The following is an 81997-nucleotide window of genomic DNA, read 5'->3' as shown; positions in this document are numbered from 1 at the left end:
TTATTACATACGTTACTACAAACAGCATAAAAAAATGTGAAGTAGTCTACTTATTTTAATATGTCAGGTTGAGCGCAGTCGAAACCTATGCTCAAGTTTCAGTGAAACAAATTGCTTCTTCCGTACCTCCATCGCAATGACGATTGCAAAATCATATTACCCGTTCATCAGCTTTATAAGCTCCACGACGGTGTAATATCCATTGCGCTTCATCTAATGGATTTACACCTTTATAGTCACGAACAATACCTTCCCCTTTAGGGCAAGTATCATATCCATAAAATTGTAATCTAAGTCTTGATTTACCACTCGTTATTGAATTTAATTTTCGACTAAAATCTAATGATGTTGCTACAGGGATTCGTCCTTTTAAACTAAATACCTCATCAATAAACTCTGGAGTATCAAAACTAGCCCTTCTCGTACTTAATTCTGATGTTATTTTCCCTAACAACGATTCATTCGCTTTAATTTCAAAACTTAATATAGGCTCTAATAAATGTGTTCCACCAATTTTTAACCCTTGCATAATTCCCATCGGTGTTGCTAAATTAAAATCACCAGGTCTCGAATGCACATTATGATCTTCTCCTTTTATCAAGGTGATTTTCACATCGGTTACCTCCCACCCTAAAATTCCTTGCGCTAAAGCTTTCGGAATGGTGCGTTCAATTTCATTTTGATATTTAATATGTACGTCATTTTGTGAAACAACACTACGATAACTAACTCCTGAGTTTAACGGAGCGGGCTCTATTAAAAACGTCATAATTGCCCAACAAGGTTTTGGCATCCAATATCGAATATAGCCTTCTGCTTTTTTACTAATTGTTTCTTTATATACTACCTCTGGGTCGGTAAAACTAGCGTTAATTAAAAAACGTTCTTTTAAAACATGTTCTAAAATTTCAATTTGCATTTGCCCCATTAACAACAATTGCAACTCCTTCTCTGCCTTAAACCATTTAAAATTTAAAGAAGGATCTTCTTTATCTAGTTGTTGCAAAGCATCTGCTAACAAATTATAATCTGCATTATCATCAGGAATCACCTGAACACTTAATACAGGAATATGCAATTGAGGTAATTTCGGAATTCCTGCTGGGCTGCCTAAAACATCACCAGATTTTGTTCCTAAAACTCCTGTTATTATACCTATATCACCAGATTTTAAAACAACATTATCAATGTATTTTGTATTATGTAATTCTTTTGTTTGATTAATTTTAGTTTCTAACTGTTGCGTATCATTATATATAGTACTTTTAGAAGATAATTCACCTGAAAAAACTTTTACGTACGCCATCGTACCAAAAACTTTATGATGTTCTAGCTTAAAAACAAAAGCAGATAGCTCTTTTACAGCAGTAACATTAGAGGTTTTACAATAGGCTATTATACCATCTAAAAGTTCGGTTACCCCAATATTATTCTTAGCAATACCTGTATAAATAGGTGTAATTTTATTATTTATTGTTAAATCACGAATACTCTTTACGTATTCATCATCACTAATTGGTTCAGAATTTAAAAAACGTGTTAATAAATGCTCATCACAATCTAAAATATGCTCAATTGATTTTTCTTTAATTTCAGTAGTAGCCCCAGTATTAAAAACAGGCATTATTGTAGCATTTGTTAACCCATCATTTTCAGAAGCGTATAAGACTACTGCTTTTGTTTTTAAATCACGTTCTATCTGAGTTATTGTTGTTTCTGCATCGGCACCTTGGCGGTCAATCTTATTAACAAAAATTAGGGTTGGTATTTGTAGCTCTTGTAAAGAATCCCAAATATTCAAAGTGTGGGCTTGTACTCCCTCTACTGCCGAAACTACTAAAATTGCTGCATCAACAACACACAATGCACGCTCTACTTCACTAGAAAAATCTACGTGCCCAGGCGTATCAATTAAATTAATCTTCGTGTCTTTCCATTCAAATGAAGTAGTTGCGGCTTTTATAGAAATTCCACGTTCTTTTTCAATAGCTAAACTATCAGTATTGGTAGATCCTTTATCTACACTCCCTAGTGTTCTTATAGCGCCTGAATTGTATAAAAAATGCTCGGTAAGTGTTGTTTTACCAGCATCTACATGTGCCAAAATACCTATATTGATAGTTGGTTTTTTCATTCTATGGTGTAATTTGATGTTTATTTTTTGCTTCCCTCGGCAAAATACTAGGAATAACGTAATAATAAGTCTTTTTTTTTATTTAATGGAGACAAAGTCATAAAGTTGGGATACTAATAGACCTCATAGGATTTAGAAATCTGTGAGGTCTTCATGTCAGGTTAAGCCCAGTCGAAACCTATTTTAAAATAAAACAGATTGCTTCTTCCGTACCTCCATCACAATGACGTATTGTTATTAAATGCCACAATCAAAAAATAGCAAAATAAGTTTGAAAATCTATGTTTAACAACCTAATAGTTCTCAACTGCGCTCGAACTGAGATTGTAGTTTACAAGCATTCTTAGAAAATACATATCTATATCTTTACCTCTACAAATTGTTGCAAAAAAAACACCTCATAATTAACAATCATGAGGTATTTATAATACTTTAAAATAATGTATATGCTTACCTTCTTAACAGTGAAAAATGTCCTGAAGCATTTCTTAAAAATTGATTTCCTTCGCTATCACTTTCTTTATAATCTACTTTAAACCAATAATCATTACCGGGCATTAAAGCGCCATTATAAGAACCATCCCAACCAATATCTGCTGGTGTTACCTTGTTTATTAGCTTACCAAATCGATCAAATATTTCAATTTTTGCATTCGGATCTATATTTGCTAGCCCAAAAATATTCCATGTATCATTTACACCGTCATTATTTGGTGTGAAAAACTCATTATACCTAAGTAAATAAACATTTATAGTTTCTTGCCAACAACCATCCTCACTTCTTAAACGGATTACTTTTAATCCATCGTCTGGCACCTCAACATTTTCAAAAACAACCGAAAAACTCCCCTCATCATTACTCATCAACTTCCAACCACTAGTATTTTCTAGATAAGCACTGTAATTAACATATTCCGATCCTTTAATAGTAACTGTTACACTTGCCCTATTACCTGATGTATTTGTATTACCTGAAATTCTATAATTTATAGGAGCACTATCTATTATATTTATTTGTTGATATTGAGTAACCTCATTTATACCATCACTAAAAACCCATGCAATTTGTGTAGATGAACTTATAGGAAAACTAGTTGTAGTTGTTGCTGTAATACTTCCTCTACAATCATCAGTTGCTGTTGGAGGCATTAAACTATTTAAAACACACGGTATATTTAACGTTTCTAGAGCCACAACATCAGGAATAGGCGGGTTATTATCTGTAACTATTACTTTCTGATTTTGCGTTGTAACATTACCACTACTATCTATATATTCCCAAGTTATTGTTGTTGATGTTATAATTGGAAATGATTCTGTAGTAACACCTATAATTAATCCATCACAATTATCCATTGCTGTTGGAGGGTTAATGTTTTCTACTTTACAAAAAGTAACTACGTCAGGTAATGATACTGCTGTTTGAATCGGCGCAATAGTATCAGTAATCGTTACATCAAAAGTACAGTCTGTTGTGTTTCCATTTCCGTCATCTGCCGTTAACGTAATCGTCGTATCAGTTGTTACAATTGTTCCAACAGCAGGGCTTTGTGTTACTGTAACTGCCGCTGTACAATTATCTGTTGCCGTTGCTAAACCTGTATAGTCTAATAAGGTGTATTGGCAACTAACATCAAAATTTACGGCTTGATTTGCGGGGCAAGTTATACTTGGTGCAATATTATCGGTAATCGTTACATTGAAAGTACAATCCGTTGTGTTTCCGTTTCCATCATCGGCGGTTAAAGTAATCGTCGTATCTGCTGTTACGATAGTTCCTATAGCAGGGCTTTGTGTGATTGTAACTACAGCAGTACAATTATCTGTTGCCGTTGCCAATCCTGTATAATCTAATAAGGTGTATTGACAATTTGCATCGAAATTTACAGCTTGGTTTGCGGGGCAAATTATCGCTGGTGCAATGTTATCAGTTATGGTTACATCAAAAGTACAATCTGTTGTGTTTCCATTTCCATCATCCGCAGTTAGTGTAATAGTGGTATCAGTTGTTACAATTGTTCCTGCAACTGGACTTTGGGTGATTGTAACTACCGCTGTACAATTATCTGTTGCCGTTGCTAATGCACTATAATCTAATAAGGTGTATTGGCAGTTTACATCGAAATTTGCTGTTTGATTTGCGGGGCAAGTTATATTTGGTGCAATATTATCGGTAATTATTACATCAAAAGTGCAATCCGTTGTGTTTCCATTTCCATCATCCGCAGTTAAAGTAATGGTTGTATCTCCTGTTACTACTGTTCCAATAGCAGGACTTTGGGTTACTGTAACTACAGCGGTACAATTATCAGTTGCAGTTGCTAATGCCGTATAATCTAATAAGGTGTATTGGCAGTTTGTATCGAAATTTACGGCTTGGTTTGCGGGGCAAATTATCGCTGGCGCAATATTATCGGTAATAGTAATATCGAAAGTACAATCCGTTGTATTTCCGTTTCCATCGTCGGCGGTTAGTGTAATTGTTGTATCTGCACTTACTACTGTTCCAACAACTGGGCTTTGTGTGATTGTAACTACCGCCGTACAATTATCCGTCGCGGTTGCTAATGCCGTATAATCTAATAAGGTGTATTGGCAGTTTACATCGAAATTTGCTGTTTGATTTGCAGGGCAAGTGATCACTGGTGCTATATTATCAGTTATGGTTACATCAAAAGTACAGTCCGTTGTATTTCCATTTCCATCATCGGCGGTTAAAGTAATAGTTGTATCAGCTGTTACTACTGTTCCTGCAACTGGACTTTGTGTGATTGTAACTACAGCAGTACAATTATCAGTTGCAGTTGCCAATGCAGTATAATCTAATAAGGTGTATTGGCAGTTTGTATCAAAATTTGCTGTTTGGTTTGATGGACAGCTTATTGCTGGCGCGATATTATCCGTAATGGTTACATCGAAAGTACAAGCTGTTGTATTTCCGTTTCCATCGTCGGCGGTTAGTGTAATTGTTGTATCTGCACTTACTACTGTTCCAACAACTGGGCTTTGTGTGATTGTAACTACCGCCGTACAATTATCCGTCGCGGTTGCTAATGCCGTATAATCTAATAAGGTGTATTGGCAGTTTACATCGAAATTTGCTGTTTGATTTGCGGGGCAGATTATCGATGGAGGAATGTTATCGGTAATGGTTACATCAAAAGTACAATCTGTTGTGTTTCCATTTCCGTCGTCTGCGGTTAATGTAATCGTCGTATCAGATGTTACTACTGTTCCTGCGATTGGACTTTGAGTGATTGTAACTGCAGCGTTACAATTATCAGTTGCCGTTGCTAATGCCGTATAATCTAATAATGCGTATTGGCAATTTGCATCGAAATTTGCTGTTTGATTTACAGGACAAATGATTGCTGGTGTAATATTATCGGTAATCGTAACATCAAAAGTACAATCCGTGGTGTTTCCATTTCCGTCATCCGCAGTTAAAGTAATGGTCGTATCTCCTGTTACTACTGTTCCAATAGCAGGACTTTGTGTTACCGTTACTGCAGCTGTACAATTATCTGTTGCCGTTGCTAAACCTGTATAATCTAATAAGGTGTATTGACAATTTGCATCGAAATTTACGGCTTGGTTTGATGGACAAGTGATTGTTGGCGCAATATTATCAGTAATGGTTACATCAAAAGTACAATCCGTTGTGTTTCCGTTTCCATCATCGGCGGTTAAAGTAATCGTTGTATCTGTTGTTACAATTGTTCCAACAGCTGGACTTTGGGTTATCATAACTGCTGGATTACAATTATCTGTAGCAATTGCCAATGCAGTATAATCTAATAAGGTGTATTGGCAGTTTACATCGAAATTTACTGTTTGATTTGCAGGGCAGATTATCGCTGGAGGAATGTTATCAGTTATGGTTACATCAAAAGTACAATCCGTTGTGTTTCCATTTCCATCGTCTGCAGTTAAAGTAATCGTTGTATCTGTTGTTACAATTGTTCCAACAGCTGGGCTTTGGGTTACTGTAACTACAGCGGTACAATTATCAGTTGCAGTTGCTAATGCAGTATAGTCTAATAAGGTGTATTGGCAATTTGCATCAAAGTTTACAGCTTGATTTGTAGGGCAGGTTATCGCTGGAGGAATGTTATCAGTAATAATAACATCGAAAGTACAATCCGTTGTGTTTCCGTTTCCATCGTCTGCAGTTAAAGTAATCGTTGTATCTGTTGTTACAATTGTTCCAACGACTGGACTTTGGGTTATTGTAACTACCGCTGTACAATTATCAGTTGCCGCTGCTAATGCAGTATAATCTAATAAGGTGTATTGACAATTTGCATCGAAATTTGCTGTTTGATTTGCAGGGCAGGTTATACTTGGTGCAATATTATCGGTAATTATTACATCAAAAGTGCAATCCGTCGTATTTCCATTTCCATCATCTGCAGTTAGCGTAATAGAGGTATCTGTTGTTACAATTGTTCCAACGACTGGACTTTGGGTTACTGTAACTACAGCGGTACAATTATCAGTTGCAGTTGCTAATGCAGTATAATCTAATAAGGTGTATTGGCAGTTTGCATCAAAATTTACGGCTTGGTTTGATGGGCAGGTTATCGCTGGAGGAATGTTATCAGTAATAATAACATCAAAAGTACAATCCGTTGTGTTTCCATTTCCATCATCCGCGGTTAGTGTAATTGTCGTATCTGCCGCTACTACTGTTCCAATAGCAGGACTTTGTGTGATTATAACTGCAGCAGTACAATTATCAGTTGCAGTTGCTAATGCAGTGTAATCTAATAAAGTGTATTGGCAGCTTGCATCAAAATTTGCTGTTTGATTTGCAGGGCAAGTTATACTTGGCGCAATATTATCTATCACCGCTGTTAAATCACTTTCTGTTGCTACAAAATGTGTTAAGGCGTCAGGGTCACTAGTTAAAACATCTACGAAATTACTTCCCGAAACAGTACCTTGGTTTGAAACTGTGGTTGTTGTTGGAAAAACCCCTCCATTAACCGTTACATTAAATTTTATAGTCACTGTTTCTCCTGTAGCTAGGTTACCTATATTTACCTGTGTACTTGTATTACCTGCAGTATTACCTACAACAATAGTTCCTGCTGTTGAAGTTACCGAACCTACTTGTAATGTCGTGTTTGTATCTGGTGTATCATTAAACACAACATTTGTTGCTGTAAGTACACCTACGTTTGTAATTTCTACTTCATATGCTATATCTCCTGTACATTGGTTTGTTGTATAAACATCTGTTTTGGTTGCACAAACGGTAACATTTTCATTAAAAGTTATATAAAACACTTCATCTTCAAAGTCTCTATCTCCTCCTCCATATAAATCCTCAATCCCAATTATAAAACTATTAGGATCTGTTGTAGGAGATATCACCATAAAATGCGGTGTTCTATCGTTTTTTGCTCTAATTATTATATTTCTTACATCTGTAGTTAAGTCGTAACTATACCGCGCATTAATTGCATTATTTATAGTTGCAGCAGTAGCAGCAAACCAATCATTTACAGCTCTATATTGAACAATTTTTGTGCTTTCGGTCCAGTTTTCATAGGTATCTACCCAAGTTTGATTTGCAAGAGAAAGAGCCACTACTGGACTTCCGTCTGTTGGTGAGTTTGCAATCATAGCCCAAGTTGTTCCTGCTCCAAAAACATCAGCTGCTAGTGTATTGTGATCTGCTGTATTCTGAAAATCTGGAAACCAATTAAGTTTTGTTCCTCCTCCAAAGTTATCTCCTGTTGTAGCTCCGCCACTATGACTATAGTTGGTTCTTGTTGCATCTGGATTAAATGCTGTTTTAGAGTAAAATGTATTTACTTGTGAACCTCCTACACTCCAAAAAACGGAATTAAAAAATACTAATTCTCTATTTGGGCTTACTATAATATCATCAAACCATCTGTATTTAAAATAATCAATACCTACAGCATCTGTTCCCAGAATAGCTTTAGGAATATTAAGGCTTTGAGCATCTGTTGTATCATAAATATTATAGTCTACCTCATTATTTACACTACTATATGAATCAGAAACAGCATATGGTGTATTACTAGTGTAGTTACCTGTTTGAGATGTTCCTGAATCGTCATCACAGATATAAAAAATAGTACGTCCCGTAATATGTGCATCACCGCTTGGTGATCCTGAATAATTATAATCTCCTAAGAGTCCTAAAAAACTTCCATTGGTAATATGAGATGTAGCAATTCCTTTATCTACCGTATAGGGAGGCATTTTATTACTACCTGTGGTATATTCTAAAGCATCAGGAATATTATTCGCATTATTATCTATATATAAATACACGCCTGGGTGTTCATAATATCCTGAATAGGCTCCCGAACTACTAACTTTATTTGGCAAAAATTGCCAATAATCGCCAATTGTATTTCCATTAGCCGCGGCTACTGCTCCATTAACAAAATAGCTAGCTGGCATCGATGTAACTCCAATAGGCTGCACATCTAGGGCATCTATAATTCCATCATTATCATCATCAGGGTCTATACTATTAATTAGTCCATCACCATCTAAATCATCTCCCGGATTTGTTTCATAAAAATCGGGCAAACCATCATTATCTGTATCAATATCTAAAAAAAAGAAACCTAAAATAGCACTTGCACCTGCTCCTTCACCTAAATAATCTACGGCAATCGTTTTTTCTTGAGCTGTTTTTATCGTTGCAATAGATTCTAAACTTTGTGCTACCGAATTAAGTGTTACAACTATAAAAGCGAGTAGCAATACTAATTTTTTATATACTATAGTAGTAGTGTTGTATATCATAAAAAGTGTTGAAAAATTGTTCTTTAAAGTACTTAAAAATAAATTGCTTTTTTATAAATTAAAAATCTAATAAACAATGGAATGCCTTTTGTATTTCTTAAATTTAAAGGAGTGCAATAGTACAAAAAAAAGAGTCAGTTTATTTTAATATAAACTGACTCTTTTTTGTTTGGTTTAAAAACCTCCTCCTGGGTTTTCTGGACTTTGTGCTTGTGCTTTTAGCGGATTTAAAATTAGAAAAGTTCCTAAAGCTGTTAATGCAGTATACTTACCATATTTGCCTATCTTTTTTAAAGCTTCTTTTCTATTTATTGTTTTTTCTTGAAAATTTATGTCTTTTTTCATTTTAATCAACTATTAATTAATGCTAATTTTTTTGGTATGTACGCCTTGGTTCGATTGTACTTTTACGATGTAAACCCCAATTGGTACGTTTAAATTATTTAGTATGTTTTCTCCTTTAGCCTTTACCGTTTTTCTAAAAATAACAGCTCCATTTATGTTATATAGTACTACCTCAACATTTCCTTTACTAATACCTTTAATCATTAAACTTTTATTAGCTATTGTATAAATTTTCACGCTATTAAAAGAGGGAACTTCAGCCAAATCATTTTGTTTTGTATGTAAATAAAAACGTCCGATTCCGTTTACTTTCTTTGAAATTTCAGCTTTGTAACTTAATTTACCTTCAGCATCTAATTTTGTAAATGTGTTTTTGTCTTTATCTTCTATAAATACCTCAACTCCTTCTGGAAGATCCAATGCATTAATAGCAAAACTAATTTCTTTGTTTGCTTCTGATTTTATTCCGATTGGAATACTCATTTCTTCATAAGTCGATTTTGGTAACGATTGAATCGTAAAGTCTTGTGAATTTTCTGAAGCTACTAATCTTGTAAATACATCAAATGAGGCTCTTTCATAGTTTCCTAAATCGTATCCAGGATCTAATCCTTTTGTAGCAGTATCAAAATACTTAATCGTTGTATTTATCGTAGCTTCTTTTGATTTTGCTAGTAATTGAATACTTGGTGTTTTAGTCTTCGTTGTTCCTCTACTAAAATTACCTCCTGTTAAAGGCTGAACTTTTCTTTGGGCTTCATTAAATACAATACTTGATACTCCTGTTGTTGTTTTAATAAAAAAACCTTGTCCTGGTGCTAATGAGCTTTCAGCTGTTACCAACGATCTACCTGTATATTTACCTTGTACATTATCCCAAACATATACACCTACATTCGCTGGGTTTAGTTTTGCTGTATTAGCATTTACAAAATTTGTTCCTCCGTTTTCATTAATCGGTAAAAATGTGGTGTAAGGATTCCCTATTGCATTCCACTCTGATGCTGCTACTAATTTTGTAACATTTGCTGTTTCTATGGTTCCTGTAAACAGCACACTTCCGTTTGTTGTTCTAGATATTGCATAACTCCTTCCCTTTTCAAAAGTTAGTGCATTTGTAGTTAAATCATCTGTCGTATAATACGTCCATTTTGTACCCGTAGCTTTACTATCATCATAGTAGCCTATTGCATATCTATTTGGAGTCACTGTAGTATTTACGCGAATATTATTTAATGGATTCTCAGCAAATTCTTTAATACTTTGTCCTGAAATAGGTGCTGATACAATACTCCATTCATTTCCTATTAAACCTCCTCGTTCATAGGTTACTTGTCCGTTTGCTGTTCCTTTTACAAATAGCACTCCGCTATTATTAACTGTCGATGTAATACTAACGGTTCCGTTATTCATGAAATCAGAAGTTATAACTGCTGCTCCGTCAGAGGCTATATTAAATTCTGATGCTGCATTAACCGTTAAACTGTTCACCTCAACTGTAATTCCTCCGTTAATAGTTGGTGCAGTAACTACATTAGGTATAAATACATTATCTGTAGCTAAAGGCGCCGTATTATTACTCCAGTTAGTACTTACATTCCAATCTGAACTTGTATTTCCGCTCCAAACAGAAAAAGAACAATCTTCATTATAACTTGCTGTAACATCTTTATTCCAACTAGCATAGTTTCCGGTTCCGGCAGTAACTTCAGTAGTGTTATCTACTTCGATACAAGTAAGATTTGGATTGTTGGTAGCTTCAAAACTAGTTATACTCCCATTGTTTCCATTTTTTATATTTACAGTAGTAAGTTGGTTGTTTTGAATTTGTATATTTTCTAATTTTGAATTAGCACTTAAATCTAAATTAACCAATAAGTTATCATTAAGAAGTAATTTCTCCAATAAAGAGTTATGGCTTAAATCGATATTCCTTAATTCATTTTTACTTAAATAAATCCAATCTAATAAAATATTCGTACTAAAGTCTACCTCAGCAATGCTATTGCCAGTGGCATAAATCTTTTTTAACAATGTATTGTTACTTACATCTAGTCTCGTTATTTTATTTGATACAAATGTTAATTCTTCTAATTTGGTATTTGTACTAATATCTAATGTTGACACCTCACTGGTAAAACATGTTAATTTTTCTAAATTTATATTCGATGTAACATCAAGGGTCGCAATATTTTGAAAACGAATATCAAGTGTTATTAAAGCAATAAAGTCTTCGAGACCTGTTATATCTGATACCTGAGTTGCAGGATTAATTATACCACCTGGTGCAGGTATTGTGTATGGTAGCTCTAATAACGTTACATTTTCAATAGCACTCGTATATACATAATCATCATTCGCAATACCATTACCCATACTTGTAACATTACCCACAGTTACGGTATTACCATCAGCATCATGGGTTTCTAAATAGTTTTCAAAAATAGTATCAGGTACAAATGTTTGGCGACAATCTAACTTATATAAAGTTTGGGCATCTTTATTTACCAATTTAGCATCTGCATATGCTGGATCATCTACTGTTACACAAATAAGGTTTGGATTACCCCTTATATCAAAATCACTTATATCAAGATTCGTATTATTACCATTTTTTATATTTAAACTTGTTAATGCATTATAAGAACAACTAAACTCGTCTAATAACGGATTATGGGAAACATCTAAGCTTATAATTTGATTATATTCAGTATAAAAATAAACAAGCTTTGTATTTTTTGATACATCTAAACTCGTTAATTCATTTTCATATGTATATAAAGTTTCTAAGTTTATATTTTGCGTAACATTTAAGGTTGTTAATTCATTTTCTACACAGTCTAAACTTTCTAAAAGGGTATTTAAAGTAACATCTAAACTACCTATAGGATTCGTATAGCATGAAAGCTTTATTAAAGCCGTATTTTTTGTTACATCTAAACTTTCTATTTCATTTCGACTGCAATTTAAATACGTTAACGCTGTATTTTGTGATACATCAAGAGCTGTTAAACTGTTTTTAAAACAACGTAATTCTTCTAAAGCTAGAAAATCTTCAATACCCGCAAGACTAAAAATACTTTTATTATTTACATCTAAACTTTTAACATTTTCAATTTTTTCGGTAGTTACAATCTTATCATTCGCAACACCATTCCCCATACTTGTAGGATCTCCAATAGTTACAGTAGTACCGTTTGCTGTATGTGTTTCAAGATAATTTTCAAAAACAGTATCAGGCACATTGGTTACCCTACAATCGGTACTGTAATATGCTTGTGCATCTTTATCCCAAGTTTTACTATTAAGATACATTGCTGTAGCATCATCTACCAAAATACAATAGAGATTAGGATTATCCTGTACTTCAACATCTAAATTTATATTGTTTCCGTTTTTAAGATTTAAACTCGTTAAGGCATTATCTTGTAATTCAATTTCACCCAAAAGTGGATTTTGTGTTAGATCTAAACTTATAATTTGATTAGAACTACAGTATAATTCTAGTAATGCTGTATTTTTAGTAACATCTAAACTGGTAAGTGTGTTTTCATAACATTGTAATACCGTTAGTTTAGTATTTAGAGTAACATCTAAATTGGTGAGTTGCGTATCTACACAATCTAAGTCTTCTAAAAGCAGGTTTTTGGTTACATCTAAATTACCTATTGGATTGTCATAGCAAGATAACTTAGTTAATACTGTATTTTGTGTAACATTTAAACTTGTTAATCCATTTCTACTACAAAATAAGGTCGTTAAAAGGCTGTTATTAGAAAGGTCTACAACTGTTAACTCATTATTATCACAAGATAAACTGGTTAATGCAGTATGTAAGGTAACATCTAATTCTGTTAATTCGTTTTTAGAAAGATTAAGGTTTTCTAAACGTATATTTTTAGAAAGGTTAATACTCTTTAGTTTATTTTCTCTAAGCGATAAAATAACCAATGCTGTATTCTTAGAAAGATCAATACTTACGAGTTCATTTCTATTAAGGCTCAATTCTTCTAATGCAATAAAATCTTCAATACCTGTAGCATCTGATACTATTGTTGCTGGATCAGCCACTTGCCCTGGCGGAACAAAAGATCCGTTTATTGATAATGTTGTTACATTTTTAATAGCACTCGTATATACATAATCATCATCAGCAATACCATTACCCATACTAGTTGCATCACCAAGTGTAACAGTATTACCATTAGCATCATGCGTTTCTAAATAGGTTTCAAAAGCAGCATCGGGTATATTGGTTTCATTACCATGTTCACTAAATACAGCAGTATCTGCTTTCCATAAAACTAAGCTAGAAAGGCTTGGATTATCAACTAAAATACATTCTAAATCGTAATTAGCTCTAGCATCAAAAGTACCTATCAATCCGTTTTGGCCATTCCTAACATCTAAAAGAATAAGGTCATTATCGGCTACTGCTACTTGAAATAAAGCGGTATTAAACTTCAAATCAAGTGATGTTAATTTATTAGATGTTAAATAAAGGTTTTTTAAAGCTGTATTCTTTGTAAGATTAATTTGGGTTAATAAATTACTACTACTATTTAATTCTTCTAACGCTGTAAAATCTTCAATCCCTGTAAGGTTTGATATTCCTAAATTAGCAATATTTAAAACCTCTACATTTATAATATTGGCGGTTGTTACTTTATTGTCATCTATCACACCATTCCCCATACTTGCTGGGTCATTTAAAGGTACTATAGCCCCCGTTGCATCATGCGTTTCTAAATAGGTTTCGAAAGTAGCATCGGGTATATTCGTTTCTTGACTATATAAGATATAGTTGAAAAGGACGAAAAAAAGTAGACTTAATTTTTTTATCATAATGTAGCACTAAAATTGTTTTAATAATATCTTAGTAAGACTTAAAGAATCATTATTTAAATTAATCATTGTGTTTAAGTTCTTTTCAAAAACTAATGTTTTGTTAGTTCACAAAAAACACAATACCTAAAACCTATTGCAGTATTTATTTGAGTACCTTAACTACGATGCTCTTTAAATCTTATGATATTTTCGCCAAAAATACATTATCACTATGTTTTAATTATTTTTTTAAGGGGGACAAATAAGGGGCGAACATGGGGACAAATAGGGGGACATACACGAATCAAAAAACTAAAAAACATACACTTACATAATAAATACGTGTAATAATCAATGTTTAAGCACTTCTTTTTTAAGATACTTTTTATATTTGCTCTTTTAACTTAAGAGCTACTTAAAAATGACCAATACAAATACGGCATATATTGTTTGTTTACAGTACAAGATATTTATTTGTCTATTCTTTTTTAATCTTTTGTTATATGGTCAAACAACTACGATTAACGCAGACTCTTTAGACAATACTATTTACGCAGGAAAAAACATTTCTTACTTTCTTGAAGATGGTCGTTCTTTAACGATTGATTCTATTAGTTCTAAAAGTTTTAAAAAATCAGAAAACGATATCTTAAGTTTTGGTTATAGTACCAAAGCTGTATGGTTAAAATTAAGGATACAAAATGCTACGGATACTCCCATTAATAAGGTTTTAAGTATTCAAAAAGCATTACAAGATTCTATTCAGTTTTTTTATAAAGAAAAAGGATCTTGGAAAATGAGCCAATCTGGACAAATGATTAATGAAGCCAACAAAGCGCTTCCTGGTTTTTCCATTTCTTTTCCTGTTACACTTAAAAAAGAAAGTACTCATACCTTTTATATAAGAACCGTAAGTAAATACGGAAAAGTATTTGCCCTAAAGTTACTAGACAACGCTGCTTATGCTAAAAATGAACAGCGCGAACTTATAATAGGTTGGTTGTTAATTGGTATTTTAATAACTATTATAATTTACAATTTTTCTTTAGCCAGAAGTTTAAAAGATCATATATACGATTTTTATTGCCTTTCCGTTATTGGCGCCTTGCTATTACAGTTAGTTTTTAGAGGTTTTTTTAAACATTTTGTTTTAGATAACTCTCCGTTTTTACAAGAATGGTCTCCCATATTTGCTTTTAGTATGGCTACCGTTTTCTCTAGCTATTTTTGCATTCGGTTTTTAAACACCAAAAAATATAGTAAGCAAGCGCATTGGGCATTAATAGGAATTATTGTACTAATTATAATCGCCTTCTTATATCCTTTTATATGTTACGAAGTATTTGGTATTTATACCGATAGTCGTTTGTTAGGCTATTTTGGTATCCTTTTTTCTTTTATTGCCATTTATGCTGGTATAAAAGTATATTTAAAAGGTAATAAATCTGCTCGTTTTCTTATTTATGCATGGGCTGTTTTTTGTGTAACCATACTGTTGTATTCTTTAGCATCATTAAACATAGTACCTCCCAATATTGTAACGATGAATTCTTATTTGGTAGGTTCTGTACTTGAGGTATTTTTACTTTCTTTAGCCTTGGGCGATCGTTATGTGCATATAAGAAAACAGAAAAACATTTTGCGTAAAAATGCAGCTTTGCAAGAACAAATAATTGCCGATAGAAATGCAGAAATTTCGTCTTTAAACCTAGAAACCTTACAATACATAAAGTCGAAACAGCATCTTACCGAAGAGCTAAAAAGAATAGACAAGCAACAAGACGGCATCACCATTAAAGAGGTATTAAATCGTTTGCAAGTTGATAAAATTAAGGATACTCGATTAGAAATTTTAAAGCGTGATATTGATGCGCTTACCATAGCACAAACCAATAAATTAAAATTAAAGTTTCCGAAACTTACTAAGGGTGATATGGAGCTTGTTTCTTTTATTTTATTAGGATTAAAACGAAAGGAAATTGCCATTATTAGAAATATTTCTTTCGAAGCCGTAAAAAAGAATATTTATAGGCTTCGAAAAAAACTAGCCCTAAAACCAAATGAATCACTAGAGGAATTTATTACTTCTTTATAGGCTAGTACAAACGCGATTAATCGCGTTTCAACAGGTAGCAACTCCAAACAAACAGATTGCTTCGGCGTACAGACGTTGCAGTGCAACGTCTCCACACACACTGCAATATTTCCTCTTCTAATATAAACAGAGAGCAAAACAAGTACAGACGCGATTAATCGTGTCTCAACGAGCACCACTCCCCTTTAACTATTTAATAGAAGCCTGTAAACTATCAACCTTTGCCTTTAAGCCAACGATTTCTCCTTGTAATTGTACTATTTTAAAAAGTGAATTATCAGCCAATTGTATTTTTAAGTGACTCTTACGTAAATGAACCCATTTTGTATCGTTAGTCATTAAATCTTCTTTCTCTAATAATTCTGAACAAGCATGTAAACCACGCAACCAACCTATTCTATTTTTTTCTAATAATTTTAAGTTCGTTTCTTTTACCGCTAGTATCTTTTTAGTTTTATTTAATAGCTGTGCTACTCTTGGCACTGTATTTTGCAGTTCTTTTTCTTTAAACGATACTACAATTGGTAATTCCGTTATCGGTTTCTTAAAGTTAAGCACCTTATATAAAGGCTCTAATCTATTTAATATTTTAGCATTATATGTTCTTCTTTCTGCCGATATCGACCCTATCATTTCATACGAAACCTTACAGTATTTTGCTACTGATATATTGGTAATACAAAAGCATGCTTTAATTCTTTTTAACATAATTCAATTTTTTTTTGATTCCTATTTTTTAGTTACACTACCGTACATTTTTATATTTTTTTATTTTACAAACGTACAGCCGTGTACATTTTTGAAAACTTTTATTTTAGGATTGTACAGCCATGTACAATCCTATTTTTTTTATTTTTAAAACTGTACACGCGTGTACAATCCTATTTTTTACATATTTATTTATGTACAAAAAAGCCATAAAAAAAGCCTATTCATAAAAAATAGGCTTTCTCTTTTTAGTTAATCCACCAATGTTGTTTTGTGCGTCTCAATATTTGTAAGTGCCGTTGTAAGTACTACAATTTGTGCTTCAAATTGTTGATGATCTATTTGATCTTCCAAAACATTAATGGTATTATAATTAGCATCTCTGTTTTCTAAAGCTTTTAACTTCGTTTCTTCACGCTCAATTTTTAATTCCAAATCTCGTTTTTGTTTTCCTTCGCCAATTACAGCCAACGCTGCCTGAAAACCACCAATTATTGCTTTTATACTAATAATACCCTCTTTAACCGAAGTAGTTCTTACCGTTTTGTCATCTAACGATTCGCCTAAGTTTCTTAAACGTCTTTCTAACGTTGTTTTTTCAATTTGCGTAATTTTAATAGCCGCATCGCATTCTTTCTTTGTTGTTAACAATCCTAAATTCAATTCCATAATATATTAATTTTAAATGATTACAATTTTTTAAAGGAGCAATTTTCCTTTCTTTTATAAATCTATTTTTTTTCGATTTATTGCCTACTTAACTTTTTGTTAAGTGTATTTTAAGAGAAATCAGCTGAATTTTAACTTTTTGGGCGTAGTATAAGCGTTGCAATGCAACGTCTCAACACCCACAACAGAGTAAGACAAGTAAAGACGCGATTAATCGCGTCTCCACAGGCAGGGTCTCCACAAATAATCGCTCAATTCATTATACAGACGTTGCTGTGCAACTCCTCCACTCTTTCCAATCTCCACCAATAATAAAAATTACCAATTCATAGTACAGACGTTGCAGTGCAACGTCTCAACAAATGCAATTAATCGCATCTCAACGGAAATAAAAAACACTTTTAAACCCTTTACTACTACACCTAAAACTTTTTTATAGCTTCTTATGGCTTTCCGTAGTATTAATCGGTTGGGTTTTATTATTTTTAAACCTCGAGAAAATTGCTAGTACCTTAATACTAAAAATACATCCGACTATGATACGAAACACGTTTATAGGTTTTCAAGAATATTTATATCAAAAAAATGTAGTGTAAGAATTAAACAAAAAAAGCTAAAAGAAAAAAATGACTAAAAAGTTCCCCAACTTAACTCCAAAAGAATCTAAAGGTATTGATAAATTTATTTACAAGAATGCCTTACAGTTAAAAAAAGATGCATTGCTAATTGCAGAAGCTAGAAAATCATACAGCTCTGCTACTTCCCTATTGATCCTAAGTGCAGAAGAAGCAGTCAAATCTATTTTGGTTTTATTGCATATTGAAGGTTATAAGGTTTACAAACTTAAAGAAACCCATAAATTTTTCTTCGATCATAAAATAAGACATCAAATTGCGCAATTAATAGAAATGGGTTCTGGTATCATTAAATCAATGATAAAATATGATGAACAACAACCTACCAAATTATTAAAAACAAAAGTTAATTGGTTAAATGATCTTGTAAATGGTTTCATTGATATCGTCAAAGCTGCTGAACCAATTGTAAATGCAACTGATAGAATAAACAAACTTCAAAAATTTAACGATCTAAAGAATATGGGGCTTTACGTTGATTATAAAAACGCGTTGTTATTACCTCAAACGGAGATAACAGAAAACATTTATAAAGAAACCCTTATCATTACTGAAAACATTTTTTCATTTAATAAAGGACTTCGCATTTTGTTTCATCCAGCTTTAAAAAATCATATAGATATTACAGAAATAAACAAAGGCAAAGAGCTTTTAAAAAGTTTAATTGATGAAGGATTAAAAGATTTTTCATTTAAAGAATTGAGTAAACTTAGTTAAAAACAATTGTTATCATGATAACTAATTATAAAAAAAAGAACTTAAAACTGTTTGCTATATTTATTCTAACGGTATCGCTATCATTAATATTTATAGAACAAATTATTGCTATTTTTTTAAAATTAGGAAGTGGAGTAAATTATAATTCCCTTTCATTTAAAATTGGCTATTTCACTATTTTAGGAGTGATTATAATAACATATGCATATTTTATTAATATAAAATTTATTCATAGTACAAAAAACACCTTTGTGATTTTTTATACTGCTACTATTTATATTTTCATGAAATACGTATTCAATAATGATATTGAATTTTTACCTTCTAACAACCTTATTGTTTATGCAGATTTTATTCTAATTTTATTAATACTACATCTCCTATGTTTAGCTTTTACATGGAAAAAACAAAAGAAAGAAGAAAGTAAAAACTTTTTCATAGAAGATAAGCTATTTAAAAATAAAGAGATCGATAATGAGGCTATTCTAGAAAAATTAACCAATGTGGTTACAAACTTTAAACCTGAAGAGGCTTTTAGTATTGGTATTAATGCGGTTTGGGGCTATGGAAAAAGTAGTTTTTTACATCGGTTTAAGGATGTTTATAAATCTAAAAATTCACGAGAAATTGTATTCTGGTATAGAATATGGAAAAATAAAGGAGAAAAAGCAATTATTGAAAATTTTTTTGGAGAACTTAAACAACAACTATCTCCTTATTCAGGAGAAATATCAAATTCTATTGATAAATATGTTTCTTCTATTTTAAGTTTGTCTAATTCTGATCTAAATAAAATCCTTGAGGTAGGAAAAAATTTATTATCAGATAATGAAACATTAGAAAGTTTTTATGATGATATAAATACAATTATTAAGAAAGTTGATCGACAAATTATTATTTTATTAGATGACTTAGACAGACTTGAAACTGATGAAATATTGCAAACACTAAAACTTATTCGAGCACTATCTGATTTTAATAATGTCATTTTTATTGCGGGTTATGATCGTGAATATGTAATTGAAAAAACTAAAGAAAAAACCTTTAGAGCAAATTATTTAGATAAGATATTTAACGTAGAAATTAATTTACTCCCTTTTAATTCTAGACTAATAGATGATGAACTCTTTAGAAGAGTAGAAATTGCATTTCCAAAAGAAATAGAATGGCAAGATGATAATTTGTTTAATGATGGATTTAAAAATTTATTTCAAAATTTAAAGAATCAGTTAAAAATAGACAATAATTCATCTAATGATATAACCATAGGCAATCTTCTTTCTAATGATAATGTTAAATATACACATTGTGAAATTAACTATGATTATAAAACATTTTTACCGACGTATAGAGATATAAAAAGGTTTTTAAATGAATTTAAATTTAACGCTTCATTTATTGAAAATAAGAGAGTTGGAAGTACAATAGGTATAATTATTAGTGAATACATTTTATTAAAATTGCTTACCTACAAGTATAGAGATGTTAACACAAACATATTTTATAAAATTGATAATTTTTTTATAAAAGAAGAAATTGACCTTGAAGATGTAAGAACTATAAATTTTAATAACGATAACTTTAAGAATGTATATATATATGATAAAGGCGAAGAAGAACTAAAGAAAATATTTCCCGATTATACAATTGATGATATTAAGATTATAGATAGTGTTTTATGTAGGCTTTTTGGTAGGAAACCAAAAGAGTTTTATCAAAAAAACTATAACAGTATTTCAAAAAGATATTACACAGATATATATATAAAGAATAATTTATTAAATAGTATTGTATCTATTACTGATCTTCAAAAAGCATTCAAAAATAATGAATTAAGAGCTTACGTTATTGAGTTGACGAAAAAAATAACTTTAGAAGGAGAATATAATTTAGTTAATGAAATCAAATATTTCATTTTCGATGTGTCTATATCAGTTAAGACTGAGAAAGAATTTTTAGATATACTTAAAACACTTCAAACTTTGTTAAGGAGAGTTAATAGTAATGATAATAATAAAATTATTCAGTTTCTTAATGTGGTTAAAGGGAGACTTTATATTAATGATGAGTCAAAGTTTAAAGAACTAACATCTAGAGTAATGACTCAAAACAAGGTAAATGGAGTTTTAGATTTTCTATTTAGCGATATAAATACAAATATAAAAAGAGTAAAAAGTGGCCTATATGAAAATGCTACTACGTATGGGAATTTACCACTAGAAGAAAAAGAGTTAAAAGAGTTATACTTTAATAAATTATCTTTTTTAATTAAAGAAAAAGATGAGTGTAATAACATATACTCTAACTACTTATTATATATAGAAGCTATTGTTAATGAAAAAAGGATACTTTTTAGTTCCGAAGCAAATAAATTACTGAAAGAAGATATTGAAGAAAGATTTTCAGATTATTTCAATTCTAAACTTTTTGAATCTTTAAAAGTTATTAAAACAGATGATGAATTAGAGGTGTTTAATGGTTACACTCCATTATTTAGCATTGCTCAAATATTTTCTAATTATGAAACATTAAATAAACTTATAGCTAGCCCCCAAGACACTGAACTTTACAATAATTTTTATAAAGAAGGATGGGAAAAATTATTGGCCTTCTTTGAAAATGGAGCTTCTTTAGATAATAGTAAAATAGACGAATTAGATGCATTTATAAAAGCAAAAAATATAATAAAAATGTACATAATTAATGATTGCCAGCCAATAGATAAAAGACAATACAAAAAAGCAATAGAAGAAGAAGATTTACCTTTTTAAAAATAAAATACTATGAATAAATATGTTAAAACAGCTATAGAATGCGTTGAAAACTTCAAAGATTCTAATTGTATTAAAGAAATTTGGGGTAAACATGTAAAAGAAAACTTTGATACTAAAAGCTCTCAAGAAAAATGTTGCCCCAAAAATGCATTTTTAGGTTTATGTGAAGATGGTTTAGTAAAAGGAATTCCAAAAGGAAAATATACCAAGTCTATTAAAAATAAAGAATATGCTTTACAAGCTATTGATATATTAAAGCAAAATACCCAAACTACATTTTTACCGAAAGAATTATGGGAACAATTAGAACTTGGAGACAAAAATCATAACTCTCAAATGGATGTTGTTTTGGGATTGTGGGAGAAAGGTTACATTATATATATATATAGAATAAAAAGCTTACAAGTCCTTTTTTAATGCGTCCATTACTTTTTTCTAACCTCTTATGGTTTTCCGTAAACTTAATTATTTGAAGTTATTTATTTTTAGGCGACTTAAAAAAGTAATAAAAAAAACTCCCATAAAATTATGGGGTAATTAAATTTAATAAAAATCATAATTGCAAAAACCAATGTTGTTTTTGCTCTTTAACAATTATGATTTGATTGCTAAAAAAACAAGAAAAACAATGAAATTAATAGAAATTACAAGTAAAATTAATGTTTGGGATAATTGGGTAAATGCTTATAAAAAATACGTTCCAAAATTCATAGAAGAAGCTACCTCTAAAACAACTTGGCAAGAATGGGACGTTGATGTTTTTAAAGAATATTTCGAAAAATCAAACGACCAGTGTGTCTCTTCTTTAAGACAAGGGTATTTTACAAAAGAAGAACAATTTAAAATAAAAGAAAACTGGAATGAAATAGCCCCGCTATTAAAAGCAATAGCTGAAAATCAAAAAAATCCGCAATGGGATATTTATGAAGCGCTAAAAAAAGCCATAAGAAAGTATACCAAAAATGATATGCGATCGGCTACAAACCGTCTTATTGCAGGTTTACAACCCCAATTATTATCTACTATAGTTAAAGAGAAAAGTTTAAGAGAACTCTATGATTATTTACAAGAAACAATAAAGGAGAGTTTACCAAACTACCAACACAATTGGTTTAAAGACAGCTATACTATTGCATCATTATTTAAACAAAGTCTTCCAGCAGAAAACTTCATGGATTTGATATCTTATCCTTGGCAAGTATATGAGTATTCTAAAAATCCAACCCAAACTAACATCATGAATAAAGAAGAAATTCAAAAATATACGAATCTACTAAGTGCAAAAAAACAAATTATTCTTCAAGGCCCTCCAGGTACCGGAAAAACAAGACTAGCGAAGCAAGTGGCTGAAGAAATATCAGGAACTTTATTTGACAAAGAATTAAATCAAGAACAAGTTGAAATTATCCAATTTCATCCAAGTTATACCTATGAAGATTTTGTAAGAGGAATTACCATAAAAAATGATGAACATGGTAAAATTGAATATAGAACAGAAAATAAAGTTTTAGCTAGTATTGCAGAAAGAGCCTTAAAAAACTATACTGACCATAAAAAGGAAGTAACCGTTTTAAATAAAGAAGCAAAATTAGATGTCCATTTTAATTCATTTGTGGATGCTATTGAGTTAGAACTTGAAGAAAATGACAACTATTTAAATTTAACTGATAATGTAGCCATTGTAAATATTGACGAGGATGCTTTTAGATATAAAGGAAAAGCTGATGGATGGGTTAAAAATGGGAATAGAATGTTGTTTAAAGATATTAAACAAGCTTTTTTAGACGATAATAAAGAACGACAAGATATAAAGAAGAACCCTAATGTATCAGGCTTAGCAAAACAGCATGCTAGTTATTTTATTAGAGTTTTAAATAAATTTCAAAAATTTATAGAAGAAGAAAATTTATTATTTGATGAAATTAGTATAGAAAAAGAACCGCTAAAAAATTATGTGCTTATTATTGATGAAATTAATCGAGCTAATTTATCTAGCGTTTTAGGTGAATTAATTTACGCATTAGAATATCGTGGAGAAGCTGTTGAAAGTATGTATGAGATGGAAGATGGGAGTAGAAAAATAACTTTACCTAATAATTTATACATCATTGGTACTATGAATACCGCTGACAGAAGTGTTGGGCAAATAGATTATGCTATAAGAAGACGTTTTGCTTTTATAGATGTTTTACCTGAAGATTTAACTGGTAAATTAAACGGTTTGGAGTTTGCTACAACGTCATTTAATAAAGTAGAAGAAATTTTTGACAATCATGTTTCTTCAGAATTTGAAAAGAAAGATGTACAATTAGGGCATAGTTATTTTATTCATAAAAAAGAAGCTGATTTTTCAATACAAAAAGACTACGAAATAAAACCAATTCTTCATGAATATATAAAAGATGGAATTTTAGAAGATAAAGATAATTTGAAAGAAAAAATTGCAGCAATATAATGATTGTTCTTAGCGAGCACACTGGGTATTCTACTAAAGAACCTTTATGTTTTAGTAAAGAGGATAAATTAAATTTAGATCAAAAAAGTTTTAATCGTTTTTTTAAAAGAAAACTAAACGAACAACAACTTTGTTATCATATTAATTTTGATAATGATACAAACGAATATTCTTTTGAGTCTTCTTATATGGTTGGAGTAGATTGGGTAGTACCTAATAAAGTTAGTATTCAAGTAATACCTAAACTCAATAAAGAAGAAACTGAAATTAATTTTCTTGCCATGCTATTTGAGGCATTAGAAGAAACTGAAAACCTAAAACATCTTGAAGGGTTATGTGAAATTGATTTTAAATCACCTAAAATTCCTATTGAACAACAACAAGATGTATTAACTCCATTATTAGTAATTCAGTTTTTAAGCGTCTTACAAAGTATTGTAAAAAGAGGTTTAAAAAAATCATATTATAAAGTAGTAGAAAATTTAAATGGTAGTGTTAAAGGAAAAATAAATATAGCAAACACGATTAAACAAAATCATTCTAGAGCGAAATTACAATTTACGAATTGCAGTTATGATGAGTTTGGACTTAACTCTTTAGAAAATAAAGTTTTAAAAAAGGCTTTATTATTTTCAAATGAAATCTTAAATAAATACCTGTTTTTAAAAGAGAATCATACCTGTTTGATAAATTTTGTTTCCTCCTCATTTGAAAACATTTCTAGTGAAGTTTCTATAAAAGAAATTAAAAACAGAAGAAAAAATCGATTTTATAAAGAATATGACACTGCCTTAACATTAGCTGAACAGATACTAAAAAAGTACGATTACAATATTACTAAAACTTCAGAAAGAATAAAGGAAACATATCCTTTTTGGATAGATATGTCGAAATTGTTTGAACTATATGTGTTTAAAAAACTTAGAGAAACTTATCCTAAAAAAGGAGAAATAACCTATCATAAAAAGTTTCATGGTTTAGAACCTGATTATCTATTGAACACAGAAGAGAATGGTAATAAAGTAAAAATGATAATTGATGCTAAGTATAAACCAAAATACAAAGACAGTAATATTTATTTAGCTGATGCAAGACAAGTAAGTGGATACGCTCGTTTAAAATCTATTTATACAGAGTTTGAATTAAAGGAGAGTAAAGAATTAATTGATTGTTTGATTGTATACTCAGATCAATCCCTATCGTATGATATACCTTTTATAGAATTATTTAATAATAAAAAAGAAGATGGTAAATACCTACAACTATACAAGGTTGGAGTTAAATTACCAGAAATATAAAGCTAATCATTCCATATTAAGAGACGTTGCAGTGCAACGTCTCCACTAAGCACCAACAGACCTCTAAAATTAATAATAGTAAAACATTAGATGAATTAAAAAGAAAATGACTCTATGCTAGACGCGATTAATCGCGTCTCCACCAATATCAGTCTCCACCAATATCAGTTAAAACAACAACCATAAAAATGGACAAATTCAAAAATAAATACCGCATCTCCTCTACCCGATTACAAAATTGGGATTATGCTAGCAATGGTGCTTATTTTATAACCATTTGTACCAAAAATCGAGAACATTATTTTGGTGAAATAAAAAACAAGGAAATGCAGCTTACCGAAACAGGAAAGCTTGCAGAAACTTATTGGATGGAAATACCCGAGCACTTTCCCTTTGTTACTTTAGGCAACTTTGTTATTATGCCCAACCATATGCATGGTATCTTAATAATAGATAAACCTACTTCACAAGTAAAGACGTTGCAATGCAACGTCTCCACAATGCAGGACAAGATCTCCACCAAAAACCAACAGATGTCGAAAATTGCACCAAAAGCAGGCTCAATTTCAACCATTATAAGATCTTATAAATCTGTAGTAACCAAAAATGCCCGCAAAATAAACTCCGCATTTGGATGGCAATCCCTATTTCATGATCATATTATAAGGAATGCAAAAGCATTTGATACTATTCAAAATTATATAGCCAATAATCCTGAAAAATGGAAAGAGGATACATTTTCTGAATAGCTCAGAAAATGATATCTGTACAGACGTTGCAATGCAACGTCTCCACCCATATTGCAATATCTCCACAAATAAAAAAAAAGGCAATTCCCCCAGTAGTACAGACGTTGCAATGCAACGTCTCCACAATCTACCTCCTCATCTCCTACATAAATAATAAAAACTAGCAATTCCCTCATACAAACTATATAATTCAATATTTTTGTTTTTCTAAAAAATAAACTTACATGCAAAAACTACAACCTATAATGTTGGTTGGCACCGGATCGGATGTTGGAAAGAGCTGGATAACCACAGGAATTTGTAGATGGCTAAAACAAAAAGGATATGCACCTGCTCCGTTTAAAGCCCAAAACATGTCATTAAATAGTTTTTCTACGCCTGATAATTTGGAAATAGGAAGAGCGCAAGCCGTACAAGCAGAAGCATGTGGCATTCCGCCAACGGTAGCAATGAACCCTATTTTATTAAAACCATCATCGGTAAATAAATCGCAAATTGTATTACATGGAAAACCAATTGGCGACCAAACGGCGAAAGAATATTTTTTAGGAGACAATAAAAAACAGCTTTTTGAAGAAGCTAAAAAATCGTTTCATCAATTAGCGGCAAAGCACAACCCTATTGTAATGGAAGGCGCTGGAAGCATTAGCGAATTAAACTTAAAACATAGAGACATTGTAAATATGCGAATGGCGGCAGCTGCCAATGCCTGCGTATATTTAGTAGCTGATATTGATAAAGGCGGCGTTTTTGGTAGTGTGTATGGCACTATTGAATTGCTAGAAGAATGGGAACGAAAATTAGTAAAAGGAATTATTATTAATAAGTTTAGAGGCGATGCCGCTTTATTTATTGATGGAAAAAAGAAACTAGAAGAACTCACCAAGATTCCTGTTTTGGGTATTTTACCCTATGCAAAAGATATAGTAATTGAAGAAGAAGATTCCGTTGCCTTAAACCAACGAGCAACAACGGCGGTTGAAAATAAATTAAATATAGCGGTAGTAAAACTACATTATATGTCTAACTACACCGATTTTCAGGCATTAGAACAAGAACCACTTATCAATTTATATTTTACCAGAAACGCTGAGGAACTAAACAAAGCAGATGTACTCATTATTCCGGGTACAAAAAATACGATTGAAGATTTAATCGCTTTAAAAAAGGACGGATTAGATAGTATTATTAAAAAGCAATATGCGAACATTCCTGTTATCGGAATTTGTGGAGGCTATCAAATGTTAGGTACTACGATTAAAGATCCGTTTTCGGTAGAAAGCACCAATAAAGAAGAAACTGGTTTGGGGATATTTACTATTGAAACCACCTTAACAAAAACAAAACAAACGGTACAGCGTAATTTTAAGTTTAAAGACTTTGAACAAACTTGTGAAGGTTACGAAATTCATATGGGAAAAACGATTGTGCCTAAAAACAAACATTTGAATCTTATTAATAATACGAAAGAGGGGTATTTTGATGGAAATAAAAGTTGGGGAACCTACCTACATGGTATTTTTGACAATGAAAAAATAGTAACCGAATTACTGCAATTAAAATTCCCGAATGCAAAAGCGCTGAATTATAAAGCCTTTAAAGCAGCACAATTTGATAAATTAGCCGATTGGATTGCTGATAATTTAGACATGAAAACCATCATAAAAAATAGCGCACAAGAATGTTAAACGGACATGGTGATGATCTTCATTTAGTGGAGGGAAAAATTAAACACAACTTTAGCTCTAACGTATATTATAAGGGATGCCCAAAACCGTTACTCGATGAAATTTCGAGGAACGTTACAAAAATTGAAAGCTATCCCTCGCCTACTGCCAATGAACTGAATGAATTGGCGGCTAAAAAATTTCAGCTTCATAGCAATCAGTTTTTGTTTACCAACGGAGCAACAGAGGCCTTTTATTTAATAGCACAATTATTTTCAGCTAAAAAAGCAGCTATTGTAGCACCCACTTTTTCGGAATATGAAGATGCTTGTAAAATTTTTAAGTTAGAATATGAATTGATTTCTAGCGATGGAATAAAAAACACCAACGCAGATCTACTGTTTATATGCAACCCTAACAACCCCACTGGTCGTATTTTTTCTAAAAAGGAACTGGAACTTCTTTTTAAACAAAAACCAACCACCACTTTTGTTATTGATGAAGCTTATATAGAGTTTACCAACAACTTAACATCAGTTACCGCATTAACGAATACTTATAAAAATTTAATTGTTGTTCGCTCATTAACTAAAACATTCACAATTCCTGGATTGCGCTTGGGCTATATTGTTACAAATTCAAAAAACATAACAGCGCTTTTACAGCTAAAAATGCCTTGGAGTGTTAATTTATTAGCCATAAAAGCAGGTGAATTTATTTTTAATAATTACGAAACACTTCAATTTAACGCTTCTTTATTATTAGAAGAAACGACGACCTTTAAGAAAGAGCTTGCCCAATTAAAAGGGATAAAAATTTGTGAAAGCAATACCTCTTATTTTTTAGTTGAATTGCTACATGCATCAGCAAAAGAATTAAAAGAATATTTAATAGAAAAGCATCAAATTTTGATTAGAGACGCTACAAACTTTAATAATCTAGAAGGGGAATTCATTCGGCTTTCTACACAAAGTAAAGAAGCGAACAATACACTTATTACAGCCTTAAAAGCATGGAATTAACCTCAATTTACATACTTGTAATTGCTTTTGGGTTGGATTTACTTTTAGGAGATCCTAAAAAACTACCGCACCTTATTATACTATTTGGTAATAGTATTTCTTTGGGTGAAAAATGGCTTAATAAAAATAATTACAAACTTTTAAAAGGCGCGCTTTTAACCATCATTTTAGTTAGCATTTCTTTTACCCTACCTTATTTAATTATAGAGTGGTTACATGCAAATGATTTTAAAATTAGTGCCATTATCTTTTCGGTAATCATGTTGTTTTACTGCCTAGCTAACAAAACATTGGTAAAAGAAGGCTATGCTGTTTTTAATACGCTAAAAAATGAAGGTTTAGCAGCGGGTCGTAAACGTTTATCGTGGATTGTTGGTCGTGAAACCAATCAATTAAACGAGCAACAGATTAGAGTGGCTACTTTTGAAACCATGTCTGAAAATTTAAGCGATGGGGTTATTGCTCCGTTATTTTACTTTTTAATTTTAGGAGTTCCTGGAGCCATGGCGTATAAAATGATTAACACCTTCGACTCTATGATTGGGTATAAAAACGACCGATATTTATTATTTGGTCGATTTGCAGCAAAGCTCGACGATGTTGTTAATTATATACCATCAAGAATTACGGCTTTGTTAATGTTAGTTGTTCAATTTAAAATAAACGGTATTCCATTCGTTATTAAGGAAGGTAAAAAACATAGTAGTCCTAATGCTGGGTATCCTGAAGCTGCTTTAGCCTATATTTTAAACTGTAAATTTGGAGGGCCTAATTATTATCATGGTAAATTAGTTGACAAACCTTTTATTGGCAACAATACTCGAAAAATTGAACACGCAGAAATTAAAAGAGTGGCTACCATTAATTATACCGCTAGTATATTGTTTACTTTTATCATCATTTGTTTACTATTAGTAGTTAACTATGCATAACCAACCTAAAAAATATATAATTACGGGTGCACCTGGTACTGGTAAAACGACTTTAATAAATCTTTTAAAAGATACAATTCCTTGTATGGATGAAGTTTCTAGAAGGGTAATTATTAATGAGCAAGAAAATAATAGCAACGGAATGCCTTGGGAGGATATTAATCGTTTTACTGAGTTAGTTTTTAAACTAACGAGTAAAGAGTTATTAAATGTAAGTACTCAAGTTTGTGATCGCTCTTTATTAGATTTAGAAGCCTATTTAACGGTAGCAAACAAACCAACACCTAAGTATTTACAAGAATTCCCTTATAAAGAGGTGTATCATAAAAAAGTTTTTTTTGCCCCTACTTGGTTTGATATTTACTGTAAAGACGCTCAAAGATTACAAGAATTTGAGTATTGTTTAACCCTAGAGAAAGCGCTACTAGCACAGTATACCAAAAAAGGATTCGAAATTATTATGCTGCCCAAAACTTCTGTTACCATAAGAAAAAAACTTATTTTAGAAACTATCGTATAATAAAATACTATATATTCGCCCCGATTTTTGGTTTTTTATGCTTTTGTAATACCTATTCGGATATAACATTTAGCATAAGAATTAAAAGGGAATTTGGTGTAAATCCAAAACTGTTCCCGCAACTGTAAAGCTTATTAAAGGCTTCATTAATAAAACCACTGTAGTTAAACTATGGGAAGGTAAATGAACGCTAAGCTAAGTCAGGAGACCTGCCTAAATCAAAAACATAATTTAAACTTTCGGGAATAAAAGTTAACGTGTTCGATGGCCTATTTTTATAGGCTTCTTACTCTTATATTTTAATTTCGGAACAAATGAAACACAATGAAATTAAAATTAGTATTCTTTTTTTTACTTACTACCAGTTTATTGATTGCGCAGAAAACAAAATCTGTTCAACTTTTAAATAAACAAAACAATCACCCTATTCAGTTTTCATCTATCCTAAATAAAAATTCTAAAAAAGGAACAACCTCAAATACAAACGGTTTTTTTAAAATTACAGGAAAGCCGAACGATAAAATTAACATTTCATACATAGGTTATAAATCAGTAAACCTATTGTTTAAAAACATGCCAGCAGTGGTTTATTTACAGCCAACATCTTTTGAACTAAAAGATGTAACTATTTCTTCTAAAAGAAAAAAAAGTACTGCATTAAATAAGCTTCAAATAAAAAACTTAGACGCTCCGTTAACAACAAATAATGTAAGTTCTAAATTAATTAAACTTAGAAATTCTAATGATTTAGGGAGTGCGGTTAAAAGTGCTACTGGGGTTAGACCGATAAACAGGTATGGTGGTTTTCAAACATTTAGAATTAGAGGTTTTAATAATTTTGTATTATTAAACGACGGTGTAAGAGACGAGCGTCATAACCTTTCAACAAGTGCGCCTAGTACCAACTTAGCAAATGTTAGCCACATTGAAGTACTTAAAGGTCCTGCTGGTGTTATGTTTGGACACTCTGCTTTGGGTGGTATTATAAATATAGTACGAAAAAAACCAACCGATACTTTTTCTGGAGAGTTTAGTGCTACCTATGGTTCTTTTGATACTTATGAAATGTCTGCTGGTATGGGCGGGTCAATTAATGAAAAATTAAAATATAGAGTCGATTTTGGGCTTACTAAATCTAGCGGTTGGAGAGATTATGGTGTAAATACCAACAATGCTTCTTTTACGCTTAATTATACGCCTACTGAAAAGGATTTCTTAGAACTATCTTTTCAAACGAATAACGATGTATACGATACCGATACAGGTATTCCGGTTGATGATAATGGGGATATTGTTGCAGGAATGGATCCGAAAACGAGGTATAACGATCCGCAAGATTATTTAAAGCACAAACGTTTTGATTTACAGATTAAATACAAGCATAAATTTAATGATAAGGTAAAATTAAGCAATAATTTATCGTGGTCTGATGATGATATAAACTATCTATCTACAGAATGGTTATTTTTTAATGCTGCTAAAGATTCGATAACTAGAGGGTTTCCTTTTTACTTTAACCATACAACCAATACAATTCAGAATCAATTAGATGTAAGTTACCAGTTTAAGACAGGAAAAATAAAGCACAAATCTATTTTTGGTAATTCTATTACTTTTTTAGATAGAAAATCATTTAGAGGAAGTGTAATTGGCCCAGGTACAAAAACCACTATTTCAGTAATAAATCCGATTCTAAATCAAGGACATATAGAAACTGTTGATGAGAAAGTGCAAATAAGAGATGAGTTTAACAGTGGTTTTTATTGGCAAAACTGGTCAGACATTTCTAATCAACTTAAAGTTTTAATTGGTATTCGTTATGATATTTTTGAAGGAAGCTATGCTACCGATAAAATTAATGCAGATAGAGTTTTAATTGAAGAAGGTAAAAAAACAAAAATTCCTTCAACCGCATTTAGTTATAGAGCTGGTTTGGTATATAAACCTTTTAAAAACTTTAGTGTTTTCTCATCATACTCAAACTACTTTAAACCTTCTAGAACGATATCTCCAAGTAGTCAAATTTTTGATCCTGAAAAAGGATATCAAATAGAAGGTGGTCTTAAATATGAAAAACTGAATAAACTAAACATTACTTTATCGAGCTTTTATATTTTAAAACACAATATCGTAGAAAGAAATAAGGTTAATGAATACCACCAAATTGGAGAGGCTGACTCTAAAGGAATAGAGTTTGATTTAACATATACTCCACTAAAAAACATCTATATAAAAGCTGGATACGCTTTTACTGAAGCTAAAATACGTGCTTACGATGCAATCGATTCACAAACTAAAAAAGAAGGTAATGCACTACCTTTTGCGCCAAAACATTTGGCAAATATGTGGCTAAACTATGAGCTAAAAGAAGGTTTAGGTTTTGGTATTGGTGGTAATTATACAAGTAATAATTATACGAATTCTAGTAACTCATTTACATTGCCTTCATATTTATTACTTGATGGTGCTGTTTATTATCAAAAAAATAATGTGCGAATAGGTTTAAATATAAATAACATTACCAATAAATTATATTTTACTGATGCTATTTATGATTATCAGTTCTTCCCTGGTGCTGAGAGAAACTTTAAAGTAAACGTAAGTTATAAATTTTAAGTCCCCTTGAAAAAACTTATAGCTATACATCATTACTTAGGCACTTTATTTTTTATGCTATTCCTTGTTTGGTTTCTTTCAGGGTTTGTAATGATGTATAAAAGTTTTCCTTTTTTGGGTAAAGAAGAAAAAATACAGCGTAAAAAAGAAACAAGCTTAAGTACTAAACAAATACTACCTCCTGCTGCTGTATATAAGCAAGACACTATAAAAACGATACACAAACTAAGAATTAATAGTATTCTTAACAATATTGTTTATCATGTAGAAACTGCTTCGGGTAAAGTTATTTCGAGGTATGCGAAGAATGGAGACCCTATAAATCTTACTAAAAATAAAGCGTTAGGCATTGCAAAAAATGCAACCGATTTAAAGTATGTAGCAACTGTAAAGGTTCTTAACGAAGTAGACCAATGGATTCCTAGACCTAAATTTATTAAACATTTACCCGTTTATAAAGTAAAGTTTACAAACCGAGAAAATACATGGGTGCATGTATCTTCTCTTACTGGTGAGGTTTTAAATATTACAACTTCTGGTGATCGTTTTTGGGCTTGGGTTGGTGCCATACCGCATTGGCTTTATTTTAAAGATATACGTATACATAGTTATTTTTGGCAACAACTTATTTTATGGTTGGCCGCATTAGGTTTACTAATGACGCTTACCGGAATTGTTACAGGGTTAATACGCTATAAAAAGAAACCCAAAGCAAATTTTAAAAGGTTTAAAAATAAATGGTATAACCTGCATTATTATTTTGGTTTAGGTTTTGGCTTGTTTATTTGCACCTGGGTATTTAGTGGTTTTATGAGTATGACTCCTTTTAATTGGGTGCCTAGCTCTTCTTTAAACCAACAGGATAAAAGTATTTGGCAAGGGCAAAACTTTACGCTAAAAAGTATTACAGATAAAGATTTTACTAATTTTAAAGAGCTAGCCTCTAAATCAAAATTTAAAGAGATCCATTTTTCTTTATTTAATGATAATATCTTTATTGAAAAATTCAATCAAGATACTGTTGAAAATCATTGTATTACTTCGATCAATTATAATGCATCAAACGAACAATACATTGCTAAAATAAACAGTTTTAATACCAAAGAAAAAGTAACGGAATTAATAGTACTTAACGACTATGATGCCTATTATTATGATCGGAAAAATATAAAAACATTGCCTGTTATTAAAATTATTACCAATAAGAGCAACTACTATTATATTAATCCGAAAACCAATACAGTACTCCTTAAATCTGCTCCGAAAAACAGAACAGAAAGGTGGTTGTACCATGGTTTACATAGTTTAGACTTTTCGTTTCTTTCAAAAAACCGTCCGTTATGGGATATTATCATGATTTTCTTACTTACAGGCGGAACAATTACTTGTATTACTGCTACAGGTTTGGGAATTAAATTTATAAAACGAAAAACTAGAAAACATTTAAAAAACAAATAGATTAAAGTATTTAGCAGTAAGTAATTAAACACATATCATTAAGCAACTGGTTTTAAACAGAGTGACAAACCCCTTGTTGTCAGTTCGAGCGTTGCTGAAAATCAAAAGACAGTTTGCTTGAAAGTAGCAAACGAAGTTTCGAGAACTATTAACCTTTAAAAAATAGGTTTCAACTGCGATCAATCAGACATTACTTATTGTATTCCAATTAAAACATTTATAATAACACGACCTAAACATGCTCTAAATACAAGAGAAAAACTCATTTTAAAAACCATCTTTTAATTCCAATAATTATATCTACATTTGTGTCGTTATATGGTTTCTTATTTCTTTAGTAAAATTTAGAATTATAGAATTAAAAGGGAATTTGGTGTAAATCCAAAGCTGTTCCCGCAACTGTAAAGCTTGTAAAAGGCTTCATTAATAAAAACCACTGTAGTAATTACTATGGGAAGGTAAATGAAAGCTAAGCTAAGTCAGGAGACCTGCCAATATTACAATAATTTATAATAGTAACTCTCGGGTAAAGAGTTAGAAAATTATGGCTTTTCATACTTTTCTTCCCTTGCCTGCTTAATTTCATTTTTAAATGCAAAAATTGATTTTATGCAGTCTATGGATCATGTGTTTTTCACTATCCATATTCGCACAAAACACCACAATTAAAGGTAAAGTAACTGATAACGAAACTCAGTTAACAATTTCAAATGTACGCGTAACAGCGAACAAAACTATTAAACAAACAACCAATGAAAATGGTGATTTTTCTATAACACCAGATAAATTACCTGTAAGACTAACTTTTTATTTACAAGGCTACCTACCTAAAACAATTATAGTTAAAAAAAACACCCCTAATTTAAATATTACTTTAGAAAAACAATTTACAACACTTTCTGAAATTGTAATAAATTCTAAAAATGATAAAAAATTAGGCGTTCAAAAAGTTTCTAAAATATCTTTACAATTAAGACCTATAAACAGTGCACACGATTTTTTAAAAACAGTGCCTGGTTTATTTATTGCACAACATGCTGGTGGTGGAAAAGCAGAACAAATATTTCTTAGAGGTTTTGATAATGACCACGGAACTGATTTTGCTGTTTTGGTAGATGATATTGGTATTAATTTAAGTTCTCATGCACACGGACAAGGATATGCCGATTTGCATTTTTTAATTCCTGAAACTGTTCAAACGGCTGATTATTATAAAGGTCCGCATGAAACTTCATTAGGTAACTTTGCGGTTTCTGGTGCTGCCAAATTCACATCAAAAGAAACATTGCATCGCAATACTGTTAAATTAGAATACGGTCAGTACGACTTTGTAAGAGCTTTAGCAATGGTATCGCTTATAGACAAGAATAATTTTTTATCTAAAAATAAAGAAAGTGCTTACATAGCTATTGAAGGAACCTTTAATAATAGTTTTTTTGAAAGTAATCAAAATCTTAGAAGGCTAAATACTTTTGCAAAATATACGGTTGCGCTTTCTAATAAACATAAACTAAAAACGTCAATTTCTACTTTTCATAGTGATTGGAATGCTTCTGGACAAATACCACTTCGCGCTGTTAAAAGCGGACTTATAAATAGGTTTGGTGCTATTGATGATAAGGAAGGTGGTGATACTAAAAGAATTCATTTTAATGTACAATTAAGTTCTCGCATTTCAGAGAGCACTCAACTTACCAATCAATTGTATTATGTTTCTAACAAATACAACTTATTTTCTAATTTTTCTTTTTATCAAAATAATCCTATTAATGGTGATATGATTCACCAACAGGAAGATCGTAAAACATATACGTATAAAGGTAACATTTCAATAAAAAACATACTACAAATACCTAATAGCACCACCACTTTTGGTTGGTCAGTTGAACACAATAATAACAATATTGGTTTAAATAATGCTATTGGACGCACCTTAGCAACTCCTATAAATGAGTTTGATATTAAGGAAACAAATGTTGCTTTATTTTTAAAAGAACGAATTCAAATAACCAATAAACTAACTGCTTTAGCGGGTATTAGAGCCGATTATTTTAATTTTAATGTAACCGAATTGGTACCAATACCTAGTGAAGGAAATAGGACTGCTTTAAGAATAAGTCCGAAATTTAGTTTGTTTTACGATGCTACTAAAAACATTCAATTTTATGCGAAAGCGAGTACTGGGTTTCACTCAAACTACGCAAATGCAGCTGTAAAAAATAAAGATATTAATCCTTTACCAAAAGCTGTTGGATATGATATTGGTACCGAATTTAAAATTGGGAAAAACTTTGTTGGTAATCTTGCTGGTTTTTATTTACAGAGTGATGCTGAATTTGTTTTTAGCCCTGATGGTTTTGAATTTGAAAATAAAGGAAGATCAAGACGAATTGGTAGCGAGGCTTCTTTTAGATACCAACCACTACCCTATTTATGGTTAGATACCGATTTAAATTATAGTTTCGGAACCTTATTAGATGCTCCAAAAAGTGATAACAAAATTCCGAGCGCACCTCGTTTTACCTCAACTGGTGGGGCTACTTTACGCTTACAAAACGGAATTAATACTTCATTACGTTATCGTTATTTAGGTGAACGTCCTTTAATTGAAGATGAATCTGTAACTGCTCAAAATTATTTTATTACCGATTTAGTTATCAACTATACAAAACCAAAATATCAAATAGGTTTATCAATCGAAAACCTTTTTGATACCGCATGGAGAGAAGCGGTGTTTTATGATTCATCGCAACTACAAGGAGAACCACAACCTGTTGACGATATTCATTTTACACCAGGTACTCCTTTTTTAACAAAATTAAGTGTAACATATTTCTTTTAAATTATGGGTAAAAACATCGCCAATACAACACATACTTTTTTCTTCTGCGACGGAGGTTCTTGTCAAAAAGCAGGAGGCGAAAAAGTTGTTAGAGAAGCTAGAGCTTATTTAAGAAATAATGATCTTTGGGATACTACTCATACCATTAAAACGAGATGTAACGGTCGATGTGAAGATGCCCCTACCTGTATTGTAAGTCCAGGAGAGTTTTGGTATAAAGAATTAACCCCCGAAAAAATAACGCATATCGTAAAAGGACATTTAAATAATGAATGCCCTATAGAAACTGAGTTATTATATAAAAAAGGATGGGATAAGCAAGTTTCTAACAACGAAAGAGCCCCTATAACACCAAAGCCTTTTGAACTAAAAAATGATACCGAATTAGGTGCGTGTTTTATTACCAAAGGATTTAGTTCTGATCAATATCTGTATCCGTTGTTCTTATATCTTAAAGAAAATCCAGATGGGGTAACTCTCACTATGATTAATCAAGATTCTATTGAATTTAATGATATTGAAACCTTAGAATACTCTAAAACGTATACACTTGAATTATTTACTAAAACAACTTGCATTCCATTAACTATTGCAGCTGTACCTAAAGATAATAAGGAGTTACAACAAGCTAAAATTTCGAGTACCGAGTATTTTTATAAAAAGGAATCGCAGCAAGTTGGTATTCGTTTTAAAAATAAATTTGGTGAAGTTTTAGGAAAAATAGCATTCGATTCTATAGTTAATAAAGGTTGGGAATATTGCAGAAAAATACAGTTAAAAAACGCAATTTTAAATTTAACATAACAATGAAAAAAGGTATTTCAATACTAGGTTTAGGTTGGTTAGGTTTACCATTAGCTTTACAACTTCAAAAAAGTGGCTATACAGTTAACGGAAGTACTTCTAGTTTAGATAGATTAACATCATTAGCTAAATATTCTTTTCATAACTGTAGAATAAAAATTGAAGCTGATACCATTATAGGTGATTGGGAATCTTTTATTCATGAAACAGCAACACTAATTATCAATTTTCCGCCAAAACGAATTGATAGTATTGAAACAATACATCCGCTACAGATTAAGCAGATTATAAAACATACGCCAAAAACTACAAAAGTAATTTTTGTTAGCTCAACCTCTGTTTATCAAAATACCAATAGCCTTGTAAATGAAGCTATAAACTGTGTTCCTGAAAAAGCCTCTGGTATTGCACTAATAGAAGCAGAACAGTTATTGCAACAACATTTTGGCAACAACTTAACTGTTTTACGTTTGGCTGGTTTAATTGGCCCTAAACGTCATCCTGGGAGATTTTTGGCAAATAAAAAGCAATTAAAAAATCCTAATGTTCCTGTTAATCTTATTCATCAAAAAGATGTTATTCGGTTAATAGCAACTATTATAAATAATGATTGTTTTGGTGAAATTATTAACGGTTGTGCTGATATACATCCTAAAAGAAAAGATTTTTATGAGAATGCAGCCATTAAATTAAATATGCCTGCGCCTATTTTTGAAACTAACCCTAAGGAAAGTTATAAAATAGTTGATAATTCTAAATCAAAATCAGTACTAAATTTTACCTATCAATTCTCAAATCCTGAATGGATATTTACAAAAGATTATTTACCTGAAATAGCAATTGTAGGTTGTGGGCCTGGTAATAAAAACCTATTAACCTTAAAAGCTTTTCATGCTATTGAAAATGCTGATATTATTTTACATGATAATTTAATTTCAGATGAAATATTAGCGATTAATACACAGGCTGAACATATTTATGTAGGTAGAAAATACGGCGATAAAGAAGATCAAGAAACACGTCAGAATAACATCAATTCACTAATGAAAAAACATTGTGAACTAGGAAATAAAGTTGTTCGTGTAAAATCTGGAGATCCATACATTTATGGAAGAGCTGCCGAAGAAGTTCGCTTTTTAAAACAGCATAATTTGCCTTTTACTGTGGTTCCAGGAATTTCTGCTGCCTTAGCGGCTGCGAGTTCTGTAAACATTCCTATTACCGAGAGAAGACAATCGAACGCTATTTTAATTTGTACTGCACATACTGCCGATTATTCTACCGCACAACTTAAAGGAATTGCAGAAATGCTAAACGCTGGTAACACACTAGCACTGTATATGGGACTAAAAAGTTTAGATAAAATTATTCCTAAACTAATAGAAGTATGCAAAAACACAAACATTCCTATCAACGCAATTTCTAATGTTTCAAGAGATAACGAAGTGTTACTCTCATCAACATTAGGCGAGATAGAAAACGATATAAAAAAACAAGAACTACAAATGCCAGTAGTATTTTTAATAGGAGTAAAACCAATTAATTAAAAGAATGAAAAAAGGAATTTTACTTTGCGGTCATGGTAGTAGAACCAAAACAGGAACCGATGCTTTTAAAGAGTTGGTTGCTATACTACAAGCTCGTTATACCGATTACGAGGTAGATTATGGCTTTTTAGAATTTAATCATCCTGTGTACGAAGCCTCTATTGAACGTATGTATCAAAAAGGAATTCGTGAAATTTATGCGTTACCAATTATTCTTTTTGCGGGTTCGCATGCTAAGAATGATATTCCGTATGAAATGAATACCATACAAAGCTATTATAGTGATTTAACTATAAAAATGGGAAAACACCTTGGGGTGAATTCATTTTTATTAGAATTAGCGCAAAAAAGAGTTTTAGAAGAAGAAAGCAAACATACACCGATGGATAGAAAAGAGGTGTGCTTAATGGTTGTAGGTAGAGGAACAACCGATACTGACGCAAACTCTGATGTTCATAAATTAGCTTGTATGTTAGGTGAAGGGATGGGCTTTGGCTTTACAACAGTATCCTACAGTGGTACGGCCTACCCTACTGTTACCAAGAGTTTAGAACTTACAAGTAAAATGGAATTTAAACGTACGATTGCAATTCCGTTTTTCTTTTTTACAGGAATTCTGTTAGAACGTATTTATAATGAAATTCGAACATTTAGTGCAACATCTCCTCATGAATATGTGTACACCAAAGCTTTTGGTAGCGATGAGTTAATCTTAAAAGCTTTTGATGAGCGCTTAGATGAAACCATTAACGGTACAGCAAACATGAATTGCCAATTGTGTAAATACAGAAAACAAATTGTTGGTTTAGAATCGGAAGTAGGAAAAGAACAAATCGGCCATCATTTAGGTGTAAAAGGTGTTTTGTTTGAAGAAGATGAAAAAGTTGGTCAAAAAAACAACGTATTTACTAAAATTAAAAAAGGTTTAGGAATATGACAAAAGGTACAATATACGGCGTTTCTTTAGGTCCTGGTGATCCTGATTTAATTACTTTAAAAGGGTTAAAAACTTTACAAAACGTAGCTAAAATATACTACCCTGGCTCTTTATTTAAAGATGGCAGAAAAGCTAGTTATTCACGCTCAATTTTAGATAACTATAATTTAGATTCACAAAAACTCGAAGGGTTTTATTTAAAAATGGATTTAGAGAGAGCGCAAGCAAAGGTTATTTATGAAACAACCTTTCAACAAATACTTTCTGATTATAACAAAGGATTATCTATAGCAATTGTTAGCGAAGGAGACATTAGTACGTTTAGCTCTTTTTCTTATCTGTTAGAAAAAATACAAGTACATAATTTACCTATCAATTTAATTCCGGGTATTAGCTCTTACTTGCATTTAGCATCTGAAAGTAAAATACCATTGTGTTTACAAAACGAAAAAGTAGTCGTAATTCCTCGCATACAAACCAAAGAAGAACTAGAAGAGGCTATTGCTAATTTCGATACTGTAGTATTAATGAAAATTATATCGGTTGTTGACATAATTACCGCTGTAATCGATACTCAAAAACATAACGTTACTTATGCCGAACGCTTAGGAACGAACCAACAATTTATAACGAATAACTGGAGTACTGCCAGTGTAAGAGAAACACCTTATTTTTCTCTTATGATTATTAAAAAAATAAACAAATGAAAATAACCGTAGCAGGCTTAGGTCCTGGAGATATCAATTATATGTTACCCGTAGTTAAAAATGCTTTAGAAAAAGCAGATGTAGTTATTGGTTACGATTATTATTTTCAATTTGGAGCATCACTTTTTAAAGAAGGTGCTGAACTTATTTCGATGCCTTTAGGTAAAGAGGAAGCAAGAGCTCATAAAGCTGTTGAGAAAGCTAAAGAAGATAAATATGTAGTGGTTATTGGTTCTGGTGATGCCAGTATTTATGCCATGGCTGCCATTGTTTATGAAGTGGTATCTAAAGGAAATGATGATGCTATTGAATTAGAAACACTTCCTGGTGTTTCTGCTTTTTTAGCTGCTGGTAGTAAATTAGGTGCACCGTTAGGTCATGATTTTTGCTGCATTTCATTGTCTGATTTAATGACACCTTGGAACAAAATTGAGCAAAGAATTAAAGCTGCTGCAATGGGAGATTTTGTAACCAGTTTATACAACCCAAAAAGTAAAAAAAGACATTGGCAATTAGGTAGATTACAGAAAATATTTTTAACAGAACGCTCACCTGCTACCCCAGTTGCAATTATAAGACATGTAACACGACCAGAAGAAGAACTTAAAATTACCACTTTAGGAGAGTTTAACCCTGAAGATGTAGATATGTTTTGTTTGGTAATGATTGGAAACTCGCAAACCTATCGTTTTAAAGATTATTTGGTTACTCCTAGAGGTTACCTTAACAGAAAACCACATACAGGTAAAGAAATTCAACAAGAAAGTTTTAGAATTGTTACCGATCATATTAAAGAAATTCCTTTTTCTATTGCTGATAAATGGGCAGTAACGAGAGTTATTCATACTACAGGAATTTTAGAAGATTTTAATCATTATTCAGCAACACCGAATGCTATTGAAAACTGGCATACGCATCTTAAAAATGGTGGAGAAATTGTTACTGATGTCACCATGGTAAAAGCAGGAATTACAAAAGCTTTTATAAAAGAATACGGAAATCAAATTCATTGTTTGTTAAATGATGAAGAAGCACAAGCGCTAGCTAAATCAGCAGATATTACCCGCTCACAAGCTGGTATTAGAAAAGCTATTGAAAAATACCCGAATGCTTTATATGTAGTAGGAAATGCCCCTACTGCTTTATTCGAAATTGTTGACCAATTAAGAGACAATACTGCTTTTAAACCTGTTGGTATAATTGGTGTACCTGTTGGTTTTGTGAATGTTTTAGAATCAAAAGAACAATTATCACAAATTGCAACTACTGATTGGGTAATTATTGAAGGAAACAGAGGTGGTAGTAATGTTGCAGCAGCTATTACAAATGCAGCTTTTACATTACCGGAAGCTTCAACTTATTTTAAATCTTAGAAATGAACAAATTCACTCCAGAAAATATAGAAACCTTAGAGCAAATAATACTTGCGCGTAGAGATGTTAGAGGTAATCGTTTTATAAACACACCTATTCTTCAAAAGGATTTAGATAAAATTCTATTTGCTGGAGTAAACGCACCTTCTGTTGGGTTTTCTCAACCTTGGGAATTTGTGATTATTAAAGATTTAGACATTAGAAATAAAATAAAAGACAGTTTTTTTGAAGAGAACGAAAAAGCGAAAACTCTTTTTGAAGGAAAAAAAGCCGATGCTTACACACAATTAAAATTAGAAGGAATTGTAGAATCGGCATTAAATATCGCAGTTTTTTATAAACCAAGTGAACATCCTGTTTTAGGGCAAACTACAATGAAAGAAGCTGGTGTTTACTCAGTAGTATGCGCTATTCAAAATATGTGGTTAATGGCAAGAGCTTTAAATGTTGGTTTAGGTTGGGTAAGTATTTTAGACCCTAACAAAATTAAAACCATTTTAAATGCTCCTGAAAACAGACAATTGATAGGTTATTTATGCTTAGGGCATGTAGATAAATTCTATGAAAACCCAGAGTTAGAACGTTTACAATGGGAAAAGCGTAAAAATATAAACGATGTTGTAATTAAAGATTCTTATTAATAAATGAAATTAATAGAAAAACATATCGATTTTTATTTAATTGGAATTAGCAATCATCCTAGTCCGAAATTGAATGATGATGTCTTGAAATTAATTAAAGAAGCAACTGTTTTTTCTGGTGGAAAACGACATTATCAATTGGTAAAATCGTTCTTACCCGAAAACCATATTTGGATTGAAATTTCTGGTAAAATGGATGCGCTGATGAATCAGTATAAAAAAATTACGACAACGATTGTGGTTTTTGCCTCTGGTGATCCTTTTTTCTATGGCTTCGGAAATACGTTACAACGCTTATTACCCAATGCTAAATTAAGCGCTACTCCTTATTTTAATAGTATTCAACTGTTATGTCATAAAACACAAACGAACTACAATACATTAAAAGCTGTGTCTATACACGGTAGAGATTGGTCTGCACTAGATGAAGCACTAATTAAAAGAAACGAATTAATTGGAGTATTAACCGATAATAAAAAAACACCTGCCGAAATTGCGAAACGCATGCTGCAATATCGTTTTGATAATTACTCAATAACCATTGGAGAAGCTTTAGACGGAGATAATGAACATATTGAACAATTAGATTTAGTTTCTTGTTCTAACAAAACACATGATAATTTAAACTGTGTATTATTAAAACAAGTAACACCTAAACATAAACCTTTTGGTATTCCTGATGCATCCTTTATTCCATTAACGAATAGAGCAAACATGATTACTAAAATGCCAATTCGATTAAGTACTATTAGTGCTTTAGAATTACAAAATAAAACGGTGTTTTGGGACGTAGGAGCTTGTACAGGATCTGTTGCTATTGAAGCAAAACAACATTTTCCGCATTTAAAAATCGTTGCCTTTGAAAAACGAATTGAATGCACAGCTATAATTCAACAGAATACAGCACGTTTTTCAACACCTGGTATTGACATTATTATTGATGATTTTTTTAACCTCAACTTAAATGATTTTGAAATTCCTGATGTTGTTTTTATTGGTGGTCATGGTGGACGCTTAAAAGAACTACTCCATTTAATACATCAACTAAATCCAGCAGTGCGATTCGTTACCAACGCTGTAAGAGAAAGCAGCTCTAAAATATTTACAGAAGAACTTACAAAATTGAATTACATCGTTAATACTAGTGTTATTCAAGTAAACCAACATAATAAAATTAGCATTCACACAGCTGAACAAAAATAAATGAGAAAAATAGCCATCATAGCAGTAACTGAAAAAGGGATAGAAAAAGCCCTTATTATTCAGAAAGAATTTCCAAAATCATTAGTCATAACTACTTTACAGTCTAGTAATGAAAGTGTATCAACTATTACGTCTATTTCTGACTATTTAGCTGATAATTTCATGAAACTAGATGGTATTTGTTTTGTAACAGCCTTAGGTATTTGCGTACGCTTAATTGCACCATATATTCAAGATAAAAATACTGATCCAGCAGTAATTTCTGTTGATGATTTAGGTTTAAACGTGCAATCTGTATTAAGCGGACATAAAGGTGGTGCGAATGATTTTGCATCAAAAACGGCGAGTGTATTAGGAGCAAATGCTGTAATATCTACCGCAAGTGATGTGCAAAATATTTGGGCTTTAGATACCCTTGGAAGTCAATTTGACTGGCAAACAGAAAGTTCAGTGCCTACGAATAAAATAATGGCGTTGTTTGTTAATAACAAACCAACAGCATTACTTTTAGATATTAAAGATAAAGGTACACAGCATTTAGAAAAAATAGTTCCTAATTTTGTAACCGTTTTTTATAATGAAAAAGACATTGATTATACACAATTCGAATTATTTATTGCGGTAAGTTATAAAGTTTACGAAGCTAAAATCTCTAGTTTATTTTTAATTCCGAAAGTACTATCTGTTGGTTCTGGATGCTCTAAGCAATTAGATTTTAAACTATTTCAAGAAACATTCAAATCAAAACTAGCTGCTGAAGGATTATACTTTTCTGCCATCAAAAACTTTGGTTCTATTGATATTAAAGCGGAACAGCAAGCTTATTTAGACTTTAGTGAGACTAACAATATTCCTTTCAGCACCTTTACTTCTGATAAAATAAACACCGTTACGATACCTAATCCAAGTGCAATGGTGCAATCTAAAATTGGTGTTAATGGTGTTTCAGAATCTTGCGCGATGTTACTTTCTGGAAATAATGAATTACTTGTTGAAAAACAGAAAATTCATTTAGATAACAGTGAGAAATTCACTTTTTCGGTTGCTTTAAACGCAGAAGTAGTTCGTAAAACAGCGGTTGCTATTATTGGTGCAGGGCCTGGTGATGAGGAATTAATAACCGTAAAAGGAAAACAATATTTAGAAGAAGCCGATTGTGTGTTATATGCAGGTAGCTTGATTCCTGAAGAAATGACGAATTGGTGTAAGCCAGGAGCGGTAGTTAGAAACTCTGCAATGATGACTTTAGAAGAGCAAGTTTCTTTAATGCAAGAACATTATAAAAAAGGAAACGCTATTGTTCGTTTACAATGTGGTGACCCTTCTTTATATGGTGCTATTCAAGAACAAATGACCATTTTTGATGAGTTAGGAATGGACTATTTTATTGTTCCTGGTATTTCTTCTTTTAGTGCCGCCGCCGCTGTATTAAAATCAGAATTTACCATTCCTGAGGTAGTCCAATCAATTGTATTAACTCGTGGTGAAGGAAAAACGCCAATGCCTTCAAAAGAAAGTATTTCAGCATTTGCAGCAACAAATTCAACCATGTGTATTTTTTTAAGTGTTGGTATTGCTAAAAAAGTAGAAGCACAACTATTAGAACATTTTGATGCCGATACTCCCGTAGCCGTGATGTATAGAATTTCTTGGAAAGATGAAGAAATTTTTCAAGGAAAATTAGAAAACCTAGCACAAATTGTAAAAGAGAGTAAAAAAACAAGAACGGTATTAATTGTCGTTGGTCATGCTATTGGAGCTCGTAAAAACAGATCGCAATTATATAGCCCTGAATGGAAACACATTTTTAGAACCAATAAGAAATTTGTAGTTACAGAGTAGCTGTGCATCTTAAAATGAATAAAACCTTCAAAAAAATATTAACAGGTATTGCGATTATATCAGGAATTGGAATTGTTAGCTATTTAACACTTGTTTCGCTGGTTTGGTATCAATTTAATGTTGGCTGTGGAATGGATGATGGTCCATTTAAAGCTGTAATTGTTACCCCTAGTGAAATAACAAAAAATGCTAAAGAATTTGATTTATCTGATAATGGAATATTAATGTTGGAAAATAGAAATGATACTCTTTCTCCTACATTGACTTTGATTGAAAAAGGAAAAGTTAAATGGACTTTGGATATGAATACTCAAAATACAAAAGGGTACGAATCAACCAACATATGGAAAATTAGTAATGTATCATTCGAAAAGAAAACTGACCCGATAAAACTTTTATTTACTGGTCATTGGACTTTTGGAGCTGAACAAGGTTCAATGGAAATTGATAGAGAAAATGGAAATAATAAATTCTGTTTAAGTTGGTAACTTAAAAAAGAACAGGCTAATTAATTAAAAATAAATAAGAAAAACAATGATACTTGTATTTGGAGGAACAACAGAAGGTAAAAAAGTAGCAAAATTGCTACAAGAAAAATCGATGCCTTTTGTGTATTCAACAAAAACAAATATTCCTTTTGAAGAAAACAAAATTGCTAGTTACAGGCATGGTGCTTTAAATGAAAAACAATTAGAAAATTATCTGATAAAAAACAATGTAAAACTGATTGTTAATGCCTCTCACCCCTTTGCCGAAATATTGCATAATACTATCGCAAGGGTAGCTGAAAGTTTGCAAATACCTGTAATACGATTTGGTAGAAAATTATTATCAAAAACAATTCATCCGTTAGTATCTTATATAAATACTTATGATGATGCTTCAAATTTATTTAAAGAAAATCATATACTATTAGCATTAACAGGTGTACAATCTATTAAGAGACTAAAACATTGGTGGCAAAAAAACACTACCTATTTTAGAATACTAAACAGACCTGAATCTTTAGCTATTGCAAGAGAGAGTAATTTCCCCGAAGAACAATTAATTTTAGGATTGCCTTCTGCTGATTTAAAAAAAGAGATTGAGTTAATTAAAGCAAAATCAATAAATATTGTTTTAACTAAAGAAACAGGAAACAGTGGTTTTTTAAGTACAAAAATAGAAGCGGCATTAAAAACGGACACACAAATCATCATCATCACACAACCAGAAATTCCACCTTACTTTAAACCAGTATTTAATGTAGTTGAGTTAGAAAACTTACTTACTAGTACGCAGCGTTCATTATCGCTAACTAATAACGCAACTAAATGGGATTAAGAAAAGTACCTAAAGGCCCATTAAGAGACGGATTTACAACTGGTACGTCTGCCACAGCTGCTGCAAAATCAGGATTGATGGCGATTATCCATCAAAAAAAGATAGCTTCAGTAAGTGTCCACCTCCCTATTGATAAAGTATTGGAAATTCCTGTGCATCATTGTGAATTTACAGAAAACACCGCTAAATCTTCAGTAATTAAAGATGCAGGTGATGATCCTGATGTAACAAACGGAGCAGAAATTGGATGTATTTTAAAACTTACACAAGAAAAAGAAATTCAATTTATCGCAGGAGAAGGTGTTGGTACTGTTACGCTTAAAGGCTTAGAGCTCGCTATTGGAGAACCTGCTATTAACCCTGTTCCTAGAAAAATGATAACCAGTGCCATTCAAAAATTATTACATGATTATGATTTAGAATGTGGTGTATCTGTAACAGTATATGTTACGGATGGCAAAAAGTTAGCAAAACGTACGCTTAATGAACGTGTAGGAATCATGAATGGTTTATCTATTTTAGGTACAAGCGGTATTGTAAAACCTTATTCATCATCATCATATATCGCAAGTATAGAGCAAGGTATTGATGTTGCAATTGCTAATAACATTACCGAATTGGTAATTAATTCGGGTGCTAGAAGTGAAAAATATTTATCAAATAAATTTAGTCATTTACCTGAATATGCTTTTATCCATTATGGAAACTGGATTGGTGAAACACTTACTAAAATAAATAAATCTCCCATTAAAAAAGTTAGTATTGGTATTATGCTAGGAAAAGCTGTAAAACTAGCAGGAGGAGTTACAGATACGCATAGTTGTGTATCTAGTTGGAACAAAGACTTTGTTGTTGAATTAGCAAACCAAGTTGGATTTTACGACGCTGATAGAATAAAAAAATTAAACATGGCTGGACGATTGATTGAATTGTTTGAGTTTGAACAAAACTCCCCTTTCTTTCAATTATTATTAGAACACTGTTACCAGCACACACATACAAAAATTAAACAGGTAGTACTAGATATTTACCTTATTCATAAAAACGGAACCCTTATTCAATTTATAAAAAAATGACTTTAACTTCTTTAATCAGGCCTTTAATGGCTGGTATTTTACATTCTTTTGAACCCGATCATGTTACAGCTGTTTCAGTATTAGCTACCGAGAATGCGATCAATAAACAAAAAGTTAGTTTTAAAACTGTTTTTAAAGCATCTCAATGGGCTTTTGGTCATTCAGTAACACTATTGCTTTTTGGTGGTGTAGCATTGTTATTTAAAAGCATGGCTACTTTATTTATACATGATATTTCTTTTTACGCAGAACTAGCTGTAGGCCCAATTATGATTTGGTTAGGAGTTGTAGCTATTAGAAGAAATCATGCTATTAATGAAATGGTAAATGACCATAAAAAGATTGAAGCTCATGAACACGACCTTTCAAACCCAATACATTTACACGGAACCAAAGGGGAAGAAATAGCCGTAAACCCAATGAATAAATCTTTTTGGATTGGTATGTTACACGGTTTAGCAGGAACAGGTGGTGCATTAACATCTGCTTTAGTTTTAAGTAGTACCACGGTAGCTGATGCTATTTTAATTTTAGCCGTAGAATCACTAGGAATTATTGTAGCAATGGGTGTTTACAGTTATGTTTTAATTTATGTAATGAGCCGATTTTTAGAACGAAACTTAGCTATTTTTAAGTGGATGAATGGTATTGCAGGAATAGCTTCTGTTATTATTGGAATTGTTTGGCTATATAATAGTATTCCTCAATTATGATACAAGATAAAAAACAACTCAACTTTCCTTTTTCAGCTATTGTTGGGCAAGATAATTTTAAGCTAGCGCTAATTTTAAATTTGGTTGATCCACTTATTGGTGGAGTACTTGCTATTGGAGATAAAGGTACAGGAAAAACTACTTTAATTCGGTCGGTAGCCAACTTAATGAGTACCCAACAAAATTCGTCTTTTGTAAATTTACCTATTGGTGTTTCAGAAGACAGAATTTTAGGTAGTATTGATTTAGAACAATTGATAAACACTAAAAAAGAAGTGATTAACCTTGGTTTAATGGCACAGGCAAACGAAGGTATTTTATATGTAGATGAAGTTAATTTACTACAAGATTACCTCACTGATATTTTATTAGATGCAGCTGCTTCTGGTAGTTATTATTTAGAAAGAGAAGGTGTATCTCATTATTTTAAAAGTCGTTTTTGTTTAGTTGGTTCTATGAACCCAGAAGAAGGAAATTTACGTCCTCAGTTAAAAGATCGTTTTGGTTTAAGTGTTACTATAAAAACACCTACTGAGGTTAAAATTCGCCAGAAAATAATTAAGCAACGTTTTAAATTTGATGACAACCCTATTGAATTTATAACGAATTATAAAAGTGAAGAGGAAAGTATTTCTAAACAGATTGAAACTGCTAAAAAGAACTTAAAAACTATACAAATAACCGATGCTATTATTGAATATTGTAGCGAATTAGCTGTAAAACATCAAGTGGAAGGTTTACGTGCAGATATTTTATTATTAAAAACAGCAAGAGCGTATGTAGCATATAAAAACACAGTTACAATCACTAAAAAAGATGTAGCTATAATTGCCGATTTTGTATTAAATCATAGAAGTTTACACACGCCTCCTAATCAGCAGGATTCTTCTGAAAATCAAAATAACCAATCACCAGAAAACAATTCTGAGACAAATTCATCTAAAGAAGAAAACGCAACTATTCTTATCCCTAAAAACGAGTTTCAAAAACAAAAAGAAAGCGCCTCTAATACCATACAGCAAGCTACAAATACTGTTAATAGTATAGATGGTAATATTTCAGTTAATGACACAAAAAAAACGGTAAGTCAATATTTAGCAACTGATAAATTTGAATTAAAAACGAAACGAAAAAAGAACCTATTAAAGCAACATCATGTTTTTTTAATTGACTCTAGTGGTTCAATGTTAAAAGACCAAATTATTGCTTATGCTAAAGGAACTGTAAATAAAATAGCTGAAAACTCTAAAAACCAAAACACAGAATTTTCAATGATTTCTTTGTTTGATGGTGAAGCGCAACTTCTTTTAAAGCAAACAAAAATTTTAAAAGACATTGAAATTGCTTTAATGGATTTAAAAACTGGTGGAAAAACAAATTTAAAAGCAGGTTTTAAACATATAAAACGAATTACTGCTGCTGTTGATTTTAAGCATTACTTACATATAATAACTGATGGAAAATTAAACGCTGGTGATAATTTAGAAGATACTGTATTGGCTTTTCAAACCTATTGTAAAGGTATACATGATGCTCAAATTATTGATGCAGAAAAAGGAATGGTAAAAATTGGTGAAGCCAAAGAATTAGCCAATCGCATTAATGCGAACTATGAAGTTTTAATTACTGAAAATATATAAACCTAAGATACTTGACAAAACAGTTTATCATATCAGCACCCAATAGTAACGCAGGAAAAACCACCATTACCTTGGGATTATTGCGTTTATTCAAACGTAAAAACAAAACAATTCAACCTTTTAAAGTTGGACCAGATTATATAGACCCAAAGTTTCATGAATTGGCTTGCAATAAAGTTGGTGTGAATCTAGATTTATATATGATGTCTCAACAAGATATTGATACGAACCTATCTCATTACGGAGAAAAAGGTGACATTAATTGTATTGAAGGTGTTATGGGCTTATTTGATGGTGCTAAAAAAGACAAAGGTAGTACAGCTGAAATGGCTAAAAAACTACAAACTCCCGTTTTACTAGTAATTGATGCCAAAGCAGTTGCCTACTCTGTTGCACCACTTATACAGGGTTTTGTGAATTTTGATGCAACTATAAAAATAATGGGAGTTATTTTTAATCGTGTAGGTTCTAAAAGACATTATACCATGTTACAAGAAGCTTGCGAAGATATTGGTGTACAATGTTTTGGGTATTTATCAAATTTAAAAAACATTGAAATTCCTTCAAGACATCTTGGATTAAACATTCAAGAAATTGAGAAATTTGATAGTATTATTGATCTAATTGCTGACGAATTAGAAAAAACACTAGACTGGAATGCTATTTTAAAAGTTTCGAAAGAAGTAAACACTCCTCCTCCTTCAATACATAAAACAACGACTAAAAATATAACATTTGCTATCGCTAAAGATGAAGCTTTCAATTTTATATATCCTCACAATATAAATGCAATGAAACAACTGGGAAAAGTTATTTTCTTTAGCCCTATTCATGATACTGAAATTCCGAAATGTGATTTTATATTTCTTCCAGGAGGATATCCTGAAGCTTACTTAAAAGAACTTTCTACTAACACCTCAATGTTAGAAAGCATCAAAACATTCGCTGAGAATAATGGTCAAATTTATGCGGAGTGTGGCGGAATGATGTATTTAGGAAAATCAATTATATCTGAAAACAACACCGCTTTTAAAATGGTTAATTATTTTGATTTTGAATCGACCATAGTTGATAAAAAATTGCACTTAGGCTATAGAACAACCAAAACAAATAATCACATATTTAAAGGACATGAGTTTCATTATTCTAGTTTACAAAACGATAATGAAACTACTATAAATGCAACAGTTTTAAATGCCAGAGATGGTGAAACTGATACTAAAATTCATAAAAAAAATAAGGTAATAGCTTCTTATATCCACCACTATTTTGGTACACCTGAAATACTATTACAATTAATTAACGAATTAAAATAATAACGTATGAAAATTTACACAAGAAAAGGAGACAAAGGTAGTACTGGAGTTTTTGGAGGAAAAAGAGAATTTAAAAACTCAGCACGAATTGAATGTATCGGAACTTTAGATGAGGTAAATTCAACTATAGGATTAATGCGTTCTAAATTAGGTAACGACCACGAGTGGCAACCTAACCTACACCGTATTCAAAAAGATATGATGAATATGATGTCGCATTTAGCACGCCCTTCAGATTCTAAAAAAGTAAACCCAAATCCTGAACCTAAAGACGGTGCTGAATTTTGTGAACAATGGTTAGATGAAATGGAAGATAGTATCAGTTCTCCTTCTGACTATTTTTTACTACCTGGAGGAAATGAAATATCTGCACTTTGCCATGTTTGTAGAACGCAAGTAAGAAGAGGTGAACGACAACTGGTTACTTTAATGCAAGAAGATCCTGAGTGTGTACATGACTATATTATGAGTTACGTAAACCGTATGTCTGACTTATTCTTTACCATGGCTAGAGCCGAAATGGACAAACATGGTGTAGCCGAAGAAAAATGGAATCTTTTCTTATACAAGAGAAAGAAAAAAGCAGTTAAAAAATAACTCTGATTTTTCTGTTGAACTATTTAACAACCGTCAGTTCGAGTGATTTTTAAGAAGTGAAACGAAGTAAAAATTATATCGAGAACTATATAATAACTTCTCGATACAAAATTATTTTTCTCGCTGTTGCAAATAATTCCACTCGAAGTGACAAGGTAATAATCGAATAAAATTTAAAAAAGAATTATAATTATTAACACTGTCAGTTCGAGTGATTTTTAAGAAGTGGAACGAAGTAAAAATTATATCGAGAACCAAATAATAACTTCTCGATACAAAATTATTTTTCTCGCTGTTACAAATAATTTCACGCGAAGTGACAAAATAGGAACTAATAAAATTTAAAATAATGAATAAGAAAATACCAATTACCATAGTTACCGGATTTTTAGGTGTAGGAAAAACAACCCTAGTACATAACATGTTAAGAAATGCCAACGGAAAGCGTATTGCTGTATTGGTTAATGAATTTGGGGAAGTAGATGTAGATGGACAATTAATTGCTTCATCAGAATGTGGTGATGATGATTGTAATTTAGTACAATTACCTAATGGATGCATTTGCTGTACCGTACAGGAAGAGTTTTTACCTTCTATGCTACAATTATTAGAACGTAAAGAAGAGATTGACCATATTGTTATTGAAACTTCTGGTTTATCAATGCCAAAACCTTTAGTAAAAGCTGTTAACTGGCCAGATTTAAAACCTCATATAACTATAGATTCAGTGATTACAGTAGTAGATGCTGTTGGAATAGCTACTGGAGAAATTTGTGATAGAGAACGCGTGCAGGCACAACGTTTGGCTGATGATTCTTTAGACCATGAAACACCAATTGAAGAATTATTTTTAGATCAATTAGCCTGTGCTGATTTAGTTTTAGTTAGTAAAAGAGATTTAGTTGACGATGAAAAATTTTCAGCAATAACTAAAATAGTAACCGCTAAAGCAAGACCAAATACGAAAATTATACCTGTAGAAAACGGTACGTTAGATAATAGTTTATTGTTAGGTATTGAAGCTTCTGCAGAAGATGATGTAGATAATCGTCATTCTATTCACGAAGAGCACCATAAGTCAGGAAATCACCACCATCATAATGACGATATTAAAACTATTTTGTTAGAATATGCCGAAACAGCAGCTATTAAAACTTTAGTTACCGATTTAAAAGCATTGGTAGAAAAACACGAAATTTATAGGATTAAAGGTTTTGTAAACATTCCTAACAAACCTATGCGTATGGTTTTACAAGGTGTAGGTTCTCGTTTCGATTATTATTTTGAAAGACCTTGGGGAGCTAATGAAGAGCGTAAAACAAGTATCGTTGTTATTGGTAAAAATATAGAATTGACTGAAAAAAATGAAGTGATTACTCATATTCATTCGCATAGTCACGGGCATTCGCATTCTCATTAAGAGGTGTATAATTTGATTCATTTTTATAGAGATCAGTAGTTAACTATCATTAATTGCTTTTCTTTAAATAAGATGATATTTGAAAACTAATAAATACTTCTCGACTACGCTCGAGGAGACATTTTATTGTTCTCTGTTCGAGCATTACTTTTAATCGAATGATAATTTGATTGAAAGTAACAAACGAGTTTTGAAAACTATTAACTTGTTACAAATTAGGTTTAATAAAAATATAAAGCGTGCATTTAATTTCTACCATACCAGGCGGCTGGAACCCTAACGATGAAGGAGTGTTTTACATCGATCAATCTCCTGGAGACATTGTTTTTTTATCTTCGGCAGATTCTGATTTATTTATGATGAATAATGCCTACAAATTAGTACATAATTCTTTAGAAAATGCCCCCTCTTTTCGTTTTGCTAACCTTAGTTATTTTAAACAAGAGCTAACTATAGATACGTATGTTGATGAGGTTATTTCATCTGCCAAAATTGTTGTTCTTAAACTTTTGGGTGGTAAAGCCTATTATAATTATTTATGTGAAGCTGTAACTGATTGCTGTGAAGAAAACAACATTCAATTAGTATTTTTACCTGGTGATAATAAACCAGATTTAGAGTTAATGCAATCTTCTAACATTCCGTTAAAAGATGTAGACCTCATTTGGAAATACATTCAATCTGGTGGTATTGAAAATTGTAAATCAGCGTTGCAATTAATTAACAACCGAATTAGTGATTCAAAAGTAACTCCGAATGCTATTAAAACGATTCCCGATTTATTTTTATATCATCCTGAAGAAGGAATTTATACTACTTTAAAACCAAAAAGCACCCAAAAACAAGCCATCATTTTTGGGTACCGAAGCTACTATCTATCTAATAATTTAGCACCTATACATAGTCTTATTAGTGCATTAGAAACACAAGGTATTTCAGCTGTTGTTTTAATGGCTGCTGGCTATCGTGAACATGATATTCAGCAACAAATATTCGACTTACTAAAACAACATCATCTTAAAAATCCTCAAGTAATTATTAATACTACGGGATTTAGTGTGCAAGGGTTTCATGACACCACACAAAGTTTATTTGATGTATTTAATGTTCCCGTAATTCAAGCCATTATGGGAAGTTGTAATCATGAAAGTTGGTTAGAAGGTGATTTTGGCTTGCCTCCTACTGATATTGCAATGAATATTGCCCTACCAGAAGTGGATGGTAAAATTATCTCAAAAGTTATTTCTTTTAAAGAATCTATAGAAAAAGACACGTTAACAGATTCTGAGGTTGTTTCTTATGTACCACATATTGAAGGCTGCCAGTTTGTTGCTAAAATGGCAAAAGCTTGGATAAATCTTCAGAATAAAAATAATTCAGAAAAGAAAATCGCTTTAGTTTTACCAAATTATCCTAATAAAAATAGCCGTTTAGCAAATGGTGTTGGTTTAGATACTCCACAAAGTACCTTGCAAATATTAGCGCAATTAGCTGATGAAAATTACGAATTAGCTGCTAATTACCCCACAACAACTAACGAACTTATAAATAAATTAACCGATGCTGTTACCAATGATGTAGAAACTATAAATACTTTAAATGAGCGTAAAACAATTCGTTTAGAAGAAAGTGTTTTTTATGAATACTACAATCAATTATCTCCAACACTTCGAAATACTGTAGAGGCACAATGGGGGCAACCAAATGAATCTCCTAATTACAAAGGAGGCGCTTTTTTAATTCCCGGATTTATATCTAAAAATATATTTGTTAGTATTCAACCCAGCAGAGGTTATAATTTAGATTTACAAGCAAGTTATCATTCACCAGATTTACCCCCTCCTCCAGCCTATTTAGCCTATTATATTTGGTTACAATACAGTTTTAAAGCAGATGCTTTAGTACATATTGGAAAACATGGTAATTTAGAATGGTTACCAGGAAAAAGTGTTGCCTTAAGTGAAGAAACTTGTTTTCCTGCTGCTATTTTAGGTCCGATTCCTCATTTTTATCCTTTTATTATTAATGATCCAGGAGAAGGAACACAAGCTAAAAGAAGAAATCAAGCTATTATATTAGATCATTTAATTCCGCCAATGACACGAGCTGAGAATTATGGTGATTTACTAAAATTAGAGCTTTTAATTGATGAATTTTACGAATCGGCTTTAGTTGACAGAAAGCGTGCTACATTGATTAAAACTAAGATTGAAAATCTTGTAAATGAAACCCATCTAAAAACTGATTTAAATCAGGACGGAAAAGATATTGATGCATTACTAGAAGTAATTGATGGCTATTTATGTGAATTAAAAGAGTCTCAAATTAGAGGTGGTTTACATATTTTAGGAAAATTACCTAGACAAGAAAAATTAGTCGATTTAATTGTTGCTTTACATCGTTTACCACAAGGTAATTTAAAAGGAATTACACAATGTTTAGCGGATGATTTACAACTTAATTTTGACCCAATTAATGTTGTTTATTCTGATTCTTTTGACAAAGAGATTTTTGGTATTCATTGTAGAACCTACGGACAAGCAGTAGAATTACTGGAAAACAAAGCTAAAAATATCATCAGTCAATTGTTAGCTGGTAATAATGCTAGTAAAATTGGTGCTGATACAATACAAATTATAAAATACATACAACAACATACGATGCCTGTTTTACAAAAAACAAGCAATGAAATAGGTAATTTAATTAATGGTTTAAACGGGCAGTATGTTCCTCCTGGTGGTTCTGGTGCTCCAACACGAGGACGTTTAGATATTTTACCTACGGGAAGAAATTTTTATTCTGTTGATGTACGTACCGTTCCTTCTGAAACAGCGTATCAATTAGGTCAAAAAAGTGCGCAAAATATTATTGATCGTTATTTACAAGAAAATGGCGAATACCCTACTTCTATTGGTTTATCGGTTTGGGGAACGTCTACTATGCGAACTAGTGGCGATGATATTGCACAAGCTTTGGCATTAATTGGTGTAAAACCTGTTTGGCAAGGAAGCAACCGAAGAGTTAAAAATTTTAAAGTGCTTTCTACATTAGAACTTAAAAGACCTAGAGTTGATGTAATGCTGCGTATTTCTGGTTTTTTTAGAGATGCTTTTCCTGATTTAATTTCACTATTTAATGCTGCTATTGAAAAAGTAGCTTCCTTAGATGAAACTGCTGAACAAAACCCTATAAAAAAGCGTTTTGATGAAGAAAGAAAGCAATGGAAAGAAGAAGGGTTAGATGATAAACAAGCCAATGAACGAGCTTTATACCGTGTATTCGGATCGAAACCGGGAGCTTATGGTGCAGGTTTACAAGGTTTAATTGATGGCAAAAATTGGACTACTTCTGATGATTTAGCACAGGCTTATATTAATTGGAGTGGTTACGCATATGCTGGTAAAAATAACAGTGGGAAATCGGCTCATGAAACCTTTAAAAAGCGATTAGCGAATATTGAAGTGGTAATGCAAAACCAAGATAATAGAGAGCATGACATTTTAGATTCTGATGATTATTATCAATTTCAAGGAGGAATGACGGCTGCCGTAAACACCATAAAAGGATCGCAACCCGAAACTTATTTTGGAGATCATTCTCGCCCTGAGAATCCAAAGGTTAAATCTTTAAAAGAAGAACTGTTAAAAGTATTCCGATCTCGGGTAGTAAATCCTAAATGGATGCAAGGTATGCAAGAACACGGTTATAAAGGTGCTTTTGAAATGGCAGCAACAATGGATTATTTATTTGCCTACGATGCTACTACTAATTTGATTGAGGATTTTATGTACGAACAAATTACCGATAATTATTTGTTTGATGATGAAAATAAAGCTTTCATTGAAGAACACAATCCTTGGGCTTTAAAAGACATGTCTGAACGTATGTTAGAAGCTATTCAAAGAGGTCTGTGGGAAAATCCATCAGAAGAAACAATTGAATATTTAAAAGATATTTATAAAAATGCTGATGCTTTAACGGAATAAAACACTTATTAAATTAGCTTGGATATTGTGAGGTATTTTAATTGTGTTTTTTACTAAGACCTCACAGGTTTTTGAAACCTATGAGGTCGCCCTTTTATTGTCATTTCGAGCATTACTGAAGTAAAATGACAATTTTATTGAAAGTAGCAAACGAAGTTTACGAGAACAACTATTAAACTCTAAAAAATAGGTTTCGACTGCGCTCAACCAGACATTGCTCATGATATTCCAGTTAAACATAGCTAATTAGCCACTGACCCCAATTTTTCATGTACAGTTCTATTATCTTTTAAAAAAAACTGTACACGAAGCGACACACTTTCTTTGTACAGAAAAAAATACAGTAAAAAAATCTGTACAAGTGTTGTACAGATTTTCCTTGTTTTATAAGCAACTGTACAGTTATTTATTTAAACCTTGTTGAAATTAATAATTTTAAAAACAATAATTAAGTCTTTTAAATTAAAAATATTACTGTTTTATGGCTTTAATGCGAAAAATCACTCGCACGTTAAATATGAGTAGTATGAAACCTGAATTTCAGCGAATTTGTGGGATTAAAAAAGAGAACGAAATAAAATTCCACCTTTTTGGATATCAAAATTTTAAATTATATTATTTTTGTTACATTAAATTAAAAAAACTATGAAAAAAACTACTTTAATATTAAATCTGTTTCTACTTTTAGTTACAGTAACTTTTGCACAAACGAATATTTCAGGTGCAATTTCTTCAGATACAACTTGGAGTTTAGCTAATAGCCCTTATGTAGTAAACGGAAATACCATAGTAAATGAAGGTATAATACTTACTATTGAACCTGGAGTGATTGTTAAATTTGTGAATAGTACTGTATTAAAAATTGATGGTCAAATTAATGCTATTGGGAATACTAATGATAAAATTAAGTTTACTTCAGCTTCAGGAAACCCCCAAAATGGAGACTGGGGACATATTGCTTTAACAGACAAATCTAATGATGCTATTATTACTAACGGAGCATATGTTTCAGGATCAATATTTAATAACTGTATATTTGAATATGGAGGAGGTTTAAGCAAAGGTATCATAGCTATTGAAAATTCTTTTCATTATTTAAAAAATTGTATTATCCGAAATAGTTCATCTGATGGCGTAAATATTCAAAGTGGGTCTATTCATATAGATACCTCACAAATTTATAACAATACAAAAAACGGATTATTTCTAAACAGTTCTTCTACAAAAAATATTCAGATTGTAAACAATTCAATATATAATAATTCTGAAGGAGGAATTGAATTTGATGGCTATTTAAGTTCTTCTTTCATGTTTACGATACAAAAAAACTCAATAAGTAATAACAACGGTACAGGTGGAATTCATTTCGATAACACTCAAGATGCAACATTAGTAATAGAAGAAAACGATATTTTTAATAATAGTGCTAATAAAGGTGGAGCGTTTTATTGTAGAGGAGGTAATGTTACTTTTAGGTCTAATAATATTAGAAAAAATAATGGTAATACTAGTGCTGCAATTCATATTGAAGGTCGATTTAACCCTGGTAAATTATTATTATCCGGGAATTATTTCTATGACAACGTTGGAGGTTCGAGTATTATTTACATAAATTATTTTAATACAGGTTATACTACAGAAATTGATTTCAATAACAATATTATTGTTAATAACATTTCTTCAAACAACTTGATATACCTCAATGGTACAAGTAAAATAACCTTCAAAATTAATGCCAATGAAATTAAAGAAAATTCTACTTTGAATATAATTCAAACTGACAACAAGTTTCATGGAGAAATTAATCATAATAATTTTCACAATAATTCAGAACAAATAATTTTAAAAAACTCTAGTATTACTAATATTAATGCTGAAAATAACTATTGGGGTACAATTATTGAATCAGAAATCCAAAATAAAATATTCGACTGGACAGATAATGCAACTTATGGAATCGTAGATTACACATCTTTTTCAACGACATTAAATACCACAGCTAAAAATAATGTTGCACCAGTATTAGCTGATGCTACTATATCAACAGATGAAGATACCAATATTGATTTAACACTTACCGCAACTGATCCTGATAGTAGTCAAATTACGTATGCTTTAGTTTCTAATGGTTCGAATGGAACAGTAAGCATTGCTAACAATATAGCAACTTATACCCCTTCAGAAAACTTTAATGGTGCTGATAGTTTTACTTTAACTGCAAATGACGGTGAAGCTGATAGTAATGTTGCAACGGTATCAGTTACTGTTAATTCTATTAATGACAAGCCAGTTGCAAATAGTAACTCCATTATAGTTTACGAAGGAAATATTATAACCATTTTACAAAATGGAGAAACTTCTGTACTTTATAATGATACAGATATTGAAAATGATGCTTTAACAGCTATAATTGTATCTCCCACAAACTATGGTTCACTAACTTTAAACTCTGATGGAACTTTTTCTTACGAACATAATGGTTCAGACGCGGCATCAGATAGTTTTACTTACAAAACCAATGACGGTTTTTTAGATAGTAATACAGCAACGGTAAATATTACGATTAATCCCATTAATGATAATTTACCTACAGATATTCAGTTATCTAATAATTCTATTCAAGAAAATATATCTCAAACTTATATTGGACAGTTAACTGTGATAGATTTAGATTTACCTTCTGATAGTCATACATTTGAATTGGCAAATGGAATAGGTGATGATAATAATTCAAATTTTATTATAAATGATGAATATCTTTATTCTAACACTTCATTTGATTATGAAGCACAACAAACATTATCAATTCGTCTTAAAGTTATAGATGCTAATAATCAATCTTTTGAAAAATCATTTGTAATTAATGCAATCAACGTTAACGATATAAATATAACTTCTGAGATTACTAATTCTTATTGTTCAGCAGGTACAGGTACAGGTGTAATAAACATTACGAATGTTAACCAAACTTCTGGAACAATAATCTACAATTGGTCAGCAAGTAATGGTGGAGTAATATCTTCTAGTCAAGAAAATAGTCAAAATTTAACAAATCTACCTGATGGAACATATAACTTATCTATATCAGACGATAATTTCACTTATAATGAGAGCTTTGAAATATCTTTAATTCCACAATATAATAATTTAAGTATTTGCCGTGTATCAAGCGATGACTCTGAAGTAACAAAAAATAGAATTTATTTAAACAATCAAGGAAACTATAACGTAGCTTTCTATGAAATTTTAAGAGAAAGTAACGTAGCTAATGTTTATACTACCATTGGAACAATAGAGTCTATTGAAAATTCATTTTTAGATGATTCCTCAAATAACATTTCACAGTCCTATAATTATAAAGTTAGATTAATAGATAACTGTGGAATTACTTCTTCAAATTCAGATTTGCATAAAACTATGTTATTACAAAGTAGCATTGCAGTAGATGAAACTGTAAACTTAAATTGGTCTGATTATCAAGGAACAAGTTTTACAACATATAATATTTTTAGAAACAAAAACCAAGAAGGATTTCAAATGATTGGCTCAGTTTCAGCAAATAATAATTCATACAATGACACAACAGCAAATGCTGCAGATAATAATTATGAATACTATATATCTATTGAAGTTGATGCTTGTTTAAGCCAATCTGCAAGAAGAAAATCAAATAGTTCTACAGAAATAAAATCAAATCATCAGAATATAGGAAGTTCGCTTTCTTTGAATGATTTTATTAGCTTAAAAGAATTATCGATTTACCCGAATCCTACAAGTATTAATCTAAATATTAAATTAAGTACTGGTGTAACCTTAGTAAAAGGAGAAGTTTATAATATATTGGGGCAAATAATTATGGAAATTAGGGAAACAAAATTTTCAATAGAGAACCTTCCGTCATCAACATATTTCATTAAGATTTTCACTTCAAAAGGAACAAGTACTAGACGTTTCATTAAAAAATAAGAAATGAAAAAAACACACTAAAAGACAACAAAAAACTGAGGTAAAAACCAAGAAAACTCCTCATTAAATTTACACAATATTATTCTAGGCTCAAAATACTACTACTTGGTATTTTGAGCTTTTATTTTCTGTATAATTACTACTTATTTTTACAAAACTGAAACATAGGCTTCATCATAAGGTAAACCCGATTTTACAATAGCAAAACTTTGTTTGATTAACTTATTTGAAACAGCTATTAAAGCTAGTTTTTTGCTCTTTCCTTTGTTTACAATACGCACATAAATATATCTACATCCTTTATTATGTTTGCATGCATTAAAGGAACATAAAAACAAAAGATTTCGTAACTTTCTATTACCAAACTTTACTTATTCTCCTTCGACCTCTTACACTACTCCCTGACTCTCGTATTATAGCGTTTATACCAACATAACTACAAAGTTGTTTCAAGCTTTCAAACTTGGTAAAACCATCGGTGATTATAAGCATAAATAAAGCTGTTTTAAGTCCGATTCCTGGAATACTGGTTAATAATGTTAACTGTATCTGCTGCTCTTTTTTACTAGAGATAATAACCTTTCTTCAATTCCTTTTAACTCTTTATCTAAATGTTTTTTATCTCTTTTTAAAGAACGATAAACCCATTTTAATGGAATTCCTAAAACCTCCTCAATAATCGCGCAAGCATCTCGCTTGTGATATTTTTTACGCTAAATCACTATTTCAAAACCACATAGATTGTCATTTACAATAGTAATCGACCACTGTAATTACTCTTGACGTCACGAACAAGATGCTCGCGATAGCGTGAGAATAACAAAAACCTAAATTATATTATTACTCTATAAAACTATAGATATAAACTTTCTATAGAAGCTTTTTGCTTCCTTAGTTTTTGCTAAATTTACGCGTTCCCATATATAATATTTTCTACAAGCTATCTAAAAAGAGTATGATATACCCCATTAAAAATAACGAAACCATTACACAAAGTGAAAAGAATATTTGTATCCTTTTTAATGGTAGCATAACAATTGAAAATAATGGAAAAAACATTTCCATCCCTTCAAAAAGTTACTTCTTTTTTGATACTTCTTTTCAAATTATTGCTGCTGCACCTTATTTAGAAGGTTTTGTTATTAAGCTTAATTCTGATTTTTTAAAAACGTTTCCTGATATAGATGAACTATCTAAGAATATAAAAAATAATTTTGAATTTCATAAAATAAAAAACTTAGAAAGTAAAAAAAGTAAAATTCAATCTCTTTTAAATACTGATAGGAATAAACGACTTGTAGAAAGTTACACTCATGTTTTATGGAGTGAATTATTAACTGATTTTTCTAGCAACGAAACTACAAAGTCTACCATTGAGCAGTTTTCTGATTTAATAGATCAGAATATTGAACGAAATTATTGTGCAGGAACCTATGCTGAAATGCTAGGAATTCCATTAAAACACCTTATTAAAGAGGTTAAAAAAAATGAAAATAAAACACCTTGTACTTTTATTACTGAAAAAGTAATTGAAAAAGCTAAATACAAATTAATTCAAACCAATGATACTAGTAAAATGATTGCTTATCAATTAGGTTTTGAAGATCCTTATTATTTTATAAAGTATTTTAAAAAAAATACGACCCTCACTCCTACGCAATATAGAAATCAATATTCAAAAATAAGTTAAGCGGGAATTTTTTACATCTTTTATATTTTTTTTCCATTTCTATAAGCTTCCGTTTGATACATCTTTGTAGTATCAAATTAACACCTTAGAAATTAAAAAAATATAAAATGAGTCTATCTAAAATACTTGCTGATAAAAAAGCAACAAATGCACAGAATATTCCTGCTGATAAATGGGCTATTATGGAAAATAGCACTAATACCTTAAAACAGGATTCTCTTAGTAGAAAAGCCTTACAAAAAGGGCAATTATTGCCTAATTTTAAACTTCCTGATATTAATGAAAAGGTAGTTACCCTTAATAGCTTTGAAAATGACTTTTTAATAATTTCTTTTTATAGAGGTGGTTGGTGTCCTTTCTGTAATCTCGAATTAAAAGCATTACAAAATATACTACCACAATTAAAAGCACTGAATACGTCACTAATTGCAATTTCACCAGAAACACCTGACAATTCATTAACAACTTCAGAAAAAAACAAATTATCATTTAATGTATTAAGTGATATTAATAATGTGTACGCTAAACAATTAGGTTTAGTTTTTAAAATGCCTGAAGATTTACGAACGCTATACCATTCTTTTAATTTAAATGTAGATGTTCATAATGGTAATAAAGAATATGAATTACCAATGCCTGCAACTTATATTATAAACAAACAACGAGAAATTATCTACAGTTTTGTTCCTGAAGATTATACTGAAAGACTAGACCCTAAAAATATCGTTGATATTATAGAAGCAACAACAACTATTTAATTTTTTAAAAACATATATCATGAAAAAAATAATTTTAGTCGCATCAATAATTTTTGCAGCTATTACTGCTAATAGCCAAACATTTACTTTAAAAAGTAATGAAATGGGAGGCCAACTTACCAATAAGCAAGTATTTGCTGGATTTGGTTGCGAAGGAGAAAATATTTCACCTCAATTATTTTGGGAAAACGCACCAAAAGGAACAAAAAGTTTTGCTGTAACCGTTTATGACTCAAAAGCACCTACTGGTAGCGGATGGTGGCACTGGGTAGCTTTTAATATTCCTGCAAACACAAATGAATTAAAATCTAATGCAGGAAACCCTAAACTAAACTTAGCACCAAATGGAACTATTCAAAGTATAACAGATTTTGGTACCAAAGGATTTGGAGGGGCTTGCCCACCTAAAGGAAATGGAGAGCATCCATATATTTTTACTGTATATGCATTAAGTATTGATAAAATTAATCTTCCTTCAAGTACACCTGCTGCACAAGTAAACTACTTTATAAATGCAAATACAATCGGAAAAGCAACGATTGTTTCTTATTACAAACGATAAATTATTATAAAAAAGATTTTCTTTTCTAGCAAGTAAATAAAATCTTCTCTAATACAAATAACAATGAATAAGTATAGTATATTATTACTAATCTCATCTGCATTACTCTCTTGTAATACTTCTATAAAAAAAGAGAAAACAACACAAAAAGCAGTAAAAAAAATAGGAACATTAGAGGTTGTAGCTGAGATGAATATTAATCCTGGTAATGTAGCCGTTTCAAAAGAAGGTAGAATATTTAGTAGTATTCATCCTTTAAGGTCAAAAAAATTACAACTTGTAGAAATTACCAATAAAACAACATATATTCCTTTTCCTAATTTAGAAGTTCAATCAACATTAGAAAGTAAATCAGATGAAAAGCTAGATACGCCACTAGGAATAATATTTGACACTAAAAATCGCCTTTGGGTAATTGATATAGGGTTAAATATTGGAAAAACCAGATTATATGCTTACGATATTAACACTAGAAAGAAACTATTTCAATTTGATATTCCTCAAGAAATAGCTCCAAGTAATAGTTTTGTACAAGATTTAGCTGTTGATGATAAAAATGGTTTTGTATACCTAGCTGATTTTGGAAACCCTGGAATTATTGTTGTTAATATTAAAAAAAATACCTTTAGAAAAATTGTAGATCTTCCTAGTATGCAAGCCGAAAATATTGATATGATAATAGACGGAAAAGTGCAACAATTTATGGGGAAACCTGCTCGAATTGGATTAGATCCTATCACACTTTCTGCAGATAGAGAAACTTTATATTATGGAGCAATGAATGGTACTAAATGGTATCAAATACCAACAAGTACTATTCGTAATAATGATGAAGACCGTAAAATACTTAAGCTTATTTCAGTTGTAGGTAAGAAGCCTATTTCTGATGGTGCCGCTACAGATAATATTGGCAACCATTATTTTACTAATATTCAAAATTATAGTATTGATGTACTTCTAAAAAACGGAAAACTAAATACCTTAAAAAAAGATTCCCTTTTAAATTGGGCAGATAATATAGCAATACATAATAACTGGCTATATGTTGCAACAAATCAACTGCATAAGTCCCCCGCTTTCACTGGAAATATAGATAAATCAAAGACTCCCTTTCGAATTCTTAGATTAAAATATAAATAAAAAATCCAGTAGAGAGTATTGTAGCGGTTTAGGAACTAACCTAAACCGCTACTTTTAAATAAAAGGCTGTAAACAAACGACAACTTTTTTTTATTTACTCGCAACAAAAATTTCTTTTAATTGCCTCACCATATTTCCGTTTCCAGAAACAGAAATCTCTCCTACCTTATCTGCAATTTTCTCAACATATTCCATTTCTTTTAATTTGTATAACATCTCGTTATCTTCCATTAATTTAGCGGTATTTAACAAACTTCTGGTTGAAGCTGTTTCTTCTCTTCTCGTAATTATATTGGCCTGTGCCTTTTTCTGCGCAATTAAAACCTGATTCATAATCTCTTTCATATCTCCTGTTAAAATCACATCTCTAATTCCACAATTAATAATTTTTACACCTAAATCATCAGCTTTTTTTGAAACTTCATTAAACACAGCTGTTGCAATATTTTCTTTTTCTGCTAACAATTCATCTAAAGTATAGGTACCAACATACATTCTTAAAGCTAACTGCATTAAAATATATAATTGTTTTTCATAATCTTTATTTTCTAACAAGGCTTTTTCAATAGCAACTACTTTATATTGTGTATAAAAATTGATTCTAATAGTTGCTTTATCCTTAGTTAACAATTCTTGCCCTGCAATTTCTAATTGCAATTGCCTCATATCAGCTTTTGCAATCTTAATAGTCGTATCGTTTTTCCAAAATCTATAGGTTCCACCTGTTAAGGTTTTAGTATGCGTATCATTAACTAATAATATTGCTTTTTCATAAGCTGCAACTTCAAATAATCGAATGTATTTATTAAATTCATAGTTACTAAACAATGCTTTATCAATAGCTTCTGTAATATAAATCTTACTAACATCAATTTTTTGAAATTTTCTATTTACAACACCTTTCCAATAAACATGTCTTCCTGCTTGTAAAACCCTCGTAAAATTATCATTCTCATAAATAATAACCAATTCATTGTCTTTTACATTAATAACTTCAAGCATATCTACTAAAAGCGTATCTTTTAATAAAATTTCTATCGCAACAGCTGTATTAAACTCTTTTGTTAAATCATATATAATTACGTTTTGATTTAAAAATAACCAATGGCTTCCTTGTGTAATTACCTTTTGATAATCTCCATTTTTAAATACCAATCCTACTTTTCCTGTATTAATTCTTACTCTTTTCATTTTTTTAATTTTTAAATTCTGAAAATTTATTTTTATTAATTTCAGAATGATTTACTTTATATAATATTCTCTGTAACAGAGAAACATCTACTAATTTTAAAAACGATACGCTAAAATGCTTAACAAATAACGGAAGTGATTTATTTAAAATAAGCTTGAAATTTGTTTTTTAAAATGGATTGAATTCATAAATGAAAGCAACTGATTTATAAAAAGTCATTCCTTACTATTTTTAAAACTAAAAACTTCAAAGTTCTTTTTTAAGTGTTTATTAAAAAACCCATTTAGAACGTATCGTTTTATTTTTTAATAATCAGTTTTACAAGATGATTAGCTTAAGGGGCTTTACTCAAGCCAAGAGGTTGGACTCGAACCAACATGCCGTTAGGCTTACCATAATTACTAGAACCGAAATCTAGTGCATTCGACCGCTCTGCCATATCCTTTCGGATAGTGGGATTCGAACCCACGAACTTTTTCTACTGCATTAACCGACTGTGCTACATAACTTTCGTTATGGAAGGATTCGAACCTTCGTACATAGAGTGAGATTATTTTTTGGTAAATAATCGAAACCTTCAAGACTAGTTGCATATAAAAACCGAATACAAAAACTGTACGGATTTATACAATGGTGCTATACAGAAACACCCAACAAGACTTGCTTGATATTTTTAAATGTCATTGCGAGAGAAACGAAGCAATCTTTTCTTTTAAACTAACACTTACTTCATTTTACTACCTCATAACGACCTATTTATTTTAATTCATTTTTTTCTTTTTCTTAATAACACTACAAATATGCAACGCTATTACGCATTGTATTTGCGTAGTATAATTTAGTTTACTTTTTTTTCGTTTTTTTACCCTTTTTAGAAGGTTTACTTTTCTTTTTCTTTGGCATTTTTTCTTTAACTCTTTCTTTCTGCTCTTTTATAGTTGCCATAAATTCGGAATTAAAAGTGTGTTCTTTTGCTAGTTTAATAAAACTCAATGTTGTCTTATATTTTTTAAGTTGCTCATTTAAAACTGCCTTTTTAGAGTATAACAATGCTTTATCTGATCCTTTTACCGTTAATGCAAAATCAATAAAATCATCCGCTTCTTTTACATCTTCATTCCATAATAACACATTAATATAATGTGTATACACCTCGAAAGCATTGATATTTATTGCTAATACTTCTTTGTAATAACTAATAGCTTCGGTATACCTATACAATCTTTCAGCATATACTCTACCCATTAATGTTAATGCCATGGTATTTTTATCGTCGTATGATAAAGCATAATTTAAAGACTCCATTGTTTCTTCTAAATCATAGTGATATGAATCTAGCGCTTTAAAAACGTAATTATTTATACTATTTCCCATATTTTTATTTTAATGTTACTTCGAGTGAAATTATTTACAACAACGTGAAAAATAATTTTGTATCGAGAAGTTATTAATTGTTCTCGATACAATTTTTCTCCGTTTCACTACAAAAAATCACTCGAACTGACATATTTATTCTAATTGTTTTCTTAAATCAGTTTTTAACTGACTTCGTTTTGTTTTAAAAGATTTCTCTTTCTTTTTTTGCTTAAAATCGGAACCTGTAAATATTCTTACTGGGTTTCCTCTTTCTAAACTCAAATGGTTTTCCCATTCACTTTTTACAGTTTCTTTTAACTGATTAGTATTGTGTTCTCGAATCTTTTCTTTTAAGCGTAGTATCGCTATTTTTTTATTTTGATGTTGAGAACGGCTATCCATTACCAAAACTTGTACGCCTGTTGGTGTATGTTTTGCTCTTATTGCAGAACTAACCTTGTTTACATGTTGCCCACCTGCTCCTGAGCTTCGAATGGCTTGAAATTGAATTTCATTTTCATTGATTGTTTTTTCTTCAAATTGATGTAACTCATAACATCCAATAAACCAATTTTTACGTTTATGATATTTTCTAAATGTTGATGTGCCAATCCATTGAATTGAACCCAACCAATCGTTTAAAAACTCGGGAAGTTGTTTTCCTTTTAGTTCTATACTTACTGATTGTACCGTGCCATTTTCTATTCCGTTTTCTTTATGAAGTATTTGATATACAATCTTATTATGTATCAATTCTTTTAAAAATAGTTTTAACACTTTAGCTACTACCCAAGCACATTCTGCGGGACCTTTTGCTGCTGTTAATTGTATTATTTTAGTTTTCATTATTTCTTATTATTTATATGAATATCTTTACAAGTAAACTTGCGTTAGGGATTGAAGCATTTGTTTGAGCTCTTTTTTATTTTTCAAAAAAAGCGAGTGTGTAAAGCCCGACCTTTAGGTAACGCCCAAAAAATGTTACTTATCCATTCTAACAATTTTAGGTGTAAATGTTCCTAACACTTCAACCAATTCTTGTTGATTACTCATTACTTTTTTAATGCTTTTGTATGCCATTGGAGCTTCGTCTACTCCGCCACCAATAAGACTCACATCATTCATTTTTAATTGATGCTTAATTTCGCTTTTCGTGAATTTTTCTTTACACTTTTTACGAGAAAACAAACGTCCTGCACCGTGTGAAGCAGAATTTAAACTTTCGCTATTTCCTAAGCCTCTAACAATATATCCTGGCGCTGTCATAGAACCCGGAATAATACCTAACTGTCCTTTATTTGCAGGTGTTGCTCCTTTTCTATGCACAATTAGTTCTTGCCCATTTACTTGTTCTTTCCAAGCAAAGTTGTGATGATTCTCTATTTTAGCAATGGCTTTAGTACCTAATAATTTACCTATTCGTTTGTGAATATTATCGTGACAAGCCTTTGCATAATCTCCAGCCAAATTCATTGCCAACCAATATTCTTGTCCGTCATGCGTATTTAAATCTAACCAAGCCAAATGCTGTACATTTTTAGGAAGCGGACATTGTTTTGTTGCCAAATACGTGTAATGTTTAGCTATGTTAGCTCCAAAACCTCTACTTCCACTATGACTTAATAAGCCTACATATTCACCAATTGGTAAACCAAACTCATTATTCGCATCTGTAATATTTACAGTCCCAAACTCCACAAAATGGTTTCCTCCACCTGAGGTTCCTAATTGTTTGTAGGCTTTGGTTTTTAAACGTTTTAACAATGGAATATCATTAAATTCAGTACGTTCAAATATTTCATGATCGTGTTTTACCTTATGTGTTTCACGCATTCCGAATTTGGTGTGCTCTGACAAGATATTTTCTAATTGATGTCGTTTTCCTTTTAAGTACGATGCTTTTATCGGGTAAATTGTTAAACACATTCTACATCCAATATCTACTCCTACTCCGTACGGAATTACAGCATTTTCTGTTGCTAAAACTCCACCAATTGGTAAGCCATAACCTGCATGAGCATCAGGCATTAAAGCTCCTTGCACTGCTATTGGTAATTTTAAAGCATCATATAATTGATATTTTGCTAAGTCGTCAATTTCATTTTCTCCGTAAATTGTAAAGGGTGCTCTGGTATTTTTTAATTGATGAAAACGTACTTCTACGGGTTTTATTAATCCTTCAACTACTTTTCCCCAAATGGCATTTCCTTGAAACTTTTCGGGTGTTAATAACACTTCTTTTGCTTCTTCTAAAATGCGTTCTTTCTTTTCTTTTTTACGGTATCTGTTTATTTGACCTAAAGCGATATTGATACTATTGTTCTTTGGAAACCCTAATTTTATTAGGTCTTTTCCTTTTAATTTATTTCCCATGATTTAATTTTGAGATGTTTTTTCTACGGAAACCAATTTTTTAATTGGTTTCCTTTTAAAATTCCTACTTAGGCAGGAAAACTATAAACTTCGAAAAATCCCTTGGAAATAAACTCCATAAAAAAAGTCCGAAATTTTAAAACTTCGGACTTTTCATATATAATAGTGTTTGCTATGTATAGTGTGGAAAGTCGCGAAGTAAACAATAAAAAGAACCTAGTTCTCTTTGTATGTTTTTGTTGAATAGTGTATTAAACATTTACTTCGTTTTTAATTTTTATTGAAAGACCTTTATACTGTGCTTAAGGTAACATTTCAATAAGTATGTTTTGTGCTTTATTGCGATGCAAACTTATAACGTGTTTTTGAATTACACAAATAAATATAAATTTAATCACCTAAAAATCAATTGATTAAAAATAATTTAGACACTGTAATTCCTGTCCACTTTTTGTAGATTCTTTAACTAACTGATTCTTTGCTATGTACTTTTTGTACTACACGATTCAAATTGAGTTTCAGGTTTTAAATTTTTTCATAAAAAAAACGTCCAAAAATTAAATTTTGGACGTTTTTACTTTTTATGGTATAATTTTCTACCTAAAATACAACTCACAAAGTCGCATTTTTGCGTCCTGATATGTGATTTTTTGTATTGTCATAGGTTTAATTTTTAGTTTTTAATTAATTTATAAAATATAAATGAGCGTTTTAATGCTCTTTTTTGTTTTCTTTTAAGAATGCCTATGGCATTTATAGTATTTCTACCACTTTTCCATACACATTTTTTGTCCATCCGTTAATTCTCCCTCGGTTGTTACCTATTAACAATCCCCGTTTGTCATTTTTACCTTTTACAAGATGCGTAAAGCAGTTTCCACGTACTTTACAAAAAACAATGTCTCCTACTTCGCAATCTTCCCAAATAATAGGTTGTAACCGTACTGGTTGTTTCGATTTTAAAAGTGGTAACATAGAATTACCTGGTTCTTTTGATATAATGGTTTCACCATTATTTAATTTTTGAATTTTCCAATTCATATTTATTATATTTTATAAATTATGTAACGCAATATTGGGTTACATATCTCATAAACTATAAAAGAACCTTTTCAATGAACTGCTGCAAAGATGCGATAATTAATAGATTATCTCCAAATTTAATTTTCATGTGCTACAAAAAAAACATAAAACAGTTTAACAACATTTGTCGTTTAAAAAATAATAGGAGTAAGTTATAAGTATTTTAATGTCTGGATTATTATAGTTTCCTATCCTCTAAAAAAAATAGTTCTTCTCAGTAATTTATGTAATAATTAAGAATATTCTTTAATTCTATTTTATCGGTAAAACTCTTAAACTATCTGCCTTAAAACACTTTAACAAAATACCAATATTATTCTAATTACGTAATTCTCTCCTTTTACAAATTCTGTTTACTTATTGTGAAAATAGTCGATGATGTACAAGTGTATAAAAAGTATACAACTACATGATTAGTGTGTAAAAAATACACACTAAAAACAATCTAAAAATCTATAATAACCAGCAAATAAGCTTTAAATACTAATGGTATGTAAATTGATATAATGGACTTAAATAAAACTATAATATGAGTATAGGAACTATTAATTTAAAATCATCACATAGCAAATACGCTAGCACAAACCAAAAAACGACTCCAATTAACTTTCGAGCTCTTATTGTTATGCTGAGTTCATTTGTTATTATGATTGCTGCTACTTATTCTGTTTACTTATTACAAGATGATTTTTCTAAATTTAATTTCGAAAGATTAAATACAACTTGGGGTTTTTCCTTTTTTATACTTGCAGCAATATTGTTTGCTTTTGGAGCAATGACTTTTATTTATGATTTATACTTATATTTTAAATACAAACCAATAGCATCTGTAAATGATAATGAACTACCTACTGTTACTGTTATAGTACCTGCTTATAATGAAGGGAAACAAGTTTTAGAAACTTTAAAGAGTTTAGATAAAAGTGATTATCCTAAAGAAAAATTACAATTATTATCTATTGATGATGGTAGTAAAGATGATACTTGGCATTGGATGCAAGAAGCTAAAAGAATTTTAGGTAGTGAAGTTACTATAATGCAACAACCTAAAAATATGGGTAAGCGTCATGCCTTATATCGTGGTTTTAATATTGGTACAGGAGATGTTTTTGTTACTGTTGATAGTGATTCAATAGTAAAAAAAGATACGCTTCGTAATTTAGTAAGCCCGATAGTTATTGATAAAAATTGTGGTGCTGTAGCTGGTAACATTCAAGTGTTAAATAACAAAAAAACTTTATTACCTAAAATGCTAAATGTAAGTTTTGTAATGAGTTTTGAATTTAAACGTTCTGCTGAAAGTAGTTTAAATTCTGTTTTATGTACTCCTGGTGCATTAGCTGCTTACAGATCAACTGCCGTTTTTGCTTGTTTACCAGAATGGATTGATCAAAAATTCATGGGTAAATCATCTGATATTGGTGAAGATAGAGCATTAACAAACATGATATTAAAACAAGGCTATAGCGTTTTATTTCAAAAAAACGCATATGCATATACAAATGTACCTGAAGATTATATAGGGCTATATAAAATGTTTATTAGATGGGATAGAAGTAATGTTCGTGAAAACATTGCGATGTCTAAATATGTATTTACAAATTTTAAAGAAGGTAATAAATTTGGATCAAGATTATTGTTTGTTACCCAATCAATAAAAATGATTATGTCGTATCCTTTTTTATTATTTATGTTATATTTCCTTTTATCTCACCCCGTTTTATTTATAAGTTCTACTTTATTTAGTATTTTGATAGTATCGACGTTCCCCGTTTTATTTTATGCTAAAAGATATGATTCAAAAGAAGCTTTCTGGGCATATTCTTATAGTATTTTATATACTTTTGGATTATTCTGGATTACTCCATACGCTATTGCTACTGCAGGTAAAAGTGGATGGTTGACTCGTGAAATATCTGCATAAATATATTATTAAGAACCTGTAATAATTAAACTTATTACGGGTTTTTAATTTTTGAAGTAGGCTAAACATACTTTAATCTCAAAAAAAAATAATTACCCCTTCATTTTTAAGTACACCCTAATTTAATTTTTACTGAAGGCATAAAGCAGTCTGACAACATTTTATGCAAATTAGGGTGTTTCTTTTTTAACAACATTAATCGTTCAAAAAAAATATTCTAAAGCACAGTAAAAATTATATTTCTTTAATTTTACTTAAAAAATGGCTCTACAAAACCAATAAATTGTAAGTCTTTTTTTTTCCAACGTGCACCATGTCCTGATGCTATTCTTACTTCATAAACTAATTCATGCTTGTAATGATAATATACATTCCACCAAGTTTTATTTTTTAACATGTTCGTCAATAAACTTCTTACTTTTTTTTCCTTTTCAGCTGGATTTCCAATCGCTTTTCCCCAAAAATTATTTGTGGTTCTTTCTGAATGTTTTTCAAAAGCTCTTACCGCTTTTGTTATTTGTGCATTAAAAATTTCAAAACTTGCATCATAAACTTCTTTGTTTATTGGCGGAATTGCTTTTTCATTTTTAATTGTTGCCGATGTTATTCTTTGCCCTAAAACAATTAGAAAGTCGTTAATATTTATTTCTTGAAACTTTTGTATTGTTTCTAATATATATTCTTCTTCTTTTAAAAACTGAAATTTATTAAAAGCTATGCTTCTATCCGTTTTAATTTCTTCTTCAAAACAAGGCAATTCATATTTTTTAAGAAAATCTTGTTCTGTAAAATAGTTCGTTAAATTACACGCTATTATTTTAAGATGCTCTTCTTGGCACTTTAATATGTAATGTTCCTTTTTTTGATACAAATACTGTTTTTGTATTTCTATTAATTTATTCTTTAGAGTTTCTTTTTCCATTTCATTATTATTCGCAAGTTATTAAACTAGAGTAATCTTTAGGGATTATAATTTCTATAATATTACTCCATAATTTTATTTTATCTAAAATCCAAGCATCAGAACTTACTCCGATGAACTCACTATTAGCAATAAATTTATCTGGATTATTCAATAGCACAACCTCCCAATTATGTTCTTTTTCTTTTGCATAATCAGTTAGCTTTGTTTTCATACGTCCACTATTAGAAACTGGGGCATCAAATACCCAAATAACTTTTGAAACTTTATATTTTTTAAAGAATGCTGCAAAAGTTTCAATTGCAATTTGGGTTTGGCTTACACTTTTATAAGTTCCATATAAATTTGATAAATCTCTATACGCTCCATCTCTCCCTTTAAAAATATAAGCTTCAGATAATATACTTTCTAATAATATTAACTGATTAAATCCGTCAATAATTAATGTCGCTCCTTCTAACACTTCAATAGTTACTTTAGTATTCTGCCTGTTAACAACAGCTGTTTTACTTGCTGCCATTCCTTTTATAGCTTGTTGCTGTCGTTTATTAAGCTTATAACGATTTCCTACCAATTCACATGAAGATGATTCACCATAACCTCGTTCTAATAAAAAAGACATATCGAATACTGCTTCTTTTATTTTTTGCTGCATAAATACTTCTCCAAATAAATAATCGTCTCTGCCAACTTTACCTCTATTTTTAGTCATTTTGTGTGTAGTCTTTTAATAAAAATCTGAGAAGCAAAGTTTCAAGCTCTGCTTCCCAGTTCACAAGTAAAAAGTACGTTTCCATTTCTGCTTTTTTCTATTTCAATTAATTTATTTTTATTTCCATAATGGTTTTTCACTTACTTTACTCTTATCTATTCCTATAAAACGTGAAGTCCAACAATCTGCTACTAAAACTCCTATTTCAAAATTACATTTTAGACAAACTTGATTTAAGGCTCCGAATTCACTTGGTCCACAACAACCTTGAAATCTAACTGATTCTTTGTGATTTTTAAGTACAATACTTTTTGTATTTATTAAATAATCTATAGGAATTTCAAAATTATAATCAACTTCAGAAGCATCTATATATTTACCATCAAATAACAACTCTTTTTCATCAATAAATCTAACTTCTTTAAATGTTGATTTCTTTAAAGTTTCAGGTGTTAAAAGGTCATTACATTTTTTACAATATAGTTTCATAATCTATTTTCTTCTTCGTTTCTTCCAAGGTGCATTTTTTTGCCAGTTTCCTGCCATAATACAACCATAAGGTAAAACTTCGTCAATTACTTCTCCTAAACCAAACTCTTCCATTTGACTTCTAACATTATCAGCGTTTTTATATGCTGAAGGCAACTCAGTAATATCAATCTCTTCAGAGAAAAAACGAATATCTAACCCTTTGGTTTCTTCTTCAAAAATTTCTTGAATTGTGCCTATTTTACTTTTCCTATGCTGTGTTCTACTTACATTACGTCCCGCTCCGTGTGGTGCGAACCCTAAATTATTTGGGGTTGTTTTTCCTTCTACAATTAATACTGGCTCACTCATGTTTAACGGAATTAAACGTGGCCCTGTAATATCTGGCATAAACTTAGCATCTAACGGTGTTGCTCCTTTTGCATGATAAAATAAATCTCCTTCTTTAAAAACAAAATTATGTTCATTCCAAAATCTATTTTCCTTTTCTACACCTAATTTTTCTAACGTCGAATCGTGTAAAACCTCATGATTCAATTTTGTCCACTTTCTTATAATTTGTAATGCTTCCCAGTATGCTTTTCCTTCTTCTGTTTCAAACGGAATCCATGCATTTTGTTTTAATGTTTGTGGTGACAATTCTCTTCTAAATTGTTCAGCTATATGCATTCCTCTTTTATATAAATTAGCTCCAAAACCTCTACTTCCATGATGTGTAACCAACATAGTGTTTCCTGTATTCTTAGATTTCCCTACAAATAAGAAGTGATTTCCATCTCCTTGTGTTCCTAAATGACTTCTTGCTGCTGAAATACATTTTTGATTGTTTAAAAACGGGTTTGCTTCTATTTCAGCTAACAAATCCATAGGAAAACGAAATTGTGTACTTCTATCTCTTCCTCCTGGTCCGAAGTGCGTAATTGAATGTGCAGCATCTAAAACGTCTTTCGGGTTTGCATCTCCAAAATCTGTTAACATTACTGAACAGCAAATATCTGCACTATGCATACCTGGATGGATGGCATTTTTTGCTACCACAATTCCACCAACAGGTATTGTTCCTGAAGCTCCCGTTGGACAAGCATCAGGCATAATAGCACCATTTACAATCGTTGGTGTTTTCATTAATACTTCCATAGAACCTATAACAGAATTCACATTAGTTTCTTCCAATTCGTTTTCTGCCTTAATATTGACCTTAAATTCTACTGAATTATCTAACAACGGAATTTCTGGTTCTGAACGAAATTGTTCTAAATATGTTCCTATTTCTTCCTTGGTTAATTCATTTGTATTGATATACTCCATTGCTTCTGGAAACCATTTTGCTGGTTTAAAACCCATTGCTACTATTTCTTTTCCTGTTATTTTCATTTTATTTTTCATCTTAATCAATTTTTAACCTATTTAAATTCCGACTTACTAACTAAGCCTTAAAAACCTATTATCTTTTTACCAAATAACAGTGTCCTTGTACATTTCATCTTTGTAATCATAAAAACCTCTTATCCTCTTATATTCAAAACTTAGGATATTAAGTTCCCATATTGCTGGTTTTTCAGACCAAGGGTCTATTAAAATTTCCACAGTATAAAAATCCTTTTGTCTAATAGAATGAATATCTTTCAAATCTTCATTTTCTATTCTCTTCCAGTTTTCATATGTCCAAAATGTCAAGTGCTCTCCTGCCATAATAGCCCAATTATTATCCTTATCAATTAATGCACAATCAGGATCTCCATAAAAATTATCTTCCAACAGTGTTTCATTTACTAACTTATCTATTAAATATGTTGCTTCGTATTCATGTTCTATTTTTAATCGTTCCGTTTCATAAAGTATAGTTCTGAATTCATTTTTCATAGTTTCTATTTGTTTGCTCCACAAAATCCTCGTTTTGTGGAGCGATTATTTGAAAGAGTTTAATATCTTTCTTATGATTCCGTTGCAAATATTATACATAAGTGCGCAATCTTTTTGCGTAGAAAAAATTAATTGCTATTTTTATTGAAATTTTTATGCAAATGGATTTAAAAAAGCGATTTCACAAATTAGTTTCTAACTATACCAAAGATGAAAACCAAATAGCATTACTATGGATAAATATTGATAAACATTATTCTGAAAAACATAGAGCATACCATAATCTTACACATTTAAATGAAATTTTTAAATATGCTGATGTATACAAGCAGCATATAGAAAACTATGATTGTTTAGCGTTCTCTATTTTTTACCACGATGTTATTTATAATATATGGAAACAAGACAATGAAGAAAAAAGTGCTGATTTTGCTGTTAAGCATCTATCAAAAATAAATATTAAAACTTCTTTTTTAGAAAAAATTCATCAGCAAATAATAGCTACTAAAACACATGAAGCTACTAATAATGACACCAAGTGGATGGTAGATTTCGACCTAGGTATTTTAGGAGCACCTGCTGAGACTTACATTAATTACACGAAACAAATTAGAGAAGAATACAAGTTAGTACCCAAAATACTTTATAAAAAAGGCCGTAAAAAAGTACTGCAACATTTTATAGATAAGCCTTTTATTTATGCCACAGATGAATTTAGAAATTTATATGAAGGCCAAGCAAAACACAATTTAACTAATGAATTAAACAGCTTATAAATGGCTTCTAATAAAAATGCACTTATCCGTTATAAAACGATAGATCAATGTTTACGGAATACAATGAAACGTTGGACTTTAAATGATTTAATTGATGCTTGCTCTGATGCTTTGTATGAATATGAAGGAAAAGATGTATATGTAAGCAAACGAACTATTCAATTAGATATTCAGTTAATGCGAAGTGATAAACTTGGTTATAATGCGCCTATTGAAGTGTATGAACGAAAATACTATCGTTATGCAGAAGAAAGCTATAGTATTATGAATATTCCTGTAACTGATAATGATGTGAAAATTATAAATGAATCAATTCAGGTACTTCGTCAGTTTAAAGACTTTTCTTTATTTAAAGAAATGGATGGAGTTTTACAACGATTAGAAGATTCTGTTTATGCATCACAAAAAACGAACAGGCCAATTATTCATTTAGATAAAAACGAACAATTAAAAGGATTGGAATACATTGATCCTATATATAAAGCTATTCAAAATAAAAAAGTAATTACAGTTACCTATCAATCTTTTAAAGCTCATAAAGCAAGCGACATGACAGTGCATCCGCAATTATTAAAAGAATACAATAATAGGTGGTTTTTGTTGGCAACACATAAAAAAAAATTTATAACACTTGCACTCGACAGAATATCAAATATTCTTTTTAATGATAAAATGGAATACAATGATTTAGCTATTGATGGTGATGCTTACTATAAAGAGGTTATTGGTGCTACTGTTGCAGATACACGTGCGCAGCGTATTCAGTTTTGGATAGATAAAAAAAATGCCCCGTATGTAATTACAAAGCCTTTTCATAAAAGTCAACGATTAATTAAACACACCGAAGACGGCGTAATTTTTAATATTCTAGTTCAAGTAAATTATGAGTTAGAACGTATGATTTTAGGTTTTGGGGATGCTATTGAAATTCAAAAACCAGAGAAACTCCGTAACCGAATGATTACTAAATTACAAAATTCAGTTAGTAGGTATTCTTCTAAAACTACATCTTAAAAAATAATAAAACACCAAGTAAAAAATGTTCATTACTTGGTGCTTTACATACCTATAATTATTCTTTTGTAATTATTTGTTCAACATATACATAAGGTCCATTAGGTGCCGATTGTGCAATTCTTGCACAGTACCAATCTGATCCCCATCTTAATCCAGAATCCCAAGGGCTATTCTTTGCATCTGCCCATGTCCATGCTTTTGCGTTTGAATCAGGATTTGAAGGCCATCCATTTGCATAAACTTCAATCTTGTCTTGTTGTGCTCTAAAAGGGGCATTGGTACTCCATTGAAGCCATAAATTCCCTTGCTTTTCAAAAGCACTCAAAGTCCATTCAAATTTTTTTGTTACTGTTTGCATTGCTGCGGCTACTTCTGCCACGTTTTTAGTTTGAGACATAATACTAATTATTAAAGTTGGTTAGTTGTGCTTACTCTTTTAATGGATTTTCAGCTTTCTCCTTATTTTTCGTAGTACAATTTAAAAACTAAATTATCTCACTGTAACAAAAACACCTTAAGCGTCTATAAATCAAACATTAACAAACAGAATTTTAACACAAACGTAAATACACGGTTACAAAAAAAACTCTAAAAACCTAATAAACAAATACTTAACAAAAGTTTTCTTATTAAAATAATAAATCAAAAATGAATTAGTCACTTATAAAATATATGCTAATTTTAAAATTTCACAATAACGTTTTCTGTATATTTACCTTATGAATATTATAATTATTACAGGCGGAAGTAAAGGAATTGGAAAAGCATTAGTCAAAAAATATGCTTCTGAGAACTACAAAGTATTTTCTTTAGCAAGAACAGCATCTTTATTAGAAAGTGTTCAAAATATTTCAGTTGACTTATCTGATTTTACTGTAACAGAAAAAAAATTCACTTCTCTTTTAAAGGAAATACTCCTTCAAAAAGTAACATCAATTACTTTGATTAACAATGCTGGTAGGCTAGGTAAAATAGGTGATTTAGAAAATTTAAAAACTAATGACATTGCTAAATCTATTCAATTAAATACCACTACTCCACTTATACTTTCTAGTTTATTTATTAAAATGACTCAAGAACTCGTATGCAAAAAACAAATTATAAATATTTCATCAGGAGCAGCTAAAAATGCCTATCAAGGTTGGTCTGTATATTGTACTTCTAAAGCTGCAATAGATATGATGACCAAAGCTATTGCTACAGAACAAAATGAAAAAGAAAATGGTGTAAAATGTGTTTCTATTTATCCTGGTGTTGTAGATACAAACATGCAAACTCAAATTAGAGACACCCATGAATCTGATTTTACAAGTTTACAGCGTTTTGTGGATTTAAAGAATAATAACGAACTATATTCTCCTGATTTTGTTGCTAATTCTATTTATAAAATTGATATCGAAAATCAATTAAAAAACGGAGATATTATTGATATTCGGAATTTTTAAAATAGAAACATCAACTTCCTTAAAACAAACTACTTCAAAAATATCTAAATTTTAATTGCCCATTAATTAAAGTTTAGATAAAATTAGGAATGTATTGGTATCACTAAATACCATTAACTGATCTAACAATTCTTGCAGACTTAATTGATTTTTCACTACAACTTTTAAGTGTATATTTTGGCTCCCTGTAATTCTATGTGCTTCTTTCACTTCTTTAAAACTATTTATTTTTTTAAGAATATGTATAAGTTGTCCAGGGAAAACTTTTAATAAAATAAAAGCTTCTAAGTCATTACCTAATTTTTTATTGTCTAATTGAATTGTATATTTTTGAATAACACCTGTG

At 30.9% G+C, this 81997-nt stretch carries 58 protein-coding genes, 1 pseudogene and 2 riboswitches (1 of these 61 cut by a window edge); of the genes and pseudogenes, 40 read left to right on the top strand and 19 right to left on the bottom strand.

From position 1 onward, the window contains the following. Positions 1-151 precede the first annotated feature (151 nt). The 4 genes from H518_RS0118730 to H518_RS0118715 all read right to left on the bottom strand — a co-directional run bounded on the left by H518_RS0118730 (position 152) and on the right by H518_RS0118715 (position 14119). Positions 152-2134: a GTP-binding protein gene (locus tag H518_RS0118730; RefSeq protein ID WP_028890491.1), complete on the bottom strand. Its 1983-nt coding sequence runs from the start codon at positions 2132-2134 to the stop codon at positions 152-154. 450 nt (positions 2135-2584) lie between these two features. Continuing rightward, positions 2585-8929, bottom strand: a complete 6345-nt coding sequence (locus tag H518_RS0118725) for a T9SS type B sorting domain-containing protein (protein WP_028890490.1) — start codon at positions 8927-8929, stop codon at positions 2585-2587. A 174-nt stretch (positions 8930-9103) separates the two neighbouring features. After that, positions 9104-9274, bottom strand: coding sequence for a hypothetical protein (locus H518_RS21320; RefSeq protein WP_169720521.1), 171 nt, complete (start codon positions 9272-9274; stop codon positions 9104-9106). Positions 9275-9286: 12 nt separating this feature from the next. Continuing rightward, positions 9287-14119 (bottom strand): T9SS type A sorting domain-containing protein, encoded by a 4833-nt coding sequence (locus H518_RS0118715; protein WP_028890489.1) that lies wholly within the window; start codon positions 14117-14119, stop codon positions 9287-9289. Positions 14120-14522: 403 nt separating this feature from the next. Between H518_RS0118715 and H518_RS0118710 the strand changes: the two genes are divergently transcribed. Next, positions 14523-16196: a 7TMR-DISM family protein gene (locus H518_RS0118710; protein ID WP_081411231.1), complete on the top strand. Its 1674-nt coding sequence runs from the start codon at positions 14523-14525 to the stop codon at positions 16194-16196. Between the two features lie 189 nt (positions 16197-16385). Here H518_RS0118710 and H518_RS0118705 read toward each other — a convergent pair whose 3' ends face one another. Next, positions 16386-16904 carry a hypothetical protein gene (locus H518_RS0118705; RefSeq protein ID WP_155995271.1) on the bottom strand — a complete coding sequence of 173 codons (519 nt, stop codon included), beginning with the start codon at positions 16902-16904 and terminating at the stop codon, positions 16386-16388. Positions 16905-17156: 252 nt separating this feature from the next. After that, positions 17157-17573, bottom strand: coding sequence for a hypothetical protein (locus H518_RS0118700; RefSeq protein ID WP_028890486.1), 417 nt, complete (start codon positions 17571-17573; stop codon positions 17157-17159). Between the two features lie 626 nt (positions 17574-18199). Between H518_RS0118700 and H518_RS0118695 the strand changes: the two genes are divergently transcribed. From H518_RS0118695 to H518_RS0118535, 31 genes are all read left to right on the top strand, one after another. After that, entirely contained in the window at positions 18200-18925 is a 726-nt protein-coding gene (locus H518_RS0118695) for an AbiV family abortive infection protein (RefSeq protein WP_028890485.1), read from the top strand. Between the two features lie 14 nt (positions 18926-18939). Beyond that, a complete protein-coding gene (locus H518_RS0118690; RefSeq protein WP_028890484.1) occupies positions 18940-21696 on the top strand; it encodes a KAP family P-loop NTPase fold protein in 2757 nt (918 codons plus the stop codon). A gap of 12 nt (positions 21697-21708) precedes the next feature. Continuing rightward, on the top strand, positions 21709-22116 hold the full coding sequence (locus H518_RS20270; RefSeq protein ID WP_051263871.1) for a DUF6979 family protein: 408 nt from the start codon (positions 21709-21711) through the stop codon (positions 22114-22116). 211 nt (positions 22117-22327) lie between these two features. Then, positions 22328-24154, top strand: a complete 1827-nt coding sequence (locus H518_RS20265) for an McrB family protein (protein ID WP_240472534.1) — start codon at positions 22328-22330, stop codon at positions 24152-24154. Beyond that, positions 24154-25452, top strand: a complete 1299-nt coding sequence (locus H518_RS20260; RefSeq protein ID WP_051263869.1) for a 5-methylcytosine restriction system specificity protein McrC — start codon at positions 24154-24156, stop codon at positions 25450-25452. The genes H518_RS20265 and H518_RS20260 overlap by 1 nt, the downstream gene beginning before the upstream one ends. Before the next feature lie 188 nt (positions 25453-25640). Then, complete coding sequence (locus H518_RS0118670; RefSeq protein ID WP_028890483.1) at positions 25641-26201, top strand: transposase; 561 nt, start codon at positions 25641-25643, stop codon at positions 26199-26201. A gap of 224 nt (positions 26202-26425) precedes the next feature. Next, positions 26426-27889, top strand: a complete 1464-nt coding sequence (locus H518_RS0118665; RefSeq protein ID WP_028890482.1) for a cobyric acid synthase — start codon at positions 26426-26428, stop codon at positions 27887-27889. Then, a complete protein-coding gene (locus H518_RS0118660) occupies positions 27883-28890 on the top strand; it encodes a pyridoxal phosphate-dependent aminotransferase (RefSeq protein ID WP_028890481.1) in 1008 nt (335 codons plus the stop codon). The genes H518_RS0118665 and H518_RS0118660 overlap by 7 nt, the downstream gene beginning before the upstream one ends. Next, positions 28881-29822: an adenosylcobinamide-phosphate synthase CbiB gene (gene cbiB, locus H518_RS0118655; protein ID WP_028890480.1), complete on the top strand. Its 942-nt coding sequence runs from the start codon at positions 28881-28883 to the stop codon at positions 29820-29822. Before H518_RS0118660 ends, cbiB begins: the two co-directional genes overlap by 10 nt. Continuing rightward, positions 29815-30342, top strand: coding sequence for an AAA family ATPase (locus H518_RS0118650; protein ID WP_028890479.1), 528 nt, complete (start codon positions 29815-29817; stop codon positions 30340-30342). Before cbiB ends, H518_RS0118650 begins: the two co-directional genes overlap by 8 nt. Before the next feature lie 11 nt (positions 30343-30353). Beyond that, positions 30354-30573, top strand: a riboswitch (cobalamin riboswitch). A 93-nt stretch (positions 30574-30666) separates the two neighbouring features. Beyond that, positions 30667-32958: a TonB-dependent siderophore receptor gene (locus H518_RS0118645; RefSeq protein WP_028890478.1), complete on the top strand. Its 2292-nt coding sequence runs from the start codon at positions 30667-30669 to the stop codon at positions 32956-32958. Between the two features lie 6 nt (positions 32959-32964). Further along, positions 32965-34416: a PepSY domain-containing protein gene (locus H518_RS0118640; protein ID WP_155995269.1), complete on the top strand. Its 1452-nt coding sequence runs from the start codon at positions 32965-32967 to the stop codon at positions 34414-34416. Between the two features lie 303 nt (positions 34417-34719). Then, positions 34720-34926, top strand: a riboswitch (cobalamin riboswitch). Positions 34927-35008: 82 nt separating this feature from the next. Then, a complete protein-coding gene (locus tag H518_RS0118635) occupies positions 35009-37258 on the top strand; it encodes a TonB-dependent receptor (protein ID WP_028890476.1) in 2250 nt (749 codons plus the stop codon). A gap of 3 nt (positions 37259-37261) precedes the next feature. Next, positions 37262-38062, top strand: a complete 801-nt coding sequence (locus tag H518_RS20690) for a (2Fe-2S) ferredoxin domain-containing protein (protein ID WP_051263865.1) — start codon at positions 37262-37264, stop codon at positions 38060-38062. 2 nt (positions 38063-38064) lie between these two features. Further along, positions 38065-39609: a uroporphyrinogen-III C-methyltransferase gene (gene cobA, locus H518_RS20685; RefSeq protein WP_155995268.1), complete on the top strand. Its 1545-nt coding sequence runs from the start codon at positions 38065-38067 to the stop codon at positions 39607-39609. Between the two features lie 4 nt (positions 39610-39613). Further along, positions 39614-40546: a sirohydrochlorin chelatase gene (locus tag H518_RS0118615; RefSeq protein WP_028890475.1), complete on the top strand. Its 933-nt coding sequence runs from the start codon at positions 39614-39616 to the stop codon at positions 40544-40546. Next, entirely contained in the window at positions 40543-41253 is a 711-nt protein-coding gene (cobI, locus tag H518_RS0118610; RefSeq protein WP_028890474.1) for a precorrin-2 C(20)-methyltransferase, read from the top strand. The genes H518_RS0118615 and cobI overlap by 4 nt, the downstream gene beginning before the upstream one ends. Then, on the top strand, positions 41250-42626 hold the full coding sequence (gene cobJ / locus H518_RS0118605) for a precorrin-3B C(17)-methyltransferase (RefSeq protein WP_028890473.1): 1377 nt from the start codon (positions 41250-41252) through the stop codon (positions 42624-42626). Before cobI ends, cobJ begins: the two co-directional genes overlap by 4 nt. Before the next feature lie 2 nt (positions 42627-42628). After that, the gene (bluB, locus tag H518_RS0118600) at positions 42629-43267 is read left to right on the top strand and encodes a 5,6-dimethylbenzimidazole synthase (protein WP_028890472.1); all 639 of its coding nucleotides are present in this window, start codon (positions 42629-42631) and stop codon (positions 43265-43267) included. Between the two features lie 3 nt (positions 43268-43270). Then, complete coding sequence (gene cbiE, locus H518_RS0118595; RefSeq protein WP_081411229.1) at positions 43271-44470, top strand: precorrin-6y C5,15-methyltransferase (decarboxylating) subunit CbiE; 1200 nt, start codon at positions 43271-43273, stop codon at positions 44468-44470. After that, positions 44471-46312 (top strand): precorrin-4 C(11)-methyltransferase, encoded by a 1842-nt coding sequence (gene cobM / locus H518_RS0118590; RefSeq protein ID WP_028890470.1) that lies wholly within the window; start codon positions 44471-44473, stop codon positions 46310-46312. It abuts the gene before it with no gap. 14 nt (positions 46313-46326) lie between these two features. Continuing rightward, positions 46327-46800, top strand: a complete 474-nt coding sequence (locus H518_RS0118585; protein ID WP_028890469.1) for a hypothetical protein — start codon at positions 46327-46329, stop codon at positions 46798-46800. Between the two features lie 46 nt (positions 46801-46846). Then, positions 46847-47635: a precorrin-6A/cobalt-precorrin-6A reductase gene (locus H518_RS20240; RefSeq protein ID WP_081411228.1), complete on the top strand. Its 789-nt coding sequence runs from the start codon at positions 46847-46849 to the stop codon at positions 47633-47635. Then, on the top strand, positions 47626-48711 hold the full coding sequence (cbiD, locus tag H518_RS0118575) for a cobalt-precorrin-5B (C(1))-methyltransferase CbiD (RefSeq protein ID WP_028890468.1): 1086 nt from the start codon (positions 47626-47628) through the stop codon (positions 48709-48711). The genes H518_RS20240 and cbiD overlap by 10 nt, the downstream gene beginning before the upstream one ends. Next, the gene (locus H518_RS0118570) at positions 48708-49424 is read left to right on the top strand and encodes a hypothetical protein (RefSeq protein ID WP_028890467.1); all 717 of its coding nucleotides are present in this window, start codon (positions 48708-48710) and stop codon (positions 49422-49424) included. The genes cbiD and H518_RS0118570 overlap by 4 nt, the downstream gene beginning before the upstream one ends. Further along, the gene (locus tag H518_RS20680; protein WP_051263861.1) at positions 49421-51064 is read left to right on the top strand and encodes an AAA family ATPase; all 1644 of its coding nucleotides are present in this window, start codon (positions 49421-49423) and stop codon (positions 51062-51064) included. Before H518_RS0118570 ends, H518_RS20680 begins: the two co-directional genes overlap by 4 nt. An 11-nt stretch (positions 51065-51075) precedes the next feature. Further along, entirely contained in the window at positions 51076-52380 is a 1305-nt protein-coding gene (locus H518_RS20230) for a cobyrinate a,c-diamide synthase (RefSeq protein ID WP_043707301.1), read from the top strand. A gap of 6 nt (positions 52381-52386) precedes the next feature. After that, positions 52387-52977: a cob(I)yrinic acid a,c-diamide adenosyltransferase gene (locus H518_RS0118555; protein WP_028890466.1), complete on the top strand. Its 591-nt coding sequence runs from the start codon at positions 52387-52389 to the stop codon at positions 52975-52977. A 349-nt stretch (positions 52978-53326) separates the two neighbouring features. Beyond that, positions 53327-54397 carry a cobalamin biosynthesis protein CobW gene (gene cobW / locus H518_RS0118550; protein WP_028890465.1) on the top strand — a complete coding sequence of 357 codons (1071 nt, stop codon included), beginning with the start codon at positions 53327-53329 and terminating at the stop codon, positions 54395-54397. 239 nt (positions 54398-54636) lie between these two features. Further along, complete coding sequence (cobN, locus tag H518_RS0118545; RefSeq protein ID WP_028890464.1) at positions 54637-58383, top strand: cobaltochelatase subunit CobN; 3747 nt, start codon at positions 54637-54639, stop codon at positions 58381-58383. Between the two features lie 645 nt (positions 58384-59028). Beyond that, positions 59029-62349 (top strand): Ig-like domain-containing protein, encoded by a 3321-nt coding sequence (locus H518_RS0118535; protein WP_028890463.1) that lies wholly within the window; start codon positions 59029-59031, stop codon positions 62347-62349. Positions 62350-62498: 149 nt separating this feature from the next. On the opposite strand, the pseudogene H518_RS20950 reads toward H518_RS0118535, so the two are convergent. Further along, positions 62499-63023, bottom strand: a pseudogene (locus H518_RS20950) (transposase); the annotation flags it as partial. 281 nt (positions 63024-63304) lie between these two features. On the opposite strand from H518_RS20950, the gene H518_RS0118530 reads away from it, so the two are divergent. The 4 genes from H518_RS0118530 (at position 63305) to H518_RS20225 (ending at position 66499) form a co-directional block, all read left to right on the top strand. Beyond that, positions 63305-64039, top strand: a complete 735-nt coding sequence (locus H518_RS0118530; protein WP_028890462.1) for a helix-turn-helix domain-containing protein — start codon at positions 63305-63307, stop codon at positions 64037-64039. A 107-nt stretch (positions 64040-64146) separates the two neighbouring features. Next, entirely contained in the window at positions 64147-64797 is a 651-nt protein-coding gene (locus tag H518_RS0118525; RefSeq protein ID WP_028890461.1) for a peroxiredoxin-like family protein, read from the top strand. 19 nt (positions 64798-64816) lie between these two features. After that, positions 64817-65359 (top strand): YbhB/YbcL family Raf kinase inhibitor-like protein, encoded by a 543-nt coding sequence (locus tag H518_RS0118520; RefSeq protein WP_028890460.1) that lies wholly within the window; start codon positions 64817-64819, stop codon positions 65357-65359. A 63-nt stretch (positions 65360-65422) separates the two neighbouring features. Next, positions 65423-66499, top strand: a complete 1077-nt coding sequence (locus tag H518_RS20225; protein WP_043707299.1) for an L-dopachrome tautomerase-related protein — start codon at positions 65423-65425, stop codon at positions 66497-66499. A 90-nt stretch (positions 66500-66589) separates the two neighbouring features. Here H518_RS20225 and H518_RS0118510 read toward each other — a convergent pair whose 3' ends face one another. The 5 genes from H518_RS0118510 to H518_RS0118490 all read right to left on the bottom strand — a co-directional run bounded on the left by H518_RS0118510 (position 66590) and on the right by H518_RS0118490 (position 72461). Further along, the gene (locus tag H518_RS0118510; RefSeq protein ID WP_028890459.1) at positions 66590-67690 is read right to left on the bottom strand and encodes a slipin family protein; all 1101 of its coding nucleotides are present in this window, start codon (positions 67688-67690) and stop codon (positions 66590-66592) included. A gap of 844 nt (positions 67691-68534) precedes the next feature. Continuing rightward, entirely contained in the window at positions 68535-69065 is a 531-nt protein-coding gene (locus tag H518_RS0118505) for a tetratricopeptide repeat protein (protein ID WP_028890458.1), read from the bottom strand. 135 nt (positions 69066-69200) lie between these two features. Continuing rightward, positions 69201-69893: a peptide chain release factor H gene (gene prfH / locus H518_RS0118500; RefSeq protein WP_028890457.1), complete on the bottom strand. Its 693-nt coding sequence runs from the start codon at positions 69891-69893 to the stop codon at positions 69201-69203. A 135-nt stretch (positions 69894-70028) separates the two neighbouring features. Then, a complete protein-coding gene (locus H518_RS0118495; protein WP_028890456.1) occupies positions 70029-71420 on the bottom strand; it encodes an RtcB family protein in 1392 nt (463 codons plus the stop codon). Between the two features lie 753 nt (positions 71421-72173). Continuing rightward, positions 72174-72461: a hypothetical protein gene (locus tag H518_RS0118490; RefSeq protein ID WP_028890455.1), complete on the bottom strand. Its 288-nt coding sequence runs from the start codon at positions 72459-72461 to the stop codon at positions 72174-72176. A 571-nt stretch (positions 72462-73032) separates the two neighbouring features. On the opposite strand from H518_RS0118490, the gene H518_RS0118485 reads away from it, so the two are divergent. Then, complete coding sequence (locus H518_RS0118485) at positions 73033-74427, top strand: glycosyltransferase family 2 protein (RefSeq protein WP_028890454.1); 1395 nt, start codon at positions 73033-73035, stop codon at positions 74425-74427. Between the two features lie 250 nt (positions 74428-74677). On the opposite strand, the gene H518_RS20220 is transcribed toward H518_RS0118485, so the two are convergent. The 5 genes from H518_RS20220 to H518_RS0118460 all read right to left on the bottom strand — a co-directional run bounded on the left by H518_RS20220 (position 74678) and on the right by H518_RS0118460 (position 78437). Next, positions 74678-75349: a hypothetical protein gene (locus H518_RS20220; RefSeq protein ID WP_051263859.1), complete on the bottom strand. Its 672-nt coding sequence runs from the start codon at positions 75347-75349 to the stop codon at positions 74678-74680. A 7-nt stretch (positions 75350-75356) separates the two neighbouring features. Continuing rightward, on the bottom strand, positions 75357-76061 hold the full coding sequence (locus H518_RS20215) for a DUF434 domain-containing protein (RefSeq protein ID WP_043707297.1): 705 nt from the start codon (positions 76059-76061) through the stop codon (positions 75357-75359). Between the two features lie 117 nt (positions 76062-76178). Further along, positions 76179-76550, bottom strand: a complete 372-nt coding sequence (locus H518_RS0118470) for a hypothetical protein (protein WP_028890453.1) — start codon at positions 76548-76550, stop codon at positions 76179-76181. Positions 76551-76553: 3 nt separating this feature from the next. Continuing rightward, positions 76554-77924 (bottom strand): RtcB family protein, encoded by a 1371-nt coding sequence (locus H518_RS0118465; RefSeq protein WP_028890452.1) that lies wholly within the window; start codon positions 77922-77924, stop codon positions 76554-76556. A 78-nt stretch (positions 77925-78002) separates the two neighbouring features. Continuing rightward, positions 78003-78437: a hypothetical protein gene (locus tag H518_RS0118460; protein WP_155995267.1), complete on the bottom strand. Its 435-nt coding sequence runs from the start codon at positions 78435-78437 to the stop codon at positions 78003-78005. Positions 78438-78574: 137 nt separating this feature from the next. On the opposite strand from H518_RS0118460, the gene H518_RS0118455 reads away from it, so the two are divergent. Continuing rightward, positions 78575-79189: an HD domain-containing protein gene (locus H518_RS0118455; protein ID WP_028890450.1), complete on the top strand. Its 615-nt coding sequence runs from the start codon at positions 78575-78577 to the stop codon at positions 79187-79189. Beyond that, on the top strand, positions 79190-80203 hold the full coding sequence (locus tag H518_RS0118450) for a helix-turn-helix transcriptional regulator (protein WP_028890449.1): 1014 nt from the start codon (positions 79190-79192) through the stop codon (positions 80201-80203). Between the two features lie 58 nt (positions 80204-80261). Here H518_RS0118450 and H518_RS0118445 read toward each other — a convergent pair whose 3' ends face one another. Next, the gene (locus tag H518_RS0118445; protein ID WP_028890448.1) at positions 80262-80603 is read right to left on the bottom strand and encodes a hypothetical protein; all 342 of its coding nucleotides are present in this window, start codon (positions 80601-80603) and stop codon (positions 80262-80264) included. 322 nt (positions 80604-80925) lie between these two features. Here H518_RS0118445 and H518_RS20210 point away from each other — a divergent pair, with 322 nt between their 5' ends. After that, positions 80926-81651, top strand: coding sequence for a (S)-benzoin forming benzil reductase (locus tag H518_RS20210; RefSeq protein ID WP_051263858.1), 726 nt, complete (start codon positions 80926-80928; stop codon positions 81649-81651). A gap of 66 nt (positions 81652-81717) precedes the next feature. Here H518_RS20210 and H518_RS0118435 read toward each other — a convergent pair whose 3' ends face one another. Continuing rightward, a protein-coding gene (locus tag H518_RS0118435; protein WP_028890447.1) for an Lrp/AsnC family transcriptional regulator crosses the window boundary here: on the bottom strand, positions 81718-81997 show its 3' portion. 131 nt of this gene lie beyond the right edge of the window; the window shows 280 of its 411 coding nt (coding positions 132-411); the start codon falls outside the window, past its right edge; the stop codon is at positions 81718-81720.

Origin of the sequence: Tenacibaculum ovolyticum DSM 18103, assembly GCF_000430545.1 — a bacterium.
Taxonomy (GTDB): domain Bacteria; phylum Bacteroidota; class Bacteroidia; order Flavobacteriales; family Flavobacteriaceae; genus Polaribacter; species Polaribacter ovolyticus.
The sequence above is the reverse complement of the archived record's forward strand: the minus strand, read 5'-3'. Positions and strand labels throughout refer to the sequence as shown.

What these genes read in the sequence shown, in the direction of transcription:
- H518_RS0118730 (WP_028890491.1), bottom strand. Translation starts at nt 2,134, where the DNA reads ATGAAAAAACCAACTATCAATATAGGTATTTTGGCACATGTAGATGCT.
- H518_RS0118725 (WP_028890490.1), bottom strand. Translation starts at nt 8,929, where the DNA reads ATGATATACAACACTACTACTATAGTATATAAAAAATTAGTATTGCTA.
- H518_RS21320 (WP_169720521.1), bottom strand. Translation starts at nt 9,274, where the DNA reads ATGAAAAAAGACATAAATTTTCAAGAAAAAACAATAAATAGAAAAGAA.
- H518_RS0118715 (WP_028890489.1), bottom strand. Translation starts at nt 14,119, where the DNA reads ATGATAAAAAAATTAAGTCTACTTTTTTTCGTCCTTTTCAACTATATC.
- H518_RS0118710 (WP_081411231.1), top strand. Translation starts at nt 14,523, where the DNA reads ATGACCAATACAAATACGGCATATATTGTTTGTTTACAGTACAAGATA.
- H518_RS0118705 (WP_155995271.1), bottom strand. Translation starts at nt 16,904, where the DNA reads ATGTTAAAAAGAATTAAAGCATGCTTTTGTATTACCAATATATCAGTA.
- H518_RS0118700 (WP_028890486.1), bottom strand. Translation starts at nt 17,573, where the DNA reads ATGGAATTGAATTTAGGATTGTTAACAACAAAGAAAGAATGCGATGCG.
- H518_RS0118695 (WP_028890485.1), top strand. Translation starts at nt 18,200, where the DNA reads ATGACTAAAAAGTTCCCCAACTTAACTCCAAAAGAATCTAAAGGTATT.
- H518_RS0118690 (WP_028890484.1), top strand. Translation starts at nt 18,940, where the DNA reads ATGATAACTAATTATAAAAAAAAGAACTTAAAACTGTTTGCTATATTT.
- H518_RS20270 (WP_051263871.1), top strand. Translation starts at nt 21,709, where the DNA reads ATGAATAAATATGTTAAAACAGCTATAGAATGCGTTGAAAACTTCAAA.
- H518_RS20265 (WP_240472534.1), top strand. Translation starts at nt 22,328, where the DNA reads ATGAAATTAATAGAAATTACAAGTAAAATTAATGTTTGGGATAATTGG.
- H518_RS20260 (WP_051263869.1), top strand. Translation starts at nt 24,154, where the DNA reads ATGATTGTTCTTAGCGAGCACACTGGGTATTCTACTAAAGAACCTTTA.
- H518_RS0118670 (WP_028890483.1), top strand. Translation starts at nt 25,641, where the DNA reads ATGGACAAATTCAAAAATAAATACCGCATCTCCTCTACCCGATTACAA.
- H518_RS0118665 (WP_028890482.1), top strand. Translation starts at nt 26,426, where the DNA reads ATGCAAAAACTACAACCTATAATGTTGGTTGGCACCGGATCGGATGTT.
- H518_RS0118660 (WP_028890481.1), top strand. Translation starts at nt 27,883, where the DNA reads ATGTTAAACGGACATGGTGATGATCTTCATTTAGTGGAGGGAAAAATT.
- cbiB (WP_028890480.1), top strand. Translation starts at nt 28,881, where the DNA reads ATGGAATTAACCTCAATTTACATACTTGTAATTGCTTTTGGGTTGGAT.
- H518_RS0118650 (WP_028890479.1), top strand. Translation starts at nt 29,815, where the DNA reads ATGCATAACCAACCTAAAAAATATATAATTACGGGTGCACCTGGTACT.
- H518_RS0118645 (WP_028890478.1), top strand. Translation starts at nt 30,667, where the DNA reads ATGAAATTAAAATTAGTATTCTTTTTTTTACTTACTACCAGTTTATTG.
- H518_RS0118635 (WP_028890476.1), top strand. Translation starts at nt 35,009, where the DNA reads ATGCAAAAATTGATTTTATGCAGTCTATGGATCATGTGTTTTTCACTA.
- H518_RS20690 (WP_051263865.1), top strand. Translation starts at nt 37,262, where the DNA reads ATGGGTAAAAACATCGCCAATACAACACATACTTTTTTCTTCTGCGAC.
- cobA (WP_155995268.1), top strand. Translation starts at nt 38,065, where the DNA reads ATGAAAAAAGGTATTTCAATACTAGGTTTAGGTTGGTTAGGTTTACCA.
- H518_RS0118615 (WP_028890475.1), top strand. Translation starts at nt 39,614, where the DNA reads ATGAAAAAAGGAATTTTACTTTGCGGTCATGGTAGTAGAACCAAAACA.
- cobI (WP_028890474.1), top strand. Translation starts at nt 40,543, where the DNA reads ATGACAAAAGGTACAATATACGGCGTTTCTTTAGGTCCTGGTGATCCT.
- cobJ (WP_028890473.1), top strand. Translation starts at nt 41,250, where the DNA reads ATGAAAATAACCGTAGCAGGCTTAGGTCCTGGAGATATCAATTATATG.
- bluB (WP_028890472.1), top strand. Translation starts at nt 42,629, where the DNA reads ATGAACAAATTCACTCCAGAAAATATAGAAACCTTAGAGCAAATAATA.
- cbiE (WP_081411229.1), top strand. Translation starts at nt 43,271, where the DNA reads ATGAAATTAATAGAAAAACATATCGATTTTTATTTAATTGGAATTAGC.
- cobM (WP_028890470.1), top strand. Translation starts at nt 44,471, where the DNA reads ATGAGAAAAATAGCCATCATAGCAGTAACTGAAAAAGGGATAGAAAAA.
- H518_RS0118585 (WP_028890469.1), top strand. Translation starts at nt 46,327, where the DNA reads ATGAATAAAACCTTCAAAAAAATATTAACAGGTATTGCGATTATATCA.
- H518_RS20240 (WP_081411228.1), top strand. Translation starts at nt 46,847, where the DNA reads ATGATACTTGTATTTGGAGGAACAACAGAAGGTAAAAAAGTAGCAAAA.
- cbiD (WP_028890468.1), top strand. Translation starts at nt 47,626, where the DNA reads ATGGGATTAAGAAAAGTACCTAAAGGCCCATTAAGAGACGGATTTACA.
- H518_RS0118570 (WP_028890467.1), top strand. Translation starts at nt 48,708, where the DNA reads ATGACTTTAACTTCTTTAATCAGGCCTTTAATGGCTGGTATTTTACAT.
- H518_RS20680 (WP_051263861.1), top strand. Translation starts at nt 49,421, where the DNA reads ATGATACAAGATAAAAAACAACTCAACTTTCCTTTTTCAGCTATTGTT.
- H518_RS0118555 (WP_028890466.1), top strand. Translation starts at nt 52,387, where the DNA reads ATGAAAATTTACACAAGAAAAGGAGACAAAGGTAGTACTGGAGTTTTT.
- cobW (WP_028890465.1), top strand. Translation starts at nt 53,327, where the DNA reads ATGAATAAGAAAATACCAATTACCATAGTTACCGGATTTTTAGGTGTA.
- H518_RS0118535 (WP_028890463.1), top strand. Translation starts at nt 59,029, where the DNA reads ATGAAAAAAACTACTTTAATATTAAATCTGTTTCTACTTTTAGTTACA.
- H518_RS0118530 (WP_028890462.1), top strand. Translation starts at nt 63,305, where the DNA reads ATGATATACCCCATTAAAAATAACGAAACCATTACACAAAGTGAAAAG.
- H518_RS0118525 (WP_028890461.1), top strand. Translation starts at nt 64,147, where the DNA reads ATGAGTCTATCTAAAATACTTGCTGATAAAAAAGCAACAAATGCACAG.
- H518_RS0118520 (WP_028890460.1), top strand. Translation starts at nt 64,817, where the DNA reads ATGAAAAAAATAATTTTAGTCGCATCAATAATTTTTGCAGCTATTACT.
- H518_RS20225 (WP_043707299.1), top strand. Translation starts at nt 65,423, where the DNA reads ATGAATAAGTATAGTATATTATTACTAATCTCATCTGCATTACTCTCT.
- H518_RS0118510 (WP_028890459.1), bottom strand. Translation starts at nt 67,690, where the DNA reads ATGAAAAGAGTAAGAATTAATACAGGAAAAGTAGGATTGGTATTTAAA.
- H518_RS0118505 (WP_028890458.1), bottom strand. Translation starts at nt 69,065, where the DNA reads ATGGGAAATAGTATAAATAATTACGTTTTTAAAGCGCTAGATTCATAT.
- prfH (WP_028890457.1), bottom strand. Translation starts at nt 69,893, where the DNA reads ATGAAAACTAAAATAATACAATTAACAGCAGCAAAAGGTCCCGCAGAA.
- H518_RS0118495 (WP_028890456.1), bottom strand. Translation starts at nt 71,420, where the DNA reads ATGGGAAATAAATTAAAAGGAAAAGACCTAATAAAATTAGGGTTTCCA.
- H518_RS0118490 (WP_028890455.1), bottom strand. Translation starts at nt 72,461, where the DNA reads ATGAATTGGAAAATTCAAAAATTAAATAATGGTGAAACCATTATATCA.
- H518_RS0118485 (WP_028890454.1), top strand. Translation starts at nt 73,033, where the DNA reads ATGAGTATAGGAACTATTAATTTAAAATCATCACATAGCAAATACGCT.
- H518_RS20220 (WP_051263859.1), bottom strand. Translation starts at nt 75,349, where the DNA reads ATGGAAAAAGAAACTCTAAAGAATAAATTAATAGAAATACAAAAACAG.
- H518_RS20215 (WP_043707297.1), bottom strand. Translation starts at nt 76,061, where the DNA reads ATGACTAAAAATAGAGGTAAAGTTGGCAGAGACGATTATTTATTTGGA.
- H518_RS0118470 (WP_028890453.1), bottom strand. Translation starts at nt 76,550, where the DNA reads ATGAAACTATATTGTAAAAAATGTAATGACCTTTTAACACCTGAAACT.
- H518_RS0118465 (WP_028890452.1), bottom strand. Translation starts at nt 77,924, where the DNA reads ATGAAAATAACAGGAAAAGAAATAGTAGCAATGGGTTTTAAACCAGCA.
- H518_RS0118455 (WP_028890450.1), top strand. Translation starts at nt 78,575, where the DNA reads ATGGATTTAAAAAAGCGATTTCACAAATTAGTTTCTAACTATACCAAA.
- H518_RS0118450 (WP_028890449.1), top strand. Translation starts at nt 79,190, where the DNA reads ATGGCTTCTAATAAAAATGCACTTATCCGTTATAAAACGATAGATCAA.
- H518_RS0118445 (WP_028890448.1), bottom strand. Translation starts at nt 80,603, where the DNA reads ATGTCTCAAACTAAAAACGTGGCAGAAGTAGCCGCAGCAATGCAAACA.
- H518_RS20210 (WP_051263858.1), top strand. Translation starts at nt 80,926, where the DNA reads ATGAATATTATAATTATTACAGGCGGAAGTAAAGGAATTGGAAAAGCA.